This is a genomic window from Pseudomonas sp. B21-012, assembly GCF_024749305.1.
In the GTDB taxonomy this organism is placed as follows: domain Bacteria; phylum Pseudomonadota; class Gammaproteobacteria; order Pseudomonadales; family Pseudomonadaceae; genus Aquipseudomonas.
In genome coordinates this window covers 1,271,021-1,383,583 of the sequence record NZ_CP087197.1, presented here as the reverse complement: position 1 = coordinate 1,383,583, position 112,563 = coordinate 1,271,021, and the positions used below count along the sequence as shown (strand labels likewise).

General features: G+C 62.1%; 115 protein-coding genes (2 of these 115 only partly in view). 31 read left to right on the top strand and 84 right to left on the bottom strand.

The window, feature by feature from the left end:
• Positions 1–458 carry the start of a potassium transporter Kup gene (locus LOY37_RS06320; protein ID WP_045193554.1) on the bottom strand. Its footprint begins 1,441 nt before the window's first position, so the window shows 458 of its 1,899 coding nt (coding positions 1–458); the start codon lies at positions 456–458; the stop codon falls past the left edge of the window.
• 201 nt (positions 459–659) lie between these two features.
• On the opposite strand from LOY37_RS06320, the gene rimO reads away from it, so the two are divergent.
• The 6 genes from rimO (at position 660) to LOY37_RS06290 (ending at position 5,890) form a co-directional block, all read left to right on the top strand.
• Entirely contained in the window at positions 660–1,997 is a 1,338-nt protein-coding gene (rimO, locus tag LOY37_RS06315; RefSeq protein ID WP_045193555.1) for a 30S ribosomal protein S12 methylthiotransferase RimO, read from the top strand.
• A 91-nt stretch (positions 1,998–2,088) separates the two neighbouring features.
• A complete protein-coding gene (locus tag LOY37_RS06310) occupies positions 2,089–2,559 on the top strand; it encodes a GNAT family N-acetyltransferase (protein WP_258716482.1) in 471 nt (156 codons plus the stop codon).
• A 130-nt stretch (positions 2,560–2,689) separates the two neighbouring features.
• Complete coding sequence (locus LOY37_RS06305) at positions 2,690–3,400, top strand: rRNA pseudouridine synthase (protein WP_258716481.1); 711 nt, start codon at positions 2,690–2,692, stop codon at positions 3,398–3,400.
• Positions 3,401–3,449: 49 nt separating this feature from the next.
• On the top strand, positions 3,450–3,911 hold the full coding sequence (locus LOY37_RS06300) for a DUF1456 family protein (RefSeq protein ID WP_258609896.1): 462 nt from the start codon (positions 3,450–3,452) through the stop codon (positions 3,909–3,911).
• A 7-nt stretch (positions 3,912–3,918) separates the two neighbouring features.
• Complete coding sequence (gene tsaA, locus LOY37_RS06295; protein ID WP_258716480.1) at positions 3,919–4,614, top strand: tRNA (N6-threonylcarbamoyladenosine(37)-N6)-methyltransferase TrmO; 696 nt, start codon at positions 3,919–3,921, stop codon at positions 4,612–4,614.
• 346 nt (positions 4,615–4,960) lie between these two features.
• A complete protein-coding gene (locus LOY37_RS06290; protein ID WP_258715096.1) occupies positions 4,961–5,890 on the top strand; it encodes a transposase in 930 nt (309 codons plus the stop codon).
• 96 nt (positions 5,891–5,986) lie between these two features.
• Here LOY37_RS06290 and fpr read toward each other — a convergent pair whose 3' ends face one another.
• Complete coding sequence (gene fpr / locus LOY37_RS06285) at positions 5,987–6,766, bottom strand: ferredoxin-NADP reductase (protein WP_003222277.1); 780 nt, start codon at positions 6,764–6,766, stop codon at positions 5,987–5,989.
• 119 nt (positions 6,767–6,885) lie between these two features.
• On the opposite strand from fpr, the gene LOY37_RS06280 reads away from it, so the two are divergent.
• On the top strand, positions 6,886–7,812 hold the full coding sequence (locus LOY37_RS06280; RefSeq protein ID WP_045193561.1) for a LysR family transcriptional regulator: 927 nt from the start codon (positions 6,886–6,888) through the stop codon (positions 7,810–7,812).
• On the opposite strand, the gene LOY37_RS06275 is transcribed toward LOY37_RS06280, so the two are convergent.
• The 3 genes from LOY37_RS06275 to LOY37_RS06265 all read right to left on the bottom strand — a co-directional run bounded on the left by LOY37_RS06275 (position 7,809) and on the right by LOY37_RS06265 (position 9,872).
• The gene (locus LOY37_RS06275; RefSeq protein ID WP_038996675.1) at positions 7,809–8,174 is read right to left on the bottom strand and encodes a diacylglycerol kinase; all 366 of its coding nucleotides are present in this window, start codon (positions 8,172–8,174) and stop codon (positions 7,809–7,811) included. The two genes, LOY37_RS06280 and LOY37_RS06275, sit on opposite strands and share 4 nt — an antisense overlap.
• A 75-nt stretch (positions 8,175–8,249) precedes the next feature.
• Positions 8,250–8,900, bottom strand: coding sequence for a response regulator transcription factor ErdR (erdR, locus tag LOY37_RS06270; protein WP_093386534.1), 651 nt, complete (start codon positions 8,898–8,900; stop codon positions 8,250–8,252).
• 261 nt (positions 8,901–9,161) lie between these two features.
• Positions 9,162–9,872 carry a tRNA-uridine aminocarboxypropyltransferase gene (locus LOY37_RS06265; RefSeq protein ID WP_258716479.1) on the bottom strand — a complete coding sequence of 237 codons (711 nt, stop codon included), beginning with the start codon at positions 9,870–9,872 and terminating at the stop codon, positions 9,162–9,164.
• Positions 9,873–10,107: 235 nt separating this feature from the next.
• On the opposite strand from LOY37_RS06265, the gene LOY37_RS06260 reads away from it, so the two are divergent.
• A complete protein-coding gene (locus tag LOY37_RS06260; RefSeq protein ID WP_045193564.1) occupies positions 10,108–10,524 on the top strand; it encodes a quorum-sensing-regulated virulence factor family protein in 417 nt (138 codons plus the stop codon).
• A 5-nt stretch (positions 10,525–10,529) separates the two neighbouring features.
• Here the strand turns inward: LOY37_RS06260 and LOY37_RS06255 are convergent, their stop codons facing one another.
• Positions 10,530–10,730, bottom strand: coding sequence for a hypothetical protein (locus tag LOY37_RS06255; RefSeq protein ID WP_045193565.1), 201 nt, complete (start codon positions 10,728–10,730; stop codon positions 10,530–10,532).
• A gap of 394 nt (positions 10,731–11,124) precedes the next feature.
• On the opposite strand from LOY37_RS06255, the gene LOY37_RS06250 reads away from it, so the two are divergent.
• A complete protein-coding gene (locus LOY37_RS06250; RefSeq protein WP_045193566.1) occupies positions 11,125–12,243 on the top strand; it encodes an LOG family protein in 1,119 nt (372 codons plus the stop codon).
• A gap of 4 nt (positions 12,244–12,247) precedes the next feature.
• Here LOY37_RS06250 and recX read toward each other — a convergent pair whose 3' ends face one another.
• The 32 genes from recX to LOY37_RS06090 all read right to left on the bottom strand — a co-directional run bounded on the left by recX (position 12,248) and on the right by LOY37_RS06090 (position 37,948).
• Positions 12,248–12,715, bottom strand: coding sequence for a recombination regulator RecX (gene recX / locus LOY37_RS06245; protein ID WP_045193567.1), 468 nt, complete (start codon positions 12,713–12,715; stop codon positions 12,248–12,250).
• Positions 12,716–12,723: 8 nt separating this feature from the next.
• Positions 12,724–13,797 carry a recombinase RecA gene (gene recA / locus LOY37_RS06240; protein WP_123565803.1) on the bottom strand — a complete coding sequence of 358 codons (1,074 nt, stop codon included), beginning with the start codon at positions 13,795–13,797 and terminating at the stop codon, positions 12,724–12,726.
• A gap of 103 nt (positions 13,798–13,900) precedes the next feature.
• The gene (locus LOY37_RS06235) at positions 13,901–14,383 is read right to left on the bottom strand and encodes a CinA family protein (protein WP_045193569.1); all 483 of its coding nucleotides are present in this window, start codon (positions 14,381–14,383) and stop codon (positions 13,901–13,903) included.
• Positions 14,384–14,397: 14 nt separating this feature from the next.
• Entirely contained in the window at positions 14,398–14,970 is a 573-nt protein-coding gene (locus LOY37_RS06230; protein ID WP_258716478.1) for a hypothetical protein, read from the bottom strand.
• 27 nt (positions 14,971–14,997) lie between these two features.
• Positions 14,998–16,299 (bottom strand): colicin-like pore-forming protein, encoded by a 1,302-nt coding sequence (locus LOY37_RS06225; protein WP_045193571.1) that lies wholly within the window; start codon positions 16,297–16,299, stop codon positions 14,998–15,000.
• Positions 16,300–16,342: 43 nt separating this feature from the next.
• Entirely contained in the window at positions 16,343–16,843 is a 501-nt protein-coding gene (locus tag LOY37_RS06220; RefSeq protein ID WP_093386562.1) for a lysis system i-spanin subunit Rz, read from the bottom strand.
• Complete coding sequence (locus LOY37_RS06215; protein WP_045193573.1) at positions 16,840–17,385, bottom strand: glycoside hydrolase family 19 protein; 546 nt, start codon at positions 17,383–17,385, stop codon at positions 16,840–16,842. The genes LOY37_RS06220 and LOY37_RS06215 overlap by 4 nt, the downstream gene beginning before the upstream one ends.
• Before the next feature lie 23 nt (positions 17,386–17,408).
• Entirely contained in the window at positions 17,409–18,461 is a 1,053-nt protein-coding gene (locus LOY37_RS06210; RefSeq protein WP_045193574.1) for a phage late control D family protein, read from the bottom strand.
• A 68-nt stretch (positions 18,462–18,529) separates the two neighbouring features.
• Positions 18,530–18,736 carry a tail protein X gene (locus LOY37_RS06205; protein WP_093386571.1) on the bottom strand — a complete coding sequence of 69 codons (207 nt, stop codon included), beginning with the start codon at positions 18,734–18,736 and terminating at the stop codon, positions 18,530–18,532.
• A complete protein-coding gene (locus tag LOY37_RS06200) occupies positions 18,711–19,556 on the bottom strand; it encodes a phage tail protein (protein ID WP_045193576.1) in 846 nt (281 codons plus the stop codon). Before LOY37_RS06200 ends, LOY37_RS06205 begins: the two co-directional genes overlap by 26 nt.
• Before the next feature lie 9 nt (positions 19,557–19,565).
• Positions 19,566–22,136: a phage tail tape measure protein gene (locus LOY37_RS06195; protein ID WP_258716477.1), complete on the bottom strand. Its 2,571-nt coding sequence runs from the start codon at positions 22,134–22,136 to the stop codon at positions 19,566–19,568.
• Between the two features lie 140 nt (positions 22,137–22,276).
• The gene (locus LOY37_RS06190) at positions 22,277–22,579 is read right to left on the bottom strand and encodes a phage tail assembly protein (protein WP_045193580.1); all 303 of its coding nucleotides are present in this window, start codon (positions 22,577–22,579) and stop codon (positions 22,277–22,279) included.
• A 9-nt stretch (positions 22,580–22,588) separates the two neighbouring features.
• Complete coding sequence (locus LOY37_RS06185) at positions 22,589–23,098, bottom strand: phage major tail tube protein (RefSeq protein WP_045193582.1); 510 nt, start codon at positions 23,096–23,098, stop codon at positions 22,589–22,591.
• A 12-nt stretch (positions 23,099–23,110) separates the two neighbouring features.
• Complete coding sequence (locus tag LOY37_RS06180) at positions 23,111–24,277, bottom strand: phage tail sheath family protein (protein ID WP_045193584.1); 1,167 nt, start codon at positions 24,275–24,277, stop codon at positions 23,111–23,113.
• Positions 24,278–24,437: 160 nt separating this feature from the next.
• Positions 24,438–26,141, bottom strand: a complete 1,704-nt coding sequence (locus LOY37_RS06175) for a phage tail protein (protein ID WP_258716476.1) — start codon at positions 26,139–26,141, stop codon at positions 24,438–24,440.
• On the bottom strand, positions 26,138–26,743 hold the full coding sequence (locus LOY37_RS06170) for a phage tail protein I (RefSeq protein ID WP_258716475.1): 606 nt from the start codon (positions 26,741–26,743) through the stop codon (positions 26,138–26,140). Before LOY37_RS06170 ends, LOY37_RS06175 begins: the two co-directional genes overlap by 4 nt.
• A 1-nt stretch (position 26,744) precedes the next feature.
• Positions 26,745–27,626 carry a baseplate J/gp47 family protein gene (locus LOY37_RS06165; protein ID WP_258716474.1) on the bottom strand — a complete coding sequence of 294 codons (882 nt, stop codon included), beginning with the start codon at positions 27,624–27,626 and terminating at the stop codon, positions 26,745–26,747.
• A 72-nt stretch (positions 27,627–27,698) separates the two neighbouring features.
• Entirely contained in the window at positions 27,699–28,160 is a 462-nt protein-coding gene (locus LOY37_RS06160) for a hypothetical protein (RefSeq protein WP_195885841.1), read from the bottom strand.
• Positions 28,161–28,169: 9 nt separating this feature from the next.
• The gene (locus LOY37_RS06155) at positions 28,170–28,907 is read right to left on the bottom strand and encodes a hypothetical protein (protein ID WP_195885840.1); all 738 of its coding nucleotides are present in this window, start codon (positions 28,905–28,907) and stop codon (positions 28,170–28,172) included.
• A gap of 5 nt (positions 28,908–28,912) precedes the next feature.
• A complete protein-coding gene (locus LOY37_RS06150; protein WP_045193590.1) occupies positions 28,913–29,599 on the bottom strand; it encodes a phage tail protein in 687 nt (228 codons plus the stop codon).
• Positions 29,596–30,228, bottom strand: a complete 633-nt coding sequence (locus LOY37_RS06145; RefSeq protein WP_258716473.1) for a phage tail protein I — start codon at positions 30,226–30,228, stop codon at positions 29,596–29,598. The genes LOY37_RS06150 and LOY37_RS06145 overlap by 4 nt, the downstream gene beginning before the upstream one ends.
• The gene (locus LOY37_RS06140) at positions 30,225–31,205 is read right to left on the bottom strand and encodes a baseplate J/gp47 family protein (RefSeq protein ID WP_258609840.1); all 981 of its coding nucleotides are present in this window, start codon (positions 31,203–31,205) and stop codon (positions 30,225–30,227) included. Before LOY37_RS06140 ends, LOY37_RS06145 begins: the two co-directional genes overlap by 4 nt.
• Positions 31,202–31,528: a GPW/gp25 family protein gene (locus LOY37_RS06135; protein WP_093386612.1), complete on the bottom strand. Its 327-nt coding sequence runs from the start codon at positions 31,526–31,528 to the stop codon at positions 31,202–31,204. Before LOY37_RS06135 ends, LOY37_RS06140 begins: the two co-directional genes overlap by 4 nt.
• A gap of 47 nt (positions 31,529–31,575) precedes the next feature.
• Positions 31,576–32,136, bottom strand: a complete 561-nt coding sequence (locus LOY37_RS06130; protein WP_093386615.1) for a phage baseplate assembly protein V — start codon at positions 32,134–32,136, stop codon at positions 31,576–31,578.
• Positions 32,133–32,651 (bottom strand): hypothetical protein, encoded by a 519-nt coding sequence (locus tag LOY37_RS06125; RefSeq protein ID WP_045193595.1) that lies wholly within the window; start codon positions 32,649–32,651, stop codon positions 32,133–32,135. The genes LOY37_RS06130 and LOY37_RS06125 overlap by 4 nt, the downstream gene beginning before the upstream one ends.
• 120 nt (positions 32,652–32,771) lie before the next feature.
• Positions 32,772–33,320: a hypothetical protein gene (locus LOY37_RS06120; RefSeq protein ID WP_213602215.1), complete on the bottom strand. Its 549-nt coding sequence runs from the start codon at positions 33,318–33,320 to the stop codon at positions 32,772–32,774.
• Between the two features lie 73 nt (positions 33,321–33,393).
• On the bottom strand, positions 33,394–34,218 hold the full coding sequence (locus LOY37_RS06115; RefSeq protein WP_258716472.1) for a hypothetical protein: 825 nt from the start codon (positions 34,216–34,218) through the stop codon (positions 33,394–33,396).
• Between the two features lie 7 nt (positions 34,219–34,225).
• Positions 34,226–34,810, bottom strand: coding sequence for a 2OG-Fe(II) oxygenase (locus LOY37_RS06110; protein WP_177329127.1), 585 nt, complete (start codon positions 34,808–34,810; stop codon positions 34,226–34,228).
• A gap of 61 nt (positions 34,811–34,871) precedes the next feature.
• Positions 34,872–35,219 carry a phage holin family protein gene (locus LOY37_RS06105; protein ID WP_045193597.1) on the bottom strand — a complete coding sequence of 116 codons (348 nt, stop codon included), beginning with the start codon at positions 35,217–35,219 and terminating at the stop codon, positions 34,872–34,874.
• 468 nt (positions 35,220–35,687) lie between these two features.
• Positions 35,688–36,431 carry an XRE family transcriptional regulator gene (locus tag LOY37_RS06100; protein WP_123565785.1) on the bottom strand — a complete coding sequence of 248 codons (744 nt, stop codon included), beginning with the start codon at positions 36,429–36,431 and terminating at the stop codon, positions 35,688–35,690.
• A 93-nt stretch (positions 36,432–36,524) separates the two neighbouring features.
• Positions 36,525–37,196 (bottom strand): hypothetical protein, encoded by a 672-nt coding sequence (locus LOY37_RS06095; protein ID WP_258716471.1) that lies wholly within the window; start codon positions 37,194–37,196, stop codon positions 36,525–36,527.
• Positions 37,193–37,948, bottom strand: coding sequence for a hypothetical protein (locus LOY37_RS06090; protein WP_258716470.1), 756 nt, complete (start codon positions 37,946–37,948; stop codon positions 37,193–37,195). Before LOY37_RS06090 ends, LOY37_RS06095 begins: the two co-directional genes overlap by 4 nt.
• Positions 37,949–38,207: 259 nt before the next feature.
• Here LOY37_RS06090 and mutS point away from each other — a divergent pair, with 259 nt between their 5' ends.
• Both mutS and fdxA read left to right on the top strand, forming a co-directional pair.
• Positions 38,208–40,775, top strand: a complete 2,568-nt coding sequence (gene mutS, locus LOY37_RS06085) for a DNA mismatch repair protein MutS (RefSeq protein ID WP_195885959.1) — start codon at positions 38,208–38,210, stop codon at positions 40,773–40,775.
• Positions 40,776–40,915: 140 nt separating this feature from the next.
• Entirely contained in the window at positions 40,916–41,239 is a 324-nt protein-coding gene (gene fdxA, locus LOY37_RS06080) for a ferredoxin FdxA (protein ID WP_010224804.1), read from the top strand.
• Positions 41,240–41,772: 533 nt separating this feature from the next.
• Here the strand turns inward: fdxA and rpoS are convergent.
• The 8 genes from rpoS to LOY37_RS06040 all read right to left on the bottom strand — a co-directional run bounded on the left by rpoS (position 41,773) and on the right by LOY37_RS06040 (position 48,955).
• Complete coding sequence (rpoS, locus tag LOY37_RS06075; protein WP_045193601.1) at positions 41,773–42,780, bottom strand: RNA polymerase sigma factor RpoS; 1,008 nt, start codon at positions 42,778–42,780, stop codon at positions 41,773–41,775.
• Between the two features lie 106 nt (positions 42,781–42,886).
• Positions 42,887–43,783: a peptidoglycan DD-metalloendopeptidase family protein gene (locus LOY37_RS06070; RefSeq protein ID WP_258609819.1), complete on the bottom strand. Its 897-nt coding sequence runs from the start codon at positions 43,781–43,783 to the stop codon at positions 42,887–42,889.
• Positions 43,784–43,962: 179 nt separating this feature from the next.
• Complete coding sequence (locus tag LOY37_RS06065) at positions 43,963–44,640, bottom strand: protein-L-isoaspartate(D-aspartate) O-methyltransferase (protein ID WP_045193603.1); 678 nt, start codon at positions 44,638–44,640, stop codon at positions 43,963–43,965.
• Positions 44,640–45,389 carry a 5'/3'-nucleotidase SurE gene (gene surE / locus LOY37_RS06060; RefSeq protein ID WP_093386651.1) on the bottom strand — a complete coding sequence of 250 codons (750 nt, stop codon included), beginning with the start codon at positions 45,387–45,389 and terminating at the stop codon, positions 44,640–44,642. The genes LOY37_RS06065 and surE overlap by 1 nt, the downstream gene beginning before the upstream one ends.
• Positions 45,377–46,435 (bottom strand): tRNA pseudouridine(13) synthase TruD, encoded by a 1,059-nt coding sequence (gene truD, locus LOY37_RS06055; RefSeq protein ID WP_258716469.1) that lies wholly within the window; start codon positions 46,433–46,435, stop codon positions 45,377–45,379. The genes surE and truD overlap by 13 nt, the downstream gene beginning before the upstream one ends.
• Positions 46,435–46,908 carry a 2-C-methyl-D-erythritol 2,4-cyclodiphosphate synthase gene (ispF, locus tag LOY37_RS06050; protein ID WP_045193605.1) on the bottom strand — a complete coding sequence of 158 codons (474 nt, stop codon included), beginning with the start codon at positions 46,906–46,908 and terminating at the stop codon, positions 46,435–46,437. The genes truD and ispF overlap by 1 nt, the downstream gene beginning before the upstream one ends.
• A gap of 71 nt (positions 46,909–46,979) precedes the next feature.
• Positions 46,980–47,834, bottom strand: coding sequence for an S-formylglutathione hydrolase (gene fghA, locus LOY37_RS06045; RefSeq protein ID WP_093386654.1), 855 nt, complete (start codon positions 47,832–47,834; stop codon positions 46,980–46,982).
• An 8-nt stretch (positions 47,835–47,842) separates the two neighbouring features.
• Positions 47,843–48,955, bottom strand: a complete 1,113-nt coding sequence (locus tag LOY37_RS06040) for an S-(hydroxymethyl)glutathione dehydrogenase/class III alcohol dehydrogenase (protein WP_045193608.1) — start codon at positions 48,953–48,955, stop codon at positions 47,843–47,845.
• 106 nt (positions 48,956–49,061) lie between these two features.
• Between LOY37_RS06040 and LOY37_RS06035 the strand changes: the two genes are divergently transcribed.
• Positions 49,062–49,958 carry a LysR substrate-binding domain-containing protein gene (locus LOY37_RS06035; protein WP_045193609.1) on the top strand — a complete coding sequence of 299 codons (897 nt, stop codon included), beginning with the start codon at positions 49,062–49,064 and terminating at the stop codon, positions 49,956–49,958.
• A 60-nt stretch (positions 49,959–50,018) separates the two neighbouring features.
• On the opposite strand, the gene ispD is transcribed toward LOY37_RS06035, so the two are convergent.
• The 23 genes from ispD to rpsB form a co-directional block, all read right to left on the bottom strand.
• Entirely contained in the window at positions 50,019–50,726 is a 708-nt protein-coding gene (ispD, locus tag LOY37_RS06030) for a 2-C-methyl-D-erythritol 4-phosphate cytidylyltransferase (protein ID WP_045193610.1), read from the bottom strand.
• The gene (gene ftsB, locus LOY37_RS06025; protein WP_038996723.1) at positions 50,723–51,001 is read right to left on the bottom strand and encodes a cell division protein FtsB; all 279 of its coding nucleotides are present in this window, start codon (positions 50,999–51,001) and stop codon (positions 50,723–50,725) included. Before ftsB ends, ispD begins: the two co-directional genes overlap by 4 nt.
• Positions 51,002–51,162: 161 nt before the next feature.
• Complete coding sequence (gene eno / locus LOY37_RS06020; protein WP_123565775.1) at positions 51,163–52,452, bottom strand: phosphopyruvate hydratase; 1,290 nt, start codon at positions 52,450–52,452, stop codon at positions 51,163–51,165.
• A 153-nt stretch (positions 52,453–52,605) separates the two neighbouring features.
• A complete protein-coding gene (gene kdsA / locus LOY37_RS06015; protein WP_045193613.1) occupies positions 52,606–53,451 on the bottom strand; it encodes a 3-deoxy-8-phosphooctulonate synthase in 846 nt (281 codons plus the stop codon).
• Between the two features lie 3 nt (positions 53,452–53,454).
• Positions 53,455–55,083 (bottom strand): CTP synthase, encoded by a 1,629-nt coding sequence (locus LOY37_RS06010; RefSeq protein WP_038996727.1) that lies wholly within the window; start codon positions 55,081–55,083, stop codon positions 53,455–53,457.
• Positions 55,084–55,354: 271 nt separating this feature from the next.
• On the bottom strand, positions 55,355–56,650 hold the full coding sequence (gene tilS, locus LOY37_RS06005) for a tRNA lysidine(34) synthetase TilS (protein WP_258716468.1): 1,296 nt from the start codon (positions 56,648–56,650) through the stop codon (positions 55,355–55,357).
• Between the two features lie 106 nt (positions 56,651–56,756).
• The gene (locus LOY37_RS06000; RefSeq protein WP_045193615.1) at positions 56,757–57,704 is read right to left on the bottom strand and encodes an acetyl-CoA carboxylase carboxyltransferase subunit alpha; all 948 of its coding nucleotides are present in this window, start codon (positions 57,702–57,704) and stop codon (positions 56,757–56,759) included.
• 98 nt (positions 57,705–57,802) lie between these two features.
• Positions 57,803–61,324 (bottom strand): DNA polymerase III subunit alpha, encoded by a 3,522-nt coding sequence (dnaE, locus tag LOY37_RS05995; protein WP_045193616.1) that lies wholly within the window; start codon positions 61,322–61,324, stop codon positions 57,803–57,805.
• Positions 61,325–61,432: 108 nt separating this feature from the next.
• Positions 61,433–62,062 carry a ribonuclease HII gene (rnhB, locus tag LOY37_RS05990; protein WP_093386668.1) on the bottom strand — a complete coding sequence of 210 codons (630 nt, stop codon included), beginning with the start codon at positions 62,060–62,062 and terminating at the stop codon, positions 61,433–61,435.
• A complete protein-coding gene (gene lpxB / locus LOY37_RS05985) occupies positions 62,063–63,190 on the bottom strand; it encodes a lipid-A-disaccharide synthase (protein WP_258716467.1) in 1,128 nt (375 codons plus the stop codon).
• Position 63,191: 1 nt separating this feature from the next.
• Entirely contained in the window at positions 63,192–63,968 is a 777-nt protein-coding gene (gene lpxA / locus LOY37_RS05980; RefSeq protein WP_045193619.1) for an acyl-ACP--UDP-N-acetylglucosamine O-acyltransferase, read from the bottom strand.
• Positions 63,965–64,405: a 3-hydroxyacyl-ACP dehydratase FabZ gene (fabZ, locus tag LOY37_RS05975; RefSeq protein WP_010224833.1), complete on the bottom strand. Its 441-nt coding sequence runs from the start codon at positions 64,403–64,405 to the stop codon at positions 63,965–63,967. Before fabZ ends, lpxA begins: the two co-directional genes overlap by 4 nt.
• 110 nt (positions 64,406–64,515) lie before the next feature.
• Positions 64,516–65,571 (bottom strand): UDP-3-O-(3-hydroxymyristoyl)glucosamine N-acyltransferase, encoded by a 1,056-nt coding sequence (gene lpxD / locus LOY37_RS05970; protein WP_045193620.1) that lies wholly within the window; start codon positions 65,569–65,571, stop codon positions 64,516–64,518.
• Positions 65,572–65,573: 2 nt separating this feature from the next.
• A complete protein-coding gene (locus tag LOY37_RS05965; RefSeq protein ID WP_038996736.1) occupies positions 65,574–66,077 on the bottom strand; it encodes an OmpH family outer membrane protein in 504 nt (167 codons plus the stop codon).
• A gap of 44 nt (positions 66,078–66,121) precedes the next feature.
• Positions 66,122–68,470, bottom strand: coding sequence for an outer membrane protein assembly factor BamA (gene bamA, locus LOY37_RS05960; RefSeq protein ID WP_258716466.1), 2,349 nt, complete (start codon positions 68,468–68,470; stop codon positions 66,122–66,124).
• Between the two features lie 74 nt (positions 68,471–68,544).
• Positions 68,545–69,897 (bottom strand): RIP metalloprotease RseP, encoded by a 1,353-nt coding sequence (gene rseP / locus LOY37_RS05955; protein WP_258716465.1) that lies wholly within the window; start codon positions 69,895–69,897, stop codon positions 68,545–68,547.
• A gap of 57 nt (positions 69,898–69,954) precedes the next feature.
• A complete protein-coding gene (ispC, locus tag LOY37_RS05950; RefSeq protein WP_093386673.1) occupies positions 69,955–71,145 on the bottom strand; it encodes a 1-deoxy-D-xylulose-5-phosphate reductoisomerase in 1,191 nt (396 codons plus the stop codon).
• Positions 71,142–71,957 (bottom strand): phosphatidate cytidylyltransferase, encoded by an 816-nt coding sequence (locus tag LOY37_RS05945; RefSeq protein WP_045193625.1) that lies wholly within the window; start codon positions 71,955–71,957, stop codon positions 71,142–71,144. Before LOY37_RS05945 ends, ispC begins: the two co-directional genes overlap by 4 nt.
• Positions 71,957–72,712 (bottom strand): polyprenyl diphosphate synthase, encoded by a 756-nt coding sequence (gene uppS / locus LOY37_RS05940; protein ID WP_010224846.1) that lies wholly within the window; start codon positions 72,710–72,712, stop codon positions 71,957–71,959. Before uppS ends, LOY37_RS05945 begins: the two co-directional genes overlap by 1 nt.
• Before the next feature lie 18 nt (positions 72,713–72,730).
• Positions 72,731–73,288, bottom strand: a complete 558-nt coding sequence (frr, locus tag LOY37_RS05935) for a ribosome recycling factor (protein ID WP_045193626.1) — start codon at positions 73,286–73,288, stop codon at positions 72,731–72,733.
• Positions 73,285–74,028 (bottom strand): UMP kinase, encoded by a 744-nt coding sequence (gene pyrH, locus LOY37_RS05930; RefSeq protein ID WP_010224848.1) that lies wholly within the window; start codon positions 74,026–74,028, stop codon positions 73,285–73,287. The genes frr and pyrH overlap by 4 nt, the downstream gene beginning before the upstream one ends.
• A 182-nt stretch (positions 74,029–74,210) precedes the next feature.
• A complete protein-coding gene (gene tsf / locus LOY37_RS05925) occupies positions 74,211–75,074 on the bottom strand; it encodes a translation elongation factor Ts (RefSeq protein WP_045193627.1) in 864 nt (287 codons plus the stop codon).
• Between the two features lie 192 nt (positions 75,075–75,266).
• On the bottom strand, positions 75,267–76,007 hold the full coding sequence (gene rpsB / locus LOY37_RS05920; RefSeq protein WP_258716464.1) for a 30S ribosomal protein S2: 741 nt from the start codon (positions 76,005–76,007) through the stop codon (positions 75,267–75,269).
• Positions 76,008–76,351: 344 nt separating this feature from the next.
• On the opposite strand from rpsB, the gene map reads away from it, so the two are divergent.
• The 3 genes from map to dapC are packed head-to-tail and all read left to right on the top strand — an operon-like array spanning position 76,352 to position 81,072.
• A complete protein-coding gene (map, locus tag LOY37_RS05915) occupies positions 76,352–77,134 on the top strand; it encodes a type I methionyl aminopeptidase (RefSeq protein ID WP_093386675.1) in 783 nt (260 codons plus the stop codon).
• A 21-nt stretch (positions 77,135–77,155) separates the two neighbouring features.
• The gene (locus tag LOY37_RS05910; protein WP_213602221.1) at positions 77,156–79,855 is read left to right on the top strand and encodes a [protein-PII] uridylyltransferase; all 2,700 of its coding nucleotides are present in this window, start codon (positions 77,156–77,158) and stop codon (positions 79,853–79,855) included.
• 23 nt (positions 79,856–79,878) lie between these two features.
• A complete protein-coding gene (gene dapC / locus LOY37_RS05905; protein ID WP_258716463.1) occupies positions 79,879–81,072 on the top strand; it encodes a succinyldiaminopimelate transaminase in 1,194 nt (397 codons plus the stop codon).
• Between the two features lie 66 nt (positions 81,073–81,138).
• On the opposite strand, the gene LOY37_RS05900 is transcribed toward dapC, so the two are convergent.
• Positions 81,139–82,785 (bottom strand): Na+/H+ antiporter, encoded by a 1,647-nt coding sequence (locus tag LOY37_RS05900; protein WP_258716462.1) that lies wholly within the window; start codon positions 82,783–82,785, stop codon positions 81,139–81,141.
• A gap of 230 nt (positions 82,786–83,015) precedes the next feature.
• On the opposite strand from LOY37_RS05900, the gene LOY37_RS05895 reads away from it, so the two are divergent.
• From LOY37_RS05895 to LOY37_RS05880, 4 genes are read left to right on the top strand one after another with little or no spacing between them, the layout of a single operon-like run.
• Entirely contained in the window at positions 83,016–83,378 is a 363-nt protein-coding gene (locus LOY37_RS05895) for an ArsC family reductase (protein ID WP_093386686.1), read from the top strand.
• A gap of 42 nt (positions 83,379–83,420) precedes the next feature.
• Positions 83,421–84,455: a 2,3,4,5-tetrahydropyridine-2,6-dicarboxylate N-succinyltransferase gene (gene dapD / locus LOY37_RS05890; protein WP_045193637.1), complete on the top strand. Its 1,035-nt coding sequence runs from the start codon at positions 83,421–83,423 to the stop codon at positions 84,453–84,455.
• Between the two features lie 54 nt (positions 84,456–84,509).
• Positions 84,510–85,715: an aminotransferase class V-fold PLP-dependent enzyme gene (locus LOY37_RS05885; protein ID WP_258716461.1), complete on the top strand. Its 1,206-nt coding sequence runs from the start codon at positions 84,510–84,512 to the stop codon at positions 85,713–85,715.
• A complete protein-coding gene (locus tag LOY37_RS05880) occupies positions 85,712–86,122 on the top strand; it encodes a SufE family protein (protein WP_258716460.1) in 411 nt (136 codons plus the stop codon). Before LOY37_RS05885 ends, LOY37_RS05880 begins: the two co-directional genes overlap by 4 nt.
• On the opposite strand, the gene tcdA is transcribed toward LOY37_RS05880, so the two are convergent.
• On the bottom strand, positions 86,101–86,922 hold the full coding sequence (tcdA, locus tag LOY37_RS05875) for a tRNA cyclic N6-threonylcarbamoyladenosine(37) synthase TcdA (protein WP_045193641.1): 822 nt from the start codon (positions 86,920–86,922) through the stop codon (positions 86,101–86,103). The genes LOY37_RS05880 and tcdA overlap by 22 nt on opposite strands.
• 289 nt (positions 86,923–87,211) lie before the next feature.
• Between tcdA and LOY37_RS05870 the strand changes: the two genes are divergently transcribed.
• The 4 genes from LOY37_RS05870 to LOY37_RS05855 all read left to right on the top strand — a co-directional run bounded on the left by LOY37_RS05870 (position 87,212) and on the right by LOY37_RS05855 (position 92,270).
• Positions 87,212–89,803, top strand: a complete 2,592-nt coding sequence (locus LOY37_RS05870; RefSeq protein WP_093386695.1) for a glycosyltransferase — start codon at positions 87,212–87,214, stop codon at positions 89,801–89,803.
• Positions 89,804–89,911: 108 nt separating this feature from the next.
• A complete protein-coding gene (gene dapE / locus LOY37_RS05865) occupies positions 89,912–91,063 on the top strand; it encodes a succinyl-diaminopimelate desuccinylase (protein ID WP_258716459.1) in 1,152 nt (383 codons plus the stop codon).
• The gene (locus LOY37_RS05860) at positions 91,063–91,875 is read left to right on the top strand and encodes a putative RNA methyltransferase (RefSeq protein WP_258716458.1); all 813 of its coding nucleotides are present in this window, start codon (positions 91,063–91,065) and stop codon (positions 91,873–91,875) included. Before dapE ends, LOY37_RS05860 begins: the two co-directional genes overlap by 1 nt.
• A 17-nt stretch (positions 91,876–91,892) precedes the next feature.
• Positions 91,893–92,270: a hypothetical protein gene (locus LOY37_RS05855; RefSeq protein ID WP_045193646.1), complete on the top strand. Its 378-nt coding sequence runs from the start codon at positions 91,893–91,895 to the stop codon at positions 92,268–92,270.
• A gap of 87 nt (positions 92,271–92,357) precedes the next feature.
• Here LOY37_RS05855 and LOY37_RS05850 read toward each other — a convergent pair whose 3' ends face one another.
• On the bottom strand, positions 92,358–92,567 hold the full coding sequence (locus LOY37_RS05850; protein WP_038996759.1) for a cold-shock protein: 210 nt from the start codon (positions 92,565–92,567) through the stop codon (positions 92,358–92,360).
• 222 nt (positions 92,568–92,789) lie between these two features.
• On the opposite strand from LOY37_RS05850, the gene plsB reads away from it, so the two are divergent.
• The 3 genes from plsB to LOY37_RS05835 all read left to right on the top strand — a co-directional run bounded on the left by plsB (position 92,790) and on the right by LOY37_RS05835 (position 96,482).
• Positions 92,790–95,276, top strand: a complete 2,487-nt coding sequence (plsB, locus tag LOY37_RS05845) for a glycerol-3-phosphate 1-O-acyltransferase PlsB (protein WP_045193647.1) — start codon at positions 92,790–92,792, stop codon at positions 95,274–95,276.
• 84 nt (positions 95,277–95,360) lie between these two features.
• Complete coding sequence (locus LOY37_RS05840) at positions 95,361–95,759, top strand: YbaY family lipoprotein (RefSeq protein ID WP_038996762.1); 399 nt, start codon at positions 95,361–95,363, stop codon at positions 95,757–95,759.
• 33 nt (positions 95,760–95,792) lie between these two features.
• The gene (locus LOY37_RS05835; protein WP_195885816.1) at positions 95,793–96,482 is read left to right on the top strand and encodes a DUF4197 domain-containing protein; all 690 of its coding nucleotides are present in this window, start codon (positions 95,793–95,795) and stop codon (positions 96,480–96,482) included.
• A 76-nt stretch (positions 96,483–96,558) separates the two neighbouring features.
• On the opposite strand, the gene LOY37_RS05830 is transcribed toward LOY37_RS05835, so the two are convergent.
• The gene (locus tag LOY37_RS05830; RefSeq protein WP_045193649.1) at positions 96,559–99,627 is read right to left on the bottom strand and encodes an efflux RND transporter permease subunit; all 3,069 of its coding nucleotides are present in this window, start codon (positions 99,625–99,627) and stop codon (positions 96,559–96,561) included.
• A 6-nt stretch (positions 99,628–99,633) separates the two neighbouring features.
• Complete coding sequence (locus tag LOY37_RS05825) at positions 99,634–100,734, bottom strand: efflux RND transporter periplasmic adaptor subunit (protein ID WP_045193650.1); 1,101 nt, start codon at positions 100,732–100,734, stop codon at positions 99,634–99,636.
• 195 nt (positions 100,735–100,929) lie between these two features.
• Between LOY37_RS05825 and LOY37_RS05820 the strand changes: the two genes are divergently transcribed.
• Positions 100,930–101,562, top strand: coding sequence for a TetR/AcrR family transcriptional regulator (locus LOY37_RS05820; protein ID WP_045193651.1), 633 nt, complete (start codon positions 100,930–100,932; stop codon positions 101,560–101,562).
• Here LOY37_RS05820 and LOY37_RS05815 read toward each other — a convergent pair.
• Positions 101,559–102,341: a class I SAM-dependent methyltransferase gene (locus tag LOY37_RS05815; RefSeq protein ID WP_258609763.1), complete on the bottom strand. Its 783-nt coding sequence runs from the start codon at positions 102,339–102,341 to the stop codon at positions 101,559–101,561. The genes LOY37_RS05820 and LOY37_RS05815 overlap by 4 nt on opposite strands.
• Positions 102,342–102,436: 95 nt before the next feature.
• Between LOY37_RS05815 and LOY37_RS05810 the strand changes: the two genes are divergently transcribed.
• Positions 102,437–103,057, top strand: coding sequence for an energy transducer TonB (locus tag LOY37_RS05810; RefSeq protein WP_258716457.1), 621 nt, complete (start codon positions 102,437–102,439; stop codon positions 103,055–103,057).
• A gap of 3 nt (positions 103,058–103,060) precedes the next feature.
• Here the strand turns inward: LOY37_RS05810 and LOY37_RS05805 are convergent, their stop codons facing one another.
• The 8 genes from LOY37_RS05805 to ppc form a co-directional block, all read right to left on the bottom strand.
• Positions 103,061–103,756: an extensin family protein gene (locus LOY37_RS05805; RefSeq protein WP_258716456.1), complete on the bottom strand. Its 696-nt coding sequence runs from the start codon at positions 103,754–103,756 to the stop codon at positions 103,061–103,063.
• Positions 103,757–103,762: 6 nt separating this feature from the next.
• Complete coding sequence (locus tag LOY37_RS05800) at positions 103,763–104,593, bottom strand: oxaloacetate decarboxylase (RefSeq protein WP_258716455.1); 831 nt, start codon at positions 104,591–104,593, stop codon at positions 103,763–103,765.
• A 33-nt stretch (positions 104,594–104,626) separates the two neighbouring features.
• Positions 104,627–105,496 (bottom strand): DUF72 domain-containing protein, encoded by an 870-nt coding sequence (locus LOY37_RS05795; RefSeq protein WP_258716454.1) that lies wholly within the window; start codon positions 105,494–105,496, stop codon positions 104,627–104,629.
• Between the two features lie 3 nt (positions 105,497–105,499).
• Positions 105,500–105,796 (bottom strand): hypothetical protein, encoded by a 297-nt coding sequence (locus tag LOY37_RS05790; RefSeq protein ID WP_045193656.1) that lies wholly within the window; start codon positions 105,794–105,796, stop codon positions 105,500–105,502.
• A gap of 129 nt (positions 105,797–105,925) precedes the next feature.
• A complete protein-coding gene (gene tsaB, locus LOY37_RS05785) occupies positions 105,926–106,600 on the bottom strand; it encodes a tRNA (adenosine(37)-N6)-threonylcarbamoyltransferase complex dimerization subunit type 1 TsaB (RefSeq protein WP_045193657.1) in 675 nt (224 codons plus the stop codon).
• Positions 106,601–106,687: 87 nt separating this feature from the next.
• A complete protein-coding gene (adk, locus tag LOY37_RS05780; protein WP_045193658.1) occupies positions 106,688–107,338 on the bottom strand; it encodes an adenylate kinase in 651 nt (216 codons plus the stop codon).
• Positions 107,339–107,348: 10 nt separating this feature from the next.
• On the bottom strand, positions 107,349–107,552 hold the full coding sequence (locus LOY37_RS05775; RefSeq protein ID WP_093386719.1) for a hypothetical protein: 204 nt from the start codon (positions 107,550–107,552) through the stop codon (positions 107,349–107,351).
• Positions 107,553–107,595: 43 nt separating this feature from the next.
• Entirely contained in the window at positions 107,596–110,223 is a 2,628-nt protein-coding gene (ppc, locus tag LOY37_RS05770; protein ID WP_258716453.1) for a phosphoenolpyruvate carboxylase, read from the bottom strand.
• A gap of 157 nt (positions 110,224–110,380) precedes the next feature.
• On the opposite strand from ppc, the gene LOY37_RS05765 reads away from it, so the two are divergent.
• The 3 genes from LOY37_RS05765 (at position 110,381) to LOY37_RS05755 (ending at position 112,252) form a co-directional block, all read left to right on the top strand.
• On the top strand, positions 110,381–110,725 hold the full coding sequence (locus LOY37_RS05765; protein WP_093386725.1) for a pilin assembly protein: 345 nt from the start codon (positions 110,381–110,383) through the stop codon (positions 110,723–110,725).
• A gap of 274 nt (positions 110,726–110,999) precedes the next feature.
• Positions 111,000–111,413 carry a DUF4398 domain-containing protein gene (locus tag LOY37_RS05760; RefSeq protein ID WP_045193662.1) on the top strand — a complete coding sequence of 138 codons (414 nt, stop codon included), beginning with the start codon at positions 111,000–111,002 and terminating at the stop codon, positions 111,411–111,413.
• Between the two features lie 50 nt (positions 111,414–111,463).
• On the top strand, positions 111,464–112,252 hold the full coding sequence (locus LOY37_RS05755; RefSeq protein WP_045193663.1) for an OmpA family protein: 789 nt from the start codon (positions 111,464–111,466) through the stop codon (positions 112,250–112,252).
• A 108-nt stretch (positions 112,253–112,360) separates the two neighbouring features.
• Here LOY37_RS05755 and LOY37_RS05750 read toward each other — a convergent pair whose 3' ends face one another.
• Positions 112,361–112,563, bottom strand: partial view of a hypothetical protein gene (locus tag LOY37_RS05750; RefSeq protein WP_093386728.1) — the 3' portion only. It continues 127 nt past the right edge of the window; only the last 203 of its 330 coding nucleotides appear in the window; its start codon lies beyond the right edge, outside the window; it ends in the stop codon at positions 112,361–112,363.

Below are 112,563 nucleotides of genomic sequence, written 5' to 3'. Positions count from 1 at the left end.
ACCCAGTGGTCGATGCCATCGAAGGCCAGCTCCAGGCCCTCTACCGCCGACAATACCGAAATCGCCGGGGTGATCATGCTGTCGCCGTAGAACAGCGCCGCGCCGATCAGGCCGCAGCCGACCATCAGCGCCTTGAGCTTGGGGTACGGCGCCGAGGCGCGCCGGGCCAACGCCGTCAAAGCCATGATGCCGCCCTCGCCCTGGTTGTCGGCGCGCAGGATGAACACCACGTACTTGATCGTCACCACCCAGATCAGCGACCAGAAAATCAGGCCGAGGATGCCCAGCACCCCATCATGATTGACCGGTACGCCGTAACCGCCCGAAAACACCTCCTTGAGGGTATACAACGGGCTGGTGCCAATATCGCCGTAAACCACTCCGACCGCTGCCACCAGCAGGCTCAACGGCTTTGCCACCGAATGCCCGGAATCGGCCTGACTACTTGCCTGAACCATCCATCACTCCCGCCACCAGGCCCCTTGCACCAGACACAGGCACACTGCCGCGAAGCATAGCTGAGCGTTCGTCGTATTTCTGCTGGTCAAGTGACTTTGCGCTCGCTAGAATTGCGCACTTTTTGATCAGAGGCGCCCAAAGCGCCCATCAGGTTTGCCCGCCGGCCCGGCCAGGCAAGCCCTTCAATACCGAGGTTAGCCATGTCCACCACTCCTACGCCCACCACGCCCAAGGTCGGCTTCGTTTCCCTGGGTTGCCCCAAGGCCCTGGTCGATTCCGAGCGCATCCTGACCCAGCTGCGCATGGAAGGTTATGAAGTCGTGCCCACCTACGAGGACGCCGACGTAGTGGTGGTCAACACCTGCGGCTTCATCGACAGCGCCAAGGCCGAGTCCCTGGAAGTGATTGGCGAAGCCATCAAGGAAAACGGCAAGGTCATCGTCACCGGCTGCATGGGTGTCGAGGAAGGCAGCATCCGTGACGTGCACCCCAGCGTGCTCTCGGTAACCGGCCCGCAGCAGTACGAGCAGGTGGTCAATGCCGTGCACGAAGTCGTGCCGCCGCGCCAGGACCATAACCCGCTGATCGACCTGGTGCCGCCACAGGGCGTCAAGCTGACCCCGCGCCACTACGCCTACCTGAAGATTTCCGAGGGCTGCAACCACAGCTGCAGCTTCTGCATCATCCCGTCGATGCGCGGCAAGCTGGTCAGCCGCCCGGTCGGCGAAGTGCTGAGCGAGGCCGAGCGCCTGGTCAAGGCTGGGGTCAAGGAAATCCTGGTGATCTCCCAGGACACCAGCGCCTACGGCGTCGACGTCAAGTACAAGACCGACTTCTGGAACGGCCGCCCGGTCAAGACGCGCATGCTCGAGCTGTGCGAAGCGCTGAGCAGCCTCGGCGCCTGGGTGCGCCTGCACTATGTGTACCCGTACCCGAACGTCGACGACGTGATCCCGCTGATGGCGGCCGGCAAGATCCTGCCGTACCTGGACATCCCGTTCCAGCACGCCAGCCCGAAAGTGCTCAAGTCGATGAAACGCCCGGCGTTCGAAGACCGCACCCTGGCGCGCATCAAGAACTGGCGCGAGCAGTGCCCGCAACTGGTGATCCGTTCGACCTTCATCGTCGGCTTCCCGGGTGAAACCGAAGAAGACTTCCAGTACCTGCTCGACTGGCTGACCGAAGCCCAGCTCGATCGCGTCGGCTGCTTCCAGTATTCGCCGGTCGAAGGCGCCCCGGCCAACGACCTGGGCCTGGACGAAGTGCCGGACGACATCAAGCAGGAGCGCTGGGATCGCTTCATGGCCCACCAGCAGGCGATCAGCACCGCCCGCCTGCAACTGCGCATCGGCAAGGAAATCGACGTGCTGATCGATGAAGTCGAAGACGAAGGCTCGGTCGGCCGCAGCTTCTTCGATGCTCCGGAAATCGACGGCAACGTGTTCATCGATGGCAACCACGGCTTCAAGCCGGGCGACACCGTTCGCTGCCGGGTGACCGACGCCGACGAGTACGATATGTGGGCCGAACCGATCTGATCCGGCGCCAATAAAAAAATGCCCTGCCAGCGATGGCGGGGCTTTTTTTTGCAACTATCGTTTCCTCAATCGCCACGAGGAGACCATCGTAATGCGCAGGCACATGACCGTGCAGACACCCAGCCTGCGCGACTACCCGGAGCTGGCGCGGGTGTGGGAAGCGTCGGTGCGCGCCACCCACGACTTTCTCCCCGACAGCTACATCTGCCTGCTGCGTGAGCTGCTACTGAACCAGTACCTGGACGCGGTAATGCTGATTTGCTGCAAGGATGCCAGCCAGCGTATCCGCGGCTTTGCCGGGGTCGCTGGCGGACGGGTGGAGATGCTCTTCATCGACCCCGAGGCGCGCGGCCAGGGCCTGGGCGCAAGGCTGCTGCGGGTGGCCATCGACGAGCTGCACGCCGAGCAACTGGACGTCAACGAACAGAATGCCCAGGCCCTGGGCTTCTACCTGCGCCAGGGCTTTGAAGTGATCGGCCGCTCAGAAACGGACGGCATGGGCCAGCCCTACCCCCTACTTCACATGAGGCTAATTCGTACGCAGTCTGTCCGCACCGACTGAAGGCTTGTGTAATCCCCCTCTGAAATGCCGCGAAAGCGCAGATTAATGGCCGGATCGACGAATGTTACCGGCCCCAAGCCCGTCCAGGCAGTTACAATAGGCACCTTTTCCTGTGTCTACGGCTGTCGTCATGTCTGAACCCATTCGCCTTTCCAAACGCCTTATCGAACTGGTCGGTTGCTCCCGGCGCGAGGCCGAGCTGTACATCGAGGGCGGCTGGGTCACGGTGAACGGCACCGTGATCGACGAGCCGCAATTCAAGGTCACCGATCACAAGGTCGAACTGCGCCAGGGCGCCAAGGCCGAAGCCCTGGAGCCGGTCACCCTGCTGCTCAACCAGCCCGCCGGGCTCGACGTCGATGCCGCCTGCGCCAGCATCAGCGCCGACAGCCTCTCGCCGGAGCACAGCTACAGCCGTCGCCCGCTCAAGGGCCACTTCGCCCGCCTGAGCTGCGCCGCGCCGCTGCAAGAAGGCGCCAGCGGCCTGCAAGTGTTCACCCAGGACTGGCGCGTGACCCGCAAGCTCGATGCCGACCTGAGCAAGCTCGAGCAGGAATACATCGTCGAAGTCACTGGCGAAATGATCGCCCACGGCCTGGAGCGGCTGAACCGCGGCTTCACCTGGAAAGGCAACGAGCTGCCGAAGATCAAGGCCAGCTGGCAGAACGAGACGCGCCTGCGCATGGTCCTGAAAAACCCGCCTGCCGGGCTCATCGACCTGCTCTGCCGCAGCGTCGGCGTCACCCCGGTGAGCATGCGCCGCATCCGCCTCGGTGGCGTCGCCATGAGCAAGCTGCCGCTGGGCCAGTGGCGCTACCTGGCAGCCAGCGAAAAATTCTAAGCAACACGGCGCCGCCACCCAGGCGGCGCCCCTGAACAGGATTGTCCCCATGATTCACAACGATGTACTGCGCAGCCTGCGCTACCTGCTGGACGTCAACGACGCCAAGCTCACCGATATCATCAAGCTGAGCGGCTTCGAAGTATCCACCGCCGATATCGCCACCTACCTCAAGAAGGAAGAAGAGGAAGGCTTCGTGCGCTGCCCCGATGAAGTCATCGCCCATTTCCTCGATGGCCTGGTGATCTTCAAGCGCGGCAAGGACGACAGCCGCCCGCCGCTGCCGGTCGAACTGCCGGTGACCAACAACATCGTCATGAAGAAGCTGCGCGTGGCCTTCGAGCTTAAAGAAGACGACCTGCACGCGATCCTCAAGGCCGCCGACTTCCCGGTGTCCAAGCCAGAGCTCAGCGCCCTGTTCCGCAAGGTCGGGCACAACAACTACCGCCCGTGCGGCGACCAGTTGCTGCGCAACTTCCTCAAGGGCCTGACCCTGCGGGTTCGTGGCTGAGCCGACGATGAACTACAGCGTTGCTCCCATCGGCCACGTGCGCTCCTGCTTCAAGGAAAAGTTCGCCATTCCGCGTCAGCCGCAACTGGCGCCGGCCGCCCGTGGCGTGCTGGAGCTGCTGCCACCCTACGACAACGGCGAGGCCGTTGCCGGCCTTGAGCAGGTCAGCCATGTCTGGCTGCTGTTCCTGTTCCACCAGGCGCTGGAAGACAAACCGCGGTTGAAGGTGCGCCCGCCTCGGCTGGGCGGCAACAAGTCCATGGGTGTGTTTGCCACCCGTGCCACCCACCGGCCCAATGGCATCGGTCAGTCGGTGGTCAGGCTGGAGAAGGTCGAGGCCGGTCGCTTGTGGCTGTCGGGCATCGACCTGCTTGATGGCACCCCGGTATTGGATATCAAGCCTTACGTGCCCTACGCCGATGCCGTGGCCGACGCGACCAACCAGATGGCTGACGCGCCACCTGCGCCGATTGCCGTGAGCTGGAGCGATACTGCCCTGCCCCAGGCCCGCGAGCACGCCCTGCGCCTGGCCGAGCCGCTGGTGGAGCTGATCGAACAATGCCTTGCCCAGGACCCGCGCCCGGCCTACCAGGTGCCGCCGCCCGAGCGCGTGTACGGGGTCAAGTTCTGGGATGTACAGGTGCGCTGGCACTACCCGCAGCCAGATCAGATCCGGCTGCTGGAAGTGGTGATGGACCTGTAGGTAGCGTCCTGCTCTTCAATGGGCCTGGCTGGCGAGCCAGTGGGAGCGGGCTTGACCCGCGATGAGGTCAGTACAGCCAGCACATCAGGTATTGCCTGGATTGCGACCGCTTCGCGCTCGATCGCGGGGCAAGGCCCGCTTGTGTCTTGAGGTTGGAATAGAATCAGAAGTGAGAGCGGTGAATGGCAAGCTGTACGCCGGTAGTGCTTAAAGCACGTGTGGGAGCAAAGCTGCCATTCACCTCTCCACTCTGGCCCGAGCCCGAACAGTTGATTGAGCGCCTCTCGAATCACAAGCGTGGGCCAAGCCAGAGCGCTCTCACAACTGAGTGTAAGAGGGTTCAGCCATGTTGTCTTCTGTTGGAATCGACACTGCCAAAGCCACGTTGGAAATCTGCATCAAACCTCAGAAAATCCGCTTCGAAGTAATCAATGAGCGCCCAGGCTTTGATGTGCTGATCGGGCGACTGAAGGACTTCAAGATCAGCAGAGTGTTGATTGAAGCGACCGGCGGCTACGAGAAAGACGTGCTGATTGCATTGCGCTCGGCCGGTTTCGAAACCATCTGCATCAACCCAGCCCGTGCCCGGAAATTCGCCGAGGCGATGGGTAAAAAAGCCAAAACCGATAAGATCGACGCCGAGGTCCTTGCGGACTTCGCTGCACACCTCAGCGCTCCTCAAGACCAACTAATCAGCCCGGAACGCGAAGAGCTGCGCGAGTTGGTGAAGCAGCGCGCCCAATTTGTGCAGAGCCGTGATGACTACAAACGGCGCCGCCTGCAATGCCGCTCGGCAATGGTGATGGCTCACTTTGATGAGCACATAGAGCAGCTGAAAGTGCTGATCAAACGCCTTGACGAAGAAATTGACCAGGCGATGGTGCAACTGGACGACACCAGGGCGCGTCAGTTGTTGGCGGTGAGCGGAATTGGTCGGGTAACCGCCGCAAATCTGCTCGCCTCACTGCCAGAGCTGGGGCAATTGGACCGCCGTCAGATCGCCGCGCTAGTGGGCGTAGCGCCTTACAACAACGATAGCGGTAGCCATCAAGGGCACCGCCAGATATGGGGTGGCCGGGCGCATGTAAGGCGAGTCCTGTACATGTCGAGCTGGATCATCATCCGTCACAACACGGAATTTAAAGCACGCTACGAAGCACTTCGGGAGCGTGGCAAGTGCGCCAAAGTCGCCCTCGTAGCCTGTATGCGGGTGCTGATCGTCAGGCTGAATGCAATGCTGCGGGACAATACCCCTTGGCGAGTGCAAACAGCCTGATCAAGACAGTTGCTCCCACAAATCCGCGGCATGCAGACCCGCTACTTCAGGCACAAAAAAAAGCAGGCCGAAGCCTGCTTTTTTGTATTCAGTGTCTTACTTCTCGACGAATGCACGCTCGATCAGGTAATCACCCGGCTCGCGCATACGTGCCGAGATCTTCAGGCCGAAGCTGTCGAGCACTTCGCTGGTCTCGTCGAGCATGCTCGGGCTACCGCAGATCATCGCACGGTCGTCCTGCGGGTTGATCGGCGGCAGGCCGATGTCGCTGAACAGCTTGCCGCTGCGCATCAGGTCGGTCAAACGACCCTGGTTCTCGAACGGCTCGCGGGTCACGGTCGGGTAGTAGATCAGCTTGTCACGCAGGGCTTCGCCGAAGAATTCGTTCTGCGGCAGGTGCTCGGTGATGAATTCGCGGTAGGCGACTTCGTTGACGTAGCGCACGCCGTGGACCAGGATGACTTTTTCGAAGCGCTCGTAGGTTTCCGGGTCCTGGATGACGCTCATGAACGGCGCCAGGCCAGTGCCGGTGCTGAGCAGGTACAGGTGCTTGCCCGGGTTCAGGTCGTCGAGTACCAGGGTGCCGGTAGGCTTCTTGCTGATGATGATTTCATCGCCTTCCTTCAGGTGCTGCAACTGGGAGGTCAGCGGGCCGTCCGGCACCTTGATGCTGAAGAACTCCAGATGCTCTTCCCAGTTCGGGCTGGCAATCGAATAGGCGCGCATGAGCGGGCGGCCGTTTGGCTGTTGCAGGCCGATCATCACGAACTGACCGTTCTCGAAGCGCAGGCCCGGATCGCGGGTGCACTTGAAGCTGAACAGGGTGTCGTTCCAGTGGTGAACACTGAGGACACGTTCGTGGTTCATGTTGCTCATGTACGGGCTCCTGAAGAAAAACGCGGCGCTAAGCGAGAGCGCGATTGCGCAATAGTTTAGTGCCAGCGACAATATCTGTTAAATGAATTATCAAGATATGTCTTATCGGTTATATAGATATGCGATTTACTCTTCGTCAGCTCCAGGTGTTCGTTGCCGTGGCCCAGTACCAAAGCGTCTCGCGGGCCGCCGGAATACTGGCGTTATCGCAATCGGCCGCCAGTACATCGATCACCGAACTTGAGCGCCAGTCCAGCTGCCAGCTGTTCGACCGCGCCGGTAAACGCCTGAGCCTCAACGCTCTGGGCCATCAACTGCTGCCCCAGGCGGTGGCCCTGCTCGACCAGGCCAAGGAAATCGAGGACCTGCTCAACGGCAAGTCCGGTTTCGGCTCGCTGGCGGTGGGCGCGACCCTGACCATCGGCAATTACCTGGCCACCCTGCTGATCGGCAGCTTCATGCAGATCCACCCGGAGAGCCAGGTCAAGCTGCATGTACAGAACACTGCGCATATCGTGCAACAGGTTGCCCATTACGAAATTGATCTGGGTCTAATTGAAGGCGACTGCAACCACCCGGACCTGGAAGTGCAGCCGTGGGTCGAGGACGAGCTGGTGGTGTTCTGCGCGCCGCAGCACCCCTTGGCCAAACGCGGCCAGGCGAGCATGGAAGAACTCACCCATGAGGCCTGGATCCTGCGTGAACAGGGCTCGGGCACCCGCCTGACCTTCGACCAGGCCATGCGTCACCACCGTTCCAGCCTCAACATACGCCTGGAGCTGGAACACACCGAGGCGATCAAGCGCGCGGTCGAGTCGGGCCTGGGCATTGGCTGCATCTCGCGCCTGGCCCTGCGCGACGCATTCCGTCGCGGCAGCCTGGTACCGGTGGAAACCCCCGAACTGGACCTGGCCCGGCAGTTCTTCTTCATCTGGCACAAGCAGAAGTACCAGACCTCTGCCATGCGCGAGTTTCTCGAACTGTGCCGCAGCTTTACCGCAGGCGTCAGCCGCAGCGACGAGATCGTCCTGCCGACCATCGCTTAAAGCAGGATCACCGCCCAGGTCAGGCCAACCATGCTCAAGGCCACGAACTGGGCGGCACTGCCCATGTCCTTGGCGTTCTTCGACAACGGGTGGCGATCGAGGGAAATGCGGTCGATCGCCGCCTCCACCGCCGAATTGAGCAATTCGACGATCAGCCCCAGCAAGCACACAGCGATCAGGATCGCCCGCTCGGCACGGCTGACATCCAGCCAGAAGGCCACCGGAATCAACACAACGTTGAGCAGCACCAGCTGACGGAACGCTGCCTCACCGGTGAACGCAGCACGCAGGCCATCGAACGAATAGCCGGCGGCGTTGAAAATACGTTTGAGGCCGGTCTGGCCCTTGAAAGGCGACGACATAGAAGGTCACTTCATCCACTGAAAACGCTGCAGCCTAGTGTAGGTACAGTCAAAAAAGCGTGAAGGCCAATGGCCTTAAGTGGCCGAAACCGATTCCAGTTGTTGCAGCAACAAAGCGGCCTGGGTCCGGGTACGCACGCCCAGCTTACGGAAAATCGCCGTCACATGGGCCTTGATGGTCGCTTCCGACACGCTCAGTTCGTAGGCAATCTGCTTGTTCAGCAGCCCTTCGCAGACCATGGTCAAAACCCGGAACTGTTGCGGCGTCAGGCTGGCAAGCCCTTCACTGGCGGCCTTGGCCTCAGCGGACACATCGACTTTTTCGAACGCCTGCGGCGGCCACCAGACCTCGCCATCGAGAACCTTCTGCACTGCGTCCTGAATCACTTCCAGCGGGCTTGATTTGGGAATGAAGCCACTGGCGCCGAATTCGCGGGACTTGACCACGACCGCGGCTTCTTCCTGAGCCGAGACCATCACCACCGGAATCTGCGGGTACTGCCCGCGCAGCAACACCAGCCCGGAGAAGCCGTAGGCGCCCGGCATGTTCAGGTCCAGCAGCACCAGGTCCCAGTCGGCTTTTTCGGTCAGGCGGGTTTCCAGTTCGGCGATGCTTGCCACCTCGACCAGGCGTACATCCGGGCCCAGGCCCAGGGTAACGGCCTGGCGCAGTGCGCTGCGAAATAGCGGGTGGTCATCGGCAATCAGGATTTCGTATGTGGCCATCGATCTAATGATCCTGTTCTGTGCAGGCGCAGGAAAGGAAGAATAGGCGCCTGGCGGGCAACTCGAGGCGACGGCAACGCCGTCTGCCCAAACGGCACATCGAGGCCAGGAAAAACAGCGTTTCAAGCCATCGTCGTGCTCGAATCGGCGCCAAGGATGCCGAGCCAGGACCGGGTGGTCAAGCTCAATACCCGCCCTGCTCGCCCACCCTGGCCACCAATCTGCCCATTATGCCGCAAAGTGCCGCGCCTGCCCCTTGTACTATAGGAAGGTATGCAAACGCTGGTGCACGGTGTCCTGCTCATCCAGTGGCAGTTGATGCTTGGCACTCAGGTAATGGGTGGTGAACACGTCCAGGTAGGCATCCAGTGCCTCGGCCGCACGTTGATCACCGGCCAGCTCCAGGCACATGGCGGCCACTTCGGCGGTGCAGAAGTGATCGTCGCGCTTGGAGCGACGCAGGCGGTAGCGCGAAATCTGCTCGGGCTGCAGGCTCAGGACCGGGAAGCGGTTCAAGTACGGGCTTTTGCGAAACATCTTGCGCGCCTCGGTCCAGGTGGCGTCCAGCAGGATGAACAGCGGGCGCTTGCCCGGTACCTGCTGCACCTCGTTGACCACCCGCCCTGGCTCGACGAACTCGCCAGGGAAAACAATGTACGGCTGCCAGTGCGGCTGCTCGAGCAAGGCCAGCAAAGTCTCGTCGACCGCCGTACGCTGCCAGCCGAAGGCCGAGGTGTCGGCGATCAGGTCGGCGATCAGCCAGCCGGTGTTGGTCGGCTTGAGTGGCTCGGTGTCATGCATCAGCAGGCAGATGCCCGAATCAGCCGGTACTTGCGGGCGCCAGGCGCACAGGCAATAACTGGGGATCACCCGGCACTGCGGGCAGCGCGGCGCCCGTGAACCGCGGGCAACGAAGGGTTTGACACTGCGCGCCAGGCGCTCGGCGCGCAGGCGCGATACGGCATGGCTCATGACTGGGCACAACGTGGGCAATAAAGGGATGGCACTGCACGGACTCGGCAAGACGGAAATCCCGTGCAGTTTATCAGAGCCTGCCTACGGGTAGACTGGATTTGCCGTGCAGCTAAAGCAGCGACTCCTTATAATCTTCCACCTGTCGCTACCCGCTGGCCTTGCCGTTGCGCCGTGACGGAACACCGTGCGCCGTTGTTGGTCCAATTGCCAGTTACCGAACCAGGAGAGATTCATGCTGCGTTTCATCGTCCCGTCCCTGAGCCTGCTGCTCGCCCTGCCCCTGGCGGCCAATGCCGCGTCCAAGCAGGAGTACGAGCTGAGCCGGATGCTGCAAAAAGTTGCCACGCAAAGCAGCGTCGGCACGCCGCGGGCGATCAACGAAGACATCCTCGACCAGGGCTACACCGTCGAAGGCAAGCAACTGATCAACCACCTGAGCGTGCTGCCAAGCCATGCGCAAAAGATGCAGGCCGACCCCAACCGGGTACGCAGCCAACTGGGTGACAGCGTGTGCAAGAACACCGGTTATCGCCTGCTGATGGAAAAAGGCGCGGTGCTGACCTATCGCTTCACCGAGTACAAGACCAACCGCCCGGTCAGCGAACAGGCCTTCAACGCCGCCAGCTGCGGCCTGAAGCTCAAGAAGTAACGGCCTTAGGCAACCCGCTCCCTGTCGCGCCGCTGTTTTTCATCGGCGCGCAGTTCGGCCACCAGGGCCTGGATGTACCGCGAGTGCCGCTCCCCTCCCCCCAGCCGTCGCAGGCACTCCTGTTCAAGGCTCAGGTTGTTGGCCTGCGCCGCGCTCTGAAGCATCTGGAATAGCTGCTCGTCGAGCTCAAGGTTAAGCCGTTGCATGCTGCAGCCTCCCTGCATCGCGCTGACTCGCTCTGAGCTTCAGTTAACCAGACCCTCACAATGATTGGATCCCAGCTGACGAGCGGTTCCACTGCGGCGCGATACTGCGCGGATCATTCGGCATAAACACGCGCCAGGGTCTAGATTGATAGCAACCACCCTGTAATTTTTGGGCAAGCAAAGGGGGTTGCCCATGGATGCCTTGCGCTGCACCCGAAGCCATGAAGAACAATAAGTTGTATGGACCCATTACCACTGCACTGAGACCTTGCAGGTCTACTGCAATGCTCGGGGGTCACACTCGAGCCACGGCAGCCAGCGACACATGCAGTGTCGCGGCCGGGCAGCCCATTGCCGCCCGGTCAGAGGTTTTGCTGCAGAAGGAGACGCTTGAATGCCTTACCAACCGAATGAACTGCTATCGAGTCACTTCAGCAACAATGGAATCGACCTGAGCAAGATCGAAGAACAACTGAATCTGGTTGCGCCCAACAGCCCCAACCTGCCGCTGTACCGCGACATGATGCTGACCGTCCTGCGCATGGCCCATGACGACCGCAACCGCTGGAACGCCAAGATTACCCTGCAGGCCCTGCGCGAACTCGATCACGCCTTTCGTACCCTCGAACAGTACAAGGGCCGGCGCAAGGTTACGGTGTTCGGCTCGGCCCGCACGCCGATCGAACACCCGATGTATGCCCTGGCCCGGGAACTGGGGGCGACTCTGGCCCGTTCCGACCTGATGGTCATCACCGGCGCCGGTGGCGGGATCATGGCTGCCGCCCATGAAGGCGCCGGGGTGGAGCACAGCCTGGGCTTCAACATCACTCTGCCGTTCGAGCAACACGCAAACCCCACGGTGGACGGCACCGACAAGTTGCTGCCGTTCCACTTCTTCTTCATTCGCAAGCTGTTCTTCGTCAAGGAAGCCGATGCCCTGGTGCTGTGCCCGGGCGGCTTCGGCACCCTGGATGAAGCACTGGAAGTACTGACCCTGATCCAGACTGGCAAAAGCCCGCTGGTGCCGGTGGTGCTACTGGACTCGCCCGGCGGCAGCTTCTGGCAGGAGGCGCTGAACTTTATTACTCGCCAACTGGAAGAGAACCGCTACATCCTGCCCAGCGATATGAAACTGCTGCGCCTGGTGTACAGCGCCGACGAGGCAGTGGAAGAAATCAACCAGTTCTATAGCAACTACCACTCCAGCCGCTGGCTGAAGAACCAGTTTGTGATTCGCATGCAGCATCCGCTTAGTGAAGCCGCGCTGTTTGACTTGCAGGAGGGATTTGCGGACTTGCGTCTGAGCGGCAATTTCCATCAGCACGCCTATGGCGGCGAGCAGCATGACGAGGCGCGCTTCAGTCATTTGACCCGCCTGGCCTTCGCCTTCAACGGGCGGGATCAGGGGCGCCTGCGCGAACTGGTCGACTTCATCAACCTGTCGGAGAACTGGGCCAAGCCAGAGCCCATGCACACTACCCAGCGGGCAAGGGAAGCGTTGAAAGTCACCTGAGCCGTCAGTCGTCCAGCCCTCGGCCGCTCAACAGGCGGCCGACCGACTCCATGGAAAAACCACGGTAAACCAGAAAACGGGTTTGCTGGGCGCGGCTGCGCGGATCGACAGGCAGCTGACCGGCAAACTTGCGCTGCCAGACATCCTGCAACAGCGCCGACCAGTCCACCCCGCATTCACGCAGGGCCTGGTCGATGTCACCGCGGTGCAGCCCGCGCTGGCCCAGTTCCTCACGAATACGCGCAGGGCCGTAACCCGAGCGTGAACGGTAGCTAATGAAACTTTCCAGGTAACGGGCTTCACTGAGCAGGCCTTCTTCCGTCAAACGGTCGAGTTCCTGGTCAATCAATTCGGCAGGGGCGCCGCGCTGACGCAACTTGCGCGTCAGCTCGACTCGACCGTGCTCGCGACGTGCGAGCAGGTCCATGGCTGTCCGCCTTACGGCGACGGGGGTATCGAGTACGGCGGACATGGGTGCGATCAGTAGCCGGCTTCTTCAGCGTTGGCCAGATCGTCTTCAGGCTCGGCGGCTACCGCAGCAGCCTTGCCAGCCGCTTCAACGGCGCCGGCATTGAGCAGCTTGTCGCGGATCTGCTTCTCGAGCGTCGCGGCGATTTCCGGGTTCTCCTGGAGGAACTTGGCCGAGTTGGCCTTGCCCTGACCGATCTTGCTGCCCTGGTAGCTGTACCAGGCACCGGATTTTTCCAGGAAGCCGTGCAGCACGCCGAGGTCGATGATCTCGCCGTTGCGGTAGATGCCCTTGCCGTAGAGGATCTGGAATTCAGCCTGACGGAATGGCGGCGCCACCTTGTTCTTGACGATTTTGACCCGGGTTTCGCTACCAACGACTTCGTCGCCTTCCTTCACCGCGCCGGTACGGCGGATGTCGAGGCGGACAGAAGCGTAGAACTTCAGCGCGTTACCACCGGTGGTGGTTTCCGGGCTGCCGAACATCACGCCGATCTTCATGCGGATCTGGTTGATGAAGATTACCAGGCAGTTGGCGTTCTTGATGTTACCGGTGATTTTACGCAGCGCCTGGGACATCAGGCGAGCCTGCAGGCCCACGTGCATGTCACCCATTTCGCCTTCGATCTCGGCCTTGGGTACCAGCGCCGCCACGGAGTCGACGATGATCACGTCAACGGCGTTGGAGCGCACCAGCATGTCGGTGATTTCCAGGGCCTGTTCACCGGTATCCGGCTGCGAGACCAGCAGGTCGTCGACGTTGACGCCCAGCTTGCCGGCGTATTCCGGGTCCAGGGCGTGCTCGGCGTCGACGAAGGCACAGGTAGCGCCGGCTTTCTGTGCCTGGGCAATCACCGACAGGGTCAGGGTGGTTTTACCCGACGACTCAGGGCCGTAGATTTCGACGATACGACCTTTTGGCAGACCGCCAATGCCCAGGGCAATGTCCAGGCCCAGGGAGCCGGTGGAAATGGCCGGAATCGCCTGGCGCTCGTGGTCGCCCATGCGCATGACCGCGCCTTTACCGAATTGACGCTCGATTTGCCCCAGGGCCGCAGCCAAGGCGCGCTTCTTGTTGTCGTCCATTGAAGTCCTCACGTAATCGATAGGGCCTGACGGCCAGAACACCTGTATAAGTAGCCAGTATTATTCCACAGGGTTTTGTTCCCGCCTACCCCCGATGTGCGATTTACTCTGCACCAAGGTGTAACAAGCCCTCTAGCGCGGCGATTACCGTTTGTCGGCGCACCGCATCGCGGTCGCCATCGAAGTGCCGGCGCTCGCTGCTGACATGGCTGCCATCGGCCCAGGCCAGCCATACGGTACCCACCGGTTTTGCCGGCGAGCCACCGTCGGGCCCGGCCACGCCGCTGACCGCCACGGCAAACCGCGCGCCGCTGGCCGCCTGGGCGCCACGGACCATGGCCTCGACCACTTCCTGGCTGACCGCCCCGACTTGCGCGAATAACCCCTCGGGCACCGCCAGCTGGCGGCTTTTCTGGCTGTTGGAGTAGGTCACGTACCCGGCCTCGAACCAGGCCGAGCTGCCGGGAATGCGCGTTATGGCCTCGGCGATGCCGCCGCCGGTGCAAGACTCGGCAGTGCTTACCTGGGCGTTGAAACGGCGCAGGTGCTCGCCCAGGCGGGCAGACAGTGCTGTGATCGGGTCCATGCCAAGCTCCTTGTTCAGTGCAGTTGCTTGCGCCGCGCCAATACTTCACGGGGGAAGCGAAACAGCAGGTTGTAACTGAAAAATGTCATCACGTAGAACGCCAGCAGTGACAACATCGCGACAAACGGAAACAACACCACGCTCTGCCCGAAAAAGCGAAATTTGCGCGAGTGGGTGGCGAAATCGGTGTAGGTAAAATAGTTCTGGTAGACCAGAAAAGCATCCAGCAGCACACAGCCCAAAGCGATCAAGGCATATTTTGCGATTGAAACCCGGGGCGGGGCCTCGGGCTGCAGCCGCGATCGTCTCATGATGCAGACCGTGATCCACACGGAGAAAACCGGCGCAGCCACGGCAATGTAGTTGCCGATGGCCTTGGCCGTCAGCGGGAACAGCGACGACCAGCCCCCCACCCGGCCCAGCAGGCAACCATCGAGAAAGCGTTCGAGCTCAAAGTAGCCCCCCTCCTGGGCCTGGGCAGGAACCTGCCAGGCGAGCAGGACGATCGGCAGCAGGCTGACAGCAATGAGCACGTAGGGAATATGCAGGTAAGCCACCTGCTGCTCGCGTCCTTTCGCCACGTTCATCCTTTCACCCGCCCTCTGTTTTGCTCGTCAGGGTGCTACGGTATCGAGCACCAGCTGGTTGAACGACTCCATGGCCTGCGCATCGATGTAAGACGAAACCGCAGCCAGAATCACTCCGGTGGCAATGATACCTGCACCGGCGGCCAAACCGGGTGCCAGCACCAGTGCCAGGCCTGCCCCCAGCAGGGCACCGGCGCCAGCGCCCACCAGCGTGCCCACGGCGATGCTTTCAAGCTCGAGCAAAAACGGCTTCCATTCACCGCTGCTGAAGCCGCTCGCCGCCTTCTGCGCCAGGGTCGTCGCCTGGACCATCTTGCCGGTAACCCCAAAGGCTTTGCCCAGGCGCTGGAAGTTGTCGGCGTAGGTTGCCACATCCAGGGCGTTGAGGGCCTGGGCAATGGCAGCGGTGTCCTTCTGGTTCATTTTGAAGCCCGGGTTGCGCGTGAGCTTTTCAAACGCCTGCATGGCTTGGTCGTAACTTTTCACCGTCTTGCCAGAAATGCCTTCCTTCAGTTGTTCCGCAGCCTTGCCCATCTGTGTGCCGAAGCGGCTGGAGACCTCCTTGCCGACATCACTGGCAAAGGCCAACGCACTTTTGTAAGCCTCCTGCTCCGCCGCCTCGCGCGCTTGCGCCTGCAGCTTGTCGAGCTTTTCCTGCAGCATGGCATTGGCACTGAGGTCGACATGCAGGCTCAGACCTGCGCTGAGCACGTCCATTACCTGGTCGATGGCCGGCGGAATGTGGTCGTCGTCGAGGGTTTTCAGCTCGGCGACCATCCTGTCGATGTTGCGCTCGAGCAGCTCGCTGCCCGGCGAGGTGGACAGGCGCAGGCGGTTGAACTTGATCAGCTCATCGCGCTTGGCCATCATCGCCTTCACCACCCCGATGGAGCGTTCGAGTTTTTGCGCCTGGCTCAGGGCAGCGTCACTGCCAGCAGCGGCTTCAGCGGCTTTTTGCTCGGCATCGAGCGTAGCCGGCAGGTTCCTCTCCTTGACCACGAAGCTGCCGCGAATCTCGTCGCGCACCTCGAGGATTTGATAGGGAAGAATGCCCCAGACCCCGACGCCAACATCGTAGTAGGCATCGATACTGGGCCAGCCATTCCCGGACAACACCGATTCGACGACGGTGGAGTTGAACACCATCGCGCCACTGAACGCCGGGCCTCCGGTTCTGGTGACGCCATCGATCGATACCGACACCGAGCCGACCACCGAGCTGATGTTGCCACTGCCCCAGAAGCCGCCGAGCATCCCACCACTACCGGCACCGCTATCGCTGTTGCCGGGCGGGATACCACGATCGACAACAATATTTTTTTCACCCATTACAAAGTCCTTTTCGTTAAAACGTAATTAAATAAATGTGCGCTCAGCGCACCAGCCCGCGCACGTACGCCTGGCACGCGCGCAAGGCGATCAGTCCGCGGTCACCGTCGTCGGTGATGGCGATAATTCGTTGCGCATGCGCCGGCTCAAGTCGGGCGCGTACGGGGTCATGATCCACGCTGCCGGTGCCGGGGGCGGCAGGCAGGCCGGCGCAACCGGAGGCGTCGCGCTCGACCAGGACCGACAGCCGCACATCAGCAGTAGCCAGGCGATCACGCAGGCGTGCCTGAGTCTGTTGAGCATCGAGTAGCTCCTGATAATGGTGTTGCTCGCTGACCGCCAGGCGCTGCGCCAGCCCCTGGCGTTGCAGGCGCTCGGCGACCAGTTGCGCGGCAGCGGATTCAGCCTGGGCTTGCCACTCGCGCTCGTGCTGCGCCGCTTGCTCGGCCAACTGCCGGCCCATGCGCCAACTCTGGACTTGCCAACTCAGCGCACAGGCCAGCAGCGTCAATAGCAGCCACGCCCCAAGCTGCAGGCGGCTCAACACAGCACCTCTCGGGCCCGCGCCCAGAGCCGCAGGCGATCTTCCAGGCCGTTGAGCCCGCCATTGATATGCCGGGTGATACGGTTGAACTCGCCGCGGTCAGCCAGCTGGTTGAGGCCGCGCGAGTGCCAGAACCAGGCCGCCGACTCGGCTGCCCATTGTGGTTGTTCGAGCAGTTGCGGTTGCTTGAGCAAACGCTCATCGCCAAACAGGGCCATGCTGCAGGCCCGGTAATTGTTGCGCCCGGTGACCTGGATCAGGCCGCGGCCGCAGTACAGCTGGCCGTCGCCATCGGCCTCGGGACTATTGCCCAGGCGCAGGGCCAGGGTGCCGGTGTCGTAGCGCGCCAGGTAACGGTCGTTGCCCAGCTCTTTGACGTAGCGCAACTGGCCGGACTCATGGCCGACCTGGGCGAGAAAGGCCGCCTGGCGCCGTGGGGTGTCGATGTCCCAGCGGGCCATGGCCAAGTTCAGTGCAGGTAGAAAAACGCCCGCATTCAGGCGGGCGTTGGGGAACACGGCAGCAAGTTGCTCCAGGGTCATATGGGGTTCCTCATCCTTGGGGTTCAAAGGGGCTGCAACTGGACCGTGCGCAGCCCTGGCCGGCTTTTGGCCTGCTTGCCCCTGGCCTTGGCTTTGCCTTTGTTGCCGCCGTTGCAGTCGACCGACGTCGCCCAGCCACTGGAGCTGAAGGTGTGTTCGACCGACTCGATCAGGTACTCACCATCCAGCCCGTCCTTGAAACCCTGGGTGAGGATCAGGCGCTCGGCAAACAGGTCGGTGCGCCCGGCCATTTCCAGGCGCACACTGGCAGTGCTGCGGTTGAACGCTGCCAGGCGTGCCTTGGCAGCCTGCTCGGCAGCAGCCTTGTTGGGGTAAACATGACGGTCGCTGTGCACCGGCTGCAGCCCGGCGGGCGAGGCATCGTTAGCCAGCTCGACAGTCTTCAGCTCGCCGCTTTTGGGATCCTGGTGACGGGTTTGCACAGCCTTGTGCGTGCCCTTGTCCGCCAGGCGAATCTGCCAGCGACTGACATCGCGACGGTTGATGGTCACCACGCCCAGGGCCTGCCCGCTGGCGCTGTGCCCGGCCTGACGCGACAGCACCAGCAACTTGCCGTCGCCGATCTTGGCCGTGCAGTCGTATTGCCTGGCCAGGCGGGTGATGAAGTTGAAATCCGACTCGTTGAGCTGGTCAACCCTGGGCAGCCGCGTGCTCACCGGGCAAACCGGCTGCCAGCCATTGCGCGCGGCAATGTCACGCACGATCTGCTGCAGCGGCACGTCCTCCCAGCTACCGCTGCGAATGCTTTTGCCGGTACCGCGCATGTCGCTGGCCTTGCCGCGGATGACGATGCTGTCAGGGGGGCCGGACAGCTCGATTTCATCCACGGTGTAGCGCCCCAGGCGCGTCAATACCTGGCCGGCATAACCCAGGTGCACCTCGATCATCGCCCCCCGTGCCGGCAACGTCACCGCACCATCGCGGTCGTCGATGCGCAGCTCGAACTCGTCGGATTCCATTCCGGGCTTGTCCGAGGTGCGCAAGGACAGCAAGCGGTCGTTGATCAGTTCGGTGATGTCCTTGCCATCGGCAACAAGGCGAAACACTGGCTGCATGGTTCAGGCTCCAGAAATGAATGACCCCGCACGCGGCGGGGTCTGGTGAGAACGGTTGTCGACGAGCGTCAATCCCACAGCTGCACCGTAGCGTCGCTCGCCGCGGGTAACGCCGGCAGCAGGATCTGTACCCCGGCACGAAATGGCTGGGGCTGCTCGGCCAGGCCCTGGTTGGCGCCCAGCACGGCCTCGACTGTGCCGTTCAGGTGGCCGTAGTAGTGCTGGCACAAGGTGTCGAGCACATCGCCTTCAGCGGTTCTGCAGGTCGTCGCCATAGCTCACAAACTCCAGTGAGAAACCTTGTTTTCGCGGAATGCCGCCAGCAAGCAGATTGCTCTGGTCTTCATCGACGCCGGTCAGGCACCAGGTGCCCAGGACCTCGCCGTAACCGCTGGTGAGGGTTAGCGGCTGCAATTGCCGGCCAATACTGCGCAGCGCCTGCAACTGGCCAAGCCCGCCCTTGAAGCCTGGGAAGATCGCCCCTTTGATGCTGATTTTCTCGTCACCCAGGCCCACTGCCTGCTGGGCGGTGCTGCGCGTCAGACGCTCCTGCCCGGCCCAACGGAAGCTCGTCTGCCTGCGCAGTTCATCGAACGCGGCGGTGTCGAGGTTGAAGTAGTAAGCGGGTGATTCGGGCTTGAGTGGTTGCACAATCAGCAAATGCGGGAACGGCTTGACCGCCTCTGCCGCCGGCGTCGCTTCGGGGGCGAAGCTGCTGGTCGGCAGGATATTGGCCAGGGACGGGCTGATCTTGCCCGCCACCCGGTTGATCGCGGCGCTGACCCGGCCAATCTGGGTCTTCACCGTGGCGACGCCGTCACGCACCTGCGCCACCACCGCCACGGCCCGGTCGTATTTTGCCAGCGCCTGGTCGACAGTGGCCTGGGCCTTGTTGATCGCGCGCAAGCTGCGCTGCAGCTTGGCACCAATGGCGGGCCCGACAAAGGGCAGCGCCTCGAGCTCGGCGGCGGCACCGACGAACTCGGCGGCGGCCTCCTTGACCGGCGCCAGCATTCCGTCCGCGCTGCGCCGCCCTGCTTCGCCCGCTGCCACCAAAGCACCTAGCCCGGATTGCAACTGGTCCATGTAGGTCATGGCACCTCCTTAAGCAACATGAGGAACGTCGTACAGCTGACGACTGGTGGATTGGCGGATCAGTTCATCGAACTGGCGACGGACAATGGCCTCGACGTTCATGGCGAGCTGGGCGGGATCGCTCAATCCGCCCTGGACGGTGATCGGCATGTTCGGCGAGAAGGTGAACTGCTGATTGATCTGCGGTGCCGGCGCCGGAATCTGAACAGTAGAACTGGCGAGGCTGGACAGCGTTTGTGCAGCAGATGACGGCTCCGCCAGCGAACGCACGACCTCACCCGGTACAGCGACAGCCGATGCCTCTTTGGTATCGCTCCCAGCTACCTGAACAGGCTTTTCGCCAGCGCCGAACAGGCGCTTGCCCAGCCAGCCACCGAGGTCTTCGCCGCCCATACCTCCGAGCATTGCGCCAATTGCCCCACCCACGGCAGTCCCCAGTACAGGTACCACCGAGCCCAGGGCTGCACCCGCAGCGGCGCCGGCCAGTGCACCGCCAAAGCCGCCGGCAGCGCTGCCATAACCCCTGGCCTTCTGTGCGGTCGTGCGCGCATTGCGATACGTGTCAACAATCCTCAAGCCAGCGTCGATAACAGACCCGCCCGGCAAGCGCCTGGCCAGGGGAGCGGCCTTGCTCACCGCCCCGAACATGCTCGCAGTACCGCCCCGAGAAGTGAAACCCTTGAGGGGTATCGGCGCGGGTGGCCCCGAATACCCTGCAAGGCTGACCCTGTTTCCGGTCCTCCTCCCAGATCGTTTCTGGTCACGCGGCGCACGGCGACCGCGACGGCCTCCCTGCCCTCCTGAACCACCGAGAAAGTCACCGGCATTGACCACGAACACGTTCAGCGGCTCGTTGACAACCAAAACGCCTTGGGCATTGTTCGGCGTCTCTACGCCCAGCACCTTGAGACCGATCTTCATCAATCCCGATGCCTTGCCTTGGCCACCCTCGAGCGGACGGCCTCCTGCCCCACCTGCGTTGAGTACACCACGACCGATGTTCAGCGCGCCCCGGCCAATCTTGACCGCGCTCAACGCCGTGAGCAGCACCGACACGGCACCACCGACAAGGGCGATACCCAGCACCAGCGATTGCGACTTGTCTGTCAGCGTGGTGAAGGCCTGGGCAACGGAAGTGATGACCTTGGCCGTCGTATCGGTGAGCGGCCGGATGGCATCGCCGATGCTGCGCAGCGAATCATCGAGTGCGCCGAATGCTTCGTTCCAGATCACCGTCGAGGTTTGCCGACGCATTTGCAGATCATGGTCAAGCCCTTCGCCTTCCTTGGGCTTGGCATCACGTATCTGCTTGTACAATGCCTGGTTCTGGGTAAAGGCCATCAACGCAGCACTGGTTTGTGCATCGGCAAAGGAATCGCCGGTACGCAAACTTTGCTCCAGGGCGTTGAGCAGGGTCCTGGCAGCCTGCGGATCAGCCTCCTTGCTGATCTGTTCAGTGGCCGCAGCCATCTTTCTGGCCTTTTCCGGGTTGGTCCTTTCGAGGTACCGCCGGGCCAGGTCAAAGCTCGACTCCAGCGCCGACATGCCCTTCTGCAGCCTGGTGTTCATCGATCCCTGATAATCAATGCCGGCGTCGGCGTAGGCCGATACCGTGTCCTGGGAGTAGATGCCTGACATCCAGCTATTGAGATTTCCTGCAGCGTCATCCGAGTTACCGGTCGCGCTGCGTTGAACCTGCAACATCGCCCCCACCTGGCTGACGGCAGCCAGACCGGTACTCCCCAAGGTGCCCATTTGCCCCAGCAAAGGTGCAAAGGACTTGGCCATGTCGGCGGCTTCAAAGCCGCCGGCCTTGCTTTGCACCGCAAGGACCTGCAGCGCCTGCTCCATAATCTTGGGGTCGGTGATCCGAGCGTTGTTTTGCAATGCAGTGATAATCGCTGCCGTATCCGCGCCACTCACGCCCTGACCGACAGCGAACTTGGCCGCCAGTGGTGCATAGGCCTGCGCCTTGTCCGCTTGCATGCCATTGTCCACCAGGCTTTTGACCAGGTTGGCAACGTCGTTGCGGGCCATGCCGGTGGTTTGCGAAGTCTGGATGAAAGTGCGGGCCAGCTGCGCTTCCTGCGGTTTGCCAGCCACCCCGGCCTTGATCGCGATATCGCGCACGATCGATTGAAAGTCCGCGCTGATCTTGGTCGGTATCGCCACCGCGCGAACGACAGTGGTGGCGCGGTCAACATTTGACTTCAGGCTTTCCTTGCCCTCGGCCAATTGTTGGTGCCCCCTGGCTTGCAACTCGGCGCTCCTGGCCGTGCGCCCCAGCCGCTGGTACTCCTTGCCCAGTTTGCCGACCTGTACGCCCTGGGCCCGCAAACTGTCGAGGTTTCGCTCCAGCTTGCGCCGCAACTCTGCAGCTGACGCCGAACCGCTGTCGTGGGCCCGCTTCCATTGCTGACGCAGCTTTATGGCCTCGCCAATAGCGCCCTTGAGCAGCGAGGCGTTGCGGCCGCGTTGCTCAAGGTCTTTGATACGGTCTTCGACCGCGTTTAAAACGGTACCTACCGTCGGGTTGACGGCGGCACCTATTACCAGCTCAAACGCCAGTTTGCTCGCCATCTGATCCCCCTTTGCATGGGCTATCTGCTCAATCCGTGAGCCACCAGACCATGTCGTTGAACGACATGGTCATGATTTCGCCGGCGCTAAAATTCAGCTCTTTGGCGAGCCGTTTTGCCGCCGCTTTCTGCAGCCCGGGATCAAAGCTCGTCGTCTTGCACCAGACGAAAATAGCCCGCCTGCAGGCGGCCATAGTCCTTGAGCGACAGGCCCTCAAGGTCCTTGACCCCGACCTCGGCCAGCGAGGCAAAGAGGTTCAGCTCGCGCTGCTCGTCATCGCCACTGGCCGCCGACTGGGCGGTGCGGATGTCGCGCACGGTCGGTGCACGCAGTGACAGGCTGTCGACCTGCATGCCATTGGCCTCACTGGCTTTGCTCAGTTGAACGACGACGCGTTCGGCACTGACATTCAGCCAGCTCGGCATTTTCGCGGTTTGAGTCATGTCGCCTCCTTACAGGCCCAGGGCCGAACGTTGGGCGGCGAGCTGGTCGACGCCGTTGATGACGCGCTTCATGCCCAGCGGATCGATTTCGTAGACCAGGCGGCCATCGACTTCGAGCTTGTAGTAGGTCACGGCCACGTTGTGCTTGATCTCGGCCTTGTCGCCCGGCTTCCAGTCGCCCATGTCGACTTCCTTCAGGGCGCCGCGCAGGGTGACGATGACCGGAGTGACCTTGCCCTTGAGGCCCTTGAAGGCACCACGGAAAGTGCCGTTGAAGGCCGAGCCGTCGGCCAGGCCGAAGAACTTCAGCGACTCACGGCGCACGCCGGTGGTGACGAAGCCGGCCTCCTGTTTTTCCATGCCCTGGTCGATTTCGATCGCCATGTCCATGCCGCCGGCACGGTGCTCCTCCATCTTCAGGGTGAGCTTGGGCAGGGTCAGGCTGGGCACGTCGCCTTGAAAGCTGACGCCATCGACGAACAGGTTCAGGTTTGCCAGGGTTTCGGGAATCATTGCCATGGTTATTGCTCCTTAAACGGCTTGGTCGAGGACTTCGGTCAACCACTGGTTGGTGACCTCGACACGGAAATTCGGGTTCTCGGCGGGCGGCACGTCGGTGAAACGGATGTTCCAGTAGACCTTGCCCTGCTCCAGCTGGCTGGCAGTGTTCAGCTCGGGGTCGGCGAACACTTCGAAATTGATGATTGCGCCCTGGGCTTTCAGATCACGCATGAACGCCTGCAGGCCTTCGGTCACGTCCTTGACGTAGGTCGCGGTGATCGAGCGATCGACCGCCCACTTGTGGCCATAGAGGATCGCGTCCATGACGATGTCCATGGTCCGCACGCGAGTGACGAAGGCCCACTTCGGGTCGCTGCTCAAGGTACGGTTGCCCCACAGGCGGAAGCCGTCATCGCGGATCACGGTGGTGATGTTGGCGTTATTGAGCAGGTTGGCGCGGCAGGTGGCGTCGCCATCCAGGTACTCGATCGAGCGGCTGGTGCCGGTGATGCCGACGAACTCCTTGTTCGATGGCGAGGCCCAGAAGCCATACTCGCTGTCGGTCCAGGCAAACAGGCCAGCAACCCAGGCCGACGCTGGCGCATCGAGGGTGGCGCTTTTGCCGGTGTCCCAGTACTGCACGCCCGGGTCGACCAGGTAGGCACGCTTGGCGCCGAAGTTCTCGGCATAGGCGATGGCTGCTTCATCGGTGCTGTTCGGGCCATCGATAATGGCCAGGCCGCGCAGCTTGTCGGCCAGGGCCACCAGCGCGGTACCCACTGCCAGGGTCGAGCTGTGCTTTGGCGTCACCAGCAGGCGGGGCTGGGCGTTGAACCGGCTCTTGCCGTCCAGCAGTGCTTGCAGGCCGGTGCGTTTGCCGTCGGCCAGCACGCCGCCGATGATCGCCGAAGTCTGCGCAGCCTCTTCTTCGAGCTTGGCCACACCGCAGGCGACGATCACCGCCTTGGCGCGGCTGTAGATCGCCTGGCAGGCGCGGGTGATAGCCGAGTCGGCGCCGAAGGCGGCAATGGCCTCACGCTCGCTGGTGATCAGTACCAGGTCGTTGGCCTTGGCGGTTGCAGTCGGGCCTTCGGTGAAGGTATCGACCAGGCCGATGATCGAGGAAGAAGGCAGCGCGATGGAACGTGCGCCGGTGTCGACGTTGGTTACGGTAACGCCGTGGAAGAATCCACTCATGGGTAAGTCTCCAGAAATGCGAAGGCCCCGCGGTGCGGGGCCTTCAGAGGGTTTGTTGCGGGTAGGAAAAAGCCCCGGCGGTGCGGGGCTTTTGGGGTGAGTTAAGCTGACCAGCCAGGTGAGCACGATCCTTCATACGGAAGGTGATGGCTGGATGGCCTTAAATCAGTTTCATACGTGCAGGGAACGCAATGGTGCGTACGCGGTTCTCCTCGCCACCAACCATATTTGTCTGCTTGGTGGTCCCAGGAGTATCGGTAGGAATCGGATTCTGCGTGCCCCCACTGCCGGTGTTAGCCGAGGCAACATTGTAGGAATGGCTATGCGCCTTGACCTGGTCGGACACCCAACTCCCCGGTATCCGCCCCTCATCAATGCCCCGGCCAGAGTCGAGGAAGCGAGGATGCTCACCACGTACGTCAGGGCAACGGAAGGTCGTGCTGCCGTCGCCAGTGGTCCAGCATCCTTCCATCCCGGCCCGAGCACTATCGGCTACCAACATTCCGGATTGCTGCGCGAAGTCCCATAACCAAGGCCAGCTTCCTCGACTGTAGAGAGTTCCATCCGGGGCACCATAGCCCCCTGGAGCCTGCACTATCGCAGTCTCGATAAAAACTCGGCCAAGAGGTGAGTCGTCGAGTCGGCTGATGGGGTACCAATTGCCCGAACCATCGCTGCGTAGATGCCAGAAATCGCCAGCCCCCAACAACGGGAAGAACTGATACCCCTCAGAACGCAAATGGGTGTGAAACTTGATCTTGTCAGCGCCCGCAGCCCTGATCATCAGCGTGGTTTGCGCCCCATCCATGCGGCGAACCATTACATCCCGAACCCCGAGCGTTGCATTGGCGGCCGGCAAAGTCAGGGTCACCGATGACGCTGTTGCATCCACCAGCACCAAGCCCAACTCTGCTGCAGTGAGCGATTTGGAAACATTCACCGATACGACAGGAACGACCAACGCAGACTTGTCAGCTTTGCTGCTCGGGTCAAAGTTTGCGCTGTGCCAGAGCACACGCCAGGCGCCTGCTCCCGCCCCCGAAAACTGACGAACGCCGTACCATTCCGTACTGGTACCAGAAAGCAGATCGAACCCGGTCAATCCGTCCGGAAACTTAATATGTACCCCTGTACCGTAATCAATGCCAGAGGGGCGGTCAGCCGTTTGGGGCACAGCAGAAAAGAACTGACTGCCAGGCAGGAGATGAATCTTGCCGTCGACGACTGGAGCGTAAGCCATCAAGCCACCGGCATCCTTGGCCATCGCGTCGGTGATACCGAATCCTGCCAGATTACTCGGATTCGAACCCGCCACTACAACTCCGCGTTCATTGATCTGTACCTTGGTATAGGTACCTGCCTGACGATTTCGAGGCAATACGTTGAGTAGGGATGCATCAACATACTCACGAGTTGCCAACACTACTGAAGGATCGATCTTCAGTTCGACGTTTGCCGCACTAGTGATAACGATGTTGAGCCGCACAACCTGCGTCTTGCCGGTTCCTTGACTGAGCAATGGCTTGAAGCTTGGTGCACAGTTGGCCACCGCAACCAGGTCACCATCGGCGTCATACAGGCCGATTTCCCGAATCCACCAGCCACCCACATCCGGCGGTATCACTTGCTCGGCGATGACGATACTGGCGTTGTCCGGGTCAACCTTGACCTGGTTGAGCGGCGCCCTTCGGCGTTCGTTGATGAGCTTTTTCTGATCCCTCGACGGGATCGGGTCGGTCAGGTTGGCATCACCAACCCCCATTTGTGCAAAGCTCCACGGCACGCCCAAGGCGTTGGCGTTGGCCTGCTTGGCCTCGCCCACCGCCGTGAGGATGGCGAAGAACTGGCTTGTCTGGTCAGTCATGAGTACACGTCCAGGGTTTCAATTTGCTGTTCACGGCCCACAAGGCCATAGCTGCCGCTGACTTCAATGTCGTGAGAGGTCGGCGGATAAATGTCGATTTCATCGCCTTCAGAAAGGCTTATTCCCAGGCACAGATAGCCACTGCTGGCGAGCGTGATTGCCAGCCCCGTCAGGTGGCGACTGACCGGCTTGGCGTCATCGATCAGGCGGGTCAGCTCCAGGTACATTGCTTCGGAGATTCCGTTCTCCAACACCCCGACCTGCAGCGCAAAAGTGCCCGGCACGCCTTGCGGTACCGTCTGCCACCACTCCTGCACTTCGATCAGGTAACCCAGCGGCTCCACTACCCGGCGCAGCGCACCAATGGTGCCTTTATGGGCATGCACGTAGAACGCCGAGCGGATCACCGAGCGCTTGATTGCCTCGGGCCAGGTTTCATCCCAGCGGTCCACCGACCAGGCCCAAGCCAGTTGATGCAGCAGGTGCGCCGGGCAGGTGTCGGGGTTGTACAGCGTGCGCAGGGGGACTTCGGTGGTTTCAAACCCGGCAGCCTCGATGGCCTGTTCGAGATCGGTACTGTTGAGCGGCAGCAGACTGTCCATGTCAGCTCCCCCGCGTCACGGTGATCCCATCGCACCAGGCCGCCTGTGCCTGGGTCGGGCGGATGTCGGTCCAGTCGTTCAGATCGACCCGGCTGACGCCGTTGATGTGCAACTGGGCGTCCACGCCCGAGCGGGCCACTTCGACACCCAGGCGCCGGCGCGGGTTGATCCAGGCTTGCAGGCGGCGTTTGCACTCGGCAAGCGTCGCTTCGATCTCCGGGCCGTTGCCGCTCATATGCACCACGGCATCGATGCGGTAACGCAGAATTTGTGCGCCCTGCACCGTCAGGCGGTCACCCACCGGGCGCACGTCATCGTCATTGAGCTTGAGCCGCACGGTGTCCAACAGCGCAGCCGGGGCACTGCCATCGCCTTCGAGCGCCAGCACCGTCACCAACACCTGGGCCGGCGACGGGCTTTGGGCAGTGGCATCGGCCACCAGCCCGGAAGCGTTGCGGGCATGCAGGATGTAACTGTTGCGCGGGCCCGCAGTGGTCAGCCCCTCATAGACCAACTGCACCCGCTCGCGCAGGGCGTCGTCTTCTTCAAGCACTTGCGGCGTTGGCGGCACGCTGCTGGCGTCGGGTGCCTGCACCACCAGGCGCTGCAGCTGTACATTGGCCGCCAGTTGATCCAGGTCGGCGCCCTGCGCATAGGCAAGCAACAGTGCCTTGGCCGCATCGTTGACCCGTGCGCGGTTGAGCAGCTTGCGATAGGCGCCGACTTCCAGCAGTTTGTTCACCGGGTCGCTTTCGACTGTAGCGTCCCAGTTGTCGCCCATGTGCAACCGGAAGGTCGCCAGGTCAGCCTGGAACAGCGCCTCGAAATCGAGGTCTTCCAGAACCTGCGGCGCGGGCAGCGCCGAAAGATCCACACTACTCATGCCGTCACCTCCGGCGTGCTGCAGAAACGAAAACGCCCCGAAGTTCGGGGCGCTCAAGGCATGCGGCAGCCGTCAGGCGTTGCCGACACCGACCACGCTGGCGCGAATGGCGGCAATGGCCTGATCGGCAATGGCTTCGGCTTCTTCATGACTGCCGGCCTTGAGCGCGGACTGTTTGCCCTTAAGGCGGGCGGCGCGGATGGCGTAGAGGGCGGTTTTCCAGGCATGGGCTTCGGCGAGGATGCTTTCGGCCGCGGCTTGCGGTGAGAGGTTGGCGGCGTCGGCCCAGGCCTTAACAGCAAGTGGCATCTCACCCTCGAATTGGATATCTGCGAAAACCCTAGCCTCCTGCTCTACCAGTAGGTATTCGGAAAGCCGCGAAGTTTCACCGAGAATAGCAACACGTGATTGATCGGCAACAAGGTCAATTTGCTGAACTACAACAACGAGCGCAGCTTCTAACGGCAATGCCTCGTAATCGTAGCCGGCATAACTCGTGCCCCCGTGCGTTACAAAAAGATTTTGCTTTTGCATATATAATCCTTACAGGGTAGCTAGGTTGGTGAGAACATTACTCAAATCTTTAGAGGGAGTGCCTGCAGCCACTCCAAAGATGTATCGACCAGGAAATGTGGAGGAAAAATTTGTCGATACCGCTTGAAGAATCACTGCGTTGACGTGTTGCAACATCAACCAACCGCCGAAATCTGCCGCCATCTGTACATCACACGCTGCAAACTTGAGGGCTTGAGAAGAAGTAATCTGCGTGCTGTAGGACTTAAGCATGACGTTCGCTGTGCCTCCGGGAGCGGGCGTAATGCCCGCCGGACTTGGCAACGTCAGCGTCAAATCCAGGAAACCCAAACTAGAGCTTGACGCCAAAGCAAAGCCTGACAATCCGTTGTTCCCATCTGCCCCAAGATAATAACTCATATTGAACTTTCGCTTGACACCAGGAGTATCACTGCAAATATTCAGCCTATCTACGGACACAACAAGTGCGCCACTATGAGTGTAATCACTCATTAAACGTATATTACAAGCCCCTCCTACCGGGGTGCTTGCCACTGCCTTATTTATTGTTTTAAACGGGGTTTGGAGATTGCCCGCTCCTTGGTCGTCACCTGCTAAATAGTCGACAAACCAAGTACGTTCCATGTTCGGCACCGCCGCAACAGCCGCCGCCACCGCCGCATCAATCCCCGCCTTCTTGCCATTAAAGTAACTGATCAAATCAGTGGTTTTCGTCACCAGATTGGCAACATCAGTCTCAAGACTCATCGGTCTTATGCTCCGTGCATGTTTTCAATAACGAGTTTTTGCAGTGCGATGACCGCCGCTGCATTGCTCACTGTGGCGCTCAACAGGCCATCGCGGTCTGTGCTCTGGCGTTGCTCCGCCGCTTTCATACGTTCAATCAGGTTGGCAATCTGCTCACCTGCGATCCGCTGGCGCGTGGCCTGATCATCCAGCCGGTCCTGCTGTTGCAAGCCGCGCAGTTGCTCAGCAATCAACGCCGAGGCCTGGGCCGCCAGCGGCGCCGCCAAGGTCAGGTTGAGCCCGGTCGCACCGCTGACGATGGTCACGCTGTTGGCCGGCAAGGCCGCCAGTGACAGGTCGTAGGCGAGCAGCAGGTCAGTTCCTGCAGGCTTGTAGGCCAGGGCTTCAGTCGGGTGTGACCACACCGCCAGCAAGGTGCCATCGCTGAGCAGAAAGCCGACTTCACGCACCCAGAAAGCGCGATCTCCATCCGCCACCGCGGTGAGGTGCAGCTGGCTATTGCCCAGGCGCTCGCCACCGGAAATGGGATATTTGGCAGTTTGCGCTTTCAGGCTTTTTTGCTCGGCATTCGGTGTGTAGCCCGACGTGCCCAGCACCACATGGCTGATTTCGGCCGCCAGGCCGCTGTTGTCGGCCCGCCAGATCGCGGCCAGGCCGGCCTTGGTAATGACAGGTTGCAAGGGTGTACTCATAGCACTGCCTCCATCGTGCCGCGCACGACGATACGGGCCCGCGCCGCGTTGGCGACCTGCAGACCCTGTTGCGCATTGATCGGAACGCCCGTGGCCTCGGCTGATCGCCGAACCAGGGCATAGAGGTTGGCGGCGTTGGCCAGGCGCAGGCCGCAGTCAAAGCCGGCGCCCAGGCGAAACTGGTAATGGCTGCGCTCGTTTTTCGCCGCATCGACCAGGGCACGCAGCCGGGCGTAGAGCTGTGGCGAAAGAATCGAGCCCTCGCCCGGGCGGTTGTCGTTGGCCCAGGCGGTCAGCTCGAAGGTGTAAGGCGCGGCGCCGGGAATCTGCTGCCACTCCCTGAATTGCGAATTGACCCGCACCGCCTTGAGCACCCGACGCACCGCGCCCACCGTGCCCTTGGTCTTGTGCACCGGAATCGCCTCGTGAATCAGTTCACGTTGCTGCGTTTCGGATTCTGCCGCCTCCCAACCGTCGACCTTCAGCGCCCAGGCAAGCCAGGGTAGAAAGTTCGGCGGGCAGCGTGCCGAGTCGGCCACACCGTGGATGATCTGCGCATCGATGTTCAGGTCGCAGGCTGCCGATAAGGCTTGCTCAAGCGCTGTCGAGTTATGTGGCAGCAGGCTCATGCGACCACCTCGGTGCTCAAGGTGATGCTGCGACAACTTGGATAGTGACGTTTGTCGCTGATGACATCCGCAGTCGGCTGGGAAATCCGCACCCGCCGAACACCTGCGGTATGCAGTGCGGCGTAGATGGCTGAAATCGGCAACAGCCCTTGCAGTTGCCGGGCCTGGGCGATGGTGCCTTCCAGCGCGGCCCGAACCTGGGCTTGGACCACCAGCGGATCCGGCCCGGCTTCCAGCTCCAGAGCCGCGACCACGCTGAACTCGGTCGGCTGGCCAAGCTGCACGCGCGGCCGGTCGGTTAGCGGGCGCACGTCCTCAGCTGAAAGCGCAGCCTCCACGGCGCCAACCAGTTCGTTACCCGGCACCGGGCTGTCAATTCGAGGCAGCACAGCCAGCGAAACATCGCCCGGCAAGGGCTTGTCCAGCCCGGCATTGTAGTCACACACCAGGACAATGGCGTCGGCCGGCAGTTGCGCTTGCAACGCGGCACTGATCGCCAGACCCTTGAAGGTTGGCGAATCCACCGACACGCTGGCGACATTGGCCGAGGCGCTAAGCCCGTGAAATTCATAGGCGCCGCGACTGCCGGCTACCGACAAAGCCTCAAGCGACAAGCGGGTGCGGTAGCGCAACTCGCTATCGCCCTCCAGCACCGCCACCACGGGGGGCACGGCATCGGGATCGGCAGGGGTAATCACCAGGCGCTGCACGCCATAGTCGGCCGCGCGATGGTCCAGGTCCGCGCCCTTGGCATAGGCCAGCAGGCTGGCCTTGGCCGCATCATTGATCCGGGCCCGGCCGAGCAGCTTGTGATAAGCCGCCACTTCCAGCAGCTTGACCACCGGATCGGACTCCAGCAGCGCACTCCATTGATCGCCCATCTGCAGGCGAAAATCCTCCAGCACCTGCTGATACAGCGTTTCGAATTCTAGGGTTTCCAGTACATCCGGTGCCGGCAGCAAGGAAAGGTCGATCATGCGACCACCTCCAGGCTGGTCGGTTGCGCCAGGTAGACCCCGGTCAACTGCAGCGTGATCTGCCCGCCCACCACCGCCGTGACCCTGACCCGTTCAAGCTTCAGGCGTGGCTCCCAACGGCCCAGTGCGCGAGCCACCTCCGCCTGCACTGCGCTCTTCCAGCCTTCGTTGACCGGCAAATCGACGAAGCGGCGTAGCTTGCTGCCGTACTCCGGGCGCATGCGCCGGCTGCCCAGTGGCGTGGTGAGGATGTCTTCGATGGACTGGCGTAAATGTGCAATGCCGGACAACGGTTGGCCGCTCCGGCGATCCATGCCGATCATTGATGTTCTCCAGACGTAAAAAAGCCCGCAGTGGGCGGGCTGGTTTTTTAGTGTTTGTGATTGGCGGTGTTGCCGCCGGTGTCGATGATCTTGCCACCGCCGAGGATGTCGCCGGTTACCCGCAGGGGTCCGTTGATCTGCACCTCGCCGGTCAGGGTGATGCTCGCGGCATTGGCGGTGATGGCCTGGTCGGTGACCACAGCCGAGCTGCCGCCGACCTTGATGCTGACGGTTCCGCTGGGCAGTTCGATGCTGTAGCTGCGGGCCTGCCAGTCATAGACCAGTGAGCCACCATCGTCGAAACGCCAGACCTCGACATGCTCGCGGTTGTCCGCTGGTGCCCCGGCGTTGCCATACAGGCCAGGCACAAAAGTACCTTGCGCCGGCTCTCCGCTCGGGCTGATCAGCACCCCTTGCTCGTTAAGGCTCGGCGCACGCCAGTGGCGGGCCTTGCCCGCGGCCTGGCTGTGCCAGCGCAACCAGGCGCTGGTCCAGCCAGCGCCGTCGGACACCCGAACCCGGGCAGCGGCAAGGTCAACGGCGACCACCCGGCAAGGAATCACCAGGCCGGCGAGCATGCGGTCATGCATGGCGCTGGCATAGCTCATTGCAGGTCCTCCGGCGACTGGTAGCCGCCCTCGAAGCCCGGCCCGGTGTCGGGGCTGAAGGCAAACGCCAGCGGGCCCGGTTGATCAGGCCATGGCCATTGCACGGTTCCCAAGTGTAGGATCTGCTGCCATTGCACCAACCAGCCAACGACAGGGGTTGCCCCCGGAGCCGGTTGAACAGGCTCGGCCAGCACACTCATCGCCGCTTCAACAAACTCCAGCTCCCAGAATTGTTTGCGCAACAGTACGATCAGCTGGGTAGCCAAAGTGACAGCTTCCAATGCCGCGTGTTGGCGAGCGGAGTCAATCACGATGCGCGCTTCAACGGTAGCGATAACGCACGAACGACCGTCGCCTGGATCATTTGCCGGTTTAAGGCTGGAAATGGAATGAAACAACGCTGGCAGCGCTGTGTGCTGGTCCGCCTGCCCATAGGCGTCGACGGTTTCAAACTGAGGCAAGGCGGCCTTGATAGTCGCGCTGATCGCCTCATGCAAACGGTTCAGTTCGCTCATGATCAGTCCTGTGTCGTGGAGCTCGCAAAGGCTATTCGCGGCTAAAAACAGGCAAAAATAAACCCGCCATAAGGCGGGTTCATCGAAGCTGTTGTAAAGGCACCCATGAGCAGCCGTTAGTTATCGGCTAGCCCGTAACAAACGTGTCTGGCGAAACCAGAGCCCACCGGCGAAGCTGCAGCAGATAAGCGTCATCATCATAAAGTAGGAAAAATAACGAATCAGCTCGTGGTTCTTGATTGAAGTGATCCGACGATCAAAGCGCCCATCGAAGACAACGCGCCCGTCACTATTCAGAACTTCGCGAATCTTCAGTTCGTCCTCCCCACCACTCGCAAGAACATCAACCATCACCCCAGGCGCCAGACCCGCGGCTTGGTAGAGTTCTTTCGAGACATAGACTATCTGTTTGGACGAGGGGCGCGGGTTCGCTTCAGTCAGCCGAACCTGAAAGTACACGATCGAACTGTCTTGGCGCATCTCGGTGGGGGCACTGACAATCTGCCCTTTGAACAGAGTCGGTGCTTCATCCCCGAGCTCCTCAAATGATTGAACAAAAAGCAGGAAGGTAAGCCCCATCAACAAAAAAACGCCTGCCATCCCTAGCAGTACCCTGATTTGCTCGTAGACTGTTTTTCCACGAAACAACGACAGCCAAGAGTCAGACATACACCATTCGCTTTTGCTGCAAAAAAGGATGCCCAACATCCATGGGCATCCGTCACCCTAACATAGAACAGTATCAGTAGTAGGCGTCCTGATTGCCTCGGCAGCAGCCGTAGCCATCCTGGTTGGGGTCGACGACAAAGATGTTGGGAATAACGACCCGCCCGAAGGGGTAAACCGCAGAGGGGTTGATCAGCGGTGGGCCGCCGCCACTGCCGCCCCAGCCACCGATATTCCCCGGCCCTGATGCGCCTGGCCCCTGCGGCTCGACAAGGGTACTGCCAAGCCCGACCTGGTTCGTTCGCGGATCCCAGTGATTGGCGGCAATTTTATTTGCATAGACACTCTGGATCTCGGCCAGGGTTGCCAACTTCAAGTCCGGCGCAACCCAATAATCCGGATAACTGGCCGCTGGGTTATATTTGAAGTAGCGGTTCCAAAGCGGTTGAACGGTAGCCTTATAGAGGTTTTTCACCGCATCTGAGTTAATCATGCCAAGTACATTCACCGTCACAGCGATGCCGGTTAACAACAGACCGGCGGTGCCGACGGCTGTCGCCATGATGGTGATACTCGCGGCAATCCCCACGACATTACCTACCAAGCTTAAAACGTCACCAGGCTGGATAGGCTTACCTTCTTTAAAGTCAGCAGTGACCTTCAGAAAAGTCGTCGTCGCCGCAAAGGTATTGGTGGTGACGTTCAGAAACGGTACAAAGCCGTTTGTCATCGCAGTCACCGAGATGACACCGGTCACCGTTGCGGCCGTTTGAGCATTTTGATTAATCAGCTGGAAACCGTTTTTGTTCGAATTGAACTGGTCGACCAGTGAAGTTGCAGCGCCCCCTGTGGCTGCTGGTTTATCAACCACGCCAATGAAAATATCCATTTTACCTGACACGATTATCTCATCCTTTGATAATGGTTTTGAAGGCAAGCGTCATCCGCAACTGGTCGCAGCTGAGTGCAGGCGACCGGGCGTTGTGCGGTACGCTGCCGTTGAACACAACGATTCTTCCGGGTTTGGGTAAGACAGCCTTGATGATGTCGTTCTTCGGGTGGTCGTAAAAGACCAGTTCACCGCCCCATGAAGTTGGCCAAAACTCGTTGCAAAACATCAGAACCGTCTGCCCTTCTTCTCCGGGCTGATTATCCCGGTGGATCGGTGACTCCTGAGCAAAGGTCTGACCGTTGGCATACACCCCGATCAGCGTTGCATCCTGCATGTATTGCTGCTTGACCCGGGCCCAAAACGGAAAGAGAAATGACCAGGCATCAGAGGACTTCAACTCGTCCTCCGCGCATAGAAACTTTTGTCGACCAGCCCCTGCAATGAAGGTATGCCAACACGGCCTGGAATGAGTGGCCGTATTGACTGGCCAGCCGTAGCGCCAGATTGCCCCCTTCAATTGCTGGACGACCTTGCACTGCTCATCAACTGTGACAAAGTCATCAACGACCTGAACATCCTTCTCACCAAAACAAGTATCCATACTCCTCACCTCTTCTTCCTTCTGTAACGCCTTCGAGCGGCACCTTGTCCGGGTGTTGAACTCAGTGTTCACTCTCCCCCTTTGCACCACTTGCAGGTTCAACCCCCAAGCGCTTCGCCGCCCAGCGTTCATAAAGCCCGATGGCGACATCGGCGCCGGCCATGGCGGTAAGGCAGCCGAAGGCGCTGGCGCTCCAGATCGACATGCCGCTGGCGTACAGCAGCATGACGGTGGACACACCGCAGACCATGCAGGCCCCCGAGCGCAATAAAAGGCGCCGAAAAAGCGCCCAGCCCCGGGCGCCGGCCTTGTCCGCGCGCCACATCTCTCCGGAAAGGCCGCCCAGCAAGGCCAGGACGATCACCAGCCAGATCGGCATTTCCAGTAACGTCTGTTGCTCGCTTGTCACTGTCCTGTCTCCTTGGTAGTTCCGCTCGGCAGCATGCCGGCGGCGTTTGTTGTAGAACCGATCGCTCGGCATTCCAAAAAGCCCGGCCTCCCCAGGCTTTTCAGTAATGCGTTGTCGAACCGCCCGCCACGACTGGTGCGCTGGGCGACTCCGCTTCAAATTGTTCCTCCGGCCGCGGCCACCTGCCCGCCGGATAACTGCTTGTGGTGCTTTACGCTGCACACCCGGGCCAGTTGCCAACCCTCTGAACAGTTCAGGCCTGTTCATCGCTGCCTTTGTCACTACCGGTGTCGACCGGCTTGAGACAAAGATTATGCATTGATGCATATGCAGTCAATGCATTTGTGGAAATATTTATGCATGAGAAAATGCACCTGCGCATGTAGGCCTTGCCCTACCTGGGCTGGACCACTTTTCTGCCGGCGAAAAAAAACCCGCCGAAGCGGGTTTTCTGAGGAAACGGATTACTCAGCGGGCGTACATGCCCCACCAGAACACATGCCCAAGGATGCTGATCTGCTCTTCCTGCATCTGCTGGAAGCTGTAGTCTTCATCCGGGTGTTCGTCGCGGTTGAAGCTGCGCAGGCGAATACCGGTAGGCAGGCGATAGAGCTGCTTGACCCGCAATTGACCGTTGTGATTGATGGCATACAGGTCGCCGTCGACGATGTCACCGATGCCGCTTTTACCGGCGTTGACGCCCACCGTGGCGCCGTCACGCAGTACCGGCAACATGCTGTTGCCGCGTACCGTCACGCACTTGGCCTGGTCAAACTGCACACCGTTGTGGCGCAGGCTGCGCTTGCCAAAGCGCAGGCTGGCCTTCTCGCTTTCTTCGATGACGAATCTTCCTGATCCTGCTGCCAATTCGACCTCGCGAAGAAACGGAATGGACACCTCGTCGTCCTCGACGGGGGTGTCGTCATCCCACAGGCTGATGTCGTTCAACTCCGCGTGGCTGCGCGCGGGCGCGGCTTCGCGGCTGTCACCGAGCTCGACGCGACCGCGCAACTGGTCGGTGCTCACGCCGAAGTACTCGGCGATCTTCGACACGTGTTTGTCAGAAGGATCGACGATCTTCTCGCTGAGAATGCGCGACAGGGTGGATTGCGGCACGCCGGTACGACGGTGCAGCTCCGTGGGGGAGAGACCGTGACGATCGAGCAGTGCTCTGAGGACGGATGCTACGTTGCGTTTTTGCATAAAATGCATAATGCCGGGGCTAAACAAAGAATGCAATTGCCTTGGTGCATGAGAGGGCATAAACGTCCTGAGCCACGAAAGCTTCTTACGCGGACGGTTGCGCTACGACGTTTTCCGGGGCCCCGTCGAGAACCCAGCACTGGTCGACGGCACAACGCGACCATTAAGAACAAATTGTTCAACATCCACACGAGACACTTGCAAGGTGGCATTTACCAAGACAGGCGCACCTCCCGAGAAAGCACTTGATGTATTGACCCGCATGACCTTCGATTTAAAGTTGCACCACAGCGACTTAAACTTCTCAGCATCACCAAACCGGACTCCGCCACTGCCGACCGAATCAGCGACCCACTCGGTGATCTCAACTTCTCCAGCAGATACCCCGTACAGCGTGTTTCCGGTATCCTCGATTAAAGCATGCAGCCACTGAGCCTGAGTTTTTCCGTCATTTTTCTGATTCATGGATAAGCGCCGGATGTGGGTGTCCCAGCACCTGTTTACCCAGAGCCCCTTGATCTCGTTTGACTGCTCAATCCCATTGGAGTCTTGAAGCGTCGGGCATACCGTGTTTTCTGCCGCAAAAGCATCGATGACCAAATTGTCTATCCTGTGGCCAAAACCGGTGATATAAGCCCCATGAAAAGCGCTATTCTTTATATGCACAAATCCAAACGTGCAGTTCGATGGATTCCACCCATGACCATCGATCGCTAAAGCCGCTGCAGTATTGGGTCCGCCGGCATAGTCGATTACAAGCCGATCAATCCTCAAGCCGTCTGTACCTGCGTAGATATGCGCGCCCCGGCTCCCCCCCCGGGGACAGCACTGTGTCGCTCTGAATCATTCAAGATCCAGCAACTTTCGATATAGCAATTTTTGCAATTGATAGTGCCCAGCCGGTCGGTGGTCGTTAATAAACCGGTAATACGAACATTCATCAGTGGAGTTTCATTGATTGCAGAGGCTCTCAGCAATGCTCCAACATCATCTGGCTTAGACTCGATATACTGCAAAGCGACACCATCAGCCGCTGTTACTCGATACCTATCGCCATTGAACTCAGATCGCTCACCCGACACGTTCCGAACCTGAATAGAATCGCCAACCTGAAAGCTATGTGCCGACTTGACATTTACCGTCACTACGCCAGCGGAGCGTTGTATCTTGGTAATTTCAAAAGATCTAGGCTGAGGTCCACTTATCATGTGAACAACGCCTCCCAGAACAGCCCCAGGCTGGAAGTGCATTCTTGCTCCGCTCAATGAACGGTTGAAATTTATACCTGTGGCATAGTACCCCGGAGGCCAGTAGACACCTTTCTCGACAGAGGCGAGGAGCATGGGTAACCAGTTTTTTGTATTCTCCCAGTTTGTTTTCCCATCTGGAACTATACCAAACTCCGCCACCGAGACCATGTGCTGGTCTTTGGCTGATACGATTGCGGCTGACGTCATCAGAGGTCCAGAAATCGCTGCGGCAGCAGCTCCAAAAGCCGAAAATCTCAACAACTGACGACGCTTCACAACATTCCCTCCCCTGGAAAAAGGTCTGGAATATACCATCAACTTCAGAGCGTAACGTCAGCGCAAGGCCGATTGGTAGCGCAACGAGCAGATGCTGCACTGACTGCCCCTCCTTCAAGCCGCCCCCCCCTAGAGGTCACTAGGACTGTGGTACCCTACCCGTCATCGAGATCACCCCAAGCATTGCACTGGAAGCTATAGCCCGAATTTCGCCCCAGCGCCAGCTTACAAAAGCCCTAACCAATTGATGAATAAAGCAATTTCTGACTTGTCCGCACACACCCCGATGATGCAGCAGTACTGGAAGCTGAAAAACCAGCACCCGGACCAGCTGATGTTCTACCGCATGGGCGACTTTTACGAGATCTTCTACGAAGACGCGAAGAAGGCTGCCAAACTCCTGGACATCACCCTGACCGCCCGCGGGCAGTCGGCGGGCCAGTCGATCCCCATGTGCGGTATCCCCTTCCATGCGGCCGAGGGCTACCTGGCCAAGCTGGTCAAGCTGGGCGAGTCGGTGGTGATCTGCGAACAAATCGGCGATCCGGCCACCAGCAAGGGCCCGGTCGAGCGCCAGGTGGTGCGCATCATTACCCCGGGCACGGTCAGTGACGAAGCGCTGCTCGACGAGCGCCGCGACAACCTGATCGCCGCTGTGCTGGGCGACGAGCGCCTGTTCGGCCTGGCTGTGCTGGACATCACCAGCGGCAATTTCAGCGTGCTCGAGATCAAGGGCTGGGAAAACCTGCTGGCCGAGCTCGAGCGCATCAACCCGGTCGAACTATTGATCCCCGACGACTGGCCCCAGGGCCTGCCAGCGGAAAAACGCCGTGGCGCACGTCGCCGTGCGCCGTGGGATTTTGACCGCGATTCGGCACGCAAAAGCCTTTGCCAGCAGTTCGCGACCCAGGACCTCAAGGGCTTTGGCTGCGAGAAGCTGACCCTGGCCATCGGCGCCGCCGGCTGCCTGCTCGGCTACGCCAAGGAAACCCAGCGCACCGCCCTGCCGCACCTGCGCAGCCTCAAGCATGAACGCCTGGACGACACCGTGGTGCTCGACGGCGCCAGCCGGCGCAACCTTGAGCTGGATGTGAACCTGGCCGGTGGCCGCGACAACACCCTGCAATCGGTGATCGACCGCTGCCAGACCGCCATGGGCAGCCGCCTGCTGACCCGCTGGCTGAACCGCCCGCTGCGCGACCTGAAAGTACTGCAGGCACGTCAGGGCTCGATTCGCTGCCTGCTCGACGGTTACCGCTTCGAGAAGCTGCAACCGCAGTTGAAGGAAATCGGCGACATCGAGCGTATCCTCGCCCGTATCGGCCTGCGCAATGCGCGCCCGCGAGACCTCGCACGCCTGCGCGATGCCCTCGGTGCCCTGCCGGAACTGCAGAACGCCATGGCCGAGCTTGAGGCGCCGCACCTGGCGCGCCTGGCTGCCATTGCCGGGACCTACCCGGAGCTTGCCGACCTGCTGGCAAAAGCCATCATCGACAACCCGCCAGCGGTGATCCGCGACGGTGGCGTGCTCAAGACCGGCTACGACAGCGAGCTGGACGAGCTGCTGGCGATGAGCGAGAACGCCGGGCAGTTCCTCATCGACCTGGAAGCCCGCGAGAAAGCCCGCACGGGCCTGGCCAACCTCAAGGTCGGCTACAACCGTGTGCATGGCTACTTCATCGAGCTGCCAAGCAAGCAGGCAGAGCAGGCACCGGCTGACTACATCCGCCGCCAGACCCTCAAGGGCGCCGAGCGCTTCATCACCCCGGAGCTGAAAACCTTCGAAGACAAGGCGCTGTCGGCCAAGAGCCGCGCCCTGGCGCGCGAGAAGATGCTCTACGATGCCCTGCTGGAGAACCTGATCGGCCACCTGGCGCCGTTGCAGGACACCGCTGCGGCCCTGGCCGAGCTGGATGTGCTGAGCAACCTGGCCGAGCGCGCGTTGAACCTGGACTTGAACTGCCCGCAGTTTGTCGACGAACCGTGCATGCGCATCACCCAGGGTCGCCACCCGGTGGTCGAGCAAGTGCTGACCACGCCGTTCGTGGCCAACGACCTGGCTTTGGATGACAACACCCGGATGCTGGTGATCACCGGTCCGAACATGGGCGGTAAATCCACCTACATGCGCCAGACCGCATTGATCGTACTGATGGCGCACATTGGTAGCTTCGTCCCGGCTGCGGCCTGCGAGCTGTCACTGGTGGATCGCATCTTCACCCGTATCGGCTCCAGCGACGACCTGGCCGGTGGCCGTTCGACCTTCATGGTCGAGATGAGCGAAACCGCCAACATCCTGCACAACGCCACCGAGCGCAGCCTGGTGCTGATGGACGAAGTCGGCCGCGGCACCAGTACCTTCGACGGCCTGTCGCTGGCCTGGGCCGCCGCCGAGCGCCTGGCGCAGCTGCGCGCCTACACGCTGTTCGCCACCCACTACTTCGAGCTGACGGTGCTGCCGGAGAGCGAGCCGCTGGTGGCCAACGTGCACCTGAACGCTACCGAGCACAACGAACGCATCGTGTTCCTGCACCACGTGCTGCCCGGCCCCGCCAGCCAGAGCTACGGCCTGGCAGTGGCGCAGCTGGCCGGCGTGCCGTCGCCGGTGATTCAGCGTGCTCGCGAACACCTGGGCCGGCTGGAAACCGCCAGCCTGCCCCACGAAACACCTGTCTTGCAGCAAGGTGCACCGGCGGTACCGCACCAGAGCGACCTGTTTGCCAGCCTGCCGCATCCGGCCATCGAGAAGCTCGGAAAGCTGGACCTGGACAATATGACGCCGCGTCAAGCTATCGAAATGCTCTATACACTGAAGACTCTGTTATAACGCGCGCCCGCACAAGCTGATAGAATCCCGCGCGGTTTGGCGGCGCTGCAGGTTACTAGCCTGGCCTGCAGCCGAACAACCAAACCGAGCGGCCCTGTCTGGAGGGGCACCGCTGCCGTCGCCTGAGGAGAGAATTAGAAATGACCTTCGTCGTCACCGACAACTGCATCAAGTGCAAGTACACCGACTGCGTAGAAGTCTGTCCGGTGGACTGCTTCTACGAAGGCCCGAACTTCCTGGTCATTCACCCGGACGAGTGCATCGACTGTGCACTGTGCGAGCCTGAATGCCCCGCCGTCGCCATTTTCTCGGAAGACGAAGTGCCTGCCGGCATGGAGAACTTCATCGAGCTCAATGCCGAGCTGGCGGAAATCTGGCCGAACATCACCGAAAAGAAAGATTCGTTGCCAGATGCCGCCGAGTGGGATGGCAAGCCAGGCAAGATCGCCGATCTCGAGCGCTAAGCGCGGATCAACAAAAAAGGCCCTTCGAGGGCCTTTTTTCATGTTTGTTGCGGGCAAAAAAAAGGGGCGGTTTGACCCGCCCACATTTTTTCCGTAGTCCCTTTGTTCCCTTTCATCATCCTGATGAATCGCATCCTGCGATGTCCTTGGCTTTCATCCTTGAGAGCCTGTGTCAGTCCGTAGACACAGGACAAATATTAGCGGTTCCAAGATTTACCACAACAGCACAAAGCTCTCAAAAAGCTGCGGTAACCGTACTGTCACAAACAAAAATATCTATATATATCAATAGCTTAAACAAAAGCGCACACTGAAAACGACAACGATTTACTACAGCGTACAGTCAAGGCTTACACAACGAGTAAGCGATGGCTTACATGAACTAGAACAGTACCAACATCGCCGTCGGATCGCGCCCAAACCCGAATGTTTCCAGAACGCCATCGGGAAGCCGTTCACGGGTAAACCGCTGTTCTGCAGATGCAAAAACGCCCCGACATGTCGGGGCGTTCTTCACAACGATTTCGCTGGCGTTACTGAAACAGCGACTCGCTGGACAGGCCATTCTTTTCGAGGATCTCACGCAGGCGCTTGAGGCCCTCTACCTGGATCTGCCGCACCCGTTCCCGGGTCAGGCCGATTTCCAGGCCGACATCTTCCAGCGTACTGCTTTCATGACCGCGTAGGCCGAAGCGGCGAATCACTACCTCGCGCTGCTTGTCGGTCAGCTCGCTGAGCCACTGGTCGATGCTCTGGGACAGATCGTCATCCTGAAGCAGCTCGCACGGATCAGTAGGACGGTCGTCGGTCAGGGTATCGAGCAGGGTTTTATCCGAATCCGGCCCCAGGGACACGTCCACCGACGATACCCGCTCGTTGAGCCCAAGCATGCGCTTGACCTCGCCGACCGGTTTTTCCAGCAGGGTGGCGATCTCTTCCGGGGACGGTTCGTGATCGAGCTTCTGGGTCAGTTCGCGGGCGGCACGCAGGTAGACGTTGAGTTCCTTGACCACGTGAATGGGCAAGCGGATGGTACGGGTCTGGTTCATGATCGCCCGTTCGATGGTCTGCCGAATCCACCAGGTGGCGTAGGTAGAAAAACGGAAGCCGCGTTCGGGGTCGAACTTCTCGACCGCCCGAATCAGGCCGAGGTTGCCTTCTTCGATCAGGTCGAGCAGCGAAAGCCCCCGGTTGACATAACGCCGGGCGATTTTAACCACCAGGCGCAGGTTGCTTTCGATCATGCGCTTGCGCCCGGCCGGATCACCACGTTGCGACAGGCGCGCAAAGTGCACTTCTTCTTCCGGAGAGAGCAATGGCGAGAAGCCGATTTCATTGAGGTAAAGCTGGGTTGCATCAAGTGCCCGAGTGTAGTCGATGTACTTGTGCTGTTTGAGCGTAGCGCTCTGTTTAGCCTTGGTCCGAACCGTAGGTACAGCAGGTTCGTCTGACATCACATCCGTTTCCAAAACAATGCCGGTCTCCATCAGGAGAACCTCATCGTCGATGTCAAACTCCGGCACTTCTTTACTGAGAGCCATTGTTATAGTCCTTTGCTGAGTTCGAACTCAGACTCGAGCGGCGCCTTTATCCCTGGCAGCGCTGGAGCCTGTCCCCTCTACGCGAGGAACAGGCCGGGCCTAGCAATCAACGACGTGGCAGGAATTGCAGCGGATCGACAGGTTTGCCCTGGCGGCGAATTTCAAAATGAAGCTTCACCCGGTCTGTGCCCGTGGACCCCATTTCGGCAATTGTCTGCCCTACCTTGACCTGCTGTCCCTCCCGAACCAAAAGCCTGCGGTTGTGGCCGTAGGCACTGACGTAGGTATCGTTGTGCTTGATGATTACCAACTCGCCGTAGCCCCGCAAGCCACTCCCGGCGTAGACAACTGAACCATCAGATGCAGCAAAAACAGGCTGTCCCAAATCACCGGCGATATCAATGCCTTTATTCAAACTACCGTTTGAAGCAAATTTTCCAATCAGCACGCCGTTGGCCGGCCAGGCCCAGCCGGCCGTGGAGCGCCCTGCGGGGGGTACTTGCACGGGTGCTGTGGTAGTCGCCACCGGGGCAACCGGCACGGTGTTTGGCGTGCTTGCAGGCGCGGTGGTGGGCGGCGTTATTGGTTTGCCGGAGCTGTCCAGCGGACGCTTGATGATGGTGGTCTTGCTTGAAGAAGATGGCGAGCTGGTGACCACGGTGGTGCCGACGACTGGCGCCGGGCCACTGGAGCGACCATCGAAACGGATCGCCTGGCCCGGACGAATGGTATACGGCGCAGCGATACCGTTGCGCGCGGCCAGGGCCTTGTAGTCCCAGCCATAGCGAAAGGCGATGGAGAACAGCGTGTCGCCGGGGCGCACCAGGTATTGACCGGTGGTGACCACAGGGCGTTTGGGCGCGGCGTTGTTGCGATCGACCACCCGGACGCTGTTGGAAGACGTGCTCGAGCACCCCGTCACCAGCGTACCCACGGCCAGTGCAATCAGCAGAAGCTTGAAGCTCGATGGATCCTTGCGCTGCCGAATGTTTGTGTGACCCACCCGCCGCTCCCTCTAATGGTGACCGATGTAAAAAATGCAATATTGTTGCAATTATACCCGAGCGCGCCGCCATGCGGACGTCTGGCCATTGCTAAACGTGATCTGTAACAGACTATGGTAGCCCGCCAGATAGACAGGGCAATGCCGCCGAAATTCGCCCGGGCGAAAAAAAAGCCCGGTCAGGCCAGTGGCCCGGTGAGCAACGGCACAAAACGCACGGCGCCCAGCACCCGTCGCGAGAAGCCGTGTTCTTCGCGCACGATCAGCATCAACTGCTGGGTTTCACCGGCCGGCCCCACCGGTATGACCATGCGCCCGCCCGGGGCGAGCTGGTCGAGCAGGGCCTGAGGCACCTCGGGCGCGACCGCGGTGACGATGATGCCGTTGTAAGGCGCAAGTGCCGGCCAGCCTTCGCAACCATCGCCCCAACGGAACACCACGTTGCGCAGGTTCAGCTCGATCAGGCGCTCCTTGGCGCGGTCCTGCAGGACCTTGATACGCTCGACGGAAAACACCCGTTCGACCAGTTGCGCAAGAATTGCGGTCTGGTAGCCGGAACCGGTGCCGATCTCCAGCACCTTGTCCAGGGGACCGGCTTCGAGCAGCAGCTCGCTCATGTGCGCGACCATGAACGGCTGGGAGATGGTCTGGTTGTTGCCGATTGGCAACGCCGTGTCTTCGTAGGCACGGTGGGCCAGGGCTTCATCGACGAACAGGTGTCGAGGCGTGCGGCGCAGTACCTCGATCACCTTGGGGTTCGAGACCCCTTCCTCGATCAGGCGCTTGATCAGCCGTTCGCGGGTTCGCTCAGAGGTAAAACCGATACCGTGGCGCATCAGATCATCCTGTTCGCGCATCAGAGTAAGCCCTCCAGCCAGCCGTCGAGGCGCTCGAAGGCATCATTGAAGGTCCGGTCGAGCTGCAGCGGAGTGATCGAGACATAGCCCTGCATCACCGCGTGGAAATCGGTCCCCGGGCCGCCATCTTCGGCATCGCCGGCCACGGCGATCCAGTACCCTTCCTTGCCCCGCGGATTGACCACCTTTGTCGGTGCCGCAGCGCGGGCGCGATGGCCCAGGCGGGTCAACTGGATGCCGCGGATGTGTTCCAGCGGCAGGTTGGGGATATTGACGTTGAGCACCGTACGAGGCGGCAGCTCGAGGCTGGCATGAGCCTCGACCAGCTTGCGGGCGAAGTAGGCAGCCGTCGGCAGGTTGTCGGGCAGGCGCGAGAGCAACGAGAAGGCAAACGAGGTACCGCCGAGAAAACGGCCCTCAAGCGCAGCAGCCACGGTGCCGGAATACAGCACATCATCGCCAAGGTTGGCGCCCAGGTTGATCCCCGACACCACCATGTCCGGAGGGGTCGGCAGCAGGCCGTTGAGGCCCAGGTGGACGCAATCGGTCGGCGTGCCGTTGAGGCTGATAAAACCATTGGCCAGGGTTTGCGGGCACAGCGGCCGGTCGAGCGTCAGCGAGCTGCTGGCGCCGCTTTTGTCCTGGTCCGGGGCGATCACCACACATTCGGCATAATCCGCCAGCGCAGCATGCAGCGCGGCGAGACCGGGTGCGGTAACCCCGTCGTCGTTCGAAATCAGAATACGCATGGGCTGTCCGTCTGCCCTGCCGGCACCAGATCAACAAGCTCGCGCACCACCACGGTGGCGAAGCATCCGGCCGGAAGGACGAATTCCAGTTGCAGGATATCAGGCTCGGGATAATGCCACGTCAGCCCGCTAATGGGCAGTCGCAGAATGCGTCGTTCGTGACTCATGCCCGCCCGCGCCAGCCATTGGCACAAGGCGCCATGCTGTTCACCGAGACGTTGCTCGAGTTCACCAGCCGCGCCGCTGGCGCCGGACTGCCCCTCGCCCCATAGCGGGCCGGTGGGGTGCAGGTCGAGAATTGCCAGGCGCGGGTCGGAACATTCAGCCTCACCCGCCGGAAAGAAGCTGCGGCTGTCGGTAAACGCCAGCAGGTCACCGACCTGTGCCTGCTGCCAACTGCCGTCGGCGACACGTGCGGCCAGCACCTGGTTGAACAGGTAGCTGCGGGCGCTGGAGAGCAGCCGCGAACGAACATTGCGCTGCTCAGGCAAGGCCTGGCGGTTGGCCCACTCACGGGCGTCGTGGACATTGCCGCCGTCGTGGCCAAAGCGCTGGGTGCCAAAGTAGTTAGGCACGCCCTGGCTACGGATTTGCTCAAGCCGTACATCCAGCGCCGCACGTTCAGCCTTGAGGCCAGTGAGGCGCAAGGTGAAGCCGTTGGCCGAATGCGCGCCGCGCTGCAGCTTGCGTGAGTGGCGGGTCTGCTTGAGGATGCTCAGGGTTTGGTTTTCGGCGGCGCTCAGGTCCGGGTCGGCCTTGCCCGGCAAGTGCAGGCTGAACCACTGGCGGGTCAGCGCCTGGCGGTCCTTGAGGCCGGCGTAGCTGATGCTGCGCAGCGGTACGCCGGCGGCGCGGGCCAGGCGACGGGCAGCCTCTTCGGTGTTGAGGTCACGTTTTTCGACCCACAGCCACAGGTGTTCACCGCTGCCGCTGAGGGGAATGTCGAGTACTTCATCGACCTGGAAGTCTTCGGCGCTGGCCTTGAGAATTGCGCTGCCCAGCGCTTGGCCCGCAGCACGCGGGCCGAGCAGTTCGAGTTCGCTCATCATGCCGGCAGCAACAGGGCAACGGCGTGAACCGCGATGCCTTCCTCACGCCCGGTAAAACCAAGCTTTTCGGTGGTGGTGGCCTTGACGTTGACCTGATCCAGCTCGACCTGCAGGTCCTGGGCGATCAACTGGCGCATGGTGTCGATATGCGGGGCCATCTTCGGTGCCTGGGCAACGATGGTGGCGTCGATGTTGCCGACCTTCCAGCCCTTGGCCTGAACGATCTGCACCACGTGGCGCAGCAGCACGCGACTGTCGGCGCCCTTGAACTGCGGATCGGTATCGGGGAAATGCTTGCCGATATCGCCCAGCGCCGCAGCGCCAAGCAGGGCATCGCTCAGGGCATGCAAGACGACGTCGCCATCGGAATGGGCCAGCAGCCCGAACTTGTGCGCAATGCGCACCCCACCCAAGGTGATGAAATCGCCTTCCGCGAAGCGGTGCACATCGTAGCCGTGGCCAATACGCATAAAAAAACGCCCTGATTGAGTCAGGGCGTGATTCTACCTGCTTTGCCGGCGCTTGGGCTTGATTTGTAGGATCAGTTACCCGGGCCTATCAGCGCTGCGGCATGATGCCGCAAGTGGTCATCGATGAAGCTGGCAATGAAGTAGTAGCTGTGGTCATAGCCCGGTTGCAGGCGCAAGGTCAGCGGATGACCCGCCGCCCTGGCCGCCTGCTCGAGCACCTGCGGCTTGAGCTGGTTGTCGAGAAAATCATCGCGATCGCCCTGGTCGACCAGCAGCGGCAAGCGCTCGCCAGCCTCGGCGAGCAACACGCTGGCATCCCACTCGCGCCAGCGCGCCCGGTCCTCACCCAGGTAGCGACTGAAGGCCTTCTGCCCCCACGGGCAATCCATCGGGTTGCTGATCGGCGCGAACGCCGACACCGAACGGTAACGCCCCGGGTTGCGCAAAGCGCACACCAGCGCGCCATGGCCGCCCATGGAATGACCGCTGATACCGCGCTGACTTGAGGCCGGGAAATGCGCCTCGACCAATGCCGGCAATTCCTCCACCACATAGTCGTGCATGCGGTAGTGCTGGGCCCACGGCTGCTCGGTGGCGTTGAGGTAGAACCCGGCCCCCAGGCCAAAATCCCAGGCGCCATCAGGATCAGCCGGCACCTGCGGCCCGCGCGGGCTGGTGTCGGGGGCGACGATAATCAAGCCAAGCTCGGCAGCCAGCTTGTGCGCACCGGCCTTTTGCATGAAATTCTCGTCGGTGCAAGTCAGGCCGCTCAGCCAGTACAGGACCGGCAGCTTGCCGCCCTGCTCGGCCTGCGGCGGCAGGTACACGGCAAACACCATGTCGCAGCCGAGCACCTGGGAGCGATGGCGGTAGCGTTTATGCCAGCCGCCGAAGCTCTTCTGGCAAGAGATGTTTTCCAGGCTCATGGCAGACCTCAGAAGTGGATGACGCTGCGAATGCTCTTGCCTTCGTGCATCAGGTCGAATGCCTTGTTGATGTCTTCCAGGCCCATGGTGTGGGTGATGAAGGTATCCAACGGGATTTCGCCTTTTTCCGACATTTCCACGTAGCTTGGCAGCTCGCTGCGGCCACGCACGCCACCGAAGGCCGAACCGCGCCAGACCCGGCCAGTCACCAGCTGGAACGGACGGGTGGAAATTTCCTGGCCGGCACCGGCAACGCCGATAATCACCGACTCGCCCCAGCCCTTATGGCAGCATTCCAGCGCCGCACGCATCAGTTGCACGTTACCCACGCACTCGAACGAGAAGTCGACGCCACCATCGGTGAGATCGACGATCACTTCCTGGATCGGACGGTCGTAGTCTTTCGGGTTGACGCAGTCGGTGGCACCCAGCTGTTTGGCGATCTCGAACTTGCTCGGGTTGATGTCCACGGCAATGATCCGCGAAGCCTTGGCCTTCACCGCACCGATGATCGCCGACAGGCCAATGCCGCCCAGGCCGAAGATGGCCACGGTATCGCCCGGCTTGACCTTGGCGGTGTTGAGCACCGCGCCGATACCGGTGGTTACGCCGCAACCGAGCAGGCAGACCTTCTCCAGCGGGGCTTCTTTCTGGATCTTGGCCACGGAGATTTCCGGCAGCACGGTGTACTCGGAAAAAGTCGAGGTGCCCATGTAGTGGAATAACTGCTGGCCCTTGTAGGAGAAGCGCGTGCTGCCGTCGGGCATCAGGCCCTTGCCCTGGGTGGCGCGGATGGCCTGGCACAGGTTGGTCTTGCCGGAGCGGCAGAATTTGCACTGGCCGCACTCGGGGGTGTACAGCGGGATCACATGATCGCCAACGGCAACCGAGGTCACGCCCTCACCGATGGCTTCGACGATGGCGCCGCCCTCGTGGCCGAGGATCGACGGGAAGATGCCTTCCGGATCGGCGCCCGACAGGGTGTAGGCATCGGTATGGCAGACGCCGCTGGCGACCACGCGCAGCAGCACCTCGCCGGCCTTGGGCATGGCCACGTCGACTTCGACGATCTCCAGCGGTTTCTTGGCCTCGAAGGCAACGGCGGCACGGGACTTGATCATCAATCTTCTCCAGCAAGGGGTCAGTTCAGGCTTGCAGTGTAATTCATCGATATTTGATGAATAATCCAGGCAAAGACAAAACATTATTGCTGTACAGGGATAATCAATGAGCAATCTGTGGGAGGGTATCGACGAATTCGTGGCCGTCGCCGAAGCCGGGCAGTTCACCGCCGCCGCCGAACGCCTCGGGGTGTCGTCTTCCCACGTCAGCCGGCAGATCGCCCGCCTGGAAGAACGCCTGCAAACCCGCTTGCTGTACCGCAGCACCCGGCGGGTGACCCTGAGCGAAGCCGGGCAGACCTTCCTGCAGCATTGCCAACGCCTGCAGGACGGCCGCGAAGAAGCCCTGCGCGCCATGGGCGACCTGACCAGCGAGCCCAAAGGGCTGCTGCGCATGACGTGCGCCGTGGCCTACGGTGAGCGCTTCATCGTGCCGCTGGTGACGCGCTTCATGGCCGCCTATCCGCAACTACGGGTGGACATCGAACTGAGCAACCGCCCGCTGGACCTGGTGCATGAGGGCATGGACCTGGCCATTCGCCTGGGCCGTTTGCAGGACTCGCGGCTGGTGGCCACGCGCCTGGCGCCGCGGCGCATGTACCTGTGCGCGTCACCTGCGTATCTGGAACGCTACGGCCGCCCGCACAGCCTGTCGGAGCTGGCGCGGCACAACTGCCTGATCGGCAGCTCCGACAACTGGGCGCTGCAACTGGACGGGCGGGAGATCGGCCAGCGGGTTCAGGGCAACTGGCGCTGCAACAGCGGCCAGGCAGTGCTGGACGCGGCGCTGCAAGGGATGGGCTTGTGCCAGTTGCCGGACTACTACGTGCTTGAACACCTCAAAACCGGCGCGCTGGTGTCACTGCTGGAAGCGCATCAACCGCCCAATACCGCGGTGTGGGCGCTGTATCCGCAACAGCGGCATTTATCGCCGAAGGTGCGCAAGCTGGTGGATTATCTGCGCGAGGGATTGGCGGGGTTGCCTGAGTATCGAGGTGCCTGAAAAGCATCGCGGGGCAAGTCCGCGCCTACTGTAGGAGCGGGCTTGCCCCGCGAAGAGTGCTCAACCGCGCTTGGCCCAGCGCTGGCGCAGCCACTCGAGGTCTTCGGGGCGGGTGACCTTGATGTTGTCGCTGCGCCCTTCGATCAGGCGCGGCGCCTGCCCGGCCCATTCGATGGCCGATGATTCGTCGGTAATCGCCACGTCGGCCACCAGGCTGTCGGCCAGGGCCCGGTGCAAGGCACCGAGGCGGAACATCTGTGGCGTGTAGGCTTGCCACACGGTACTGCGGTCGATTGTGCTGCTGACCCGGCCGTTGGCATCGGCGCGCTTGAGGGTATCGCGTGCCGGCACCGCCAGCAGTCCACCCACCGGGTCATCGGCAAGCTCTGCGAGCAAGCGGTCGAGGTCGCTGCGGGCCAGGTTCGGCCGCGCGGCGTCGTGCACCAGCACCCAGTCGCTGTCCGCCGCACCCTGGGCGTGCAGCAGCAACAAGGCATTGAGCACCGAATCGGCACGTTCCTGGCCGCCTTCGGCACGCTGGATACGGGGATCGCTGGCGCAGCGCAAACCGGGCCAGTAGGGATCGTCAGCGGCAACGCTGACCACCACCCCTTTGACGCAGGGATGGTCAAGAAAACAGTCGAGGCTATGCTCGAGAATGGTCTGCCCGCCCAACTGCAGGTACTGCTTGGGACGGTCGGCAGCCATGCGGGCACCAACACCCGCGGCGGGAATCACGGCCCAGAAGGCCGGCAAGGTCGGGTTCATTGGGCAAGCTGGTAGAGGGTTTCGCCCTCCTTGACCATACCCAGTTCGTGGCGAGCCCGTTCTTCGACGGTTTCCATACCTTTCTTCAACTCCAGTACCTCGGCATCAAGCACACGGTTACGCTCCAGCAAACGCTCGTTTTCAGCGTGCTGGTCAGCGATCTGTTGCTTGAGTTCGGTGACCTGGGCCAGGCTGCCATTGCCCACCCACAGACGATACTGCAGGCCACCGAGCAGCAGGAGCAAGACGAGGAACAACCAATAAGGACTGCGCATCAGGGTATCCAGTGGAAAAGACCGCCACATCTGCAGGTCGCTGATGGCACGAAGCCTGGCCGAAGCCAGGCTTTGTGTTCAGACACCTGCAGCAAGGGCTTCTGAACGATCAGTATGACCGTTCAGCGCCGCTTTGCTGCGGTCTTTTTACCATCTCTTGCTTAGCCGCGAAACTCGGCACGGCCACGGTACACAGCCTTGCTGCCCAGTTGCTCTTCGATACGCAGCAATTGGTTGTACTTGGAGACGCGGTCGGAACGGCACAGCGAACCGGTCTTGATCTGGCCGGCAGCGGTACCCACGGCCAGGTCGGCAATGGTCGAGTCTTCGGTTTCGCCCGAACGGTGCGAGATCACCGCGGTGTAGCCGGCAGCCTTGGCCATCTGGATGGCTTCCAGGGTTTCGGTCAGCGAGCCGATCTGGTTGAACTTGATCAGGATCGAGTTGGCGATGTTCTTGTCGATGCCTTCTTTCAAGATCTTGGTGTTGGTCACGAACAGGTCGTCACCGACCAGTTGCACCTTGGCGCCGATCTTGTCGGTGAGGATCTTCCAGCCAGCCCAGTCGGACTCGTCCAGGCCGTCTTCGATCGAGATGATCGGGAAGCGCTCGGTCAAGCCTTTGAGGTAGTCGGCAAAACCTTCGGCGTCGAACGACTTGCCTTCGCCGGACAGGTTGTACTTGCCATCTTCGTAGAACTCGCTGGCCGCGCAGTCCAGGGCCAGGGTGACGTCGGTGCCCAGCTTGTAACCGGCGTTGGCGATGGCTTCGGCGATGGCCGACAGCGCGTCTTCGTTGGATGCCAGGTTAGGCGCGAAACCACCTTCGTCACCGACAGCGGTGTTCAGGCCACGGGCCTTCAGCACAGCCTTGAGGTGATGGAAAATCTCGGTGCCCATGCGCAGCGCGTCGGAGAAGGTCTTGGCGCCAACCGGCTGAACCATGAACTCCTGGATGTCGACGTTGTTGTCGGCGTGCTCGCCGCCGTTGATGATGTTCATCATCGGAACCGGCATCGAGTACTGGCCTGGGGTGCCGTTGAGGTTGGCGATGTGCGCGTACAGCGGCAGGTCCTGGTCCTGGGCAGCGGCCTTGGCGGCAGCCAGGGACACGGCGAGGATGGCGTTGGCGCCCAGCTTGGCCTTGTTCTCGGTACCGTCCAGTTCGATCATGGCGCGGTCGAGGGCTTTCTGGTCAACCGGGTCCTTGCCCAGCAGCAGGTCGCGGATCGGGCCGTTGATGTTGGCAACTGCCTTGAGTACGCCCTTGCCCATGTAACGGCTCTTGTCGCCATCACGCAGCTCCAGCGCTTCGCGCGAGCCAGTGGAAGCACCGGACGGCGCGCAGGCGCTGCCGATGATGCCGTTGTCGAGCAGCACGTCCGCTTCTACGGTAGGGTTACCACGCGAATCGAGAACTTCACGACCTTTGATGTCGACGATTTTTGCCATTGTTGTAAGCACTCCAGAATTGACGAAAACAACGCAGCTGAGAAAAATCTTGCCGCTCGCCGGGCAATTTGAAACAGGCAGGCCCGGCGAAAGCAGACCCCTGACCCGAGGGTCAGAGGTTGAACGGGGGGTACTTTACCGGAGAATCGAGGATTACGCGGTTTCTACCGTCGGAAAACTCTTCACCAGGTCATCAAGTTGCTTGAGCTGGGCCAGGAAAGGCTCCAGTTTGTCCAGGCGCAGGGCGCAAGGACCGTCACACTTGGCGTTGTCCGGATCCGGATGCGCCTCGAGGAACAGGCCAGCCAGGCCCTGGCTCAGGCCTGCCTTGGCCAGGTCGGTGACCTGGGCGCGGCGACCACCGGCGGAATCGGCGCGACCACCCGGCATCTGCAGGGAGTGGGTGACGTCGAAGAACACCGGGTACTCGAATTGCTTCATGATGCCGAAGCCGAGCATGTCCACCACCAGGTTGTTGTAACCGAAGCTCGAACCACGCTCGCAGAGGATCAACTGATCGTTACCGGCCTCTTCGCACTTGGTCAGGATGTGTTTCATTTCCTGGGGTGCGAGGAACTGCGCCTTCTTGATGTTGATCACCGCGCCGGTCTTGGCCATGGCCACCACCAGGTCGGTCTGGCGCGAGAGGAAGGCCGGCAACTGGATAATGTCGCAGACCTTGGCCACCGCGGCAGCCTGTTCTGGCTCGTGCACGTCGGTGATGACCGGCACGTTGAAGGTCTTCTTGATCTCTTCGAAGATCTTCATCCCCTCTTCCAGGCCAGGGCCACGGTAGGAGTTGATCGACGAACGGTTGGCCTTGTCGAAGCTGGCCTTGAACACGTAAGGGATACCGAGTTTCTCGGTAACCCGCACGTACTCTTCACAGACTTTCATGGCCAGGTCACGGGATTCCAGCACGTTCATGCCGCCGAACAGGACGAACGGCTTGTCGTTGGCGATCTCGATGTTACCGACGCGAATGATCTTCTGGGTCATGAATCAGGCCTTGTTCTTTTGAGCCAGTGCCGCCTTGACGAAGCCGCTGAACAGCGGATGGCCGTCACGCGGGGTCGAGGTAAACTCCGGGTGGAACTGGCAAGCGACGAACCATGGATGATCCTGGGACTCGACCACTTCAACCAGCGCGCCGTCACCGGAACGACCGGAGACTTTCAGGCCGGCTTCGACCAGTTGTGGCAGCAGGTTGTTGTTCACTTCGTAGCGATGACGATGACGCTCGACGATCACGTCCTTGGCGTAGCAGTCGTGAACCTTGGAGCCGCTTGCCAGCTGGCATTCCTGGGCGCCCAGACGCATGGTGCCGCCCAGGTCCGAGGCTTCGGTACGGGTTTCGACTGCGCCGGTGGCATCTTCCCACTCGGTGATCAGGCCGACGACCGGGTGACCGCTGTTGCGATCGAACTCGGTGGAGTTGGCGTCTTTCCAGCCCATGACGTTACGGGCGAATTCGATGACCGCCACCTGCATGCCCAGGCAGATACCCAGGTACGGGACCTTGTTCTCGCGAGCATATTGCACGGCAGTGATCTTGCCTTCGACGCCACGCAGGCCGAAACCGCCTGGAACCAGGATCGCATCGGCGCCCTCGAGCAGGCTGGTGCCCTGGTTCTCGATGTCTTCGGAGTCGATGTAGCGCAGGTTGACCTTGGTGCGGTTCTGGATGCCGGCATGGCTCATCGCTTCGATCAGCGACTTGTAGGCGTCCAGCAGCTCCATGTACTTGCCAACCATGGCGATGGTGACTTCGTGCTCGGGGTTGAGCTTGGCGTCGACGACCTTTTCCCACTCGGACAGGTCGGCACCGTTGCATTGCAGGCCGAAACGCTCGACGACGAAGTCATCCAGGCCCTGGGCGTGCAGTACGGCCGGGATCTTGTAGATGGTGTCGACGTCTTCCAGGGAGATCACCGCACGCTCTTCGACGTTGGTGAACAGGGCGATCTTGCGGCGCGAGGAGACATCCACCGGATGGTCGGAGCGGCAGATCAGCACGTCTGGCTGCAGGCCGATGGAGCGCAGCTCCTTGACCGAGTGCTGGGTTGGCTTGGTCTTGGTCTCGCCAGCGGTGGCGATGTACGGCACCAGGGTCAGGTGCATCAGCATGGCGCGCTTGGAGCCCACTTCGACGCGCAGCTGACGGATAGCCTCGAGGAACGGTTGCGACTCGATGTCACCCACGGTACCGCCGATTTCCACCAGGGCCACGTCGGCGTCGCCGGCACCCTTGATGATGCGGCGCTTGATCTCGTCGGTGATGTGCGGAATGACCTGGATGGTCGCGCCCAGGTAATCACCACGGCGCTCTTTGCGCAGCACGTGCTCGTAGATACGGCCGGTGGTGAAGTTGTTGTTCTGGGTCATGGTCGTGCGGATGAACCGCTCGTAGTGGCCCAGGTCCAGGTCGGTCTCGGCGCCGTCATGGGTGACGAACACTTCACCGTGCTGGAACGGGCTCATGGTGCCCGGGTCGACGTTGATGTACGGGTCCAGCTTGAGCATGGTGACCTTGAGCCCCCGCGCCTCCAGGATGGCCGCCAATGAAGCCGAGGCAATGCCTTTCCCCAATGAAGAAACAACACCGCCCGTGACGAATATGTAGCGCGTCATGAAAAACCCTAGAAGTCTGCGTTAAAGCGGTCAGTGCCGCCGGGGAAAGCGAAGGAAGGCCGAAGCCCCCGATCACCTGCGTCAATCACAGTGCATCTTAAAAAACTGCCGCGTCTGGTCACACCGGGGGTTGGATACCCGGTTAGGAGCTCGCTAAACATTTTTAGAATCGCCCAGCAAAAAACTGCTTGGTAATCGGCAACTGCTGTGATTTCGGGGAAGCCACAGAAGCTGTATCAAGAAGGGAGCGTAGTCTACCCGAATGTGCCTTTCATCTCAAACCTTGCTCGCTCGTCGGCGCATGCCAATGCAATTGCCAGTCGCCCTGGCTCAGCCCCGGCAGGTTGGCGACCGCCAGCAATTGCCCGGCGCAATACAGCAACGGCAGGCGCGAACGGGCGAATGACGGCAGTTGCGCCTCGTTGAGCAGGCGCTTCAAGTCGCGCTGGCCGCGGCCGGCAATTGCCAGGGTTTCGCCGCCCTGGCGGTAGGCAATGTGCAAGGGGCCCTGCGGCAACGTGCCGCTGAGGCTGACACTGCCGTTGTGGCTCAAGGTCAGTGCTTTGTGCGGGTCAGCCCAGACCTGCCGGCCACCTGCAGGTATCAGCCAGTCACCGGCCAGCCACCAGATACGGCCAGCGGCGCGGTGCAATTGGCCGTCGGTCAGTTGCCACAGTGGCCGTCCGTCGGATGCCGCATCGCGCAGGGCCTCCCAGCCTGCCCAGTGGCGGCTGTCGGGCAAGCGCGTGCGCGGCGCCAGCCAATGTTGCAGGGCATTGCGCTGGCGCGCCGGGGATAGCTCGCGCAGCACCTCGAGGTCGAGCGAGTCCAGGCCAAGCCAGTCGAACGCTGCCGGGGTCGCGGCCCGGGCCAGGTCGTCGTGCGCCAGTTCATCGAGCAGGCCCTGGGCTTCGCTCAAGTGCTCGGCGCTGCGCGCGAGGTTTTGCGCGGCCTGCGGCCAGCGCTGCAGCAGTGCCGGGAACACCTGGTGGCGCAGGTAGTTGCGCGAGAATTGCGTATCGGTGTTGGACGGGTCTTCGATCCAGCTCAACTGCTGAGCCTTGGCGTACGCCTGCAGGTCGTTACGCGAAACACCCAGCAACGGCCGCAGCAGCAGGCCCTGCCCTAGCGGCCGCTGCCCGGGCATGGCGCCCAGGCCGCGCAGGCCGGCGCCGCGCAACAGGCGAAACAGCAAGGTTTCGGCCTGGTCTTCGCGGTGCTGGCCGGTCAACAGGATTTCGCCGGGATGCAAGGCAGCGGTAAAGGCGGCGTAACGCGCGTCACGGGCGCCCTGCTCAATGCTGGCGCCAGGGGCGACCTTGACCCGAATGATCTGCAATTCAACGCCCAGGGCGTCGCACAGGCGCTGACAATGCGCCGGCCAGGCGTCGGCCGCAGCCTGCAGGCCGTGGTGGATGTGAATCGCGCGGATGGGCGGTATTGGCTGCTGGCGGGACAGGCTTGCCAGCAGGTGCAGGAGGACACTGGAATCCAGGCCGCCGGAGAGGGCGATGCACCAGGAGGGGGCGGTGAGCCAGGGGGACAGCTTGGTGTGAAGATCAATCATCAGCGTCGACCCGGTGGCGAGCGCTTTGCGCTCGATCGCGGGTCAAGCCCGCTCCCACAGTTTGCCTGGAGCCCTGTGGGAGCGGGCTTGACCCGCGATTGTCAGATCAGAGCCCGTAGCTCATCAGACGGTCATAGCGGCGCTTGAGCAGCGCGTCGTTGTCGAACTTCTTGAGCATGTCCAGTTGCTCGATCAGCTCGCCGCGAACGGTGGCGGACATTTTTGCCGGATCACGGTGCGCGCCGCCCAGGGGCTCGGCGATAACCTTGTCGACGATGCCCAGGCCTTTCAGGCGCTCGGCGGTGATGCCCATGGCTTCGGCTGCGTCGGAGGCCTTTTCGGCGGTCTTCCACAGGATCGAGGCGCAACCTTCCGGCGAGATCACCGAGTAGGTCGAATACTGCAGCATGTTCAGCTGGTCGCAGACACCGATGGCCAGTGCACCGCCGGAACCACCTTCACCGATTACGGTGGCGATGATCGGGGTTTTCAGGCGGGCCATGACCCGCAGGTTCCAGGCAATGGCTTCGCTCTGGTTGCGCTCTTCGGCGTCGATGCCCGGGTAAGCGCCCGGGGTGTCGATGAAGGTCAGGATCGGCATCTTGAAACGCTCGGCCATTTCCATCAGGCGGCAAGCCTTGCGGTAGCCTTCAGGGCGCGGCATGCCGAAGTTGCGGCGAACCTTTTCGCGCACTTCGCGGCCTTTCTGATGACCGATGACCATCACCGGCTTGTCGTCCAGGCGGGCGATACCACCGACAATCGCGGCGTCGTCGGAGAAGTGACGGTCACCGTGCAGCTCGTCGAACTCGGTGAAGATGTGCTCGATGTAGTCCAGGGTGTACGGACGGCGCGGGTGACGGGCCAGGCGGGCGATCTGCCAGCTGGTCAGGTTGCCGAAAATGCTTTCGGTCAGGGTGCTGCTCTTGTCTTGCAGACGGGCGATCTCATCGCCGATGTTCAGCGAGTTGTCATTGCCAACCAGGCGCAGCTCTTCGATCTTGGCTTGCAGGTCAGCAATCGGCTGTTCGAAATCCAGAAAATTCGGGTTCATAGGCATCCGTCTTGGGTCTACGGCCAGGCGGCCGGCCGGTTGATCCGTTTGGCGCCCTACCTTAAGGGATCAGGCGCATTCAGGTCGAGATTAAAAATTCATCGATATTGCAAAAAGACGTTCTCACGTCCGAACTGGTCACGCAGGGCCTGAATCAAGCCATCGGCCGGGTCGATGCGCCAGCTTTCGCCGAACTGCAGCATGGCCTTGGCATCGCTGCCGGTGTATTCCATGGTGATCGGGCAGGCGCCGCGATGGCGCTTGAACAGCTCGCCCAGCCAGTTCAGCCGGTCGCCCTTGAGGGCATCGGCGTGCACTTTAAGGCGCAGGCTTTCGGCCAGGTTGGTGCGGGCATCTTCCATGCTCATCACGCGCTTGACCCGCAGGCGCAGGCCGCCGGAGAAGTCATCGTTGCTGACCTCGCCTTCAACCACCACCATAGCATCGGTCTGCAGCAGCGCCTGGTTGGCCATGAAGGCATCGGCAAACAGCGAGGCCTCGATGCGCCCGGAGCGGTCGTCGAGGGTGACAAAGCCCATCTTGTCGCCCTTCTTGTTCTTCATCACGCGCAGGGCAATGATCATCCCGGCGACGGTCTGGGTGTCGCGCGCAGGCTTGAGGTCAATGATGCGCTGGCGGGCAAAACGGCGGATCTCGCCTTCGTACTCGTCGATCGGGTGACCGGTCAGGTACAGGCCCAGAGTGTCTTTTTCACCACGCAGGCGCTCCTTGAGGGTCAGCTCGCGGGCCTTGCGGTGGTTGGCATAAACGTCGGCATCCTCTTCGACAAACAGCCCGCCGAACAGGTCGGCGTGGCCACTGTCGGCGGTGCGCGCGGTTTGCTCGGCCGCCTTGATCGCCTCTTCCATCGCCGCCAGCAGCACTGCGCGGTTGCGGTCGATGTTGGCCTGGTAGGCCTTGAGCTCGTCATGGAAGTACGGGCCCAGGCGGTCCAGCGCGCCACTGCGGATCAAGGCATCGAGGGTGCGCTTGTTGATGCGCTTGAGGTCGACCCGCTCGCAGAAGTCGAACAGGTCCTTGAACGGGCCGCCGGCGCGGGCTTCGACGATGGCCTCGACCGGCCCCTCGCCCACGCCCTTGATCGCCCCCAGGCCATAGACGATGCGACCATCGTCGTTGACCGTGAACTTGAAGTCGGAGGTGTTCACGTCCGGCGCATCGAGGCGCAGCTTCATGCTGCGCACTTCCTCGATCAAGGTCACGACCTTGTCGGTGTTGTGCATATCCGCCGACAGCACCGCGGCCATGAACGGCGCCGGGTAGTGGGTCTTGAGCCAGGCAGTCTGGTACGAGACCAGGCCGTAGGCGGCGGAGTGGGATTTGTTGAAGCCGTAGCCGGCGAATTTCTCTACCAGGTCGAAGATGTTGCCGGCGAGGTCCGGATCAATGTTGTTGCTGGCGCAACCTTCAATGAAACCGCCGCGCTGCTTGGCCATTTCCTCGGGCTTTTTCTTACCCATGGCCCGGCGCAGCATGTCCGCACCACCGAGGGTGTAACCGGCCATGACCTGGGCAATCTGCATCACCTGTTCCTGGTACAGGATGATGCCGTAGGTCGGTGCCAGAACGGGTTTCAGGCCTTCGTACTGGTAATCGGAGTGCGGGTAGGCAAGTTCCGCGCGACCGTGCTTGCGGTTGATGAAGTCGTCAACCATGCCCGATTGCAGCGGGCCGGGACGGAACAGCGCCACCAGTGCGATGAGGTCTTCCAGGCAGTCGGGCTTGAGCTTCTTGATCAGCTCCTTCATGCCCCGCGATTCAAGCTGGAACACCGCCGTGGTTTCGGCCTTTTGCAGCAGGTCGTAGGTCTTCTTGTCATCCAGCGGGATGAAGTCGATGTTCAGGTCATCCAGGCCTTTCTTGGCCTGTTCGCGGTTGATGGTTTCCATCGCCCACTTGATGATCGTCAGGGTACGCAGGCCGAGGAAGTCGAACTTCACCAGGCCTGCGGCCTCGACGTCATCCTTGTCGAACTGGGTGACCAGGCCGCCGCCCTCTTCATCACAGGCAATCGGCGAGAAATCGGTAAGCTTGGTCGGCGCGATAACCACGCCACCGGCGTGTTTACCGGTACCCCGGCAGACGCCCTCGAGCTTGAGGGCCATGTCCCAGATTTCCTTGGCGTCTTCATCGCTCTTGAGGAAATCGCGCAGGATCTCTTCCTGCTCGTAGGCTTTTTCCAGGGTCATGCCGACTTCGAAGGGGATCATCTTCGACAGGCGGTCAGCCAGGCCGTAGGACTTGCCCTGGACCCGCGCCACGTCGCGCACCACCGCCTTGGCCGCCATGGTGCCGAAGGTGATGATCTGGCTCACGGCATTGCGCCCGTAGGCGTCAGCCACGTATTCGATTACCCGGTCGCGGCCATCCATGCAGAAGTCGACGTCGAAGTCGGGCATCGATACCCGTTCCGGGTTGAGGAAACGTTCGAACAGCAGGTCATAGGCCAGCGGGTCGAGGTCGGTAATCTTCAGTACGTAGGCAACCAGCGAACCGGCACCCGAACCCCGGCCCGGGCCAACCGGCACGCCGTTGTTCTTGGCCCACTTGATGAAGTCCATAACGATCAGGAAGTAACCGGGGAAGCCCATCTGGATGATGATATCCAGCTCGAACTTCAGCCGGTCCAGATACACCTGGCGCTTTTCTTGGTAATTCGGCGTGGTCTCTTTCGGCCACAACACCGCCAGACGCTCTTCCAGGCCCTCGTGGGAAACGTGGCGCAGGTAGTCGTCGATACCCATGCCGTTGGGCGTCGGAAAGTCCGGCAGAAAGTGCTTACCCAACTGCACCTGGATGTTGCAGCGCTTGGCGATCTCGACGGTGTTGGCAATCGCTTCGGGCAGGTCGCTGAACAGCTCGGCCATTTCTTCCGGGCTTTTCAGGTACTGCTGGTCGCTGTAGTTGCGCGAGCGGCGCGGGTCATCCAGGGCCCGGCCTTCACCGATGCACACGCGGGTTTCGTGGGCGTCGTAGTCGGACTGCTTGATAAAGCGCACATCGTTGGTGGCTACCAGCGGCGCGTCCAGCTTGTCGGCCAGGGCCACGGCGGCGTGCAGGTATTCTTCGTCACCGGCGCGGTTGGTGCGCTGCACTTCGACGTAGAAGCGCTCGGGGAACATCTGCATCCAGTCGCGCAGCAAGGCTTCGGCTTCGTCCGGGTTGCCATTGAGCAAGGCCATGCCGATGTCGCCTTCCTTGGCCGCGGACAGGGCGATCACGCCCTCGCTGGCTTCGGCGATCCACTGGCGCTCGATGATCACCAGGCCGTTGCGCTGGCCGTCGACCCAGCCACGGGAAATCAACTCGGTGAGGTTGCGGTAGCCCTTGGCATCCATGGCCAGCAGGCAGATGCGCGACAGCGGCGCATCCGGGTCGCTGTTGGCCAGCCACAGGTCGGCGCCGCAGATCGGCTTGATGCCGGCGCCCATGGCGTTCTTGTAGAACTTGACCAGCGAGCACATGTTGCTCTGGTCGGTAACCGCGACCGCCGGCATGTTCATCGCCGCCAATGCCTTGGCCAGCGGCTTGATCCGCACCAGGCCATCGACCAGCGAGTATTCGGTGTGCAGGCGAAGATGAACGAAAGAAGCCGACATGATGATCCTATAGCAGCACAAAACAACAAGGCCCGGATTGTACCGGGCCTTGATCAAAACAACAGCCAGTGCGGGGCGATCCTGACTACTGACGCCTGCCGCGCCCGGTCAGACCTCGGCAAATCCGCTGCTGATGGCGTCGCGGGCTTCGTAGGCGGCGCGTACCGGTGCGAACGAGCGCCGGTGAATCGGCGTCGGCCCCAAGCGCGCCAGGGCTTCGAGGTGCACCGGCGTCGGGTAGCCCTTGTGCCCGCCAATGCCGTAGCCGGGGTAGATCAGCTCGAACGCCGCCATCTCGCGGTCACGGGTGACCTTGGCCAGGATCGATGCCGCGGCAATCGCCGGCACCTGGCTATCGCCCTTGACCACCGGCGCCGCCGGTACCGACAGCTGCGGGCAGCGATTACCGTCGATCAGCGCCAGTTTCGGGGTGACGCTCAGGCCTTCGACGGCACGCTGCATGGCCAGCATGGTGGCGTGAAGGATGTTGAGCTGGTCGATTTCCTCGACCTCGGCGCGGGCGATGCAGAAGCTCAGGGCCTTCTCGCAAATTTCGTCAAAAAGCTTTTCACGCTTGGCTTCGGTGAGCTTCTTCGAGTCGTTGAGCCCCAGAATCGGCCGCTGCGGGTCGAGAATCACCGCCGCCGTCACCACTGCGCCGCACAGCGGGCCACGGCCCACTTCGTCGACACCGGCGACCAGGTCCTCGACCAGGTTGAAGTCCAATCCCATTTGCATCTATCGGTTTTCCAGCAGGGCCAGCACCGCGTCAGCTGCCTGGTTCGAGGCATCGCGGCGCAGGGTACGGTGAATCTGGTCAAAGCCTTCGGTCTGCTGCACACCGCCGTGCACCAGTGGCGCCAGGGTCTGGGCCAGGGCCTCAGCAGTGGCAGCTTCCTGCAGCAACTCGGGCACCAGCATGCGCTGGGCCAGCAGGTTGGGCAGCGACACGTAGGGGCTTTTTACCAGGCGTTTCAAAATCCAGTAGGTCAGCGGCGCCAAGCGGTAGGCAACCACCATCGGCCGCTTGAACAGCAGCGCTTCGAGGGTGGCGGTGCCAGAGGCGATCAGCACCGCGTCGCAGGCGGCCAGGGCCTGGTGCGAGCGACCGTCGAGCAGGGTCACCGGCAGGTCGCGGCCCTGGAGCATCTGCTCAAGCTGGGCACGGCGCTCGGCATTGGCACACGGGGATATAAAACGTACCCCCGGCACCAGCTCGCGCAAACGCTGGGCGGTATCAAGGAACAGCGCCCCCAGGCGCCCTACTTCACCGCCACGGCTGCCGGGCATCAGGGCAACCAGCGGCCCGTTGGCCAGGCCCAGCTGTTCACGGGCACCAGCCCGATCGGCGTCCAGCGGAATGCTGTCGGCCAACGGGTGGCCAACGAAGCGCACCGGCACGCCCTTCTCTTCATAGAATTTGGCTTCGAACGGAAACAGCGTGAGCATCAGGTCGCAACCTTCGCGAATCTTCAGCACGCGCTTCTGCCGCCAGGCCCAGACCGACGGGCTGACGTAATGCACGGTCTTGATCCCGGCCTTGCGCAGGTTCAGTTCGATGTTGAGGGTAAAATCCGGGGCATCGATGCCGATGAACACATCCGGGCGCTCGGCGATCAGGGTCTGGATCAGCTCCTTGCGGCGCTTGAGCAGCTCGCGCAGGCGCCCTAGCACCTCGACCAGGCCCATCACCGCCAGGCGTTCCATGGGGAAGTACGAAGTCAGGCCTTCAGCCTGCATCAACGGCCCACCCACGCCAATGAAGCGTACCTGCGGATGACGCGCCTTGAGCGCGCGCATCAACCCGGCGCCGAGAATATCGCCGCTGGCCTCACCTGCCACCAGCGCTACACAAAGCTCGGCCATGTCAGCGGGTGATGCCGCGGGTGGAGTTCTGGATCGACTTGAGGAACACGTCGACTTCAGGGAACTGGGTAGCCGGCTCGGCCAGCTCGGCAATCGCCTGCTCGACGGTCAGGCCCTGGCGGTAGACCACCTTGTAGGCGCGGCGCAGGGCGTGAATGGCGTCTTCGCTGAAACCACGACGGCGCATGCCCTCGAAGTTCATGCTGCGCGCTTCGGCCGGGTTGCCGAACACCGTGACGTAGGCCGGCACGTCCTTGCCGATCGCCGTACCCATGCCGGAAAAGCTGTGGGCACCGATGTGGCAGAACTGATGCACCAGGGTGAACCCGGAAAGGATCGCCCAGTCGTCGACGTGCACATGGCCAGCCAGCGCGGTGTTGTTGACCAGGATGCAGTGGTTGCCGATGACGCTGTCGTGACCGATGTGGGCATAGGCCATGATCAGGTTGTGATCACCCAGGGTGGTTTCCGAGCGGTCCTGCACGGTGCCACGGTGGATGGTCACGCCTTCGCGGATCACATTGTGATCACCGATCACCAGGCGCGTGGCTTCACCCTTGTACTTGAGGTCAGGGGTGTCTTCGCCTACCGAAGAAAACTGGTAGATGCGGTTGTGCCGACCGATGCGGGTCGGCCCTTTGAGAATCACGTGCGGACCGATCACGGTCCCCTCGCCGATCTCGACCCCGGCACCGATGATCGACCAAGGGCCTACCTCGACACCGTCGGCGAGCTTCGCCGATGGATCGATGATTGCCCGAGGGTCAATCAAACTCATAGTTTGCGTTCCGCGCAGATGATCTCGGCCGAGCATACCGGCTTGCCGTCAACCGACGCCTGGCACTCGAACTTCCAGATCTGGCGCTTGCAGCTGATGAACTTGGCCTCGAGGATCAGCTGGTCACCCGGCAGCACCGGCTGACGGAAGCGCAGCTTGTCGGAACCGACGAAGTAGTACAGGGTACCGTCCGCAGGTTTGACGTCGAGCATCTTGAAGCCGAGGATACCGGCCGCCTGGGCCATGGCTTCGATGATCAGCACGCCCGGCATGATCGGATGCGCCGGGAAGTGACCATTGAAGAAAGGTTCGTTGATGCTGACATTCTTGTAGGCACGAATGCGCTGGGCCTCGACGTCCAGTTCCACCACCCGGTCCACCAGCAGGAACGGGTAACGGTGAGGCAGGTATTCGCGAATCTCGTTGATGTCCATCATTTCGGGGGGAAGCCTGTAGTAAAGATAGGGAGCGCCGGTTTTCACACGGCGCTCCTTTAGCAAATCAAAGAGTCAGTCTAGGGCTGTTCGCTCTTGATCAGGAAATGGTATCAGCCTTCTGATGAAGCTTTATCGCCAGAGGTCACGGCGGCGAGACGCTTTTCCAGTTGTTGAAGGCGTTTTGACATCTCATCCAGCTGGCGAATTCGCGCGGCGCTTTTGCGCCACTCGGCCAGCGGCTGCATCGCCGTACCGGAAGAATAAGCGCCTGGCTCGGTAATCGAGCGCGTCACCATGGTCATCCCGGATACGAAAACGTTGTCGCAGACATCGATGTGTCCAACCATGCCGACACCGCCGGCAATGGTGCAATGCTTGCCGATCTTGGTGCTGCCGGAAATCCCGACACACGCCGCCATCGCCGTATGATCGCCGATCTGCACGTTATGGGCGATCTGGATCTGGTTGTCGAGCTTGACCCCGTCACCGATGCGGGTGTCGGCCAGTGCGCCGCGGTCGACCGCAGTGTTGACGCCGATCTCGACATCATCGCCGATGCTCACGCCGCCGATCTGGGCGATCTTCTGCCACACGCCTTTCTCGTTGGCAAAGCCGAAGCCTTCGCCGCCGATCACTGCGCCCGACTGAATGACCACACGCTTGCCGATACGCACGTCGTGGTACAGGGTCACCCGCGGGGCCAGCCAGCCGCCCTCACCGATCACGCAGCGCGCGCCGATGAAGCACTGGGCACCGATAGTCACACCCGGGCCGATCTGCGCACCGCTCTCGATTACCGCGCAGGCACCAATGCTGGCGCTGGCATCGACCTGGGCATCGGCGGCAACCACGGCGCTGGGATGAATTCCCGCTACAGCCCTGGGCTTTGGATCGAACAGGTGGGAGATGCGCGCGTAGGCGAGGTACGGGTCGGGAACGATCAGGGCGTTGCCGGCAAAACCTTCGGCGTCGGCCGGCTTGAGCAGGATCGCCGCCGCCTGGGTTTCACCCAGGTACTTGCGGTACTGTGGGTTGGCGAGGAAGCTCAACTGCCCAGGCCCGGCTTCCTGAAGGGTTGCCAGGCCAGTGATTTCCAGCTCCTCGGGGCCACTCAGGGTGGCTCCGAGGAACTCGGCCAGCTGACCGAGTTTCATGGTCACGGTCATGATCAACGGGACTGGTTCATGCGCTCGATGACCTGGCGGGTGATGTCGTACTGAGGTTTGACATCAATGACCGCGCCACGCTCGAGAACCAGGTCGAAACCGCCTTTCTTGATCACTTCTTCAACTGCGCCATCCAGCTTGGGCTTCAGTTGTTTGAGCATTTCGCGGTCGGCCACGGCCTTGGACTCGTTCAGCTCCTTGGACTGGAACTGGAAGTCACGGGCCTTTTGCTTATATTCAAGCTCCAGGCGCTCGCGCTCTGGCTGGGCCATCTTGTCGCCACCGGCACGGATGCGGTCGGCAATGCCCTTGGCGCTGCTTTCCAGGTTCTTCAGCTTGGTCAGCTGCGGGCCGAATTTCTTCTCGGCATCGACGGCGTACTTCTTCGCCGCGTCCGATTCGAGCAGGGCCATTTGATAGTTCAGCACAGCAACTTTCATTTCGGCGAAAGCCGGGGTTGCGATCAGGGTCGCAGCCAGTACTGCCAGTTGAGTCAACTTACGCACGATGCACTCCTACAGAATCCGTTGTCGTTAGCAAGGGGCAGACCTTAGAAGGTCTGGCCCAGAGAGAATTGGAACACCTGGGTATCGGCTTCGTCCGGCTTCTTCACCGGCATTGCCAGGCTGAAGCTCAACGGACCGAGCGCGGTAATCCAGGTCACGCCCAGGCCGACGGAGCTGGCCAGGCCCGACAGGCCGACCTTCTCGCAGTCCGGCTTGGAACCGCAGTTGGTGTCGAAAACGTTACCCACATCCCAGAAGACCGAAGTGCGCAGCGAGCGTTGGTCCTTGACGAACGGCAGCGGGAACAGCAGCTCTACACCACCCTGGACGAGAACGTTACCACCAAATGGCAGCGGGTCCTGATCCGGGTCTTCAATAGTGCCAGGCTTGTTACCCTTGCTCGGCGTACTGCGTGGGCCCAGGCTGCTGTCCTTGAAGCCACGTACCGAGTTGAAACCGCCGGCGTAGTAGTTCTCGTAGAACGGCAGGCCCGAGGTGCCACCGAAACCATCACCATAGCCCAGCTCGGTGTGCAGGCGCAGGGTGTAATCATTGTTGATCGGCTTGAACAGCTGGCCACGATAATCCAGTTTGAAGAACGACAGGTCGCTACCCGGGGTGGTTGCTTCCAGCACCAGGCTTTGCGAGTGGCCGCGGGTGGCCAGTACGCCCTTGTTCAGGGTCGACTCGGACCAACCGGCCGAGGCCTTGAAGTTCAGGTACTTGTCGCCTTCTTTGTCGACGAAGTCGAAGATCTCGTCAACAGTGTACTTACCGGTCTTGATCTCGTCCTGCTGTACGGTCAGGCCGAAGGTCAGGCGCGAAGTTTCGCTGATCGGGTAACCGACGCTGACACCGGCACCCAGGCTGTCGACCGCATAGCTGGCCACGTCGACGTCGAGGTCATCGTAGTCGGTGGTGCGATAGAAGGCGTTGTAGCCCAGGCTGACGCCATCGGCAGTCCAGTAGGGGTCGACATAGCCGAAGTTGTAACGGCTCTGGTATTCACTGCGGGTCAGGCCCAGGGAAACCTTGTTACCGGTACCGAGGAAGTTGTTCTGGCTGATCGAACCACCGAGGATCAGACCTGCGCTCTGGGCGAAACCGACGCTGGCGGTGATCGAACCGGAGGCTTGCTCTTCAACGCTGTAGTTGACGTCGACCTGGTCGTCGGTGCCCGGAACGGCCGGGGTCTCGACGTTGACTTCCTTGAAGAAGCCCAGGCGCTCCAGACGGGTCTTGGACTGGTCGATCAGGTAGGTCGACGCCCAGCCGCCTTCCATCTGGCGCATTTCACGGCGCAGCACTTCGTCCTCGGACTTGGTGTTGCCACGGAAGTTGATGCGGTTGACGTAGGCACGCTTGCCCGGGTCGACCACGAACATGATGTCGACGGTGTGGTCTTCGTCGTGCGGCTGCGGCACGCCGTTGACGTTGGCGAAGGTGTAGCCTTCGTTACCCAGGCGACGGGTGATCAGCTCGGAGGTGGTGGTCATCACCTTGCGCGAGAATACCTGGCCAGGCTGCACCAGCAGCAGCGACTTGACCTGGTCTTCAGGCACCTTGAGGTCGCCGGAAAGCTTGACGTCACGAACGGTGTACTTCTCGCCTTCGTTGACGTTGACGGTGATGTAGACGTGCTTCTTGTCCGGGGTGATCGACACCTGGGTGGAAGCGATGTCCATGTTGATGTAGCCGCGGTCCAGGTAGTAGGAACGCAGACGCTCCAGGTCACCGGAGAGTTTTTCGCGGGCGTACTTGTCATCGTTCTTGAAGAACGACAGCCAGTTGGTGGTCTTGAGCTCGAACAGGCCGATCAGGTCTTCATCAGCGAAGACGGTGTTACCGACCACGTTGATGTGCTGGATGGCAGCAACGGTGCCTTCGTTGATCTTGATCTTCAGGCCCACGCGGTTACGCGGCTGCGGCACCACTTCGGTGTCGACCTCGGCCGAGTAGCGGCCCTGGGCAACGTACTGGCGCTGCAGTTCGTTGCGCACGCCTTCAAGGGTGGCACGCTGGAAGATCTCGCCTTCGGACAGACCGGACTGCTTCAGACCCTTCATCAGGTCTTCAGTGCTGATCGCCTTGTTGCCTTCGATCTCGATGCTCGACACCGAAGGACGCTCGACCACGGTAATGATCAGGACGTTGCCGTCCCGGCTCAGTTGGATGTCCTGGAAGAATCCGGTCTTGAACAGGGACCGGGTGGATTCCACCAGGCGCCGGTCATCGGCCTCATCGCCGACGTTCAATGGCAAGGCACCAAAAACGCTGCCCGCGGAAACCCGCTGCAGACCATTGACACGAATATCGGAGATGGTGAAGGACTCGGCGTGAACTTCAGCGATCATCAGTACGGCGAGAACCGCAGTTAGCAGCAGACGTTTCATGAAGTCCTTTCTTATTCCAACTGGCAATAAACGACCCGCCGCGGGACGCGGCAGGTTCGCAATTGAGCGAAGCTTTACAGTCGACCCAAATCGTTGATCAGGGCAAGCAACATCACCCCGACTACCAAACTGATACCGATCTGGATCCCCCAACCTTGCACCCGATCCGAGAGCGGACGACCACGCGCCCACTCGATCAGGTAGAACAGCAAATGCCCCCCATCCAGTACAGGAATGGGCAGCAAATTAAGAACCCCCAGGCTAATGCTCAGGTAGGCGAGGAAATTCAGGAAATCTCCAACGCCGGACTGGGCCGAAGCGCCCGCCACTTTAGCAATGGTTATCGGTCCGCTCAAGTTTTTTACCGAGAGCTCGCCGAACAGCATTTTCTTCAGTGATTCGAGGGTCAGCACGCTCATGTTCCAGGTGCGTGAAAGCCCCTCCCCCACAGCCTCGAGCGGCCCATAGCTGACCTCGCGAAGCATGGCATCCGGCCACTTCACCGCCTTGACCCCCGCCCCGAGGTACCCCGTGGCCGATTGGCCTTCGCCACGGCTGGCCAGGGTTACCGGCAGCTCAAGCGGCGCGCCGTCACGCTCGATACGCAGGACAATCTTGCTGCCAGCGCGGCCACGCACGGTATCAACCACTTGTTGCCAGTCGTTCAGCGCCTGGCCGTCGAGGGCCAACAGACGGTCGCCGGTTTTCAGCCCGGCGGCCTGCGCCGGGCCCTTGGGGTCGAGCTCAGCCAGCACCGGCGGCAAGGCCGGGCGCCACAGGCGCAGGCCCAGGGAGCGGATCGGGTCGGGCTCGTCGGCGCCCTTGAGCCAGTTGTTCAGGGTCAGCACGTGGGGGCTGTCGACGCTCGCACCCTCTTCCCGCACGCTGATGTGCAACTGGCCGCTCTCGCCCAGGCGACGGATCAGTTGCAGGTTGACCGCAGCCCAGCCACTGGTCGGTTTGCCATCAATGGAAACAATTTCCTGGCCTGCCTTGAGCCCGGCCACCTCGGCAATGCTCCCGACCTCGACCGCACCAATGACCGGGCGCTCCTGCTGGGTGCCGACCATGGCCAGAATCCAGAAGAAGAAAATCGCCAACAGAAAGTTGGCCACCGGGCCCGCCGCCACAATTGCGATTCGCTGACGCACCGACTTGCGGTTGAACGACTGCTCGACCTGGTCGCGTGGCACTTCGCCTTCGCGCTCATCGAGCATTTTCACGTAGCCGCCCAGCGGGATCGCCGCGACCACGAACTCGGTGCCATGGCGGTCGTGCCAGCGCAACAGCGGCATGCCAAAACCCACGGAGAAACGCAAAACCTTGACGCCGCAACGCCGGGCCACCCAGAAGTGACCAAATTCGTGAAAGGTGACCAGCACACCCAATGCCACCAGGGTGCCGATAATCATGTAGAGCGCACTCATGTCTCTCTCCGAATGACGTTCAGCGGCACCGGGCCTGACGCATTACTGCGCCAGACCTCAGCGGCCGTGATGAGCCAACCATTGTCCGGCCAGTTGCCGCGCGCGCTGATCGGCGGCAAACACCGCATCGAGCGACTCCACCGCAACCACCGGCTCCTGATCGAGCACTTGTTCGATCATACTCGCGATCTCGGGGAAGCGGATGCGCCGCTGGAGAAATGCCTCCACCGCCACTTCATTGGCCGCGTTGAGCATCGCCGGCGCACTGTTGCCTGCCTCCGCCGCCTCGCGGGCCAGGCGCAAGCACGGGAAACGCTGCTCGTCCGGGGCCTTGAAGTCCAGGCGGGCAACCGCGAACAGGTCCAGTGGTGCCACCCCCGAATCGATCCGCTCCGGCCAGGCCAGGGCATTGGCGATCGGCGTGCGCATGTCCGGATTGCCCAGCTGGGCCAGCACCGACCCATCGACATAATCGACCAGCGAGTGGATCACACTTTGCGGGTGCACCACCACCTCGACCTGACCGGGCCGGGCATCGAACAGCCAGCAGGCCTCGATCAACTCCAGGCCCTTGTTCATCATGCTTGCCGAGTCGACGGAAATCTTGCGGCCCATCGACCAGTTCGGGTGGGCACAGGCCTGCTCGGGGCTGACATCCATGAGCTCGGCCATCGGCGTTTCACGAAACGGCCCGCCGGAGGCGGTCAACAGGATGCGGCGTACGCCTACCTGGGCCAGGCCGCGGGAGTAATCACCCGGCAGGCACTGGAAGATCGCGTTGTGCTCACTGTCGATCGGCAGCAGTACAGCGCCACTGCGCCGCACTGCCTGCATGAACAAGGCGCCGGACATCACCAGCGCTTCCTTGTTGGCCAGCAGCACCTTCTTGCCCGCCTCGACCGCCGCCAGGGTCGGACGCAGGCCGGCGGCGCCGACAATCGCCGCCATCACGGCATCGACCTCGGCAGCCGCAGCCACCTGGCACAAGCCCTGCTCGCCGACCAGCACCTCGGTGCTCGAACCTGCAGTTGCCAGACCTTCACGCAGTTGCTGTGCAGCCTCGGCCGAAGGCACCACGGCAAATACCGGGGTGTGACGCAGGCACAGTGCCAGCAACTCCTGCAAGCGCGAATAGCCGCTCAGGGCAAACACCTGGTAACGATCCGGGTGACGGGCAATTACATCGAGGGTGCTAAGACCAATGGAACCGGTCGCACCCAGTACGGTAATACGCTGCACGCCGCTCACATCACGCCCCAATTGGCTGCCCAGAGCAGCACCGCAAACACCGGGATCGCCGCAGTGAGGCTGTCGATACGGTCCAGCACGCCGCCGTGACCGGGCAGCAGGTTGCTGCTGTCCTTGATCCCGGAGCGGCGCTTGAACATGCTTTCGGTCAGGTCACCCACCACCGATACCAGCACCACCACGCCTGCGCCCAACAAGCCCAGCAACAGCTCGCCGATGCTCCAGTCACGGTAGATACCCACCGCCGCGGTAATCACCAGGCTCAGGGCCAGGCCGCCATAGACGCCTTCCCAGCTCTTGCCCGGGCTGACCTGCGGAGCCAGCTTGCGCTTGCCGAAGGCACGGCCGGAGAAATACGCACCGATATCCGCCCCCCAGACCAGCACCATGACCGCCATGATCAGCCAGTTGCCCAGCGGCCATTGCTTGAGCAACACCAGGCCTTGCCAGGCCGGCAGCAGGATAAGCAAACCGATCAGCAGGCGGCAGGCCACGCTGGCCCACAGCTCGCTGCTGCGCGGGTAGGTCAATACCAGCCAGGTCGCCAGGCCCCACCACAACACCGACGCGCCCAATACCCAGGGCGCCAGTTCCGGCATCAGGTAGAGCAGCATCAGCAGCCCTGCAACTACAGCCGCGTACGCCACCCGCAGGGCCTGGCCGACCAGGCCGGCCAGGCGCGCCCATTCCCAGGCGCCAAGGGTCACCACCACGCCGATGAACAGGGCAAAGTCGCCGCCGTTCAGCAGGAAGAAGCCACACAGGGCGATCGGCAACAGGATCAGCGCAGTAATGATGCGTTGTTTAAGCATTAAGCACGGGCTCCAGCTTCGACCTGCTCGCTGGTTTTCCCGAAGCGGCGCTGGCGCGAAGCGAAATCGGCCAGCGCAGTACGCATGGCCTCGTGTTTGAAGTCCGGCCAGAACAGGTCGGAAAAGTACAACTCGGCGTAGGCCAGCTGCCACAGCAAGAAATTGCTGATGCGGTGCTCACCACCGGTACGGATGCACAGGTCGGGCAGCGGCAGGTCGCCTGTCGCCAGGCAGGTCTGCAGCAGCTCGGGGGTGATGTCGTCCGGGCGCAGGTGACCGGCCTGGACTTCCCGCGCCAGGCGCTGGGCGGCCTGGGCGATATCCCACTGACCACCGTAGTTGGCGGCGATCTGCAGGATGAATCGATTGGCGCCGGCGGTCGCCGCTTCGGCCTCACGCATGGCAGCCTGCAGCTCAGGGTGAAAGCGCGAGCGGTCACCGATGATGCGCAGGCTGATATTGTTGTCGTTGAGGCGCTTGGCTTCCCGGCGCAAGGCCGAGAAGAACAACTCCATCAACGCTCCGACCTCTTCGGCCGGGCGCTGCCAGTTCTCGCTGGAAAAGGCGAACAGGGTCAGCACCTCGACCTTGGCCTCGGCGCACACCTCGATGACCGCGCGCACCGCATCGACACCGGCCTTGTGCCCGGCGACACCGGGCAACAGGCGCTTCTTCGCCCAGCGATTATTCCCATCCATGATGATCGCGACATGGCGCGGCACCGATGGGGACACACCTTGCTTGGTCTTTTCCATTAAAAAAAGTCCCGACCCTTAAACGGCCATCAGGTCCTTTTCTTTCTCTTCGGTGGCCTTGGTGATCTGGGCCTCGGTATCTTTCGTCAGCTTGTCGATATCAGCGATGGCGCGACGTTCTTCGTCTTCGCTGATTTCCTTGTCCTTGACCAGCTTCTTCAGTTCACCCAGAGCATCGCGGCGAATGTTGCGCACAGCCACGCGAGCGTCTTCGGCCGCACTGCGCGCCTGCTTGGTGAAGCCCTTGCGGGTTTCTTCAGTCAGGGCTGGCATGGTGATCAGCAGCAACTCACCCAGGTTGGTCGGGTTGAGGTTCAAACCGGCGCTCTGGATGGCCTTGTCAACGGCAGCGAGCATGTTGCGCTCGAAAGCCACGACCTGCAGGGTGCGCGAATCTTTAACGGTGACGTTGGCGACGCCGCTGATCGGGGTGTCGGTACCGTAGTAAGGCACCATCACGCTTGCCAGGATGCTTGGGTGTGCCTTGCCGGTGCGAATCTGGCCAAACGCATAAGCCAGAGACTCCAGGGATTTCTGCATACGCGCTTGAGCGTCTTTCTTGATTTCGTTGATCATTTTTGAACTTCCTCGATCAGAGTTCCTTCAGCGCCGCCATGCACGATGTTCAGCAGGGCGCCGGGCTTGTTCATGTTGAAGACGCGCAGCGGCATCTTGTGATCGCGGCAAAGGCAGATTGCCGTCAGGTCCATCACGCCCAGCTTGCGATCCAGCACTTCATCGTAGGTCAGATGATCGAACTTCTCGGCATGCGGGTCTTTGAATGGATCTGCAGTGTATACACCATCGACCTTGGTTGCCTTCAATACCACGTCGGCATCGATTTCGATGGCGCGCAGGCAAGCGGCGGAGTCGGTGGTGAAGAACGGGTTGCCGGTACCGGCAGCGAAGATGACCACTTCTTTGGAGTTCAGGTGGCGCATGGCTTTGCGACGATCATAGTGATCGGTAACGCCAACCATGGAGATGGCCGACATGACAATCGCGGTAATGTTGGCGCGCTCAAGCGCATCGCGCATGGCCAGGCCATTCATCACGGTCGCCAGCATGCCCATGTGGTCGCCAGTGACGCGGTCCATGCCGGCTGCACTGAGCGCCGCACCACGGAACAGGTTGCCACCACCGATCACCAAACCTACCTGAACACCGATGCCGACCAACTGGCCGACTTCCAGCGCCATGCGATCCAGGACCTTGGGGTCGATCCCGAACTCTTCCGAGCCCATCAGGGCCTCGCCGCTAAGCTTGAGTAGAATGCGTTTATAGCGAGCTTGATAACCACTGCCCTGCTGAGCCATTGCGAATCTCTCCTGCGGCGTTTGTAAAAAAATCTGGCGGGCTGTTTTCAGCCTGCGCGTAACTCTAGCGTGGCGCAGCTACTGCGCCAGCGAAAGGCGGTCTCGTAAACCGCTCCCGCTTTGACAAAGAGGCTGCGCGCGTGAGCGGGCAGCCTCTTCGGGGCGACAGAGGTGAATCTGTCTTATTGCTTGGCAGCAGCCAGCTGGGCAGCAACTTCTTCAGCGAAGTTGTCGACCGGCTTCTCGATGCCTTCGCCTACTTTGAAGTAGGTGAACGAAACGATTTCAGCACCGGCTTTCTTGGCCAGCTCGCCGACCTTGACTTCCGGGTTCATGACGAAGGCTTGCTCGACCAGCGAAGCTTCGGCCAGGAACTTCTTGATACGACCGTCGATCATGTTGGCGACGATGTTCTCAGGCTTGCCCTTCATCTTCTCTTCGTTCAGCTGCATGAATACAGCCTTCTCGCGCTCGATTGCTTCAGCGGAGACTTCCGAAGGGTTGAGGAACTCTGGGTTGCTGGCAGCCACGTGCATGGCGATTTCTTTGGCCAGCTGGACGTCGCCGCCCTTCAGGACAACAGCAACACCGATCTTGTTACCGTGCAGGTAGGTACCGACAACGTCACCTTCAACGCGCACCAGGCGACGGATGTTGACGTTCTCACCAACCTTGGCAACCAGCGCTTCACGAGCGGCTTCACGCGAAGCGATCAGCGGAGCGGCGTCGGTCAGTTTTTCAGCGAAAGCCTGTTCAACGCTTTCAGCGACGAAGTTTTTGAAGTCGTCTTGCAGGGCCAGGAAGTCGGTCTGCGAGTTCACTTCCAGCAGGACGGCGGACTTGTCGTCGGCCTTGATGGCGATAGCGCCTTCAGCAGCAACGTTGCCAGCCTTTTTGGCGGCCTTGATGGCGCCCGAAGCACGCATGTCGTCGATGGCTTTTTCGATGTCGCCGCCAGCCTTGGTCAGGGCCTTCTTGCAGTCCATCATGCCTTCGCCGGTACGCTCGCGCAGTTCTTTGACCAGCGCTGCAGTAATCTCTGCCATTTCAAAATCCTCTTGGATAGGTTTTCAACCATTCCACCCGATACTGACGGGCGTTCAATTCTGTAAATCCACTTGCCAGCACTCATGCAGTAACAAGGTTGCAACGGCGATGCTGACAGGAGGATTTCAAGGTGGCAAAAAGGGGGCAAAGCCCCCTTTTCGCGTGCCGAGTAGACGCTAAGCGTCAGTTACTCAGGCTTCGGCAGCCGGTGCTGCTGCTTCTTCGGCGTACACTTCGGTACCGCCAGCAACGTTGTTGCGGCCACGGATCACGGCGTCAGCCATCGAACCCATGTACAGCTGGATAGCGCGGATGGCGTCATCGTTACCTGGGATGATGTAGTCAACGCCTTCTGGGCTGGAGTTGGTATCGACAACGCCGATGACCGGGATGCCCAGCTTGTTGGCTTCGGTGATAGCGATGCGCTCGTGGTCAACGTCGATCACGAACAGGGCATCAGGCAGGCCGCCCATGTCCTTGATACCGCCCAGGCTGCGATCCAGTTTTTCCAGATCACGGGAGCGCATCAGGGCTTCTTTCTTGGTCAGCTTGGCGAAAGTGCCGTCTTCGGCCTGGGTTTCCAGGTCGCGCAGACGCTTGATCGAAGCGCGGATGGTCTTGTAGTTGGTCAGCATGCCGCCCAACCAGCGATGATCGACGTACGGCGAACCGCAACGTGCTGCTTCTTCAGCAACGATCTTGCCAGCGGAACGCTTGGTGCCGACGAACAGAATCTTGTTTTTGCCCTGGGCCAGACGCTCGACGAAAGCCAGTGCGTCGTTGAACATTGGCAGGGTTTTTTCAAGGTTGATGATGTGGATCTTGTTGCGCGCGCCGAAAATGTACTTGCCCATTTTCGGGTTCCAGTAACGGGTTTGGTGACCGAAGTGCACACCGGCCTTCAGCATATCGCGCATGTTGACTTGGGACATGATAGTTCCTTGATAAGTCGGGTTGGGCCTCCACGTATCCCAATGACCAACCCGTGATCCGCAGATCAAAGGCACCCAGGTCATCGTGTCGACACGTGTGTGGGTTTAGTGCTTGCGGAGCTATCCCCGGAAAGCGGCGCATTTTATACCACACAAGCTCGCCGAGCGAAACCCGAATTACCATAGAACGTCACCGGCTTTTGCACACACCGCCCATTAGCGCCAGAATGGCCCCTATATAAAGGCTGTATCAGCGCCATAGCCGCCTGAATCGGGCTTCGCTCTGTTAGAATCCGGCCTTTCCCCAGATTATTCGCGCCTTGCTGCGCCGTAGAGAGCCTGTAATGACCGTTACCATCAAAACCGCCGAAGACATCGAAAAGATGCGCATCGCCGGCCGCCTGGCCGCCGAAGTCCTGGAGATGATCGAAGAGCACGTCAAGCCCGGTGTCACCACCGAGGAGCTCGACCGCCTGTGCCACGACTACATCGTCAACGTCCAGCAGGCTATCCCGGCGCCGCTCAACTACAAAGGCTTCCCCAAGTCGATCTGCACCTCGGTCAACCACGTGGTCTGCCACGGCATCCCCGGTGACAAGCCGCTCAAGGATGGCGACACCCTGAACATCGACGTCACGGTGATCAAGGACGGCTACCACGGCGACACCAGCCGCATGTTCCACGTCGGCAACGTGCCCGTCTGGGCCGAACGCCTGTCGCAGATCACCCAGGAATGCATGTACAAGGCCATCGAGCTGGTCAAGCCGGGCTGCCGCCTGGGCGACATCGGCGAAGTAATCCAGAAGCACGCTGAAAAGAACGGTTTCTCGGTGGTCCGCGAATTCTGCGGCCACGGCATCGGCAAGGTGTTCCACGAAGAGCCGCAGATCCTTCACTACGGCCGCGCCGGCACCGGCATGGAACTGAAAGAAGGCATGACTTTCACCATCGAACCGATGATCAACCAGGGCAAGGCCGACACCAAGGTGCTGGGCGACGGCTGGACCGCCATCACCAAGGACCGCAAGCTCTCGGCCCAATGGGAACACACCCTGGTGGTGACCGCGACCGGTTACGAGATCTTCACCCTGCGCAAAGACGACACCATTCCTCGCACATCGGCCTGATTCTTACAGGAAAGCCTCTCGATGCCCCAGGTGGATCCCGAGCTGTTCGATCGCGGCCAGTTCCAGGCGGAACTGGCCCTCAAGGCAAGCCCCATCGCTGCCTTCAAGAAAGCCATCCGCCAGGCCGGCGAGGTGCTCGACAACCGTTTTCGCAGCGGTCGCGAGATCCGCCGGCTGATCGAAGACCGCGCCTGGTTCGTCGACAATATCCTGCAACAGGCGTGGAACCAGTTTACCTGGAGCGAAGATGCCGATATTGCCCTGATCGCCACCGGCGGTTATGGGCGCGGCGAGCTGCACCCCTATTCCGACATCGACCTGTTGATTCTGCTCGACAGCGCCGATCATGAAGTCTTTCGCGACTCGATCGAACGCTTTCTGACCCTGCTGTGGGACATCGGCCTGGAAGTGGGCCAGAGCGTGCGCTCGGTCGATGAATGCGCAGAACAGGCCCGTGCCGACCTGACGGTTGTCACCAACCTCATGGAAAGCCGCACCATTGCTGGCCCCGAGCACCTGCGCCAGCGCATGCTCGAAGTGACCAGCACCGCGCACATGTGGCCAAGCAAGGAATTCTTCCTGGCCAAGCGGGCCGAGCAAAAGGCCCGGCACCACAAGTACAACGACACCGAGTACAACCTCGAGCCCAACGTCAAGGGCTCGCCGGGCGGGCTGCGCGACATCCAGACGGTGCTGTGGATCGCCCGCCGCCAGTACGGCACCCTCAACCTGCACGCCCTGGCCGGCGAAGGTTTCCTGCTGGAAAGCGAGAACAACCTGCTGGCCTCGTCCCAGGAGTTTCTCTGGAAAGTGCGTTACGCCCTGCACATGCTGGCCGGGCGCGCTGAAGACCGCCTGCTGTTCGACCACCAGCGCAGCATCGCCGCGCTGCTGGGGTTTGGCGACGAGAACCCCAAGCGTGCCATCGAGCAGTTCATGCAGCAGTATTACCGGGTGGTGATGAGCATCGCCGAGCTCAGCGACCTGATCATCCAGCACTTCGAAGAGGTCATCCTCGACGACGACAGTGGCAGCGCCCAGCCACTCAATGCCCGCTTCCAGCTGCATGACGGCTATATCGAGGCCGTGCGTACCAACGTGTTCAAGCGCACGCCGTTCGCCATGCTGGAAATCTTCGTGCTGATGGCCCAGCACCCGGAAATCAAGGGCGTGCGCGCCGACACCATCCGCCTGCTGCGCGAACACCGACACCTGATCGACGACGAGTTTCGTAACGATATCCGCAATACCAGCCTGTTCATCGAGCTGTTCAAGTGCGAGATCGGCATCCACCGCAACCTGCGGCGGATGAACCGCTACGGCATTCTCGGGCGTTACTTGCCGGAGTTCGGTCTGATCGTCGGGCAGATGCAGCACGACCTGTTCCACATCTACACGGTCGATGCGCACACCCTGAACCTGATCAAGCACCTGCGCAAACTGCAGTACACCCCGGTTTCGGAGAAATTCCCGCTGGCCAGCAAGCTCATGGGCCGCCTGCCCAAGCCGGAGCTGATTTACCTCGCCGGGCTCTATCACGACATCGGCAAGGGCCGCCAGGGCGATCATTCCGAGCTCGGCGCGGTAGACGCCCAGGCCTTCTGCGCGCGTCATCAGTTGCCAAGCTGGGACAGCCGCCTGATCGTCTGGCTGGTACAGCATCACCTGGTGATGTCCACCACCGCCCAGCGCAAGGACCTCTCCGACCCGCAGGTGATCTACGATTTTGCCCTGCTGGTGGGCGATGAAACCCGTCTGGACTACCTCTACGTGCTGACCGTGGCCGACATCAACGCCACCAACCCCAGCCTGTGGAACTCCTGGCGCGCCAGCCTGCTGCGCCAGCTCTACACCGAGACCAAGCGCGCCCTGCGCCGCGGCCTGGAGAACCCGCTGGACCGCGAAGAGCAGATCCGCCAGACCCAGAGCGCGGCGCTGGATATCCTCATTCGCGAAGGCACCGACCCGGACGACGTCGAGCAGCTGTGGTCGCAACTGGGCGATGACTACTTCCTGCGCCATACCGCCGCTGACGTCGCCTGGCACAGCGATGCCATCCTCCAGCAGCCGGCTGACGGCGGGCCGCTGGTGCTGATCAAGGAAACCACCCAGCGCGAGTTCGAGGGCGGTACCCAGATCTTCATCTATGCCCCCGACCAGCACGACTTTTTCGCCGTGACCGTGGCGGCCATGGACCAACTCAACCTGAACATCCATGACGCCCGCATCATTACCTCGAGCAGCCAGTTCACCCTCGACACCTATATCGTGCTCGACAACGATGGCGGCTCGATCGGCGACAATCCCGTACGGGTCAAGCAGATTCGCGACGGTCTGACCGACGCCCTGCGTAACCCCGACGACTACCCGACCATCATCCAGCGCCGGGTACCGCGCCAGCTCAAGCACTTCACCTTTGCCCCGCAGGTGACCATCCACAACGATGCCCAGCGCCCGGTGACCATCCTCGAACTCAGCGCCCCCGACCGCCCCGGCCTGCTGGCGCGGATCGGCAAGATCTTCCTGGAGTTCGACCTGTCGCTGCAAAATGCCAAGATTGCCACCCTCGGCGAACGGGTCGAAGACGTGTTCTTCATTACCGACGCCGACAACCAGCCCCTGTCCGACCCGCAACTGTGCAGCCGCCTGCAGGATGCGATCGTCGAGCAACTGCGCGTCGACCAGGCGACCGGGGTGCCTTTGACCCGCCTGACCATTTGACCGTTTGACGAGACCTTGCGCCGATGAACAACGCTTTGAACCAGCTTCAGCCCTACCCGTTCGAGAAACTCCGTGCGCTGCTCGGCAGCGTGACGCCGGCGGCGGACAAACGCGCCATTGCCCTGTCGATCGGTGAACCGAAGCATGAGTCGCCGGCGTTCGTCGCCCAGGCCCTGGCCGACAGCCTCAAGCAAATGGCCGTGTACCCCACCACCGCCGGCCTGCCTGCCCTGCGTCAGGCCATCGTGCGCTGGTGCGAACAGCGCTTTGGCGTACCGGCCGGCTGGCTGGATGCCGACAAACACGTATTGCCGGTCAATGGCACCCGGGAAGCGCTGTTCGCCTTCACCCAGGCGGTGGTCAATCGCGCCGATGACGGCCTGGTGATCAGCCCCAACCCGTTCTACCAGATCTACGAAGGCGCAGCCTTGCTGGCCGGCGCCACCCCGCACTACCTGCCATGCCTGGACAGCAACGGCTTCAACCCGGACTTCGATGCGGTGTCGGCCGAGACCTGGCAGCGCTGCCAGATCCTCTTCCTCTGCTCTCCGGGCAACCCCACCGGCGCCCTGGTGCCGATGGACACCCTGAAACAACTGATCGCCCTGGCCGACCAGTACGATTTCGTGATTGCCGCAGACGAGTGCTACAGCGAGCTGTACTTCGACGAACAAAGCCCGCCGCCAGGCCTGCTCAGCGCCTGCGTCGAGCTTGGCCGTAGCGACTTCAAGCGTTGCGTGGTGTTCCACAGCCTGTCCAAGCGCTCCAACCTGCCGGGCCTGCGTTCGGGCTTCGTCGCAGGTGATGCCGAGATCATCAAGCCGTTCCTGCTCTATCGCACCTACCACGGCTGCGCCATGCCGGTGCAAACCCAACTGGCGAGCATCGCCGCCTGGAACGACGAACAACACGTACTGGCCAACCGCGACCTGTACCGCGAGAAGTTCGACGCAGTGCTCGAAATCCTCGCCCCGGTGCTGGATGTGCAGCGCCCGGACGGCGGCTTCTACCTGTGGGCCAAGGTGCCAGGCGACGACGCTGCGTTCACCCGCGACCTGTTCGAAGCCCAGCACGTGACCGTAGTGCCGGGTTCGTACCTGTCGCGCGAAGTGGAGGGTGTTAATCCGGGCGCCGGTCGGGTGCGCATGGCATTGGTAGCGCCATTGGCCGAATGCGTGGAAGCCGCCGAGCGGATTCGCGCGTTCTTGCAGAAGTAAACAATCCATCAGAGGTAAGCCCGTCCCCACCGGTGAGTGGCAGGAGCGGGCTTGTCGCAGGGTGCTTTACTTCACCGGCCCCAGGTTCGCCTCACTCATATCCAGCTCCCCCAGCACCTGACGCACGACGTCGTCACCGATCTGATGCTGGCGGTGCAGGTTGTACAGCTCCAGACGCTGGGCCCGCAGCGCCCGCAATCGCAAGCGCCGCTCCAGCTGGTCCATCTGTTCGGCCAGGGCCTGGGCTTCGGCGCTGTCGTTGAAGGTATCAAGCTGATGCCGGTATTCAGCCATCAAGCGCGCCTTGAGCTCGGCCGCCAGCGCTGCCTGCGAAGCGTCCAGCGGGCTGCCGGCCTCACTCAGGTCCTCTGCCTCAAGGGCATGAATCGCCGCTTCGGCGGTACGTCGCCAGGCCTCCTGGGCTTCCTGACGCAGGGCGTCATCCGGGCTCTTGGTCACCCCGCGCAATAACAGCGGCAGGGCAATACAGGCCGACACCAGCGACAGCAGAATCACCCCGGCGGCGATGAAAATCAGCAAGTCGCGCTCCGGGAAGTCCTTGCCGGCGCTGATCAGCAGCGGCACCGACATGACACCGGCCAGGGTCACCGCCCCGCGCACACCGCCGACCGTCAACAGCCAGCAGGAACGCGCGTTGGGCATCAGCACCAGGTCCTCTTTACCACGCCAGCGGCGGATCACCCCGATCAGGCGCCAGATGCTCTGCACCCAGATAAAGCGCAAGGCCAGCAGTACCGCGAAGATCGCCACCACATCCAGGCAGCGCCACAGCAAGGTCGGCCACAGCGAGGCTTCGTGGCTGGTCACCGCCTTGATGATGTCGGGCAACTGCAGGCCCAACAACAGGAAGATCAAACCGTTGAAGGCAAACTCCAGCAGCGACCAGACGCTGCGGTTGAGCAGGCGCGTGCTGGTCTGCCGGGGCAGCAGGTCAAGCCAGCTTTGCATCATCCCAGCCGCTACCGCCGAGAGAATGCCGGAGGCGCCCAGGCGCTCGGCCAGCACGTAGGCGGCAAACGGCAGCAGCAACATAAACACCACGTGGGTGGCCGGGTCATCCCAGCCACGGGCGATCATCCAGGCACGCAGGCGCCCGACCAGCCAGCTCAGGGCCACACCGATGGCCAGGCCGCCGACAGCCACCAGCACGAAGGTCAGGCTGGCCTCGGCCAGCGAGAACACGCCGGTGATTGCCGCGGCCAGGGCGAATTTGAAGGTCACCAGGCCCGAGGCGTCGTTCATCAGCGCCTCGCCCTGGAGCATGTGCATCAACGGCGTCGGCAGCCGGTCCTGGGAAATGGCCGACACCGCCACGGCGTCGGTGGGCGACAGAACCGCAGCCAGGGCGAAGGCCACCGGCAAGGGAATGCTCGGCAAAATCCAGTGAATGAAATAACCGGCACCCACCACGGTAAACAGCACCAGGCCAACGGCCAGGGTCAGGATTGGCCCGCGCAACTTCCACAGATCGCGCTTGGGCATCCGCCAGCCATCGGAAAACAGCAGCGGCGGCAAAAACAAGAACAGAAACAATTCTGGGTCCAGGGCCACGTGCAGGCCCAGGGTAGGCCACGCCAGCAAGGCGCCAGCGGCGATCTGCACCAGTGGCAACGGCAGCGGGATCATTCGCCCGACCAGTTTGGAAACACTCACCAGCATCAGCAGGATGAGAACGGTGTAGGCTGATTGCATTCGGCGAGTCCTGTTCAATTCAAACGCATTCAATAACTTATGCGGGCCTGGGCACGGTTTTGCCATTGAAACGACATATTAGCCGCTTAGGCTGCCGGCGCACCGCTGCACAAAAGTCGCAGAACGGCCCAGAACCTGTAACACAATGCTACAAAGAGCCATGGCAACGCCAACCCAACGCCGCCGACCATGGCATAATCCTTCACCATTTTTTCCCAGGGGGGCAAGACATGACCAAACGCGACACGCCATTGCACCTTTATGGAATCAAGGCCTGTGACACCATGAAGAAAGCCCGCACCTGGCTCGAAGAGCAGGGCCTGGGCTACGATTTCCACGACTACAAGGCCCAGGGCATCGACCGTGCAAGCCTTGAGCGCTGGTGCGATGAACATGGCTGGCAAACGGTACTCAACCGCGCCGGCACCACCTTCCGCAAGCTCGACGACGCCCAGAAGGCCGATCTCGACCAGGCCAAGGCCATCGAACTGATGCTGGCCCAGCCGTCGATGATCAAGCGCCCTGTGCTCGACCTCGGCAAGCGGACCCTGGTCGGCTTCAAGCCTGATTTGTACGCGGCCGCCCTTCAGTAACCCGGCGCCGAGCTTTCATTCAATTTCGCAAGAGGTAACTGCATGTCCACTACCCTGTTCAGCCTGGCCTTCGGTGTCGGCACCCAGAACCGTCAAGGCGCCTGGCTGGAAGTCTTCTACGCCCAACCGCTGATCAACCCGGCTGCCGAGCTGGTCGCGGCCATCGCCCCGGTCCTGGGCTATGAAGGCGGCAACCAGGCGATCGCCTTCAGCACCAGCCAGGCCGCGCAGCTGGCCGAAGCCCTCAAGGGTGTCGATGCTGCCCAGGCCGCACTGCTGACCCGCCTGGCCGAAAGCAACAAGCCGCTGGTGGTCACCCTGCTGGCCGAAGACGCCGCATTGACTTCCACCCCGGAAGCCTACCTGAAGCTGCACCTGCTCTCGCACCGCCTGGTCAAGCCACATGGTCTGAACCTGGCCGGGATCTTCCCGCTGCTGCCAAACGTTGCCTGGACCAGCCAGGGCGCCGTCGACCTGGCCGAGCTTGCCGAGCAGCAACTGGAAGCGCGCCTGAAGGGCGAGCTGCTGGAAGTATTCTCGGTAGACAAGTTCCCGAAAATGACCGACTACGTCGTCCCTGCCGGTGTGCGTATCGCCGACAGCGCCCGTGTGCGCCTGGGTGCCTACATCGGCGAAGGCACCACGATCATGCACGAAGGCTTCGTCAACTTTAACGCCGGCACCGAAGGCCCGGGCATGATCGAAGGCCGTGTTTCCGCGGGCGTCTTCGTCGGCAAGGGTTCGGACCTGGGCGGCGGCTGCTCGACCATGGGCACCCTGTCCGGTGGCGGCAACATCGTCATCAAGGTTGGCGAAGGCTGCCTGATCGGCGCCAACGCCGGTATCGGCATTCCACTGGGCGATCGCAACACCGTCGAAGCCGGCCTGTACATCACCGCTGGCACCAAGGTGAACCTGTTGGACGAGAACAACCAGCTGGTCAAGGTGGTCAAAGCCCGCGACCTGGCTGGGCAGACCGACCTGCTGTTCCGCCGCAACTCGCTCAACGGCGCAGTGGAGTGCAAGACCCACAAGTCGGCCATCGAGCTGAACGAAGCGCTGCACGCCCACAACTAAGTGGTACCATCGGGTCTGGCCTAACGCCAGGCCCGATTTTCAGGTCCGATCATCATGTTCCAGCCCTCCCCCTGGCGCGCTGACTTCCCAGCCATCGACGCCCTGCAACGCCAGCACCAGACCTACCTGGACAGCGCCGCTACCACGCAAAAACCGCAACTCCTGCTCGATGCCCTGAGCCACTATTACGGCCATGGTGCTGCCAATGTGCACCGTGCCCAACACCTGCCCGGCGCCCTGGCTACCCAGGCCTTCGAACGCAGCCGCGACAAGGTCGCCGGCTGGCTGAACGCCGCCGACAGCCAGCAGATTGTCTTCACCCACGGCGCCACCTCGGCCCTGAACCTGCTCGCCTACGGGCTTGAGCCGCTGTTCGAGGCCGGTGACGAAATTGCCATCAGCGCCCTCGAACACCATGCCAACCTGCTGCCCTGGCAACAGCTGGCCCAGCGTCGTGGGCTCAAGCTGGTGGTGCTGCCACTGGACAACCGCGGCCTGATCGATCTGAACATTGCCCTGCAACTGATTGGCCCGCGTACCCGGGTGCTGGCGGTCAGCCAGCTGTCCAATGTCCTCGGCGCCTGGCAGCCGCTGGAGCCCCTGCTGGCCCATGCCCAGGCCCAAGGTGCACTAACCGTGGTCGACGGTGCCCAGGGCGTGGTCCACGGCCGTCACGACGTTCGCCAGCTGGGCTGCGATTTCTACGTGTTCTCCAGCCACAAGCTCTATGGCCCGGACGGTGTCGGTGTGCTCTACGGCCGCAGTGAAGCCCTGGCGCGCCTGCGACACTGGCAGTTCGGCGGCGAGATGGTCCAGGTCGCCGACTACCACAGCGCCAGCTTTCGCCCGGCGCCCCTGGGTTTTGAAGCCGGTACGCCGCCGATTGCCAGCGTCATCGGCCTCGGGGCCAGCCTCGATTACCTGGCCGGCCTGGATGCCAATGCTGTTGCCGAGCATGAAGCCGGCCTGCACCGCCACCTGCTGCGTGGCCTCAACGACCGCGAAGGCATCCGCCTGCTCGGTCAGCCGCAAGTGGCCCTGGCCAGTTTCGTGGTCGAGGGCGTGCACAACGCTGACCTGGCCCATATGCTCACCGAACAGGGCATCGCCGTACGCGCCGGCCATCACTGCGCCATGCCATTGCTGAAAAGCCTCGGCCTGGACGGTGCCATCCGCGTATCGCTGGGCTTGTACAACGACTCCGACGACCTGCAGCGCTTCTTCGACGCCCTGGATCAGGCCCTGGAGCTGCTGCGATGAGCCTGCCTGTCGCTGCGCAGCAAGCCCTTGATTCGTTCGAACAAGCAGCCGGCTGGGAACAACGCGCGCGCCTGCTGATGCAATGGGGCGAGCACCTGGTGCCCTTGAGCGAAGAAGAAAAGTCCGAAGCCAACCGAGTCCATGGCTGCGAAAGCCAGGTCTGGCTGGTGGCAGAACAGCAAGATGGTCAGTGGCGCTTCAAAGGCGCCAGCGATGCACGGATCATCCGCGGTTTGCTGGCGCTGCTGCTGGTGCGGGTCGAGGGCCTGTCCAGCGCTGAGCTTGCGCAACTGGACCTGCCCGCCTGGTTCAACCAGCTAGGCCTGGGCCGCCAGCTCTCACCCTCGCGCAGCAACGGCCTGAACGCCGTGCTGCAACGCATGGCTCAGCTTGCCGCAGGTGTCTGAGCCTGGCGCTCGGACGGGCGCCGAGCGCCGGCCACAAGCTTTTCCACCGCTTTGCTGGCGGCGACCATGCCGAAGGTCGCGGTGACCATCATCACCGCGCCGAAGCCGCCTGAGCAGTCAAGCTTAACCCCTTCGCCAACAAAACTCTTCTGCAGACAGACGCTGCCGTCACCCTTGGGGTAGCGCAGCTGTTCGGTGGAAAACACACAGGGCACGCTGTAGTTGCGGGTTACCGTGCGGGAAAAGCCATAGTCGCGGCGCAAGGTCGAACGCACCCGCGAGGCCAGCGGATCGTTGAAGGTCTTGTTCAGGTCGGCGACGCGGATCTGGGTTGGATCGATCTGCCCGCCGGCGCCCCCGGTGCTGATGATGGTGACTTTGTGGCGCTTGCACCAGCCGATCAGCGCGGCCTTGGCCATGACGCTGTCGATGCAGTCAATCACACAGTCGATGTGTTCGCCGATGTACTCGGGCAGGGTTTCCTTGGTGACGAAATCCACCACCGCATGCACCTTGCACGCCGGGTTGATGGCCCGCAGGCGCTCGGCCATGACCTCGGCCTTGGCCCGGCCGATATTGCCTTCCTGGGCATGCAGCTGGCGGTTGGTATTACTGACGCAGACATCATCGAGGTCGAACAGCGATATTTCGCCCACGCCGCTGCGGGCCATGGCTTCGGCCGCCCAGGAGCCGACCCCGCCGATACCGACGATAGCCACATGGGCCTCGCGCAGGCGCTGCAGGCCGTTGTCACCGTATAACCGGGCGACACCGGCAAAGCGTGGATCTTCTGTACTCATGGCCCAACCCCGAAAAAACCGGCGCGTATTATAGGCCTCTTGGGGTGCGATGACACCCTGCCGTGGCCGCCACCCGAGTCTTGCATTGGTCAAGGCAGTTGTAATCCTGCTTTAATGTCCTATGCAATCCAAAGACTTGGACGACAAAAGTACGGGCTAAGAACTTCAGCTCCTGAAGCCAATCCAATCTTCTGCCACCGACCTGTTCTTACACAATCTGAGCAGGAAGCACGCAGGATTCGCGCCTCATGGCGCCCGCCCGTTCCACCTTTCGGAACCCGAACTATCTATGTCATCGCGTAAATTTGGTATCAACCTGGTAATAGTCATGGCTATCGCCGCGCTATTCACCGGGTTCTGGGCGCTGATCAACCGCCCGGTTTCCGCCCCCAACTGGCCGGAGCAGATTTCCGGTTTCTCCTATTCGCCGTTCCGCCAGGGCGAAAGCCCGCAAAAGGGCCAGTACCCCAGCGAGGACGAACTGCGCCAGGACCTCGAACAGCTCAGCAAGCTGACCGACAGCATCCGCATCTATACGGTGGAAGGTACCCAGGCCGAGATTCCGCGCCTGGCCGAAGAGTTCGGCCTGCGCGTGACCCTGGGGGTGTGGATCAGCCCGGACCTTGAGCGCAACGAACGGGAAATCGACAAAGCCATCGAACTGGCCAACAGCTCGCGCAGCGTGGTGCGGGTGATGGTCGGCAACGAAGCGCTGTTTCGCAAGGAAATCACCCCCGAAGCACTGATCCAGTACATGGACCGTGTGCGCGCGGCAGTAAAAGTCCCGGTGACCACCAGTGAACAGTGGCACATCTGGAAAGAACACCCGGAGCTGGCCAAGCATGCCGACCTGGTAGCTGCGCACATCCTGCCGTACTGGGAGTTCATCCCGATGAAGGATGCCGGCCAGTTCGTACTGGATCGTGCCCGCGATCTGAAGCAGCAATTCCCACGCAAACCGCTGCTGTTGTCTGAAGTCGGCTGGCCGAGCAACGGCCGCATGCGCGGCGGTGCCGATGCCACCCCGGCTGACCAGGCCATCTACCTGCGCACCCTGGTCAACAAGCTCAACCGCCAGGGCTACAACTACTTTGTCATCGAAGCCTACGACCAGCCGTGGAAGGCCAGCGACGAAGGCTCGGTGGGTGCCTACTGGGGCGTGTTCAACGCTGCCCGCCAGCAGAAATTCAACTTCGAAGGCCCGGTGGTGGCCATTCCGCAATGGCGTGTGCTGGCGGTCGGCTCGGTGGTATTGGCGATGCTTTCGCTGACCCTGCTGCTGATCGACGGCTCGGCCCTGCGCCAGCGCGGGCGCACCTTCCTGACCTTCATCGCCTTCCTCTGCGGTTCGGTGCTGGTGTGGATCGGCTACGATTACAGCCAGCAATACAGCACCTGGTTCAGCCTCACCGTGGGCTTTTTGCTCGCCCTCGGCGCCCTTGGCGTGTTTATCGTGCTGCTCACCGAGGCCCATGAACTGGCCGAAGCGGTGTGGATTCACAAGCGCCGCCGGGAGTTCCTGCCGGTGCAGGCCGACGCCGCGTACCGACCGAAAGTCTCGGTGCATGTGCCGTGCTACAACGAGCCGCCAGAGATGGTCAAACAGACCCTCAACGCCCTGGCCGCGCTGGACTACCCGGACTACGAAGTCCTGATCATCGACAACAACACCAAGGACCCGGCGGTCTGGGAGCCGATCAAGGCGCACTGCGAGATGCTCGGCGAGCGCTTCAAGTTCTTCCACGTCGCGCCCCTGGCGGGCTTCAAGGGCGGCGCGCTGAACTACCTGATTCCGCATACCGCCAAGGACGCCGAAGTGATCGCGGTGATCGACTCGGACTACTGTGTCGACCGCAACTGGCTCAAGCACATGGTGCCGCACTTCGCCGATCCGAAGATCGCCGTGGTGCAATCGCCCCAGGACTACCGCGACCAGAACGAAAGCACCTTCAAGAAGCTCTGCTACAGCGAATACAAAGGCTTCTTCCATATCGGCATGGTCACCCGCAACGACCGTGACGCGATCATCCAGCACGGCACCATGACCATGACCCGCCGTTCGGTACTCGAAGAGCTGGGCTGGGCCGACTGGTGCATTTGCGAAGACGCCGAACTGGGCCTGCGAGTGTTCGAGAAAGGCTACTCGGCGGCGTATTCCCACGAGAGCTATGGCAAAGGCCTGATGCCCGACACCTTCATCGACTTCAAGAAGCAGCGCTTTCGCTGGGCCTATGGCGCCATCCAGATCATCAAGCGCCATGCCGCAAGCCTGTTGCGCGGCAAGGACTCGGAACTGACCCGTGGCCAGCGCTACCACTTCCTCGCCGGCTGGCTGCCGTGGATCGCCGATGGCATGAACATCTTCTTCACCGTCGGCGCCCTGCTGTGGTCGGCGGCGATGATCATCGTGCCGCAGCGGGTCGACCCGCCGCTGCTGATCTTCGCGATTCCGCCGCTGGCGTTGTTCGTGTTCAAGGTCGGCAAGATCGTGTTCCTCTACCGCCGCGCGGTGGGCGTGAACCTCAAGGACGCCTTCGCCGCGGCCCTGGCCGGCCTGGCGCTGTCGCACACCATCGCCAAGGCGGTGCTGTACGGCTTCTTCACCAGCAGCATCCCGTTCTTCCGCACGCCGAAGAACGCCGACAGCCATGGCTTGCTGGTGGCGCTGTCAGAGGCCCGTGAAGAGCTGTTCATCATGTTGCTGCTGTGGGGCGCGGCTGCCGGGATCTACCTGGTCCAGGGCCTGCCGAGCAACGACATGCGCTTCTGGGTGACCATGCTGCTGGTGCAGTCGCTGCCCTACCTGGCGGCGCTGATCATGGCCATGCTGTCGTCGCTGCCAAAGCCTGTGGATGCCGCGCAGCCGGCCCAGGCCTCCTGAGCCTTGAGATAACCTGTAGGAGCGGCGGTGCGCCGCTCCTACAGGGCTCTGAATTGCTATAAGATAACCCCCCTCGAATTCGTGCCCTGCCTTGCCCCGGAGCTCCCCATGACGGCCCCAGCCGACCTCTCGCCTACCCTTGAACTGGCCTGCGACCTGATTCGCCGTCCGTCGGTTACCCCGCTGGACTTCGACTGCCAGAAACAGATGATGCAACGCCTGGGCGATGCCGGTTTCATGCTTGAGCCGATGCGCATCGAAGACGTCGACAATTTCTGGGCCACCCATGGCACCCAGGAAGGTCCGGTGCTGTGCTTCGCCGGCCACACCGACGTGGTCCCGACCGGCCCGGTGCAGGCCTGGCAGAACGATCCGTTCGATGCCCTGATCGATGCCGACGGCATGCTCTGCGGGCGTGGCGCGGCTGACATGAAAGGCAGCCTGGCCGCCATGGTGGTGGCCACCGAGCGCTTCGTCGCCGACTACCCCAACCATCGCGGCAAGGTCGCCTTCCTGATCACCAGTGATGAAGAAGGCCCGGCCCACCACGGCACCAAGGCCGTGGTCGAGCGCCTGGCCGCGCGCAACGAGCGCCTGGACTGGTGCATCGTCGGCGAGCCGTCGAGCACCAGCCTGGTCGGTGACGTGGTCAAGAACGGCCGTCGCGGCTCGCTCGGCGCCAAGCTCACGGTGCGCGGCGTACAGGGCCACGTGGCCTACCCGCACCTGGCCAAGAACCCGATCCACCTGGCCGCTCCGGCACTTGCAGAGCTGGCTGCCGAACACTGGGACGAAGGCAATGCGTTCTTCCCGCCGACCAGCTTCCAGATCTCCAACCTCAACTCCGGCACCGGCGCCACCAACGTGGTACCGGGCGAGTTGAGCGCACTGTTCAACTTCCGCTTCTCTACCGAGTCGACGGTCGAAGGCCTGCAGCAGCGGGTTGCCGCCATCCTCGACAAGCACCAGCTCGACTGGCACGTGGACTGGGCGCTGTCGGGCCTGCCGTTCCTGACCGAGCCGGGCGATTTGCTCGACGCAGTGTCGGCCAGCATCAAGACGGTCACCGGCCGTGAGACCAAGGCATCGACCAGCGGCGGCACCTCCGACGGGCGCTTCATTGCTACCCTCGGCACCCAGGTGGTCGAGCTGGGCCCGGTCAACGCCACCATTCACCAGGTCAACGAGCGGATCCTGGCCAGTGACCTCGATGTGCTGACCGAAATCTACTACCAGACCCTGACCCGGTTGCTTGCCTGATGCTCACCTGCCCGATCTGCAGCGCCGCGATGAGCACCCTCGACAATGGCGTGGCCTGCCCGGCCGGCCACCGTTTCGACCGTGCCCGCCAGGGTTACCTGAACCTGTTGCCGGTGCAGCACAAGAACAGCCGTGACCCGGGCGACAACCAGGCCATGGTCGAGGCCCGCCGCGACTTTCTCAACGCCGGCCATTACGCCCCGGTAGCCCGCCGCCTGGCTGAGCTTGCCGCCGAACGCGCACCCGCGCGCTGGCTGGACATCGGCTGTGGCGAGGGTTACTACACCGCGCAAATCGCCCAGGCGTTGCCCGAGGCTGACGGTTATGCCCTGGACATCTCCCGCGAGGCGGTCAAGCGCGCCTGCAAGCGCAATCCGGCGCTGACCTGGCTGGTGGCAAGCATGGCCCGGGTACCGCTGGCCAATGGCAGTTGCCAGTTCCTCGCCAGTGTCTTCAGCCCGCTGGACTGGCAAGAGGCCCTGCGCCTGCTGAGCCCCGGCGGCGGCCTGATGCGCGTCGGCCCGACCAACGAGCACCTGATCGAACTGCGCCACAAGCTCTACGATGAAGTGCGTGACTACAGCGACGACAAGCACCTGGCGCTGGTCCCCGAGGGCATGCACCACGCCCACAGCGAAACCCTGAAATTGCGCCTCAGCCTTGCCGATAGCAAGGCCCGCGCCGACCTGCTGGCCATGACCCCTCATGGCTGGCGTGCCAGCGCCGAGAAACGCGCGCGCGTCATCGACCAGGCCGAGCCTTTCGAGGTCACGGTATCGATGCGTTACGATTATTTTGTGCGCCAAGACTGAGCGCACCCGGAGCCCCTATGCGCCAACCCGATATCGAGATTTACCTGAAAGACGCCGAGGTCGACCACAAGCAGATCGCTGCCTGGCTCGGCGAAGCGCTTGGCCCGTGCAGCGACTGGCAGCAGAAAGGCCAGACCTACAAGTGCAGGGCCGGTAACATTCCAGTTACCTGGTTACCGAAGGCTGTGGGCAAATGGAACAGTCTTTACCTGGAGAGCGACCAGACCCCTTGGGATGATGACATTGCCTGCGCACGCGCAGCCTTTGCCGCGCTGAACGTCGAAGTGCGCTGTGCACCGGGCAGTTGGGTCGAGGAAGAAGGTGAAGAAGATGCCGATCGCTGGATCCGCATCAGTGCCGACGGTGAAGAGGAAATCACCTGGCGGACCAGCTGAAAACTGTCTTCGAAAAGGCCCGCCCCGGTCGTCCGGCGGCGGGCCTTTTCGCTGGTGGGCCCAGGCTCGAGGCTTGTGGCCCGGCGCTTACAGACCGACTACGTCTTCTGCCTGCAAGCCTTTCTGGCCCTGAGTCAGATTGTATTCGACCTGCTGCCCCTCGAGCAGGGTGCGATGCCCCTCCCCGCGAATGGCACGGTAGTGAACGAACACGTCCGCGCCACCTTCACGCTGAATGAAACCGTAACCTTTTGCGTCATTGAACCACTTTACACTTCCAGTCTCACGAGACGACATCTGCACTACTCCGGATTTTTATTTTGGAATCGCCTTGCATGCAGAGGGGTCACGGCCCCCTGCCGACGCAGCTTGCACAAATCTCTTGCAAGCGGCGGACCGAGTATATGACACACTTAAATTAATTTTCATGACCGGGGCGCTTTTTGCTGAACTTGCGCAGATACGGCACACTAGTCGACTGAGCAAATACTCAAAAATCTCATCCAGAGCACACACCGTATGACCCGTTCCCCCTTGCGCCGCCTGATCTTCGGCGCCCTGCGTCGCCTGTTGTACCTGTGGGTTCGCTCCGAGACCATCAACCAGTCATCCTTTACCCTGAACCTGGATCGCAGCCGGCCGGTGTTCTACGCCCTGCAGTCGCCGTCGCTCACCGACCTTGCGGTGCTCGACCGTGAATGCACCAAAGCCGGGCTGCCACGCCCGGTGCTGCCGGTCGCCGTCGGCACCCTGCACGAGCCGGCAGCGTTCTTCTACCTGACCCCGGAGCCCGACTGGCTCGGCCGCCAGGACAAGCGCGGCGCCCCGCCGACCCTGGCACGACTGGTCAACGCCATCAGCCAGCATGCCGAAGAAGACGCGCAGATCATCCCGGTCAGCGTGTTCTGGGGCCAGTCGCCGGCCAGCGAATCCAGCCCGTGGAAGCTGCTGTTTGCCGACAGCTGGGCGGTTACCGGGCGCCTGCGGCGCTTGCTCACCGTGCTGATCCTGGGGCGCAAGACCCGCGTGCAGTTCTCGGCGCCGATCCACCTGCGCGAGCTGGTGCAGCACAACAAGGGCCACGAGCGCACCGTGCGCATGGCCCAGCGCCTGCTGCGGGTGCACTTTCGCAACCTCAAGACCGCCGTCATCGGCCCGGACATCTCCCACCGCCGCAACCTGGTCAAGGGCCTGGTCCACGACCCGCTGGTGCGCCAGGCTATCGCCGATGAAGCCGAACGCGAGAAGATCCCGCTGGCCAAAGCCGAAGCCCAGGCCCTGCGCTACGGCAACGAGATCGCCTCGGACTACACCTACACCGCCATCCGCTTCCTTGAAGTGGTGCTGAGCTGGTTCTGGAACAAGATCTACGACGGCATCAAGGTCAACCACATCGAGCAGGTGCAGGGCATCGCCCCGGGCCACGAAGTCATCTATGTGCCGTGCCACCGCAGCCATATCGACTACCTGCTGCTGTCCTACCTGCTGTTTCGCAACGGCCTGACCCCGCCGCACATCGCCGCCGGCATCAACCTCAACATGCCGGTGATCGGCGGCCTGCTGCGCCGTGGCGGGGCGTTCTTCATGCGCCGCACGTTCAAGGGCAACCCGCTGTACACCGCGGTGTTCAACGAATACCTGCACACCCTGTTCACCAAGGGCTTCCCGGTCGAGTACTTCGTCGAAGGCGGCCGCTCGCGCACCGGGCGCATGCTCCAGCCGAAAACCGGCATGCTCGCCATTACCCTGCGCAGCTACCTGCGCTCCTCGCGCACGCCAATCGTCTTCGTGCCGGTGTACATCGGTTATGAACGGGTGCTCGAAGGCCGCACCTACCTGGGCGAGCTGCGCGGGGCGAGCAAGAAAAAAGAATCTATCTTCGACATCTTCAAGGTCATCGGCGCGCTCAAGCAGCGCTTCGGCCAGGTGGCGGTCAACTTCGGCGAGCCGATCCGCCTCGGCGCCTTCCTCGACCAGCAGCAACCCGGCTGGCGCGAACAGGAGCACGGCCCGCAGTTCCGCCCGGCCTGGCTCAACGAAACCACCTCGCGCCTGGGCGAGAAAGTCGCCCAGCACCTGAACGAGGCGGCGGCGATCAACCCGGTCAACCTGGTCGCCCTGGCGCTGCTCTCCACCAGCCGCCTGGCCCTGGACGAGCGCGCCCTGGCGCGGGTGCTGGACCTGTACCTGGCGCTGCTGCGCAAGGTGCCCTACTCGCCGCACACCACCCTGCCTGAAGGCGATGGCCTGGCGCTGATCAGCCACGTCAAGGGCATGGACCTGCTGGCCGAGCAAAGCGATGCGCTGGGCAAAATCCTCTACCTGGACGAGCAGAACGCCGTCCTGATGACTTACTACCGCAACAACGTGCTGCACATCTTCGCCCTGCCAGCCTTGCTGGCGAGCTTCTTCCAGAGCAGCTCGCGGATGAGCCGCGAACTGATCCTGCAGTACACCCGGGCCTTGTACCCGTACCTGCAATCGGAGCTGTTCATTCGCTGGGAGCTCGATGAGCTGGACGCGGTGGTCGACCAGTGGCTGGAGGCCTTCGTCGAACAGGGCCTGCTGCGCTTCGAGAACGGCGTGTACCTGCGCCCGGCACCGAGTTCGCGGCAGTTCGTGCTGCTGACCTTGCTGGCCCGGGCCATCACCCAGACCCTGCAGCGCTTCTACATGGCTACCGCGTTGCTGCTCAACAGCGGCCAGCACACCCTGAGCGCCGAAGAACTGGAAGACCTGTGCGTGATCATGGCCCAGCGCCTGTCGATTCTGCATGGCCTGAACGCCCCGGAGTTCTTCGACAAGACCCTGTTCCGCCACTTCATCCAGACCCAGATCGAGCAAGGCGTATTGCGCCCGGACAGCAATGGCAAACTTGGCTACCACGAAAAACTCAGCGAACTGGCCGAGGGCGCGGCCAAGCGCGTGCTGTCGGCAGAGGTGCGCCTGTCGATTCGCCAGGTCGCCCTGCAGCGCAGCGAAGAAGCCACCGAAACTGCGGTATAGGCCATACTGGCCAGTGCCTTTGGAGCAACACGAATCGAACCGCCTGGCGACCGCAACCGCGGCGCCGGCGCTAAGGAGCTACTGATGAAAAAACTGTCCCTGATCCTTCTTGGCAGCCTGCTGGCCGCGTGCAGCAGCACCCCTGAAGCCCCCAAGGCCAGCCTCGACGGCGAGGTCTTCTACCTGCAACGCATCGCCCTGCCGCCCGCCGCCACCCTGAGCGTGGCCCTGCAGGACGTGTCGCTGATGGACGCCCCCGCCGTTACCCTGGCCAGCCAGAGCGGCCCGGTCAAAGGCAATGTGCCGCTGCCCTTCCACCTGAGCTACGACCCGGCCCAGGTCAAGCCCGGCCACCGCTATGCAGTGAGCGCGCGGATCGAACTGGACGGCAAGCTGCTGTTCATCAACACCGAGCACCATGGCGTGCAACTTGATGGCAACGACCCGCAGCCGGTACGCATCAAGGTCGATGCCGTTCGTTGATTGATTGTTTTTCCTTCGTATAAGGATGCTGCCATGTTCCGCCCCGCTCTAACCTTCACCGGCCTGTGCGCCGGCCTGTTGCTGTCGGCCAGCGCCCTGGCGCTGTCGCTCGGCGACCTCTCGCAAAAAGATGCCTCCACCGGCCTCAAAGACGCCCTGACCCAGGGTGCCCAGGTAGCGGTGAAACAACTGGGTACCCCGGGTGGCTTCAGCAATAACCCGGATGTGCGCATCGAACTGCCCGGCAACCTGGGCAAAGTCGCCAAGAAGATGAAAGCCTTCGGCATGGGCGCCCAGGTCGATCAGCTGGAAACCAGCATGAACAAGGCCGCCGAGGCCGCCGTGCCGCAAGCCCAGGCGCTGCTGGTGGATGCCGTGAAGAAGATGACCGTGGACGATGCCAAGGGCATCCTCAGCGGCGGCAACGACTCGGCTACCCAATACCTGAGCAAAACCAGCCGCGAGCAGATCCGCGCCAAGTTCCTGCCGATCGTCAAGAAAGCCACCGACCAGGTCGGCCTGGCCCAGCAGTACAACAACTTTGCCGGGCAAGCAGCGACCCTGGGCGTGCTCGATGCCAAGAACGCCAACGTCGAAGGCTACGTGACCGAACAAGCGCTCAACGGCCTGTTCGAGATGATTGCCAAGCAGGAAGAAACCATCCGCCAGAACCCGGCGGCGGCAGCTACCAGCATTGCCAAGAAGGTGTTTGGCGCGCTGTAAGCGCCAGCTACAAGCTTCAAGCGGTAAGCCACAAGCAGTGTGAACAGCACCTCTTGCAGCTTGCCGCTTGTAGCTCTCAACTGCTCTTTCTGACCCTGAACCACGCCGCATACAGCGCCGGCAGGAACAACAGCGTCAACGCCGTCGCCACGATCAAGCCACCCATGATCGCCACCGCCATCGGCCCGAAGAACACGCTGCGTGACAGCGGAATCATCGCCAGCACCGCCGCCAGGGCGGTCAGTACGATTGGCCGGAAGCGCCTTACTGTCGCCTCGATAATCGCCTGCCAGCGGTCCAGCCCGGCAGCGATGTCCTGCTCGATCTGATCGACCAGGATCACCGAGTTGCGCATGATCATCCCCGACAGGGCGATGGTCCCGAGCATCGCGACAAAACCGAACGGCTGGCGGAACACCAGCAGGAACAGGGTCACGCCGATCAACCCCAGGGGCGCGGTGAGGAACACCATCACTGTGCGCGAGAAACTGCGCAGTTGCAGCATCAGCAGGGTCAGGACCACGACGATGAACAACGGCACCCCGGCGTTCACCGATTTCTGCCCGCGAGTGGAGTCCTCCACTGTGCCACCCACGTCCAGCAGGTAGCCATCGGGCAGCTCGGCACGTATCGGGTCCAGGGTCGGCAGGATCTGCTTGACCAGGGTCACCGGCTGTTCCTTGCCATAGATGTCGGCGCGCACGGTGACGTTGGGCAGGCGGTTGCGGTGCCAGATCACACCTTCTTCAAAGCCGTATTCCAGGGTTGCCACCTGCGACAGCGCCACACTGCGGCCATTGTCGGTAGGCACCGCCAGGCTCGGCAGGTTGGCAAGCTCGCTGCGCTCCTGCTGGGTACCGCGCAGGAGGATCTCGATCAGCTCGTTGTCCTCGCGGAACTGGCTGACAGCCGAACCGGTCAGCGAGCTTTGCAGAAACTTCGCCAGGTTCGCCGTGCTCACCCCCAGGGCGCGGGCGCGGTCCTGGTCGATGTTCAGGTAGACCACCTTGCTCGGCTCTTCCCAGTCCAGGTGAACGTTGACCACGTGGGGGTTCTCGCGCACCTTGGCGGCCACTTTGCGGGCCAGGGCACGCACCTGCTCGATGTGCTCACCAGTGACCCGGAACTGTACCGGGTAACCCACGGGCGGGCCGTTTTCCAGGCGCGTGACCCGCGAACGCAGGTCAGGGAACTGCTCATCGAGGGTTGCGATCAGCCAGCTACGCAGCTGTTCGCGCTCCTCGATGGTTTTCGCCAGCACCACGAACTGGGCGAAACTCGGCGCCGGCAGTTGCTGGTCGAGCGGCAAGTAGAACCGCGGCGAGCCGGTGCCGACATAGGCCACATAGTTGTCGATGCCGGCGCGTTCCTTGAGCAGCGCTTCCAGGCGCTTGACCTGATCGGCGGTGTTGCTCAGCGAGGCGCCTTCGGCCAGCTTCAGATCGACCATCAGTTCCAGGCGCCCGGAAGCCGGGAAGAACTGCTGGGGCACGAAACGGAACAGCAAGATGCTACCGACAAACAGCGCGATGGTCGCCACGATCACCGTCTTGCGCCGCTCCACGCACCAGCCCACCAGGCGCCGCACGCGCTGGTAGAACGGCGTGCCGTAAGGGTCAGGGCCGCCTTCGGCGGTGCCGTGCTTGGCCGCATGCAGCTTGGCCAGGTCAGGCAACAGGCGCTCACCCAGGTACGGCACGAACACCACCGCGGCAACCCAGGAGGCGAGCAAGGCGATGGTCACCACCTGGAAGATCGAACGGGTGTATTCACCCGTGCCGGATTGCGCGGTGGCAATCGGCAAGAAGCCTGCGGCGGTGATCAGGGTGCCGGTGAGCATCGGGAAGGCGGTGCTGGTCCAGGCGTAGCTGGCGGCCTTGAACCGGTCGAAACCCTGCTCCATCTTGATCGCCATCATCTCCACGGCAATGATCGCATCATCCACCAGCAAGCCCAGGGCCAGCACCAACGCGCCGAGGGAGATCTTGTGCAAACCGATGCCGAAGTAGTACATGGCGGCAAAGGTCATCGCCAGCACCAGCGGAATGGCCAGGGCCACCACCAGGCCGGTGCGCATGCCCAGCGAGAAGAAGCTCACCAGCAAGACAATGGCCAGCGCTTCAACCAGCACCTGAACGAACTCGCCGACGCCGGTCTTCACCGCCGCTGGCTGGTCGGAGACCTTGCGCAGCTCCATGCCGGCCGGCAGGTTGTGGGCAATGCGGGCGAACTCGGTTTCCAGCGCCTTGCCCAGCACCAGAATGTCACCGCCAGCCTTCATCGACACCGCCAGGCCGATGGCGTCCTCGCCCATGAAGCGCATGCGCGGCGCGGGCGGATCGTTGAAGCCCCGGCGCACCTCGGCAACATCGCCGATACGGAAAGTGCGGTCACCGACCCGGATCGGGAACTGCTGGATCTGCTCGACCGTGGTAAAGCGCCCGCTGACCCGCAGTTGCAGGCGCTCGCTCGGCGTCTCGAAGAAGCCTGCGGTGCTCACCGCGTTCTGTTCTTCCAGCGCCTGTTGCACCGCTGCCAGGGGCAGGCCGAGGGTGGCCAGCTTGAGGTTGGACAGCTCGATCCAGATCTTCTCGTCCTGCAGGCCAAGCAGCTCGACCTTGCCGACATCCTTGACCCGCTGCAACTGGATCTGCACGCGGTCGGCGTAGTCCTTGAGCACAGCGTAATCGAAGCCGTCACCGGTCAGCGCGTAGATATTGCCGAAGGTGGTGCCGAACTCATCGTTGAAGAACGGCCCCTGGATACCCTGAGGCAAGGTGTGGCGGATATCGGCGACCTTCTTGCGGATCTGGTACCAGAGCTCGGGGATATCGGCCGAATGCATCGAGTCGCGGGCCATAAAGGTGACCTGCGATTCACCGGGCCGCGAGAACGAGACGATCTTCTCGTACTCGCCGGTTTCCATCAGCTTCTTTTCGATACGCTCGGTGACCTGGCGCGAGACTTCCTCGGCGCTGGCCCCTGGCCAGTTGGTGCGAATGACCATGGCCTTGAAGGTAAAGGGCGGGTCTTCGCTCTGCCCCAGCTTGGTGTAGGACAGCGCGCCGACCACAGCCAGCAAAATCATCAGGAACAGCACGATCTGCCGATTGCGCAGGGCCCAGGCGGAAAGGTTGAAACCCATCGGGACTTACTCCTTGGCCGCCAGATTCACCACACGATTGGACCGGTCCACCGGACGTACCTGTTGCCCCTCCTGGAGTACATGCACGCCGGCCGCCACCACCCAGTCCGAGGCATTCAGGCCTTCGAGCACCGGCACGCTGTTTTCACCGTAGGCACCCACCCGTACCGGCACGCGCTTGAGGGTGTTGTTGGCATCGACACGCCAGACGTAGGTCTGGCCGTTTTCTGCGGTCAGCGCCGAGAGCGGCACCGCCAGGGGAATGTTCTCGGCGTGCTGGATGTACACCCGGGCACTTTGGCCAAGCTCGGCCGGCACCTTGCCGGCGGTAAAGGCGATGCGCGCAGCGAAGGTTCGCGAGCGCGGGTCGGCCGAAGGCGACAGTTCGCGAATCCGGCCATTGAAGCGTTGATCCGGTTGCGACCAGAGCTCCACCGCCACCGTCTGGCCGACCTTGAAGCGGCCAAAGTTCTGCTCAGGCAGGCCGATCAGCACTTCGCGCTCGCCATCGGCGGCCAGGGTGAACACCGTCTGCCCCGCAGCCACCACCTGGCCCACCTCAACCTGGCGCTTGGCGATCACGCCGTCCTGGGACGCGCGCAGTACGGCATATTCTGCCTGGTTGCCGGCGACGTCGAACTCGGCGCGCACTTGCTTGAGCCGGGCCAGGCCAGCACGGTAGAGGTTTTCGGCGTTGTCGTATTGCGAATGGCTGACCATCTGCCGGTCGAGCAGGGTCTTGTAGCGGTCGCGCTCGGCCTTGACCAGGTTCAGGTTGGCTTCGGCAGCGGCCAATTGGGCACGGCTGGCTTCCAGTTGCAGGCGCACATCCTGGGGGTCGAGTTCGGCCAGTGGCTGTTCGGCCTTGACCCGCTGCCCCTCCTCGACCAGGCGCTTGCTGACCTTGCCACCGATGCGGAACGCCAGCTCCGGCTCGAAGCGCGCACGCACCTCGCCGGGGTAGCTGTCGGCGGCGGCGCTGGCCGGCTGCGGCTGCACCACCATGGCCGGACGAAGGGAAGTCTGCGGTGCGCTTTCCTGCCCGCAGGCAGCAAGCAACAGCACGAGACCAACGGGCAAAGCGAGGGGCAAGGCATGGCGCAACATGATGGATGACCTTTCGCGAATGGCGCTTTGAATATTTATACTGGCGGGTATATTAAATCAGGGAACCGGAGCGGGGAAGCAGGCCTGCGCGAGAAATCCCATATTTACGCCGGGAGCAGCGCGTCGATTTTTGCCCGCCGAAATGCCGGTCGCGATGTACCATGTGCACTTACTGGAATATGTAACTTTTCACTCATGCCCAAAGTCACCGCTGCTACCGGCCCCGGCCGGCCCAAGGACCTGGCAAAACGCCAGGCCATTCTCGAGGCAGCCAAGGCGCTGTTTCTAACCCTTGGCTATGCCAACACCAGCATGGATGCGGTCGCGACAGCGGCAGGTGTGTCAAAACTCACGGTCTACAGCCACTTTACCGACAAGGAGACGCTGTTCTCTTCGGCAGTGGTCGCCACCTGCACGGCGCAGTTGCCCGAGCTGATTTTCGAGCTTCCTGAAGGGGTTCCGCTGGAACAGGTGCTGCTGAAGATCGGCCGCGGCTTTCAGGCGCTGATCAGCAGCGACCTGTCGGTCAAGCTGCACCGGCTGATCATGGCCCTGGGCAATCAGGACCCGAAACTCAGCCAGATCTTCTTCGAGGCCGGCCCGTTGCGGGTGCTGCACGAGATGGAGGCGCTGCTGCGCCAGGTGGATGCCCGCGGGCTGCTGCGCATTGAATTGCCGGCCAACGCCGCCGAGCACTTCTTCTGCCTGCTCAAGGGCGCGGCCAACTTCCGCCTGTTGCTCGGCTATGCCCCGGCGCTGGATGCCGAGGCCTCCGAGGCCCATGTGCAAGAAGTGGTGGCGCTGTTCATGCGCGCTTACCGACCTTAAGCCTTGAGGGCTTTTTTCGGATAGATGTCGTAGCGGCTGGATTTGCCTTCCAGGCAGTGGCTGGGCTTGGGCCCGTCGATGATCGGCGCCTTGCGCGGGCGCTTGACCACCACCCGGTGGCTGGCCAGGGCCAGGGCGGCTTCGAGCAGCGCCGGGGCGTCGAGGTCGTCACCAACCAGCGGGCGGAACACGCGCATTTCCTTTTTTACCAGGGCGCTCTTGTCGCGATGAGGGAACATCGGGTCGAGGTAGATCACCTGCGGCGGCTCACCCTGCCAGGTGCGCATACGCTCGATGGCATTGCCGGTGAGCAGTTGCATGCGCGCAACGATGGGGCCCACCTCGGCATCGCTGCGGGCGCGGGCCAGGCCGTCTTCGAGCAAGGCCGCGACCAGCGGCTGGCGCTCGATCAGGGTCATCTGGCAACCGAGGCTCGCCAGCACGAAAGCGTCCTTGCCCAGCCCCGCCGTGGCATCGAGCACCTGCGGGCGCACGCCCTGGGCGACGCCCACGGCCTTGGCGATCATCTGCCCGCTGCCGCCGCCGAACACCCGCCGGTGCGCCGCCGCGCCTTCGACAAAATCCACCCGCACCGGCCCCGGCGCCTGCGCACCGAGCTGCTGGATCTGCAGGCCATCGGCGCCGATCTGCACGGCAAAGCCTGCATTGTCATCGCTCAGCGGCAATCCCAGGCGCTGCGCCCACTCGCCAGCCTGGGCCTGATAATCGGCCGTCAATGCCTCGACCCGGATGCCGCCGTCAGCCAGTTGCTCCACCATCAAATCCTGTACTCAAAAAAATTAAATGATCGTCGGCCGCGGCCGATATACGAAGTATTCGCTATTTTGCCAGACCAGCACCCTCTGCGACTGCCATGACCGACATTCTTCAGCTCAACTCAGGTTATATCTCGCCCGTCGGCGACTATGGCCGGCACAATACCCAGGCACTGGGCGGCGTCAGCCACCTGTGGCAGGATTTTTTTGCCCGCGCCCTGGCTGAGCAGCAAGGTCAGGAGGACGCGGCCAAGGCCGTGGCCACCGAGCAGTTCGACAAGTTCACCGGCGAGCCGCTGGGCGGCAGCCAGGTGCTGGCGCAGATCCACAACCAGCGCCTGTGCGATGTGCACGACACCGAACTGGCCCCGCCAGAGCCGCTGTTCCTGCCGATCGCCGAGCTTGAGCCGCAGCTGCTGGAAAAACTCGCGCCGCCGTTCAGCGCCGCCGAACTCATCGAGCAACAGCGCCAGCTGGATATCAGCAACACCTGGGTACGCCCGGTGGTCATGAGCCAGGGCCACCCGCTGCCCGAACCCGGCCCGGCACCACAGGCCAAACCGTTGTACCTGCCGATCGCCGAGTTCGATATGGACCTGCTGGACAAGGCGCCGGAGCCCTTCGACGACGCCACCATGGCCGTGCAGCAATCGCAGCTGGACTTCGACAACCGCTGGGCTCGCCCGGTGGTGCTGAACAACGTGCGCATCGCCGCCTGAGCCTTAGCGGCAGATCTGCCAGAAGCCCATGTCCAGGTGAAAGTGATTGCGGTGTGCGGCGTTGTACTCAGGCCCCAGCACCGTGTTGAAACTGTCGCAGGCACTGGCGTGCACATCCCTTAAAAACTTCGCTTTGACGCCCTCGCCCGGCCAGTCCTTGAGCAACTGGATACGCTGCCCGTCCGCCAGGCGAAAGCCGGCGATATCCAGGGCATTGGCCGTGGCGTGCTGGCTCAGGCGGCCATTCTTGCGGTTGTACATGTTGCGACAGGCAAAGCTGCCCAGGTGATCGACCTGCACCACCGGCTGGGCAAAGGCGCGCTGCGCCGCCGGTTGCAGAGCGTGGCGCTCGAACAGCGCATAAGCCACCGCCAAGGGGCAACTGGCGAGAAAGCTGCTGCTCAGGCGCACCGACGAGCCTTCGACGCGCACCACGTTTTCCAGGGGGCACGGCGCATTGGCCGGGCTGTCGGCCTGCTTGCGGTAGCGCAGGCTGGAAGTGGCCAGGGCCTGCTCGCACAGCTGCGGATCATCCTCGAGGCGGCCCAATTTATACGGCGTAAGCAGGTTCGGCGGCTGGCGCACATCCAGCGCCGCCCAGGGGTTCCAGGCATCCGGCAGACGCCAGCCCAGGCGCCAGGCAGCACCCAGTGCAACGAGCAGAATCAGACACACTACAGCGAGCAATCCTTTGCGCATGGTCGATCAGCGCCTGAACAACTGGTTGAGCTGGTCGAAGGACAGCGCCTGGTCGGCGTAGTCAAAACGGCCTTGATCGTGAATCTGCTGCGCGGCGTTGAAAAACGCCCCATAGGCGGCCCGCGCCAGCGATGAGCCGACGCTGATGCGCTTGACCCCAAGCGCTTGAACGTCGGCAAAACTCAAGCGCACACCGCTCAGGCCCATCAGCACATTGACCGGCTTCGGCGCCACCGCCTGGACCACCCGACGGATCTCCTCGGCCGTACGCAAGCCCGGCGCATACAGCACATCGGCGCCGGCTTCGGCGAAGGCCTGCAGGCGGGCAATGGTGTCGTCCAGATCCATGCGCCCGTGCAGCAGGTTTTCCGCGCGGGCACAGAGCATGAACGGAAAGTCCAGGCTGCGCGCGGCGGCGACGGCCGCCTCGACCCGCTCCACGGCGTGATAGAAGCTGTAGATTGGCTCTTCGCCATTGCCGCTGGCATCCTCGATCGAGCCGCCCACCAGGCCAATGGCGGCGCCCTGCAGGATCGCCTCGGCACAGCCCTTGGGGTCGTCGCTGAAACCGTTCTCAAGGTCGGCAGCCACCGGCAATGCCGTGGCATCGACAATGGCGCGGGCATTGACCAGGGTTTCATCCAGGCTCATCGCCCCTTCGGCATCTGGCCGCCCCAGGGAGAACGCCAGGCCGGCGCTGGTGGTGGCCAACGCCTCGAAGCCGAGGCTGGCCAGCAGCTTGGCCGAGCCGGCATCCCAGGGGTTGGGAATGACAAAGGCGCCATCGCGCTCATGCAGGGCTTTGAAGGCTTCGGCACGCAGGGTTTGCAGATCCATGATCTCGGCTCCCGGGCAGGCGGCAGGACGCGCTCAGAGCAGGCCGAGTTGTTCGGCTTCTGGCGTGCGGTCCAGTTCAGGCAAGGCCGCAAGCCCCGGCAGGCGCTCCATCAGGCCTTGATGAAAACGCCGGGCCAGGGCGGCGGCCAGGCGGTTGTCGGCAGTATGCAGGAAAACATAGGGGCTGCGCCCCTCCTCGATCCAGGCCGCGACCTTGTCCAGCCACGGCAGCAGAAACGGCTCGTTGGCGGCCAGCTCCGGGTGGCCGATGAAGCGGATCTGCGGGTGCTGGGTAAAGGCGGTCGGGCGAGGCGGCACGCGCGGTTTTTTCGACTGGGCGTGGAGCACCTCGGGCGTCTGTGAAGTACAACTGAACAACGCGCGAGGGTCGAGACAGATGCGCTCCACACCACGCTCAAGCAGCAGGCGGTTGAGCAGGCGCTCTTCCTCGCCCTTGCTGAAGAACGCCGCGTTGCGCACCTCGACGGCGATGGGCACGCCAGCCTCGTCGATAAAGTTCACCAGCTCGCTCAGGCGCGCCGGGCCGAAGGTTGCCGGCAACTGCAGCCAGTACGGCGCAACCCGTGCGCCAAGGGGCTTGAGCAATTCGATGAAGGACTGGGCGGCGGCCAGTTGAGCGTGCAGGTCACCGCTGTGGCTGATGTCGCCGGGGAACTTGGCGGTGAAGCGAAAGTGCGCCGGCATCAGCTGCGCCCAGCGTTCGATGGTCGCCGGTGCCGGGCGGGCATAAAAGGTGGTGTTGCCTTCTACGGCATTGAAGACCTGGCTATACAGGCCGAGGAAGTCGCTGGTTTTAGCCTCGACCGGGTACAGGTACTCGCGCCAGGCGTTTTCACTCCAGGACGGACAACCGACAAAATAGGGCAGCGTGGACAGACTCATCCATCAAATGTACAGGTCCAGCCCCAGTACTTCCATCTCCCAGTCAACGAAACCGGCAGTGGTCAGGTAGCTGGCCAGGGCATGGGCGGTGCGCTTGTTGCGCGCCCGCGGGAAGATCATGTCCTGAGGCCGCGCAGGCAGGCCGCCAGTGCGCGCCTGGCCGTGGCTGGCGCTGGCTTGCGCCTGTACTTCGAACTCGCCCGGCAGATCTTCGTCGTCCACGTCATCGGTACGTACCGGCGCTTTGCGCGGGGCTCGCTTGATGGGGTAGGACTGAGAAGAAAAACCGTCTATGCGCATGGCGATTACTCAGGAGCAGTGATGGCAATTTAGCAGCATCACTGATCCTTCGCTAATGCCCGATTGATAACTGGACCACAGAGCGGGCAAAAGGTTTTATTTTGCCTGGGAATAACCGACGAACTGCACTCAGCGCGCTTTTGGCGTGGCCACCTTGTCGCGCAGGTACACAGGTTGCGCGAGGTCGGCGGCAATCGCCTCGCCGCGCTGCCAGGCGAAGGTCGCCAGGCTCAGCAGGTCCTGGGCATGGGGCAGCAGGCTGGCGTCCTGGCCGCAGGCCTTGACCGCCAGGCGCTCGGCATAGCCCCAGCCAGTGCCCGCGCCAAACCAGTCGCCGCTGGCACCCTCGGGCAAAGCCACTTGCTCCGGTGGCAGCACCGCCTCCTTGCCCTGCAGGCGCATTTCGCCGTCAACGTTGCGATAGCAGCCCCAGTAGACCTCGTCCATGCGCGCATCGATTGCCGCCGCCACTTGCTGAACGCCCTGCTCACGCATCGCGCGCTGGGCCAGCACGGCCAGGTTGGACACCGGCAGCACCGGCCGCTCCAGGGCGAAGGCCAGGCCCTGGACCACGCCAATGGCAATACGCACGCCAGTGAAGGCGCCCGGGCCACGACCGAAGGCGATGGCATCGAGCTGTTGCAGGGTGACGCCGGCATCGGCCAGCAGTTGCTGGATCATCGGCAGCAGCTTCTGCGCGTGCAGGCGCGGGATCACCTCATAGTGGCTGGAAACCTTGCCATCATGCAGCAAGGCAACGGAGCAGGCTTCGGTGGCGGTGTCGAGGGCCAGCAAGGTGGTCATCGGGGGTTCCAGGGGCAAGAAAAAAGAGCAGCATTATAAACAACAACGGCCCGCAAGCGGGCCGTTGTCTGCACTACCGAGCGTCGATCAGCTCAGTGCGGCCAGGACCTTGGCGGTGATCGCGTCAACCGAGCCCACGCCTTCGATATGCGCGTACTTCGGCTTGCCAGCGTTGGCAGCCGAGAGCTTCTGGTAGAAGTCTACCAGCGGCTTGGTCTGGTCGTGGTAGACCGACAGGCGATGACGCACGGTTTCTTCGGTGTCGTCTTTGCGCTGCACCAGCGCTTCGCCGGTTTCGTCGTCCTTGCCTTCAACCTTTGGCGGGTTGTAGACAACGTGGTAAACGCGGCCCGAACCTTCGTGCACACGGCGGCCAGCGATACGCTGAACGATTTCTTCGTCTTCGACAGCGATTTCGACCACGGCATCCAGCTCGACGCCAGCAGTCACCAGGGCTTCAGCCTGAGGAATGGTGCGCGGGAAGCCGTCGAACAGGAAGCCGTTGGCGCAGTCAGGCTGGGCAATACGGTCCTTGACCAGGTTGATGATCAGCTCGTCGGAGACCAGCTTGCCAGCGTCCATGATCGCCTTGGCTTCCAGGCCCAGCGGGGTGCCGGCCTTGACTGCGGCGCGCAGCATGTCGCCAGTGGAAATCTGTGGAATGCCGAACTTTTCGGTGATGAACTTTGCCTGAGTACCTTTACCGGCCCCGGGAGCTCCCAGCAGAATTACGCGCATCTTGTGCTCCTCATTTTTTTGTAAGCAAATCAGTGGGTTTGCCACGCAGGGCCAATCCCGGAATTTGGGTGATGATCGTAATTTCGATCAAAAGGCTGCTCAAGATACACAGCGCCCGCAAGCCACACAAGCGCTCGAAAGTCGGAAAAACCCACGCACTGTGGCCACTTGCAGCACAGGTTGCGCCGAGCGCAACCTGTTGCTTTACAAGCATTCTGCCCTTCCTGGGCAAACCCTCGGCAAAGCGTTTTGCCAACTCAGCCGGTATTGCGCAAACCTGCCGCGATGCCGGCCACGGTGACCAGCAAGGCCTGCTCCAACGGGCTGTCCAGAGCGGCTTCACGCCCACGCGAGCGCGCCAGCAGCTCAGCCTGCAATAGATGCAGCGGGTCCAGATAGGTGTTGCGCAAGCGGATGAATTCCAGGGTTTCGGGGCTGTGCGCCAGTAGCACCGGCTGCCCGGTCAGCCCCAACACCACCTCGCACGCCTGCGACAATAGGTCGCGCAAATGTGCACCCAAAGGTCGCAGTTCTGGTTGCACCAGACGTTCGTCGTAGGAGCGGGCGATATCGGCATCGGCCTTGGCCAGAACCATCTCCAGCATGTCGATACGTGTGCGGAAAAACGGCCACTGCTCGCGCATCTCGGCCAGCAACGGCCCCTGGCCGCGAGCCAGGGCGTTGTTCAATGCCGCCTCCCAGCCGAGCCAGGCCGGCAGCATCAGGCGGGTCTGGGTCCAGCCGAAAATCCACGGGATCGCCCGCAGGCTTTCGATGCCACCGGCGCGGCGCTTGGCCGGGCGGCTGCCCAGCGGCAGGCGACCGAGTTCCTGCTCGGGGGTGGACTGGCGGAAGTACTCGACGAACTCGGGGTTGTCGCGCACCACGCCGCGATAGGCCTTGACGCCATCGGCGGCCAGCTGGTCCATCAGCGCGCGCCAGGCCGGTTGTGGCGGCGGCGGTGGCAGCAGGGTCGCTTCGAGCACCGCCGCCAGGTAGAGGTTCAGGTTCTGCTCGGCGATGTCCGGCAAGCCGAATTTGAAGCGGATCATCTCGCCCTGCTCGGTAGTGCGCAAGCGCCCGGCCACCGAACCCGGCGGCTGCGACAGGATCGCCGCGTGGGCCGGGCCGCCGCCACGCCCGACGGTACCGCCACGGCCGTGGAACAACAGCAGTTCGACCTGCTGCTCGCGGCAGATGCGCACCAGGGTTTCCTGGGCGCGGTACTGGGCCCAGGCCGCGGCCGTGGTGCCGGCATCCTTGGCCGAATCGGAATAGCCGATCATCACCTCCTGCGGGCCATGCAGGCCGGCGCGATACCCCGGCAAGCCCAGCAGGCGCTCCATCACCGGCCCGGCGTTATCCAGGTCAGCGAGGGTTTCGAACAACGGCACCACGCGCATCGGCCGCAGCACGCCGGCCTCTTTGAGCAGCAACTGCACCGCCAGCACATCGGAAGCGGCGCCGGCCATGGAGATCACATAGGAGCCCAGCGAAGCTGCCGGTGCAGCAGCAATCTCGCGGCAGGTGGCGAGCACTTCGGCGGTGTCGGCCTGGGGCTTGAAGTAGCTGGGCAGCAGCGGCCGCCGGCTGTTGAGTTCCTGCTGCAGGAAGGCCACACGCGCGTCTTCATCCCACTCGGCATAGCGGCCAAGGCCCAGGTATTCGGTGATTTCACTCAGCGCCGAGGTATGCCGGGCGGCGTCCTGGCGCACGTCCAGGCGCACCAGGAACAGGCCGAAAGTAACAGCCCGGCGCAGGCAGTCGAGCAGTGGGCCATCGGCGATAACCCCCATGCCACAGACGTGCAGCGACTCAAAGCACAGCTGCAATGGCTCGAACAGTTCACGGTTGTCCTGCAGCACTTCAGCGGCCGGCGCTTGCGCCGTGGTCAGCGCGGCATGGGCCCAGGCGCGGGTGATGCGCAGGCGCTCGCGCAATTGCTTGAGCACGGCGCGATAAGGCTCGGCCGACTCGCCCACCTTGGCCCTCAGCGCTTCGCTAGCCTGCTGCATCGACAGCTCGGCGGCCAGGGCATCGATATCGCGTAAAAACAGGTCAGCGGCCATCCAGCGCGCCAGCAACAGCACTTCACGGGTCACCGGCGCAGTGACATTGGGGTTGCCGTCACGGTCGCCGCCCATCCACGAGGCAAAGCGGATCGGCGCCGCCTCCAGCGGCAGGCGCAGGCCGGTGGCCTGGTGCAGGGCCTTGTCGACCTTGCGCAAGTGGTGTGGCACCGCTTGCCACAGCGAATGCTCAATCACCGCAAAGCCCCATTTGGCTTCGTCCACCGGGGTTGGCCGGGTGCGGCGGATTTCTTCGGTGTGCCAGGCTTCGGCGATCAGCCGCTGCAGGCGTTCGCGGATCTGCTCGCGTTCGGCAGGGGTCAGGTCGCGGTGATCCTGGGCGGCCAGTTGCGCGGCAATCGCGTCGTACTTCTGGATCAAGGTGCGCCGCGCCACCTCGGTCGGGTGGGCGGTAAGCACCAGCTCGATGCTGAGCTTGCCCAACTGCCGGGCCAGGGCATCGTCGCTGTGGCCGGCGGCCTTGAGCCGCGCCAGCAGTTCGGGCAGCACCCGCGCTTCGAAAGGTTCGGCCTGGCCGGCGTCGCGGCGGCGGATCAGCTGATACTGCTCGGCGATGTTGGCCAGGTTGAGAAACTGGTTGAAGGCCCGCGCCACGGGTAACAGCTGGTCTTCGGCGAGGTCATTGAGGGTCGAGCTCAGTTGCTCGGCGCTACCGCTGCGGTCGGCCTTGGCACTGCGGCGTATGTCCTCGATGGTCTGTAGAAATGCTTCGCCGTGCTGTTCGCGCACGGTATCGCCCAACAACTCGCCCAACAAATGAACATCTTCACGCAAGCGCACATCGATATCAGTCATCAGCCATGTCTCCGGCATTCGGGAAAACCGCTCTGGGTCCAGAGTGCCCCAGTAGCGCCCGGGCTTCAAGGCAGGGCCACGGCTGGGCTACATGGCTGAGCTACAGGGTTGAGCTACTGGGTGAACTACGCTCAACACAGGCATACAGGAGACCATCATGAAAATCCGTGATCTTGCCCAGCATTGGGAACAGCACGCCAAAGGCTCGCTGAGCCCCACCGGCCATGTCCTGCACCTGGACATGGAAGCGGCGGCGCGCCTGGCGGCCCTGGCCGAGATGTACCCCAAGCGCCAACCCGAAGAACTGCTCGGCGAACTGCTCGGGGCTGCGCTTGAAGAGCTGGAAGCGAGCTTTCCGTATGTTCAGGGCGCGCAGGTGATTGCCACCGACGAAGAGGGTGACCCGCTGTACCAGGACATCGGTCCGACCCCGCGGTTTCTTGCCCTTTCACGCCGCTACCTGCACGAGATGAGCAACCCCAAAGAGGCCGGCAAGCCTTGATCCACCCCGCCTCCTGATCCGCGCTGCGAGCGCCCGCGCAGGCGCTCGCGTACCGCCGGCACGCCTGAAAGTTCAACGAAAAACCCACTGACCGATCAGTCAGAAAAAACCGCGAACAAGCGGCACTTTTTTCTGAACTATTCAAAAAACGCTTCGGTCACAGCCAATAGCCATCACGGCAAAACCCTTTCAGAACCGGGTCAGAGCAGTCCCGTAGCTGACGGGTCGCGCCGATGGACTGTTACGGAATTCGTTGTTCATCAGGAGTGATCCAATGGAGTTGACCACCATGAAGACCCGCACCGCAAACACCCCGTCCACTCACCTGCGCGGGCTCAAGCTGGCCGCGCTGGCACTGGGCAGCAGCCTGGTCCTGGCCGGCTGTGCCGGCAACCCACCTACCGAGCAGTACGCTGTCACGCAATCGGCGGTCAATTCCGCTGTCAGCGCCGGCGGTACCGAGTTTGCCGCCGTCGAGATGAAGGCTGCGCAGGACAAGCTCAAACAGGCGGAAATCGCCATGCACGACAAGAAGTACGACGACGCCAAGCGCCTGGCCGAGCAGGCCGAGTGGGACGCCCGCGTCGCCGAGCGCAAGGCCCAGGCCGCCAAGGCCGAGAAAGCCGTACAGGATGCCCGCCAGGGCGTTCAGGACCTGCGTGAGGAAGGCATGCGCAGCGTCGAATGACGCCCGCTCGCCGACCCGTGCATTCGTAATCGATCAAAGGATGAACCATTATGCGTAAACACGTGATGATCCCCGCCCTTCTGGCCCTGAGCGTTGGCCTGGCCGCCTGCTCGACGCAGCCGAACGCCAACCTGGAATCGGCCCGGACCAACTTCTCGGCCCTGCAGAGCAACCCGCAGGCCGCCAAGGTCGCGGCCCTTGAGACCAAGGACGCCCAGGACTGGCTGAACAAGGCCGACAAGGCCTACATGGACAAGGAAGACTCGAAAAAAGTCGACCAGCTTGCCTACCTGACCAACCAGCGGGTTGAAGTGGCCAAGCAGACCATTGCCCTGCGCACTGCCGAAGGCAACCTGAAAAACGCTGCCGCCCAGCGTGCCCAGGCGCGCCTGGATGCCCGCGATGCGCAGATCAAGAAACTGCAGGACAGCCTCAACGCCAAGCAGACCGACCGCGGCACCCTGGTGACCTTCGGCGACGTGCTGTTCGACTTCGACAAGGCCACGCTCAAGAGCAGCGCCTACCCGAACATCACCAAGCTGGCGCAGTTCCTCCAGGAAAACCCTGACCGCAAGGTGATCGTCGAGGGCTACACCGACAGCAAGGGCAGCGCCAACTACAACCAGTCGCTGTCCGAGCGTCGCGCCGCCGCCGTGCGCATGGCGCTGGTTCGTGCCGGTGTAGATCCTGCGCGCATCGTCGCCCAGGGCTACGGCAAGGAGTATCCGGTGGCCGACAACACCAGCAACTCGGGTCGCGCGCAGAACCGTCGGGTGGAAGTGACCATTTCCAACGACAACCAGCCGGTGGCGCCGCGTTCGGTCAGCCAGCTGAACTGAAGCTAGCTGTGCAGTAAAAAAAATCCCGCCGAGTCTGGCGGGATTTTTGTTTGGCTTGCGGGTCTTCATCACGGGTCAAGTCGGATCGCCGCACCGCCGCTCCCGCAATTACTCTTTCACTTCTTGTGGGGTTTCCTGGCCCAGGCAACGCACCGCCTGCTTCTTGTTGTTGACCAGCACACCAGTCAGGCCTTTTTGCGCGGTATCGAACAACACCAGCACGCCATCGACGCACTGCGCCACCTGGCTGGCCGGCTGCAGGGAGATCTTGTAGTCCTCGCCAGGGATGGTCTTGAGCATGGTGAAGTCGG

Bases quoted from the DNA above. Each gene is read 5' to 3' on its own strand.
- rimO (WP_045193555.1), top strand. From the start codon at position 660: ATGTCCACCACTCCTACGCCCACCACGCCCAAGGTCGGCTTCGTTTCC.
- LOY37_RS06310 (WP_258716482.1), top strand. From the start codon at position 2,089: ATGCGCAGGCACATGACCGTGCAGACACCCAGCCTGCGCGACTACCCG.
- LOY37_RS06305 (WP_258716481.1), top strand. From the start codon at position 2,690: ATGTCTGAACCCATTCGCCTTTCCAAACGCCTTATCGAACTGGTCGGT.
- LOY37_RS06300 (WP_258609896.1), top strand. From the start codon at position 3,450: ATGATTCACAACGATGTACTGCGCAGCCTGCGCTACCTGCTGGACGTC.
- tsaA (WP_258716480.1), top strand. From the start codon at position 3,919: ATGAACTACAGCGTTGCTCCCATCGGCCACGTGCGCTCCTGCTTCAAG.
- LOY37_RS06290 (WP_258715096.1), top strand. From the start codon at position 4,961: ATGTTGTCTTCTGTTGGAATCGACACTGCCAAAGCCACGTTGGAAATC.
- fpr (WP_003222277.1), bottom strand. From the start codon at position 6,766: ATGAGCAACATGAACCACGAACGTGTCCTCAGTGTTCACCACTGGAAC.
- LOY37_RS06280 (WP_045193561.1), top strand. From the start codon at position 6,886: ATGCGATTTACTCTTCGTCAGCTCCAGGTGTTCGTTGCCGTGGCCCAG.
- LOY37_RS06275 (WP_038996675.1), bottom strand. From the start codon at position 8,174: ATGTCGTCGCCTTTCAAGGGCCAGACCGGCCTCAAACGTATTTTCAAC.
- erdR (WP_093386534.1), bottom strand. From the start codon at position 8,900: ATGGCCACATACGAAATCCTGATTGCCGATGACCACCCGCTATTTCGC.
- LOY37_RS06265 (WP_258716479.1), bottom strand. From the start codon at position 9,872: ATGAGCCATGCCGTATCGCGCCTGCGCGCCGAGCGCCTGGCGCGCAGT.
- LOY37_RS06260 (WP_045193564.1), top strand. From the start codon at position 10,108: ATGCTGCGTTTCATCGTCCCGTCCCTGAGCCTGCTGCTCGCCCTGCCC.
- LOY37_RS06255 (WP_045193565.1), bottom strand. From the start codon at position 10,730: ATGCAACGGCTTAACCTTGAGCTCGACGAGCAGCTATTCCAGATGCTT.
- LOY37_RS06250 (WP_045193566.1), top strand. From the start codon at position 11,125: ATGCCTTACCAACCGAATGAACTGCTATCGAGTCACTTCAGCAACAAT.
- recX (WP_045193567.1), bottom strand. From the start codon at position 12,715: ATGTCCGCCGTACTCGATACCCCCGTCGCCGTAAGGCGGACAGCCATG.
- recA (WP_123565803.1), bottom strand. From the start codon at position 13,797: ATGGACGACAACAAGAAGCGCGCCTTGGCTGCGGCCCTGGGGCAAATC.
- LOY37_RS06235 (WP_045193569.1), bottom strand. From the start codon at position 14,383: ATGGACCCGATCACAGCACTGTCTGCCCGCCTGGGCGAGCACCTGCGC.
- LOY37_RS06230 (WP_258716478.1), bottom strand. From the start codon at position 14,970: ATGAACGTGGCGAAAGGACGCGAGCAGCAGGTGGCTTACCTGCATATT.
- LOY37_RS06225 (WP_045193571.1), bottom strand. From the start codon at position 16,299: ATGGGTGAAAAAAATATTGTTGTCGATCGTGGTATCCCGCCCGGCAAC.
- LOY37_RS06215 (WP_045193573.1), bottom strand. From the start codon at position 17,385: ATGACCCTGGAGCAACTTGCTGCCGTGTTCCCCAACGCCCGCCTGAAT.
- LOY37_RS06210 (WP_045193574.1), bottom strand. From the start codon at position 18,461: ATGCAGCCAGTGTTTCGCCTTGTTGCCGATGGCAAGGACATCACCGAA.
- LOY37_RS06205 (WP_093386571.1), bottom strand. From the start codon at position 18,736: ATGGCGACGACCTGCAGAACCGCTGAAGGCGATGTGCTCGACACCTTG.
- LOY37_RS06200 (WP_045193576.1), bottom strand. From the start codon at position 19,556: ATGACCTACATGGACCAGTTGCAATCCGGGCTAGGTGCTTTGGTGGCA.
- LOY37_RS06195 (WP_258716477.1), bottom strand. From the start codon at position 22,136: ATGGCGAGCAAACTGGCGTTTGAGCTGGTAATAGGTGCCGCCGTCAAC.
- LOY37_RS06190 (WP_045193580.1), bottom strand. From the start codon at position 22,579: ATGACTCAAACCGCGAAAATGCCGAGCTGGCTGAATGTCAGTGCCGAA.
- LOY37_RS06185 (WP_045193582.1), bottom strand. From the start codon at position 23,098: ATGGCAATGATTCCCGAAACCCTGGCAAACCTGAACCTGTTCGTCGAT.
- LOY37_RS06180 (WP_045193584.1), bottom strand. From the start codon at position 24,277: ATGAGTGGATTCTTCCACGGCGTTACCGTAACCAACGTCGACACCGGC.
- LOY37_RS06175 (WP_258716476.1), bottom strand. From the start codon at position 26,141: ATGACTGACCAGACAAGCCAGTTCTTCGCCATCCTCACGGCGGTGGGC.
- LOY37_RS06170 (WP_258716475.1), bottom strand. From the start codon at position 26,743: ATGGACAGTCTGCTGCCGCTCAACAGTACCGATCTCGAACAGGCCATC.
- LOY37_RS06165 (WP_258716474.1), bottom strand. From the start codon at position 27,626: ATGAGTAGTGTGGATCTTTCGGCGCTGCCCGCGCCGCAGGTTCTGGAA.
- LOY37_RS06160 (WP_195885841.1), bottom strand. From the start codon at position 28,160: ATGCAAAAGCAAAATCTTTTTGTAACGCACGGGGGCACGAGTTATGCC.
- LOY37_RS06155 (WP_195885840.1), bottom strand. From the start codon at position 28,907: ATGAGTCTTGAGACTGATGTTGCCAATCTGGTGACGAAAACCACTGAT.
- LOY37_RS06150 (WP_045193590.1), bottom strand. From the start codon at position 29,599: ATGAGTACACCCTTGCAACCTGTCATTACCAAGGCCGGCCTGGCCGCG.
- LOY37_RS06145 (WP_258716473.1), bottom strand. From the start codon at position 30,228: ATGAGCCTGCTGCCACATAACTCGACAGCGCTTGAGCAAGCCTTATCG.
- LOY37_RS06140 (WP_258609840.1), bottom strand. From the start codon at position 31,205: ATGATCGACCTTTCCTTGCTGCCGGCACCGGATGTACTGGAAACCCTA.
- LOY37_RS06135 (WP_093386612.1), bottom strand. From the start codon at position 31,528: ATGATCGGCATGGATCGCCGGAGCGGCCAACCGTTGTCCGGCATTGCA.
- LOY37_RS06130 (WP_093386615.1), bottom strand. From the start codon at position 32,136: ATGAGCTATGCCAGCGCCATGCATGACCGCATGCTCGCCGGCCTGGTG.
- LOY37_RS06125 (WP_045193595.1), bottom strand. From the start codon at position 32,651: ATGAGCGAACTGAACCGTTTGCATGAGGCGATCAGCGCGACTATCAAG.
- LOY37_RS06120 (WP_213602215.1), bottom strand. From the start codon at position 33,320: ATGTCTGACTCTTGGCTGTCGTTGTTTCGTGGAAAAACAGTCTACGAG.
- LOY37_RS06110 (WP_177329127.1), bottom strand. From the start codon at position 34,810: ATGGATACTTGTTTTGGTGAGAAGGATGTTCAGGTCGTTGATGACTTT.
- LOY37_RS06100 (WP_123565785.1), bottom strand. From the start codon at position 36,431: ATGCATTTTATGCAAAAACGCAACGTAGCATCCGTCCTCAGAGCACTG.
- fdxA (WP_010224804.1), top strand. From the start codon at position 40,916: ATGACCTTCGTCGTCACCGACAACTGCATCAAGTGCAAGTACACCGAC.
- rpoS (WP_045193601.1), bottom strand. From the start codon at position 42,780: ATGGCTCTCAGTAAAGAAGTGCCGGAGTTTGACATCGACGATGAGGTT.
- LOY37_RS06065 (WP_045193603.1), bottom strand. From the start codon at position 44,640: ATGCGCGAACAGGATGATCTGATGCGCCACGGTATCGGTTTTACCTCT.
- surE (WP_093386651.1), bottom strand. From the start codon at position 45,389: ATGCGTATTCTGATTTCGAACGACGACGGGGTTACCGCACCCGGTCTC.
- truD (WP_258716469.1), bottom strand. From the start codon at position 46,435: ATGAGCGAACTCGAACTGCTCGGCCCGCGTGCTGCGGGCCAAGCGCTG.
- ispF (WP_045193605.1), bottom strand. From the start codon at position 46,908: ATGCGTATTGGCCACGGCTACGATGTGCACCGCTTCGCGGAAGGCGAT.
- fghA (WP_093386654.1), bottom strand. From the start codon at position 47,834: ATGAGCCTGGAAAACATCTCTTGCCAGAAGAGCTTCGGCGGCTGGCAT.
- LOY37_RS06040 (WP_045193608.1), bottom strand. From the start codon at position 48,955: ATGATCAAGTCCCGTGCCGCCGTTGCCTTCGAGGCCAAGAAACCGCTG.
- LOY37_RS06035 (WP_045193609.1), top strand. From the start codon at position 49,062: ATGAGCAATCTGTGGGAGGGTATCGACGAATTCGTGGCCGTCGCCGAA.
- ispD (WP_045193610.1), bottom strand. From the start codon at position 50,726: ATGAACCCGACCTTGCCGGCCTTCTGGGCCGTGATTCCCGCCGCGGGT.
- ftsB (WP_038996723.1), bottom strand. From the start codon at position 51,001: ATGCGCAGTCCTTATTGGTTGTTCCTCGTCTTGCTCCTGCTGCTCGGT.
- eno (WP_123565775.1), bottom strand. From the start codon at position 52,452: ATGGCAAAAATCGTCGACATCAAAGGTCGTGAAGTTCTCGATTCGCGT.
- kdsA (WP_045193613.1), bottom strand. From the start codon at position 53,451: ATGACCCAGAAGATCATTCGCGTCGGTAACATCGAGATCGCCAACGAC.
- LOY37_RS06010 (WP_038996727.1), bottom strand. From the start codon at position 55,083: ATGACGCGCTACATATTCGTCACGGGCGGTGTTGTTTCTTCATTGGGG.
- tilS (WP_258716468.1), bottom strand. From the start codon at position 56,650: ATGATTGATCTTCACACCAAGCTGTCCCCCTGGCTCACCGCCCCCTCC.
- LOY37_RS06000 (WP_045193615.1), bottom strand. From the start codon at position 57,704: ATGAACCCGAATTTTCTGGATTTCGAACAGCCGATTGCTGACCTGCAA.
- dnaE (WP_045193616.1), bottom strand. From the start codon at position 61,324: ATGTCGGCTTCTTTCGTTCATCTTCGCCTGCACACCGAATACTCGCTG.
- rnhB (WP_093386668.1), bottom strand. From the start codon at position 62,062: ATGCAAATGGGATTGGACTTCAACCTGGTCGAGGACCTGGTCGCCGGT.
- lpxB (WP_258716467.1), bottom strand. From the start codon at position 63,190: ATGGCCGAGCTTTGTGTAGCGCTGGTGGCAGGTGAGGCCAGCGGCGAT.
- lpxA (WP_045193619.1), bottom strand. From the start codon at position 63,968: ATGAGTTTGATTGACCCTCGGGCAATCATCGATCCATCGGCGAAGCTC.
- fabZ (WP_010224833.1), bottom strand. From the start codon at position 64,405: ATGATGGACATCAACGAGATTCGCGAATACCTGCCTCACCGTTACCCG.
- lpxD (WP_045193620.1), bottom strand. From the start codon at position 65,571: ATGACCGTGACCATGAAACTCGGTCAGCTGGCCGAGTTCCTCGGAGCC.
- bamA (WP_258716466.1), bottom strand. From the start codon at position 68,470: ATGAAACGTCTGCTGCTAACTGCGGTTCTCGCCGTACTGATGATCGCT.
- rseP (WP_258716465.1), bottom strand. From the start codon at position 69,897: ATGAGTGCGCTCTACATGATTATCGGCACCCTGGTGGCATTGGGTGTG.
- LOY37_RS05945 (WP_045193625.1), bottom strand. From the start codon at position 71,957: ATGCTTAAACAACGCATCATTACTGCGCTGATCCTGTTGCCGATCGCC.
- uppS (WP_010224846.1), bottom strand. From the start codon at position 72,712: ATGGAAAAGACCAAGCAAGGTGTGTCCCCATCGGTGCCGCGCCATGTC.
- frr (WP_045193626.1), bottom strand. From the start codon at position 73,288: ATGATCAACGAAATCAAGAAAGACGCTCAAGCGCGTATGCAGAAATCC.
- pyrH (WP_010224848.1), bottom strand. From the start codon at position 74,028: ATGGCTCAGCAGGGCAGTGGTTATCAAGCTCGCTATAAACGCATTCTA.
- tsf (WP_045193627.1), bottom strand. From the start codon at position 75,074: ATGGCAGAGATTACTGCAGCGCTGGTCAAAGAACTGCGCGAGCGTACC.
- rpsB (WP_258716464.1), bottom strand. From the start codon at position 76,007: ATGTCCCAAGTCAACATGCGCGATATGCTGAAGGCCGGTGTGCACTTC.
- map (WP_093386675.1), top strand. From the start codon at position 76,352: ATGACCGTTACCATCAAAACCGCCGAAGACATCGAAAAGATGCGCATC.
- LOY37_RS05910 (WP_213602221.1), top strand. From the start codon at position 77,156: ATGCCCCAGGTGGATCCCGAGCTGTTCGATCGCGGCCAGTTCCAGGCG.
- dapC (WP_258716463.1), top strand. From the start codon at position 79,879: ATGAACAACGCTTTGAACCAGCTTCAGCCCTACCCGTTCGAGAAACTC.
- LOY37_RS05900 (WP_258716462.1), bottom strand. From the start codon at position 82,785: ATGCAATCAGCCTACACCGTTCTCATCCTGCTGATGCTGGTGAGTGTT.
- LOY37_RS05895 (WP_093386686.1), top strand. From the start codon at position 83,016: ATGACCAAACGCGACACGCCATTGCACCTTTATGGAATCAAGGCCTGT.
- dapD (WP_045193637.1), top strand. From the start codon at position 83,421: ATGTCCACTACCCTGTTCAGCCTGGCCTTCGGTGTCGGCACCCAGAAC.
- LOY37_RS05885 (WP_258716461.1), top strand. From the start codon at position 84,510: ATGTTCCAGCCCTCCCCCTGGCGCGCTGACTTCCCAGCCATCGACGCC.
- LOY37_RS05880 (WP_258716460.1), top strand. From the start codon at position 85,712: ATGAGCCTGCCTGTCGCTGCGCAGCAAGCCCTTGATTCGTTCGAACAA.
- tcdA (WP_045193641.1), bottom strand. From the start codon at position 86,922: ATGAGTACAGAAGATCCACGCTTTGCCGGTGTCGCCCGGTTATACGGT.
- LOY37_RS05870 (WP_093386695.1), top strand. From the start codon at position 87,212: ATGTCATCGCGTAAATTTGGTATCAACCTGGTAATAGTCATGGCTATC.
- dapE (WP_258716459.1), top strand. From the start codon at position 89,912: ATGACGGCCCCAGCCGACCTCTCGCCTACCCTTGAACTGGCCTGCGAC.
- LOY37_RS05860 (WP_258716458.1), top strand. From the start codon at position 91,063: ATGCTCACCTGCCCGATCTGCAGCGCCGCGATGAGCACCCTCGACAAT.
- LOY37_RS05855 (WP_045193646.1), top strand. From the start codon at position 91,893: ATGCGCCAACCCGATATCGAGATTTACCTGAAAGACGCCGAGGTCGAC.
- LOY37_RS05850 (WP_038996759.1), bottom strand. From the start codon at position 92,567: ATGTCGTCTCGTGAGACTGGAAGTGTAAAGTGGTTCAATGACGCAAAA.
- plsB (WP_045193647.1), top strand. From the start codon at position 92,790: ATGACCCGTTCCCCCTTGCGCCGCCTGATCTTCGGCGCCCTGCGTCGC.
- LOY37_RS05840 (WP_038996762.1), top strand. From the start codon at position 95,361: ATGAAAAAACTGTCCCTGATCCTTCTTGGCAGCCTGCTGGCCGCGTGC.
- LOY37_RS05835 (WP_195885816.1), top strand. From the start codon at position 95,793: ATGTTCCGCCCCGCTCTAACCTTCACCGGCCTGTGCGCCGGCCTGTTG.
- LOY37_RS05830 (WP_045193649.1), bottom strand. From the start codon at position 99,627: ATGGGTTTCAACCTTTCCGCCTGGGCCCTGCGCAATCGGCAGATCGTG.
- LOY37_RS05825 (WP_045193650.1), bottom strand. From the start codon at position 100,734: ATGTTGCGCCATGCCTTGCCCCTCGCTTTGCCCGTTGGTCTCGTGCTG.
- LOY37_RS05820 (WP_045193651.1), top strand. From the start codon at position 100,930: ATGCCCAAAGTCACCGCTGCTACCGGCCCCGGCCGGCCCAAGGACCTG.
- LOY37_RS05815 (WP_258609763.1), bottom strand. From the start codon at position 102,341: ATGGTGGAGCAACTGGCTGACGGCGGCATCCGGGTCGAGGCATTGACG.
- LOY37_RS05810 (WP_258716457.1), top strand. From the start codon at position 102,437: ATGACCGACATTCTTCAGCTCAACTCAGGTTATATCTCGCCCGTCGGC.
- LOY37_RS05805 (WP_258716456.1), bottom strand. From the start codon at position 103,756: ATGCGCAAAGGATTGCTCGCTGTAGTGTGTCTGATTCTGCTCGTTGCA.
- LOY37_RS05800 (WP_258716455.1), bottom strand. From the start codon at position 104,593: ATGGATCTGCAAACCCTGCGTGCCGAAGCCTTCAAAGCCCTGCATGAG.
- LOY37_RS05795 (WP_258716454.1), bottom strand. From the start codon at position 105,496: ATGAGTCTGTCCACGCTGCCCTATTTTGTCGGTTGTCCGTCCTGGAGT.
- LOY37_RS05790 (WP_045193656.1), bottom strand. From the start codon at position 105,796: ATGCGCATAGACGGTTTTTCTTCTCAGTCCTACCCCATCAAGCGAGCC.
- tsaB (WP_045193657.1), bottom strand. From the start codon at position 106,600: ATGACCACCTTGCTGGCCCTCGACACCGCCACCGAAGCCTGCTCCGTT.
- adk (WP_045193658.1), bottom strand. From the start codon at position 107,338: ATGCGCGTAATTCTGCTGGGAGCTCCCGGGGCCGGTAAAGGTACTCAG.
- LOY37_RS05775 (WP_093386719.1), bottom strand. From the start codon at position 107,552: ATGCTTGTAAAGCAACAGGTTGCGCTCGGCGCAACCTGTGCTGCAAGT.
- ppc (WP_258716453.1), bottom strand. From the start codon at position 110,223: ATGACTGATATCGATGTGCGCTTGCGTGAAGATGTTCATTTGTTGGGC.
- LOY37_RS05765 (WP_093386725.1), top strand. From the start codon at position 110,381: ATGAAAATCCGTGATCTTGCCCAGCATTGGGAACAGCACGCCAAAGGC.
- LOY37_RS05760 (WP_045193662.1), top strand. From the start codon at position 111,000: ATGGAGTTGACCACCATGAAGACCCGCACCGCAAACACCCCGTCCACT.
- LOY37_RS05755 (WP_045193663.1), top strand. From the start codon at position 111,464: ATGCGTAAACACGTGATGATCCCCGCCCTTCTGGCCCTGAGCGTTGGC.